This is a genomic window from Polaromonas eurypsychrophila (genome assembly GCF_014641715.1).
GTDB classification, from domain to species: Bacteria; Pseudomonadota; Gammaproteobacteria; order Burkholderiales; family Burkholderiaceae_C; genus Polaromonas; species Polaromonas eurypsychrophila.
On the sequence record NZ_BMIG01000001.1, the window covers coordinates 1 to 114381 of the forward strand.

Annotated in this window: 104 protein-coding genes, 2 tRNA genes and 1 riboswitch (1 of these 107 only partly in view); of the genes, 54 read left to right on the top strand and 52 right to left on the bottom strand. The window is 61.6% G+C overall.

The window, feature by feature from the left end; all coding sequences use genetic code 11:
* Together IEX16_RS00005 and IEX16_RS19830 are read right to left on the bottom strand one after the other, a co-directional pair.
* A partial coding sequence (locus IEX16_RS00005; protein WP_229676090.1) for an IS3 family transposase occupies positions 1-530 on the bottom strand: 530 nt, incomplete at its 3' end.
* The gene (locus IEX16_RS19830; RefSeq protein WP_229676091.1) at positions 527-826 is read right to left on the bottom strand and encodes a transposase; all 300 of its coding nucleotides are present in this window, start codon (positions 824-826) and stop codon (positions 527-529) included. The genes IEX16_RS19830 and IEX16_RS00005, both read right to left, overlap by 4 nt.
* A gap of 331 nt (positions 827-1157) precedes the next feature.
* On the opposite strand from IEX16_RS19830, the gene IEX16_RS00010 reads away from it, so the two are divergent.
* Together IEX16_RS00010 and IEX16_RS00015 are read left to right on the top strand one after the other, a co-directional pair.
* Complete coding sequence (locus IEX16_RS00010; RefSeq protein ID WP_188705322.1) at positions 1158-5087, top strand: PAS domain S-box protein; 3930 nt, start codon at positions 1158-1160, stop codon at positions 5085-5087.
* Between the two features lie 117 nt (positions 5088-5204).
* A complete protein-coding gene (locus IEX16_RS00015; RefSeq protein WP_188705325.1) occupies positions 5205-6620 on the top strand; it encodes a sensor histidine kinase in 1416 nt (471 codons plus the stop codon).
* A gap of 119 nt (positions 6621-6739) precedes the next feature.
* Here IEX16_RS00015 and IEX16_RS00020 read toward each other — a convergent pair whose 3' ends face one another.
* The 6 genes from IEX16_RS00020 to IEX16_RS00045 all read right to left on the bottom strand — a co-directional run bounded on the left by IEX16_RS00020 (position 6740) and on the right by IEX16_RS00045 (position 11998).
* Positions 6740-7324, bottom strand: coding sequence for a response regulator (locus tag IEX16_RS00020; RefSeq protein WP_188705327.1), 585 nt, complete (start codon positions 7322-7324; stop codon positions 6740-6742).
* 279 nt (positions 7325-7603) lie between these two features.
* Positions 7604-8926 (bottom strand): tryptophan--tRNA ligase, encoded by a 1323-nt coding sequence (locus IEX16_RS00025; protein ID WP_188705329.1) that lies wholly within the window; start codon positions 8924-8926, stop codon positions 7604-7606.
* 5 nt (positions 8927-8931) lie between these two features.
* Positions 8932-9600: a site-2 protease family protein gene (locus IEX16_RS00030; RefSeq protein WP_188705331.1), complete on the bottom strand. Its 669-nt coding sequence runs from the start codon at positions 9598-9600 to the stop codon at positions 8932-8934.
* A gap of 47 nt (positions 9601-9647) precedes the next feature.
* Positions 9648-10283, bottom strand: coding sequence for an L-threonylcarbamoyladenylate synthase (locus tag IEX16_RS00035; RefSeq protein ID WP_188705333.1), 636 nt, complete (start codon positions 10281-10283; stop codon positions 9648-9650).
* A 15-nt stretch (positions 10284-10298) separates the two neighbouring features.
* Positions 10299-11231, bottom strand: a complete 933-nt coding sequence (locus tag IEX16_RS00040; RefSeq protein WP_373288261.1) for a DMT family transporter — start codon at positions 11229-11231, stop codon at positions 10299-10301.
* On the bottom strand, positions 11201-11998 hold the full coding sequence (locus IEX16_RS00045) for a PHP domain-containing protein (RefSeq protein ID WP_229676123.1): 798 nt from the start codon (positions 11996-11998) through the stop codon (positions 11201-11203). Before IEX16_RS00045 ends, IEX16_RS00040 begins: the two co-directional genes overlap by 31 nt.
* Before the next feature lie 174 nt (positions 11999-12172).
* Here IEX16_RS00045 and IEX16_RS00050 point away from each other — a divergent pair, with 174 nt between their 5' ends.
* Complete coding sequence (locus tag IEX16_RS00050) at positions 12173-12844, top strand: glutathione S-transferase (protein WP_188705336.1); 672 nt, start codon at positions 12173-12175, stop codon at positions 12842-12844.
* Positions 12845-12936: 92 nt separating this feature from the next.
* Here the strand turns inward: IEX16_RS00050 and IEX16_RS20190 are convergent, their stop codons facing one another.
* From IEX16_RS20190 to IEX16_RS00060, 3 genes are all read right to left on the bottom strand, one after another.
* A complete protein-coding gene (locus IEX16_RS20190; RefSeq protein ID WP_268236570.1) occupies positions 12937-13071 on the bottom strand; it encodes a hypothetical protein in 135 nt (44 codons plus the stop codon).
* Between the two features lie 491 nt (positions 13072-13562).
* A complete protein-coding gene (recJ, locus tag IEX16_RS00055; RefSeq protein WP_188705338.1) occupies positions 13563-15371 on the bottom strand; it encodes a single-stranded-DNA-specific exonuclease RecJ in 1809 nt (602 codons plus the stop codon).
* Positions 15368-16315, bottom strand: coding sequence for a phosphoglycerate mutase (locus tag IEX16_RS00060; RefSeq protein ID WP_188705340.1), 948 nt, complete (start codon positions 16313-16315; stop codon positions 15368-15370). Before IEX16_RS00060 ends, recJ begins: the two co-directional genes overlap by 4 nt.
* A 67-nt stretch (positions 16316-16382) precedes the next feature.
* Here IEX16_RS00060 and IEX16_RS00065 point away from each other — a divergent pair, with 67 nt between their 5' ends.
* The 6 genes from IEX16_RS00065 to IEX16_RS00090 all read left to right on the top strand — a co-directional run bounded on the left by IEX16_RS00065 (position 16383) and on the right by IEX16_RS00090 (position 21424).
* Positions 16383-17639 (top strand): lipoprotein-releasing ABC transporter permease subunit, encoded by a 1257-nt coding sequence (locus IEX16_RS00065; protein WP_188705342.1) that lies wholly within the window; start codon positions 16383-16385, stop codon positions 17637-17639.
* Between the two features lie 20 nt (positions 17640-17659).
* Entirely contained in the window at positions 17660-18343 is a 684-nt protein-coding gene (gene lolD, locus IEX16_RS00070) for a lipoprotein-releasing ABC transporter ATP-binding protein LolD (protein WP_188705344.1), read from the top strand.
* Positions 18344-18508: 165 nt separating this feature from the next.
* Positions 18509-18784 (top strand): J domain-containing protein, encoded by a 276-nt coding sequence (locus tag IEX16_RS00075; protein ID WP_188705346.1) that lies wholly within the window; start codon positions 18509-18511, stop codon positions 18782-18784.
* Between the two features lie 40 nt (positions 18785-18824).
* The gene (locus IEX16_RS00080; protein ID WP_188705348.1) at positions 18825-19409 is read left to right on the top strand and encodes a hypothetical protein; all 585 of its coding nucleotides are present in this window, start codon (positions 18825-18827) and stop codon (positions 19407-19409) included.
* Positions 19410-19442: 33 nt separating this feature from the next.
* Positions 19443-20198 (top strand): hypothetical protein, encoded by a 756-nt coding sequence (locus IEX16_RS00085; RefSeq protein ID WP_188705351.1) that lies wholly within the window; start codon positions 19443-19445, stop codon positions 20196-20198.
* Between the two features lie 14 nt (positions 20199-20212).
* Positions 20213-21424, top strand: coding sequence for a hypothetical protein (locus IEX16_RS00090; RefSeq protein ID WP_188705353.1), 1212 nt, complete (start codon positions 20213-20215; stop codon positions 21422-21424).
* 649 nt (positions 21425-22073) lie between these two features.
* Here IEX16_RS00090 and IEX16_RS00095 read toward each other — a convergent pair.
* The 4 genes from IEX16_RS00095 to IEX16_RS00110 form a co-directional block, all read right to left on the bottom strand.
* Complete coding sequence (locus IEX16_RS00095) at positions 22074-23129, bottom strand: VWA domain-containing protein (protein ID WP_188705355.1); 1056 nt, start codon at positions 23127-23129, stop codon at positions 22074-22076.
* A gap of 24 nt (positions 23130-23153) precedes the next feature.
* Complete coding sequence (locus IEX16_RS00100; protein ID WP_188705357.1) at positions 23154-24167, bottom strand: DUF58 domain-containing protein; 1014 nt, start codon at positions 24165-24167, stop codon at positions 23154-23156.
* 185 nt (positions 24168-24352) lie between these two features.
* The gene (locus tag IEX16_RS00105; RefSeq protein WP_188705359.1) at positions 24353-25363 is read right to left on the bottom strand and encodes an AAA family ATPase; all 1011 of its coding nucleotides are present in this window, start codon (positions 25361-25363) and stop codon (positions 24353-24355) included.
* Positions 25364-25375: 12 nt separating this feature from the next.
* Positions 25376-26287 carry a S1C family serine protease gene (locus tag IEX16_RS00110; RefSeq protein WP_188705361.1) on the bottom strand — a complete coding sequence of 304 codons (912 nt, stop codon included), beginning with the start codon at positions 26285-26287 and terminating at the stop codon, positions 25376-25378.
* A gap of 136 nt (positions 26288-26423) precedes the next feature.
* Here IEX16_RS00110 and IEX16_RS00115 point away from each other — a divergent pair, with 136 nt between their 5' ends.
* From IEX16_RS00115 to IEX16_RS00155, 9 genes are all read left to right on the top strand, one after another.
* Positions 26424-27275: a TatD family hydrolase gene (locus IEX16_RS00115; RefSeq protein ID WP_188705362.1), complete on the top strand. Its 852-nt coding sequence runs from the start codon at positions 26424-26426 to the stop codon at positions 27273-27275.
* The gene (locus IEX16_RS00120; RefSeq protein ID WP_188705364.1) at positions 27269-27769 is read left to right on the top strand and encodes a DNA-deoxyinosine glycosylase; all 501 of its coding nucleotides are present in this window, start codon (positions 27269-27271) and stop codon (positions 27767-27769) included. Before IEX16_RS00115 ends, IEX16_RS00120 begins: the two co-directional genes overlap by 7 nt.
* Before the next feature lie 6 nt (positions 27770-27775).
* Positions 27776-28540, top strand: coding sequence for a spermine/spermidine synthase domain-containing protein (locus IEX16_RS00125; RefSeq protein ID WP_188705366.1), 765 nt, complete (start codon positions 27776-27778; stop codon positions 28538-28540).
* A gap of 14 nt (positions 28541-28554) precedes the next feature.
* Positions 28555-30375: a type IV pilus assembly ATPase TfpB gene (tfpB, locus tag IEX16_RS00130; protein ID WP_229676093.1), complete on the top strand. Its 1821-nt coding sequence runs from the start codon at positions 28555-28557 to the stop codon at positions 30373-30375.
* Positions 30376-30521: 146 nt separating this feature from the next.
* Positions 30522-31010, top strand: a complete 489-nt coding sequence (locus tag IEX16_RS00135) for a tripartite tricarboxylate transporter TctB family protein (protein ID WP_188705368.1) — start codon at positions 30522-30524, stop codon at positions 31008-31010.
* Positions 31011-31020: 10 nt separating this feature from the next.
* Positions 31021-32532 carry a tripartite tricarboxylate transporter permease gene (locus IEX16_RS00140; protein ID WP_188705371.1) on the top strand — a complete coding sequence of 504 codons (1512 nt, stop codon included), beginning with the start codon at positions 31021-31023 and terminating at the stop codon, positions 32530-32532.
* 115 nt (positions 32533-32647) lie between these two features.
* A complete protein-coding gene (locus IEX16_RS00145; RefSeq protein WP_188705373.1) occupies positions 32648-33628 on the top strand; it encodes a Bug family tripartite tricarboxylate transporter substrate binding protein in 981 nt (326 codons plus the stop codon).
* Between the two features lie 47 nt (positions 33629-33675).
* The gene (locus IEX16_RS00150) at positions 33676-35286 is read left to right on the top strand and encodes a gamma-glutamyltransferase family protein (RefSeq protein WP_188705375.1); all 1611 of its coding nucleotides are present in this window, start codon (positions 33676-33678) and stop codon (positions 35284-35286) included.
* A 78-nt stretch (positions 35287-35364) separates the two neighbouring features.
* Positions 35365-36237, top strand: coding sequence for a DMT family transporter (locus IEX16_RS00155; protein ID WP_229676124.1), 873 nt, complete (start codon positions 35365-35367; stop codon positions 36235-36237).
* A gap of 531 nt (positions 36238-36768) precedes the next feature.
* Here the strand turns inward: IEX16_RS00155 and IEX16_RS00160 are convergent.
* Both IEX16_RS00160 and IEX16_RS00165 read right to left on the bottom strand, forming a co-directional pair.
* Entirely contained in the window at positions 36769-37839 is a 1071-nt protein-coding gene (locus tag IEX16_RS00160; RefSeq protein WP_188705379.1) for a M48 family metalloprotease, read from the bottom strand.
* A 10-nt stretch (positions 37840-37849) separates the two neighbouring features.
* Entirely contained in the window at positions 37850-38440 is a 591-nt protein-coding gene (locus tag IEX16_RS00165) for an SH3 domain-containing protein (RefSeq protein WP_188705381.1), read from the bottom strand.
* A gap of 37 nt (positions 38441-38477) precedes the next feature.
* Here IEX16_RS00165 and IEX16_RS00170 point away from each other — a divergent pair, with 37 nt between their 5' ends.
* From IEX16_RS00170 to IEX16_RS00185, 4 genes are all read left to right on the top strand, one after another.
* Entirely contained in the window at positions 38478-39272 is a 795-nt protein-coding gene (locus IEX16_RS00170; protein ID WP_188705382.1) for an SDR family oxidoreductase, read from the top strand.
* A 178-nt stretch (positions 39273-39450) separates the two neighbouring features.
* Positions 39451-39822, top strand: coding sequence for a thioesterase family protein (locus IEX16_RS00175; RefSeq protein ID WP_268236582.1), 372 nt, complete (start codon positions 39451-39453; stop codon positions 39820-39822).
* Between the two features lie 3 nt (positions 39823-39825).
* On the top strand, positions 39826-40158 hold the full coding sequence (locus IEX16_RS00180) for a thioredoxin family protein (protein WP_188705386.1): 333 nt from the start codon (positions 39826-39828) through the stop codon (positions 40156-40158).
* A 32-nt stretch (positions 40159-40190) separates the two neighbouring features.
* Positions 40191-41048, top strand: coding sequence for a PA4780 family RIO1-like protein kinase (locus tag IEX16_RS00185; protein ID WP_188705388.1), 858 nt, complete (start codon positions 40191-40193; stop codon positions 41046-41048).
* A gap of 49 nt (positions 41049-41097) precedes the next feature.
* On the opposite strand, the gene IEX16_RS00190 is transcribed toward IEX16_RS00185, so the two are convergent.
* Together IEX16_RS00190 and IEX16_RS00195 are read right to left on the bottom strand one after the other, a co-directional pair.
* Positions 41098-42171: an alpha/beta fold hydrolase gene (locus tag IEX16_RS00190; protein WP_188705390.1), complete on the bottom strand. Its 1074-nt coding sequence runs from the start codon at positions 42169-42171 to the stop codon at positions 41098-41100.
* Between the two features lie 63 nt (positions 42172-42234).
* The gene (locus tag IEX16_RS00195) at positions 42235-43146 is read right to left on the bottom strand and encodes a DMT family transporter (RefSeq protein ID WP_188705392.1); all 912 of its coding nucleotides are present in this window, start codon (positions 43144-43146) and stop codon (positions 42235-42237) included.
* Positions 43147-43308: 162 nt separating this feature from the next.
* Between IEX16_RS00195 and IEX16_RS00200 the strand changes: the two genes are divergently transcribed.
* Together IEX16_RS00200 and IEX16_RS00205 are read left to right on the top strand one after the other, a co-directional pair.
* On the top strand, positions 43309-44304 hold the full coding sequence (locus IEX16_RS00200) for a quinone oxidoreductase family protein (protein WP_188705394.1): 996 nt from the start codon (positions 43309-43311) through the stop codon (positions 44302-44304).
* Between the two features lie 14 nt (positions 44305-44318).
* Positions 44319-45143 (top strand): NUDIX hydrolase, encoded by an 825-nt coding sequence (locus tag IEX16_RS00205; RefSeq protein WP_308421311.1) that lies wholly within the window; start codon positions 44319-44321, stop codon positions 45141-45143.
* Between the two features lie 82 nt (positions 45144-45225).
* Here the strand turns inward: IEX16_RS00205 and IEX16_RS00210 are convergent, their stop codons facing one another.
* From IEX16_RS00210 to IEX16_RS00230, 5 genes are all read right to left on the bottom strand, one after another.
* A complete protein-coding gene (locus IEX16_RS00210; protein WP_188705398.1) occupies positions 45226-46461 on the bottom strand; it encodes a multidrug effflux MFS transporter in 1236 nt (411 codons plus the stop codon).
* A 268-nt stretch (positions 46462-46729) separates the two neighbouring features.
* Positions 46730-48397: a Na/Pi cotransporter family protein gene (locus IEX16_RS00215; RefSeq protein WP_188705400.1), complete on the bottom strand. Its 1668-nt coding sequence runs from the start codon at positions 48395-48397 to the stop codon at positions 46730-46732.
* 180 nt (positions 48398-48577) lie between these two features.
* Complete coding sequence (lspA, locus tag IEX16_RS00220; RefSeq protein ID WP_188705402.1) at positions 48578-49075, bottom strand: signal peptidase II; 498 nt, start codon at positions 49073-49075, stop codon at positions 48578-48580.
* A complete protein-coding gene (ileS, locus tag IEX16_RS00225) occupies positions 49075-51894 on the bottom strand; it encodes an isoleucine--tRNA ligase (RefSeq protein WP_188705404.1) in 2820 nt (939 codons plus the stop codon). Before ileS ends, lspA begins: the two co-directional genes overlap by 1 nt.
* Positions 51895-52002: 108 nt before the next feature.
* Entirely contained in the window at positions 52003-53013 is a 1011-nt protein-coding gene (locus IEX16_RS00230; RefSeq protein WP_188705407.1) for a bifunctional riboflavin kinase/FAD synthetase, read from the bottom strand.
* A gap of 174 nt (positions 53014-53187) precedes the next feature.
* On the opposite strand from IEX16_RS00230, the gene IEX16_RS00235 reads away from it, so the two are divergent.
* The gene (locus IEX16_RS00235) at positions 53188-53745 is read left to right on the top strand and encodes an HNH endonuclease (RefSeq protein ID WP_188705409.1); all 558 of its coding nucleotides are present in this window, start codon (positions 53188-53190) and stop codon (positions 53743-53745) included.
* Positions 53746-54295: 550 nt separating this feature from the next.
* Here the strand turns inward: IEX16_RS00235 and IEX16_RS00240 are convergent.
* The 3 genes from IEX16_RS00240 to IEX16_RS00250 all read right to left on the bottom strand — a co-directional run bounded on the left by IEX16_RS00240 (position 54296) and on the right by IEX16_RS00250 (position 58133).
* Entirely contained in the window at positions 54296-55675 is a 1380-nt protein-coding gene (locus tag IEX16_RS00240; RefSeq protein ID WP_188705411.1) for an alpha/beta fold hydrolase, read from the bottom strand.
* 74 nt (positions 55676-55749) lie between these two features.
* Complete coding sequence (locus tag IEX16_RS00245) at positions 55750-56865, bottom strand: acyl-CoA dehydrogenase family protein (protein ID WP_188705413.1); 1116 nt, start codon at positions 56863-56865, stop codon at positions 55750-55752.
* Positions 56866-56951: 86 nt separating this feature from the next.
* Positions 56952-58133, bottom strand: coding sequence for an acyl-CoA dehydrogenase family protein (locus tag IEX16_RS00250; RefSeq protein ID WP_188705415.1), 1182 nt, complete (start codon positions 58131-58133; stop codon positions 56952-56954).
* Between the two features lie 154 nt (positions 58134-58287).
* Between IEX16_RS00250 and IEX16_RS00255 the strand changes: the two genes are divergently transcribed.
* The 3 genes from IEX16_RS00255 to IEX16_RS00265 all read left to right on the top strand — a co-directional run bounded on the left by IEX16_RS00255 (position 58288) and on the right by IEX16_RS00265 (position 60790).
* Entirely contained in the window at positions 58288-59475 is a 1188-nt protein-coding gene (locus IEX16_RS00255; RefSeq protein WP_188705417.1) for an MFS transporter, read from the top strand.
* A gap of 30 nt (positions 59476-59505) precedes the next feature.
* A complete protein-coding gene (gene purN / locus IEX16_RS00260; RefSeq protein WP_188705419.1) occupies positions 59506-60099 on the top strand; it encodes a phosphoribosylglycinamide formyltransferase in 594 nt (197 codons plus the stop codon).
* A 136-nt stretch (positions 60100-60235) separates the two neighbouring features.
* Complete coding sequence (locus IEX16_RS00265) at positions 60236-60790, top strand: fasciclin domain-containing protein (protein ID WP_188705421.1); 555 nt, start codon at positions 60236-60238, stop codon at positions 60788-60790.
* 161 nt (positions 60791-60951) lie between these two features.
* On the opposite strand, the gene mdeB is transcribed toward IEX16_RS00265, so the two are convergent.
* Entirely contained in the window at positions 60952-63642 is a 2691-nt protein-coding gene (gene mdeB, locus IEX16_RS00270) for an alpha-ketoglutarate dehydrogenase (protein WP_188705423.1), read from the bottom strand.
* A gap of 102 nt (positions 63643-63744) precedes the next feature.
* Here mdeB and IEX16_RS00275 point away from each other — a divergent pair, with 102 nt between their 5' ends.
* Complete coding sequence (locus IEX16_RS00275; protein WP_188705425.1) at positions 63745-64212, top strand: Lrp/AsnC family transcriptional regulator; 468 nt, start codon at positions 63745-63747, stop codon at positions 64210-64212.
* A 19-nt stretch (positions 64213-64231) separates the two neighbouring features.
* On the opposite strand, the gene IEX16_RS00280 is transcribed toward IEX16_RS00275, so the two are convergent.
* Entirely contained in the window at positions 64232-66070 is a 1839-nt protein-coding gene (locus IEX16_RS00280; RefSeq protein WP_188705431.1) for a 7TM diverse intracellular signaling domain-containing protein, read from the bottom strand.
* 108 nt (positions 66071-66178) lie between these two features.
* On the opposite strand from IEX16_RS00280, the gene IEX16_RS00285 reads away from it, so the two are divergent.
* Both IEX16_RS00285 and IEX16_RS00290 read left to right on the top strand, forming a co-directional pair.
* A complete protein-coding gene (locus tag IEX16_RS00285) occupies positions 66179-67558 on the top strand; it encodes an esterase-like activity of phytase family protein (RefSeq protein ID WP_188705433.1) in 1380 nt (459 codons plus the stop codon).
* Between the two features lie 131 nt (positions 67559-67689).
* On the top strand, positions 67690-68607 hold the full coding sequence (locus tag IEX16_RS00290; protein WP_188705436.1) for a DUF3616 domain-containing protein: 918 nt from the start codon (positions 67690-67692) through the stop codon (positions 68605-68607).
* A 102-nt stretch (positions 68608-68709) separates the two neighbouring features.
* On the opposite strand, the gene IEX16_RS00295 is transcribed toward IEX16_RS00290, so the two are convergent.
* Entirely contained in the window at positions 68710-70335 is a 1626-nt protein-coding gene (locus IEX16_RS00295) for a peptide chain release factor 3 (protein ID WP_188705437.1), read from the bottom strand.
* A 34-nt stretch (positions 70336-70369) separates the two neighbouring features.
* Positions 70370-70606 carry a DUF1653 domain-containing protein gene (locus IEX16_RS00300; RefSeq protein ID WP_188705439.1) on the bottom strand — a complete coding sequence of 79 codons (237 nt, stop codon included), beginning with the start codon at positions 70604-70606 and terminating at the stop codon, positions 70370-70372.
* A gap of 52 nt (positions 70607-70658) precedes the next feature.
* Here IEX16_RS00300 and IEX16_RS00305 point away from each other — a divergent pair, with 52 nt between their 5' ends.
* On the top strand, positions 70659-71912 hold the full coding sequence (locus IEX16_RS00305; protein ID WP_188705442.1) for an RsmB/NOP family class I SAM-dependent RNA methyltransferase: 1254 nt from the start codon (positions 70659-70661) through the stop codon (positions 71910-71912).
* Between the two features lie 198 nt (positions 71913-72110).
* Entirely contained in the window at positions 72111-73310 is a 1200-nt protein-coding gene (locus tag IEX16_RS00310) for a DesA family fatty acid desaturase (RefSeq protein WP_188705444.1), read from the top strand.
* A 273-nt stretch (positions 73311-73583) separates the two neighbouring features.
* Here the strand turns inward: IEX16_RS00310 and rpmG are convergent, their stop codons facing one another.
* The 3 genes from rpmG to trxB form a co-directional block, all read right to left on the bottom strand.
* Positions 73584-73751, bottom strand: coding sequence for a 50S ribosomal protein L33 (gene rpmG / locus IEX16_RS00315; RefSeq protein WP_007863188.1), 168 nt, complete (start codon positions 73749-73751; stop codon positions 73584-73586).
* An 11-nt stretch (positions 73752-73762) separates the two neighbouring features.
* Positions 73763-73996 carry a 50S ribosomal protein L28 gene (gene rpmB, locus IEX16_RS00320; protein WP_077593832.1) on the bottom strand — a complete coding sequence of 78 codons (234 nt, stop codon included), beginning with the start codon at positions 73994-73996 and terminating at the stop codon, positions 73763-73765.
* A 383-nt stretch (positions 73997-74379) separates the two neighbouring features.
* Positions 74380-75321, bottom strand: a complete 942-nt coding sequence (trxB, locus tag IEX16_RS00325) for a thioredoxin-disulfide reductase (RefSeq protein WP_188705446.1) — start codon at positions 75319-75321, stop codon at positions 74380-74382.
* 167 nt (positions 75322-75488) lie between these two features.
* Between trxB and IEX16_RS00330 the strand changes: the two genes are divergently transcribed.
* The 9 genes from IEX16_RS00330 (at position 75489) to IEX16_RS00370 (ending at position 85718) form a co-directional block, all read left to right on the top strand.
* Positions 75489-76166 (top strand): Crp/Fnr family transcriptional regulator, encoded by a 678-nt coding sequence (locus tag IEX16_RS00330; RefSeq protein ID WP_188705449.1) that lies wholly within the window; start codon positions 75489-75491, stop codon positions 76164-76166.
* 69 nt (positions 76167-76235) lie between these two features.
* Positions 76236-78569 (top strand): DNA translocase FtsK, encoded by a 2334-nt coding sequence (locus tag IEX16_RS00335; protein ID WP_188705451.1) that lies wholly within the window; start codon positions 76236-76238, stop codon positions 78567-78569.
* Positions 78570-78747: 178 nt separating this feature from the next.
* Complete coding sequence (lolA, locus tag IEX16_RS00340; protein ID WP_188706224.1) at positions 78748-79380, top strand: outer membrane lipoprotein periplasmic chaperone LolA; 633 nt, start codon at positions 78748-78750, stop codon at positions 79378-79380.
* Positions 79381-80718, top strand: a complete 1338-nt coding sequence (locus tag IEX16_RS00345) for a replication-associated recombination protein A (protein ID WP_188705453.1) — start codon at positions 79381-79383, stop codon at positions 80716-80718. It abuts the gene before it with no gap.
* 265 nt (positions 80719-80983) lie between these two features.
* On the top strand, positions 80984-81913 hold the full coding sequence (locus tag IEX16_RS00350) for a branched-chain amino acid ABC transporter permease (RefSeq protein ID WP_188705455.1): 930 nt from the start codon (positions 80984-80986) through the stop codon (positions 81911-81913).
* Positions 81914-81931: 18 nt separating this feature from the next.
* Positions 81932-83041: an ABC transporter permease subunit gene (locus IEX16_RS00355; RefSeq protein WP_373288262.1), complete on the top strand. Its 1110-nt coding sequence runs from the start codon at positions 81932-81934 to the stop codon at positions 83039-83041.
* Positions 83042-83050: 9 nt separating this feature from the next.
* A complete protein-coding gene (locus tag IEX16_RS00360) occupies positions 83051-83818 on the top strand; it encodes an ABC transporter ATP-binding protein (RefSeq protein ID WP_188705459.1) in 768 nt (255 codons plus the stop codon).
* 14 nt (positions 83819-83832) lie between these two features.
* A complete protein-coding gene (locus tag IEX16_RS00365; RefSeq protein ID WP_188705461.1) occupies positions 83833-84549 on the top strand; it encodes an ABC transporter ATP-binding protein in 717 nt (238 codons plus the stop codon).
* A gap of 161 nt (positions 84550-84710) precedes the next feature.
* The gene (locus tag IEX16_RS00370) at positions 84711-85718 is read left to right on the top strand and encodes a Bug family tripartite tricarboxylate transporter substrate binding protein (protein WP_188705463.1); all 1008 of its coding nucleotides are present in this window, start codon (positions 84711-84713) and stop codon (positions 85716-85718) included.
* Between the two features lie 665 nt (positions 85719-86383).
* On the opposite strand, the gene IEX16_RS00375 is transcribed toward IEX16_RS00370, so the two are convergent.
* Positions 86384-87427 carry a CDP-6-deoxy-delta-3,4-glucoseen reductase gene (locus tag IEX16_RS00375; RefSeq protein WP_188705465.1) on the bottom strand — a complete coding sequence of 348 codons (1044 nt, stop codon included), beginning with the start codon at positions 87425-87427 and terminating at the stop codon, positions 86384-86386.
* A gap of 66 nt (positions 87428-87493) precedes the next feature.
* Between IEX16_RS00375 and IEX16_RS00380 the strand changes: the two genes are divergently transcribed.
* Positions 87494-88426 carry an SDR family oxidoreductase gene (locus tag IEX16_RS00380; protein ID WP_188705467.1) on the top strand — a complete coding sequence of 311 codons (933 nt, stop codon included), beginning with the start codon at positions 87494-87496 and terminating at the stop codon, positions 88424-88426.
* A gap of 78 nt (positions 88427-88504) precedes the next feature.
* Here the strand turns inward: IEX16_RS00380 and IEX16_RS00385 are convergent, their stop codons facing one another.
* The 4 genes from IEX16_RS00385 to IEX16_RS00400 all read right to left on the bottom strand — a co-directional run bounded on the left by IEX16_RS00385 (position 88505) and on the right by IEX16_RS00400 (position 92292).
* The gene (locus IEX16_RS00385) at positions 88505-89548 is read right to left on the bottom strand and encodes a S1C family serine protease (protein ID WP_188705469.1); all 1044 of its coding nucleotides are present in this window, start codon (positions 89546-89548) and stop codon (positions 88505-88507) included.
* A gap of 92 nt (positions 89549-89640) precedes the next feature.
* Positions 89641-90936, bottom strand: coding sequence for an amidase (locus IEX16_RS00390; RefSeq protein ID WP_188705471.1), 1296 nt, complete (start codon positions 90934-90936; stop codon positions 89641-89643).
* A gap of 45 nt (positions 90937-90981) precedes the next feature.
* Positions 90982-92166 (bottom strand): multidrug effflux MFS transporter, encoded by a 1185-nt coding sequence (locus IEX16_RS00395; protein WP_188705473.1) that lies wholly within the window; start codon positions 92164-92166, stop codon positions 90982-90984.
* Positions 92167-92207: 41 nt separating this feature from the next.
* Positions 92208-92292: transfer RNA gene (locus tag IEX16_RS00400), tRNA-Leu, on the bottom strand.
* A gap of 40 nt (positions 92293-92332) precedes the next feature.
* Here IEX16_RS00400 and cysM point away from each other — a divergent pair.
* Positions 92333-93235 carry a cysteine synthase CysM gene (gene cysM / locus IEX16_RS00405; RefSeq protein WP_188705475.1) on the top strand — a complete coding sequence of 301 codons (903 nt, stop codon included), beginning with the start codon at positions 92333-92335 and terminating at the stop codon, positions 93233-93235.
* 136 nt (positions 93236-93371) lie between these two features.
* Entirely contained in the window at positions 93372-93902 is a 531-nt protein-coding gene (locus IEX16_RS00410) for an NUDIX hydrolase (protein ID WP_188705477.1), read from the top strand.
* A 56-nt stretch (positions 93903-93958) separates the two neighbouring features.
* On the opposite strand, the gene IEX16_RS00415 is transcribed toward IEX16_RS00410, so the two are convergent.
* The gene (locus IEX16_RS00415; RefSeq protein ID WP_188705480.1) at positions 93959-94792 is read right to left on the bottom strand and encodes a dienelactone hydrolase family protein; all 834 of its coding nucleotides are present in this window, start codon (positions 94790-94792) and stop codon (positions 93959-93961) included.
* A 198-nt stretch (positions 94793-94990) separates the two neighbouring features.
* Positions 94991-95107, top strand: a riboswitch (TPP riboswitch).
* A 59-nt stretch (positions 95108-95166) separates the two neighbouring features.
* Here IEX16_RS00415 and IEX16_RS00420 point away from each other — a divergent pair.
* The 7 genes from IEX16_RS00420 (at position 95167) to IEX16_RS00450 (ending at position 101864) form a co-directional block, all read left to right on the top strand.
* Positions 95167-96246, top strand: coding sequence for a LuxE/PaaK family acyltransferase (locus tag IEX16_RS00420; RefSeq protein WP_188705482.1), 1080 nt, complete (start codon positions 95167-95169; stop codon positions 96244-96246).
* Complete coding sequence (locus IEX16_RS00425; protein ID WP_188705484.1) at positions 96243-97697, top strand: acyl-CoA reductase; 1455 nt, start codon at positions 96243-96245, stop codon at positions 97695-97697. The genes IEX16_RS00420 and IEX16_RS00425 overlap by 4 nt, the downstream gene beginning before the upstream one ends.
* Positions 97687-98451: an ABC transporter ATP-binding protein gene (locus IEX16_RS00430; protein WP_188705486.1), complete on the top strand. Its 765-nt coding sequence runs from the start codon at positions 97687-97689 to the stop codon at positions 98449-98451. Before IEX16_RS00425 ends, IEX16_RS00430 begins: the two co-directional genes overlap by 11 nt.
* On the top strand, positions 98445-99221 hold the full coding sequence (locus IEX16_RS00435) for an ABC transporter permease (protein WP_188705487.1): 777 nt from the start codon (positions 98445-98447) through the stop codon (positions 99219-99221). Before IEX16_RS00430 ends, IEX16_RS00435 begins: the two co-directional genes overlap by 7 nt.
* A 2-nt stretch (positions 99222-99223) precedes the next feature.
* Entirely contained in the window at positions 99224-100207 is a 984-nt protein-coding gene (locus IEX16_RS00440; RefSeq protein WP_188705489.1) for an ABC transporter substrate-binding protein, read from the top strand.
* Positions 100208-100333: 126 nt separating this feature from the next.
* Entirely contained in the window at positions 100334-101101 is a 768-nt protein-coding gene (locus tag IEX16_RS00445; protein ID WP_188705491.1) for a 3-oxoacyl-ACP reductase, read from the top strand.
* Positions 101102-101276: 175 nt separating this feature from the next.
* On the top strand, positions 101277-101864 hold the full coding sequence (locus IEX16_RS00450) for a YidB family protein (protein ID WP_188705493.1): 588 nt from the start codon (positions 101277-101279) through the stop codon (positions 101862-101864).
* 191 nt (positions 101865-102055) lie between these two features.
* Here IEX16_RS00450 and IEX16_RS00455 read toward each other — a convergent pair whose 3' ends face one another.
* The 8 genes from IEX16_RS00455 to IEX16_RS00490 all read right to left on the bottom strand — a co-directional run bounded on the left by IEX16_RS00455 (position 102056) and on the right by IEX16_RS00490 (position 110745).
* Entirely contained in the window at positions 102056-105169 is a 3114-nt protein-coding gene (locus IEX16_RS00455) for a type I restriction endonuclease subunit R (protein ID WP_188705495.1), read from the bottom strand.
* 44 nt (positions 105170-105213) lie between these two features.
* The gene (locus tag IEX16_RS00460; protein ID WP_188705497.1) at positions 105214-105510 is read right to left on the bottom strand and encodes a type II toxin-antitoxin system RelE/ParE family toxin; all 297 of its coding nucleotides are present in this window, start codon (positions 105508-105510) and stop codon (positions 105214-105216) included.
* 9 nt (positions 105511-105519) lie between these two features.
* On the bottom strand, positions 105520-105828 hold the full coding sequence (locus IEX16_RS00465; RefSeq protein ID WP_188705499.1) for a hypothetical protein: 309 nt from the start codon (positions 105826-105828) through the stop codon (positions 105520-105522).
* Positions 105829-105947: 119 nt separating this feature from the next.
* Positions 105948-106232: a type II toxin-antitoxin system RelE/ParE family toxin gene (locus IEX16_RS00470; RefSeq protein WP_188705501.1), complete on the bottom strand. Its 285-nt coding sequence runs from the start codon at positions 106230-106232 to the stop codon at positions 105948-105950.
* 20 nt (positions 106233-106252) lie between these two features.
* On the bottom strand, positions 106253-106507 hold the full coding sequence (locus tag IEX16_RS00475; protein WP_188705503.1) for a type II toxin-antitoxin system Phd/YefM family antitoxin: 255 nt from the start codon (positions 106505-106507) through the stop codon (positions 106253-106255).
* A 130-nt stretch (positions 106508-106637) separates the two neighbouring features.
* Positions 106638-107981 (bottom strand): restriction endonuclease subunit S, encoded by a 1344-nt coding sequence (locus IEX16_RS00480; protein WP_188705505.1) that lies wholly within the window; start codon positions 107979-107981, stop codon positions 106638-106640.
* Positions 107978-109006: a PDDEXK nuclease domain-containing protein gene (locus IEX16_RS00485; RefSeq protein ID WP_188705508.1), complete on the bottom strand. Its 1029-nt coding sequence runs from the start codon at positions 109004-109006 to the stop codon at positions 107978-107980. Before IEX16_RS00485 ends, IEX16_RS00480 begins: the two co-directional genes overlap by 4 nt.
* Positions 109003-110745: a type I restriction-modification system subunit M gene (locus IEX16_RS00490; protein WP_188705509.1), complete on the bottom strand. Its 1743-nt coding sequence runs from the start codon at positions 110743-110745 to the stop codon at positions 109003-109005. The genes IEX16_RS00485 and IEX16_RS00490 overlap by 4 nt, the downstream gene beginning before the upstream one ends.
* Positions 110746-111037: 292 nt before the next feature.
* On the opposite strand from IEX16_RS00490, the gene IEX16_RS00495 reads away from it, so the two are divergent.
* Positions 111038-111113 (top strand) — tRNA-Arg (locus tag IEX16_RS00495).
* A gap of 56 nt (positions 111114-111169) precedes the next feature.
* Here the strand turns inward: IEX16_RS00495 and IEX16_RS00500 are convergent.
* The 4 genes from IEX16_RS00500 to IEX16_RS00515 are packed head-to-tail and all read right to left on the bottom strand — an operon-like array spanning position 111170 to position 114122.
* Complete coding sequence (locus IEX16_RS00500; protein WP_188705511.1) at positions 111170-112411, bottom strand: vWA domain-containing protein; 1242 nt, start codon at positions 112409-112411, stop codon at positions 111170-111172.
* Positions 112412-112421: 10 nt separating this feature from the next.
* Positions 112422-113027 carry a GNAT family N-acetyltransferase gene (locus tag IEX16_RS00505; protein WP_188705513.1) on the bottom strand — a complete coding sequence of 202 codons (606 nt, stop codon included), beginning with the start codon at positions 113025-113027 and terminating at the stop codon, positions 112422-112424.
* Entirely contained in the window at positions 113024-113263 is a 240-nt protein-coding gene (locus tag IEX16_RS00510; protein WP_188705515.1) for a hypothetical protein, read from the bottom strand. The genes IEX16_RS00505 and IEX16_RS00510 overlap by 4 nt, the downstream gene beginning before the upstream one ends.
* Positions 113264-113279: 16 nt before the next feature.
* The gene (locus tag IEX16_RS00515) at positions 113280-114122 is read right to left on the bottom strand and encodes an AAA family ATPase (RefSeq protein WP_188705517.1); all 843 of its coding nucleotides are present in this window, start codon (positions 114120-114122) and stop codon (positions 113280-113282) included.
* A 134-nt stretch (positions 114123-114256) separates the two neighbouring features.
* On the opposite strand from IEX16_RS00515, the gene IEX16_RS00520 reads away from it, so the two are divergent.
* A protein-coding gene (locus tag IEX16_RS00520) for a c-type cytochrome (protein WP_188705519.1) crosses the window boundary here: on the top strand, positions 114257-114381 show its 5' portion. The gene runs 541 nt beyond the window's last position; the window shows 125 of its 666 coding nt (coding positions 1-125); the start codon lies at positions 114257-114259; the stop codon falls past the right edge of the window.

The window sequence follows — 114381 nt, forward strand, 5'->3', positions numbered from 1 at the left end:
GCCTGTTGCAGTGCCCGGCACACCAGAGCCGCCTGCATGTCCGGGGCCATCGCCCAGCCCACCACCTTACGCGCAAACAAGTCCAGCACGACTGCCAGATACAGCCAGCCACTGCGCGTTCGGATGTAGGTGATGTCAGCTACCCACGCCTGGTTGGGCTGCGTCGGGTTGAACTGCCGGTTCAACACATTGGGTGATATCGGCAGCACGTGTTTGCTATCGGTCGTGTGCACAAATTTGCGCCTCCACGTCGAGCGTAGACCGTGCTGGCGCATCAAACGGCGCAAGCGGTAGATGCCCATCACAACGCCTCTGGACGCCACTGCCGTGCGCAAGCGCCGACTGCCGTAAGCGCCTTCACTGGCGGCAAACGCCGCCTTCAAATGAACGCTGGCTTTGCACACCGCAGCTTGAGATTGGCTGCGTTTGCGGGCCGCGTAATAGCCAGACCGGCTGACCTCCAGCACGCGACACATCTGCTCCACCGCCACGGCCCTCTGTTGCAACTGGCGCACAAGCTCAAAGCTCATCGCAGTTCCCGGGCAAAGAAGGCCGATGCTTTTTTTAGGATATCGACGTCGCCTCGCAGTTGCCGGTTCTCGGCTTCGAGCTGGCGTATACGCTGCTGCTCAGCGGTCAATGGTTTGCCGATACCAGGCTGCCCTAGCTGTTCAGCATCGACCTGTGCCAGCCAGCGTCTCACCGCCGTCTCGCCCAGCTTCATGTCCCCACAAACCTCGCCAATACTCAGTCCTTGGGCACGGATCATCTGCACCACTTGCAACTTGAAGCTCGCGTCAAATACTCTTCGTTTCGTTTTCGTCACTTTTATTATCCAGGTGATTTACACCTATCTATGTGTACGAATTCATTAGACCAGGACAACGCTAAGCACGCCACCTTCTTTCAATTGACCGCCGCCGGCAAGGCGACAATGGTGCGCATTTCCCCCACCTCTCCCTGAGGAGGAAAGAGCAACTGCTCCACAGGTTGAAAGCCAATCTCCTCATGGCTTTGTACGGCATATGTCCTGATACCCATCAGAAGGAATAGGTGGTAAACACGCTAGCTGCATCACCAGTGAAATTCAGTCAACAGGCTCAAAATATGGCGGCTACCGCTTCATTTGTACCAGACATAACCTGAGGAACGGGAGCATGACGAAGTTTAGCGGTCCTCAGCCGGAGAAAGCGAGCGCTTGCGAGTACGCAGGTAAAGCTGAGTTGGAGTCTCTTAAGCGGGAAGTCGAGGCCCAAAGAGAAGTGATACTTGCCTTGCAAGACAACCAGCAGCGGTTACGCAGCTTGGCGACTATTTCGGCCGATTGGTATTGGGAACAGGACAGTGAATATCGCTTCACCTGTTTTTTCACTGAGCAAAATTCCGGGATGATCCGTGCTGCACTGCTTGATGGTGCAGTCGGTGCGTGTCCCTGGGAGCTGACTGGAGTCATGCCAATGACATCGCCCTGGGACGCTCATCGTGAAACGCTCGATGCTCGTCAACCTTTTTGCGATTTTGAATACAAACATATGTCGGAAAACGAGCCGCCGCGTTACTTTTCGGTGAGTGGCGTTCCCTTGTTTGATGACAAAAAACAGTTCATTGGATACAGAGGAACCACTCGAAATATCACCAAGCGGATACGTTCCGAAGAAACACAGAGACAAGCTGTCCGGCTGCTTGACGACATAGTCGACAACATTCCCATCGCGTTTCACCTGACGTCTGTCCAGAACTACAAAATAGTTCTGTGGAACAAAGCGGCTGAAGCTTTGTACGGCGTGTCACGCGAGGAAGCGGTAGGGCATTCGGTTCACGATCTTTGGCCGAAGGAATATGCGGACCGGATGCACGAGGCCGATGAGGAATTGGTGAAGCAGGGCGTCATGCATGATTTTCCTGATCGAATCACCCACACCAGGCATCGCGGCAGTATTCACGTGCACATGCGGAAAGTCCTGATTCAGGATGCCGACGGGCGCCCCTCCCATATCCTGATTACGGCCGAAGATATTACGTTGCGCCTGGAAGCTGAAACCCGGTTGCGGCAGAGCGACGCAAAGTTCAGGAGTTTGACCGAGCTGTCATCCGACTGGTACTGGGAGATGGATCATCAACTTCGGTTCACCTTGTTGTCAGGTGACAAGCCTGAGAGAACCAAGGCCACTGCGGAAAAATTTTTGGGAAAAACCAGATGGGAAACCACTGGTGTGGATGGCAATCAAGCGTTTTGGATCGAACACCGAAAGCAACTGGAGCACCACGAGACTTTCCGGAACTTCGAATATGCACATCAGGACAGCGATGGTTTGAGGATCGTGTCCATCAGTGGTGAACCCATCCTCGATGCAGACGGGGGCTTCAAGGGATACCGCGGTGTGGGAAGCGATATTACTGAACGCAAACAGACCGAAATCGCTTTGCGAGCCAGTGAAGCCCGCTTTCGCACAGTCGTGGCCGCCATGGCCGAAGGGGTTCTGCTGCGTGATGGTCAGGGACGTGTGGTGGACGGGAATGCCAGCGCCGAACGCGTCCTTGGAAGATCATTGCAGCATATGAAGGGGGAAACCTTCATCGACTCGTCTTGGCAAATGTTGAGGGAAGACGGATCATATATGCCGGATGAAGAGCGACCCATCACCGTCTCCGTGCGCACAGGTTTGCCACAGTCCAACGTGGTTATTGGATACCGAAGACCTGATGACAGCGTGTTTTGGGCGCTGCTCAATGTGCAGCCTTTGTATGACGAAAGCTCCAAACCACCTTCAGGTTACGTCACCACCATCACTGATATCACTCAGAGAAAACGGGCAGAAACCGAGATTGTCAGACTTAATGTAGAGCTCGAAAACAGGGTGCTCCGCAGAACCGCCCAGCTCGAAGCCGCCAATAAGGAGTTGGAGGCGTTTTCCTACTCTGTGGCCCACGATCTGCGTTCCCCATTGAGCAGCATCGATGGCTATAGTGCCTTGCTGCAGAAAGCTTTGTCGGGTACGTTGGACTCCCGATCCAGCCATTACTTGGTCCGCATACGTGAGGGTGTGCGACGGATGGGGGACCTTACCGACGGATTGCTCTCCCTGGCCAAGCTGTCACGCACCGGCCTCAACTGGGAAACAGTGGACCTGAGCGCTGAAGCCGGCAAAATTGTTGCTCAGCTCAGGGAAAATGAACCGACACGCAATATTCAAATTTCCGTTGAACCTGCAATCTTGGTGAGAGCTGACAAGTTGCTGCTGCGTCAGGTCCTGGAAAACCTGATTGCCAACGGCTGGAAGTTCAGTTCCAAGAAATCTTCAACAGAGATTTCCGTTGGCAGACTTCTCGCTGATGGCGATGAACCTTCATATTTCGTGCGGGACAACGGCGCGGGGTTTGACATGGCCTACATTGACAAGCTCTTTGGCACCTTTCAACGGCTTCATTCCCCTGGAGAATTTGCTGGTACAGGCATTGGTCTGGCAACTGTCAAACGCATTGTGATGCGCCACGGAGGAAGAATTTGGGCCAAGTCAGTCGTTGGTGAAGGAAGCACTTTTTACTTCACCCTTGGAAGCGACCTGACCAATGTGCTGCTCAAGCAAAGCAGCAAATCAGACGAAATTACTGGAAGAATTACCCTGGCACAAGCCCCGCGTGCCTTGCCGCAGTTCAACAATCAGGCAACCCCAGTGAGGAATGATGCAGCCGTGCCAAATGACGTCGACGACATTTCTTTGGACAACGACAAGCAATTCAGCAATGCTTTCGAACATGCTGCCATCGGGATGGCTTTGATTGCAACTGATTCGAAGCGACTGCGGGTGAACAGTGCCTTTTGCAAGATGTTGGGGTACTCGGAAGCTGAGATGTTGTCGCGCACCATTTATGAAATCACTCACCCTGAGGATATTGAATGGGATTTGGTACAAAGAGGCAGAGCGCTGTCCGGGGAAATTGAAACCTATCAGTGGGAAAAACGATATATCCATCGCTCAGGCGCAGTCGTGTGGGGCCATCTGACTTGCTCACTGGTTCGAGATGCAGACCGCAAGCCGCTGCATTTCATTATGCAGGTCCAGGACGTCACAGAGAGGAAGTTGACTGAATCTGTATTGCGTGAAAGTGAGGAGCGGTTTCGCACACTCACAGCTCTGGCGTCCGACTGGTTTTGGGAACAAGATCAAAACTTCCGATTTATTCAAGTCTCTGGCAACGCAGGGGATGAATCAATGTCTGGGGATGCCAGAGGACAGGCAATGGGCAAGACACCTTGGGAGCTTGATCATGTACTTATGCCCGAAAGCGTATGGGATCGGCATAAATCGCAGCTCATGCGGCATGAGGTTTTTCGTGATTTCGAGGTGACGCGGCTGGACCGGGACGGACAAATGCGCTACGTGTCGATCAGCGGCGTGCCAATTTTTGACGCCGCAGGTCTCTTCAAGGGCTATCGGGGAACTGGCCGTGACACCACGGAGATGCGCCGTGTCAATGAGGCACTGCGACTCAGCGAAGCTCAGCTAAGAGACATCACAGATACCCTGCCTGCAATTATTTCCTACGTCGATGCTGAGCAGCGCTTCCGCTTCCACAATCGTTCCTATGCGGAGGGTTTGGGTCTCTCCCGCGATCAAATCAACGGCAGGAAAATGGTGGAGGTGCTGGGCCAGGAGGGTTATGAGCTTGCGCTCCCCTGGATAAAAGAAGTGCTTTCTGGTTATCCAGTGAGTTTCGAACGCCATCGCAAAACGCCGCAAGGTGACTTCCGTGATTTCATCGTTAATTACTTTCCTTGCTACGGGGAAGGTAAGGACGAAGGTAAAGTTATAGGGTTTTACTCCTTGGGTACCGACGTCACAGAGTTAAAGCGCATTGACCGCATGAAAACCGAATTTTTAACGACGGTGAGTCACGAGTTACGCTTGCCACTCATGTCGATTCTCGGATCCTTGAACTCAATTTCCGGCGGGATCGTCGGGCGACGTCCCGAAGACGTTAGCGCCGCGGTTGAATTCGCAAGGAAAAACTGTGAGCGCCTGCTTCAACTGATCAAGGACATTGTTGATCTTAAAAAGGTCGAAGCTACTAACAGCCCGCGCTGAGGGTTTGTAAAGCCTGGTTTTGTTTTTCCGGTCTTTGAATACCCTGTCTCTGCTGGCGCCATCTGCGCCTTTCCCTGCGCGCGTTGTTTTTGCCGAGGTGGACGCTAAACTCCAGCCATGAGTTTTGCGGTTCATTCCCCTCCCGGCGACAGCTCGCATGCCGAGCCCGACATGGATGCGCGGGACGACTGGGTGGAAGTCAGACTGACACGCAGTTTCATGCGCAATGGCCGGCCGGCCCTGCATTCGGCCTCGATGGTTATTCCGGTCTTCCTCGCGATTCTCTACAACGATGTCAACAACACAGCCTTGCTTTGCTGGGGGCTGGCCGCGGTGGTGATGACGCTGGTGCGTTACCGGGTGATCGCTATCTATCACCGCGACTTCGCCAGTGAAGACGCCGCGCGGCTGGGTGAATTCATGTCGCGTTATAGCTGGACCTGGACCATGAGCGCCGCGATATGGGGTGCTTCGATGCTTCTTCATTTTCGCAAGGCACCGGTGTACGACCAGTTCATCTGCCTGCTGGTGCTGGCCGGGATGGCGGGTTTTGCAGTGGGCGCCTTCTCCGCGTCCTGGCGCTGCTTTGTGGGCTACATCAACGGTTTGGCCTACAGCACGCTGGCCGCCGTGGTCTATAGCGTGGGGCTGGAGCGCCCGTTCATGGGCACGGTACAAACCTATAGCCTGGTTGTGCTGGTGTTGATTTATTGGGCCGCCATACGCATGGCGGGCAGGCGGTTTCACCAAGGCCAGCGCAAAACGCTGGAACTCCAGTTCGCCAATACGATGCTGATTGCTTCGCTGACCGAAAAAACCCGCACCGCGCTGGAGGCGGTGCAAACCAAAAACCGCTTCATGGCCAGTGCCGCGCACGATTTGCGCCAGCCGGTGCATGCGCTGAGCCTGTACGCCGACTGGTTGCGGGCCGAGCCTGAACTGGTGGCGCAGATCACACCGAAAATTGTCCAGTCCACGCAGGCGGTCAATGAGTTGTTCAATTCCCTGTTTGATCTGGCCAAACTGGATTCGGGTGCCGTCGAGGTGGCTTGGCAGGCGGTCGAGCTGTCGGAGGTGCTTGCCGAACTGGAGTTGCAGTACGCCCCAGTGGCCCTCGAAAAAGGTCTGCAACTGCGTACCCGTGTAGTGCAGTGCAGGGCGTTGTCCGACAGGGTGTTGCTCAAGCGTTTGCTGGGCAACCTGCTTTCCAATGCCGTTCGGCATACGGTCGGGGGCGGCGTGTTGATTGCCGTGCGCCGCAGACCCAGCGGTCTGTGTATCGAAATTTGGGACACCGGCGTCGGGGTGGCGCCTGAGGACCAGCAGGCGATTTTTCAGGAGTTTTACCGGGTGGCCGCGCACAACGGCACGGAACAGGGGTTCGGTCTGGGCCTGTCGATTGTCTCGCGGCTTTGCGAAACCTTGAAACACCCGCTGACCATGCATTCCCGTCCCGGCAAGGGCACGGTGTTCAGGCTGATGCTGGAACCGTTTGATGACGCGGCCGGCGCTCCGGGATCATCTGCGTGTTGATTTTTCCAACGACACGACGGTCCATGGGGCCGCTCTCAGTCTCGCCCTTTTGGGAGAGGGTGGGGGTGAGGGATTGAGCGTTCCAGCGGGCAGGAACTTTAAAACGCTCAATCGTCGAATCAGAGCAAGCCTTGTGTTCGGGCCAGGTGGCTGGCTTGCGAGCGGCTTTTGACATTGAGTCTGCGAAACAAACGCCACAAATGGACTTTGACCGTGTGTTCGCTGATTTGCAGTTCGGCGGCAATATCGCGGTTGCTCATGCCCTTGTCCAGCATCACCAGCAACTGCTTCTGGCGCTTGGACAGTTTTTCCGGCTCGATGCCGCTTTCGGAATCGGGGCCGTCGTCCAGAAAGGTTTTCAGTACCCTGGAGATTTCGGTGGCACCGGCCGATTTTTCAATGTAGTTGTCTGCGCCGGCTTCCAGCGACAGTTCCTGGTAGTCCTGCGCCGGGGCTGCAGACAGCACCACGATGGGAACTTCGGGAAACTGTTGGCGCAGTTCGCGCACCCCTGACACGCCGTGGGTATCGGGCAACTTGAGGTCCAGGCAGACAAAGTCCGGAATGCCGTGTTGCTCAGTCGCCGCGCCGATCGCGGCCAGCCGGTCCAGCTCAATGACGCTGGCCTTGCTGTGCAGTCGGCGGATCAGCATGACCACGGCTTCCCGCATGAGGGGGTGGTCGTCAATGACAAAAATGCGCATGGGAGCCGTTGTGAGGTGGGAACTGGTGTGAGTTTTGACTTCAAAAGGAAGCATACCCGGTGTGTGACAGGTTGGTGCGCCAACTATAAACATTAAGTTGGGCATTGATTCACATCCCTGCTATGTCAAAAAATGTCGTAGTACTTACTGCCTCTTATGCGCTTAAAAAGTCATGACAGCACGAACGCTCAAACGCTGACCCCGGCCCTGTCTCACAAGACAAGGGTGAAAGCGGTCCAATTCACGCGTCGTGTATTTGGAAAGCCCAGTACAGCCGTGTTACGGCGCGGCTGAGCTCCATAGCTGCAGAGCGGCCGCGATGGCGTCGGCTGTGACACCGGGCACAGCTTGCAGGCTTTGCCGCAGCATGGGCAGTGCGGCTTCGCCTTGAGTCTGCAGCAGGGCAATCGCTTTGGCGGCCTCTTTGGGCGACTCGAAGCCGAGGCTGTGCAGCAACAACTGACCTTGACCATCCAGCAGCTTGAAGTGAAATTTGCCATCTGCTTCACGGTATTGTTTGAAGACGGGCTCGCTGGTCTTGGCGGTTTTTAATTTGGCGGCTGCCACTGCGGGCGCGGCAACCAGTTTGCGCAGGCCCACGGCCTGGCGCAGTTCGCCCATGAAGGGTGTCGACAGCCGCCGCGCCTTGTCGGCGCCGGCCAGCAAGGTGGCCTCGATTTTTGCGGGGTCCTGCATCAGCGCCTGATAGCGCGCGCGCATGGGCGCGACCTCCTGGTCAATGCGTTCGAACAACAGCTGTTTGGCATCGCCCCAGGCGATGCCTTCGGCAAAGGCATTGCGCAGCGCGGCCGTTTCCGGTGCGCTGGCAAACGCCTGGTAGATCTGGAACAGCGCCGAGTCTTCGGTCTGCTTGGGCTCGCCCGGTGCGCGTGAGTCAGTGAGGATGCTGGCAATGAGTTTTTTGAGCTGATCGCGCGGCGTGAACAGCGGGATGGTGTTGTCGTAACTCTTGCTCATCTTGCGGCCGTCCAAACCGGGCAGCAACGCTACCGATTCCTCGATCAGCGCCTGCGGCAGCACAAAGTGTTCTCCGTACAGGTGGTTGAAACGCTGCGCCATGTCGCGCGCCATCTCGATGTGCTGGATCTGGTCGCGACCGACCGGTACCTGGTGCGCCTTGAACATCAGGATATCCGCGCCCATCAGCACGGGGTACATGAACAGGCCGGCGCTGACATCGGCATCGGGGTCGTTGCCGGCTGTGGTATTTTTATCCACCGAGGCCTTGTAGGCATGGGCGCGATTGAGCACTCCCTTGGCCGTCACGCAGGTCAGCAGCCAGGTCAGCTCAGGAATTTCAGGAATGTCTGACTGCCGGTAAAAGGTAACGCGCTCGGGGTCCAGCCCGGCGGCCAGCCAGCTTGCCGCAATTTCGAGTGTGGACTGCTGGATGCGGGCCGGTTCATCGCATTTGATCAGCGCGTGGTAGTCCGCCAGAAAGTAAAAACTTTCCGCGCTGTCTCCTTTGCTTGCCGCGACAGAGGGCCGGATGGAGCCAACATAGTTGCCCAGGTGCGGCGTGCCGGTGGTGGTGATTCCGGTCAGAAAGCGATGCGGCGTGGAAGTCTGTTTGTTTGTCATGATCATCATCGAACCAGCATCGCCAGTGGCGTCAATACAATTTCAAGAAGGGCGTAAGACAAGGTCATCAGGGGACGCATCCACCAGTCGGTCAGTACGCCGGCAATCACCAGGGCCATCACCACAAAAAAGCCCCAGGGCTCGATGCGTGACACCAGCTCGGCCTGGCGCCAGGGCAACAGGCCCACCAGCACGCGCCCGCCATCCAGTGGCGGTAAGGGAAACAGGTTGAAGACCATCATCACGATATTGACCAGGATGCCGGCCTGGCACATCTTGATGAAAAACGGCTCCGTCACGCCAGCGCCCTGCAGCAGGTAAAAAGCGATGCCCCAGAATACGGCCTGGATCAGATTGGCACCTGGCCCGGCCAGGGCCACCCAGATCATGTCGCGTTTGGGGTTGCGCAAGTTACCAAACTGCACCGGCACCGGTTTGGCATAACCGAACAGAAACGCGCCCGAGGTCGCGATGTACAGCAGCAGCGGCATCGCAATGGTGCCCAGCGGGTCGATGTGTTTGACCGGGTTGAGCGTGACGCGGCCCAGCGCCCAGGCCGTGTTGTCACCAAAATGGCGGGCCACGTAGCCGTGCGCCGCTTCATGCACGGTGATGGCAAACAGCACGGGCAGCGCGTAGATGGCGACGGTTTGAATCAGATTGGCAAAGTCCATCCGTTGATTGTCTCAGACCGGTCAAAGGCGCGGCCGGGACCGGACAGCTACAGGCCGAGTGCGGCCAGGTCACCGCGCCCCTGCCGCACCACCACCGGCTCGCCGCCCTGGCCCATCGCCGTCAGGTCAATCACTGTGGTCGGCTCCTGTGGACAAGCGCCGGCGTCGATCACGGCGGCCAGTTCGTGCTCGAGCTGGTCGCGGATGTCCTGCGCGTCATTCAGTGGTTCGGTTTGTCCACGCGGGATCAAGGTCGTTGCCAGCAGAGGTGCGCCATGGATCTCCAGCAGGCACTGCAGGGTCTTGTGGTCGGGCACGCGCAGACCGATGGTCTTGCGCGAGGGGTGGCTCAGGCGCCGCGGCACTTCCTTGCTGGCTTCGAGGATGAAGGTGTAGGGCCCGGGCGTGGCGGCCTTGATCAGGCGGAACTGTTTGTTGTCGACGCGCGCGTAGTTGGCGAGTTCGCTGAGGTCGCGGCACAGCAGGGTCAGGTGGTGTTTGTCGTCCACCCCGCGGATGCTGCGCAGTTTGTCGGCAGCGGTCTTGTCGTCGAGGTGGCAGACCAGGGCGTAGCTGGAGTCGGTGGGCACGGCCACAATCGCGCCTCGGGCCAGCAGCGCTGCGGCCTGCCTGAGCAGTCGCACTTGCGGATTTTCGGGGTGGATGTCGAAGAACTGGGCCATGGCGGTGTGGCTGGTTCAGGACTCGGCGGGCAGAATGCGGAATTCTTTGAGCGCACGGCTCTCACGCGCCGTCAGCCAGGCCCCCAGCGCGCCGCAGATGGCAATCATCAGCATCCCAAGCAGGGACCAGCCGTCCGGCACATGGGAGAAGGCAATCCAGCCACCGACCATCGCAAAGGCGATCTGGGCATACAGGTAAGGCGTCAGGGTGGCAGCCGGCGCACGCATATAGCCCAGGATCAGCATGAAATGCCCGACCGTGGCAGCCACGCCCATCAGCAGCAACCAGCCCCACAGCGACCAGGCGGGCAGCGAAACCCAGGCAAAGGGCAGAGCAAGCGCGGCCAGCAGCGTACCCACCCAGCCGGTGTACAGGTGCATGGTGATCGGGTCTTCCGTTTTGGCCAGCTTGCTGGTGAGCACCTGGAAACCGGTGTTGGTGGCCACCATGGCTAGCGGCAGCAGCAATGTCCAGTTAAAGTCTTCACCACCGGGACGGATGATGATCAGCGTGCCGACAAAACCGCCTATCACCAGCGACCAGCGCAGCGCAGAGACTTTTTCGCCCAGTGCAGTGGCGGCCAGCAGCGTGATCAGCAGAGGCACGATGGCGCCGATGGCGGTGAACTCGGCCACCGGCATGTATTTGAGGCTCAGGAAGGCAAACAGGCTGCTCAGCAGCAGCAGCAGGCCGCGCAGGCACTGGAACTTCGGGTGAGCCGTGCGAAGCACGCTCAGGCCGCGCAGCGGCAACACCACGGCCGTGGTGGCCACCGCCTGGAAGAAGTAGCGAAACCACAGCGCCATCAGAAGCGGCACGCTGGCGCTGACAAATTTGGTGGTGGTGTCCAGCGTCGCAAAACAGGCGACCGCCGCGATGACCAAGGCGATGCCCGCCAGCGCAGACGGCGTGCGGCTCACTGGATGCGATCTTCCAGCAGCGCCCAGACGGGTGTCAGGTCACCCGGCAGAAAGGGCAGGGTGCCCAGATCGGTGTGGCTTTCATCGGGGCTGTGGAAGTCGCTGCCGCGCGAAGCGGCCAGGCCGAACTCTTTCGCGGTTTCGGCGTATTTCACATACTCCTGCGTCGTGTGGCTGCCGGTCACCACCTCAACGCCTTGGCCGCCGTGGGCCTTGAACTCGGTGAACAGCGCGTATTCTTCATTTGGGGTGAACTTGTAGCGGCCCGGGTGGGCAATCACGGCCACGCCTTTGGCGCTGGTGATCCACTGGACGGCATCACGCAGATTGGCCCAGCGGTGCGGCACATAACCGGGCTTGCCCTCGGTCAGGTACTTGCGAAACACCTCCGACGTTTCCCGGCAGACGCCAGACTCCACGAGGAAGCGGGCAAAGTGGGTGCGCGAGATCAGCTCCGGGTTGCCGACAAACTTCAGCGCGCCTTCATACGCGCCCTTGATGCCGACTTTGGCCAGGCCGTCCGACATTTCCATGGCCCGCTGCCCGCGACCACCGCGCGTGTCGTACAGGCCCCGCTTCATGGCCGCGTCATCCGGGTCAAACCCGAGGCCGACGATGTGCACGGTTTCGTTGGCAAAGGTAACAGAGATTTCGGTGCCGGTCAGGTAGTTCAGGCCCTGGGCTTTGGCGGCGGCAGCCGCGCGGTGCTGGCCGCCGGTCTCGTCGTGGTCGGTCAACGCCCAGAGTTCGACACCGTTGGTTTTGGCGCGTTCAGCCAGCGCCTCCGGTGTCATGGTGCCGTCAGACACCACGGAGTGGCAATGCAGGTCGGCGTTCAGGATGTTTTTGGAGATCACCAATACATTTTAGGCGCTCTGCCCTTTTGTTGCCGAGGCTGGCCTGGACCGACCGCCGCGCCATGGCCTACCATGGCAACTTGCTTTGACATCACTTGACCGGGGCCTTTCATGATTACCGTGCACCACCTCAACCATTCCCGCTCGCAACGCATCCTCTGGCTGCTGGAAGAGCTGGGGCTGGACTACGACATCAAGCGTTACGAGCGCAACCCCAAAACCATGCTGGCGCCGACCTCCCTGCGTGCTGTGCATCCCCTGGGCAAGTCGCCGGTGATCACCGACGGCGAGCTGACGATTGCCGAGTCCGGCGCGATTGTGGACTACCTGATCAACCGTTATGGCGCGGGGCGGCTGGCACCGTCGGCGGGGTCGCCGGATCGCCTGCGCTACACCTACTGGCTGCACTATGCCGAGGGCTCGGCGATGTCGCCGCTGTTGCTCAAACTGGTGTTCGACAAGATTGAAAAAGCGCCGATGCCGTTTTTTATCAAACCGATTGCCAAAGCCATCAGCGGCAAGGTCAAAAGCAGTTTCGTAGAGCCGCAGATCATGCAGCACCTCGACTACCTTGAAGGCGAGCTTGGGAAAAGTGCGTGGTTTGCCGGTGATGAATTCACGGGTGCCGATATTCAGCTGAGCTTTCCGCTGGAGGCCGCAGCAGCGCGCGGTGGACTGGATGCGAGTCGGCCGCAGCTGATGCATTTTCTGCAGCGTATTCATGCGCGCCCGGCCTACCAGCGCGCCATCGAGCGCGGCGGCGAGTATTCAATCCTTACCTGAGGCTGGAGTTGGGCGATTTCGCTATTAAATAAATAGCTTTCTACGCCCGTTCTATATGGGCTGTAGGCCTGAAACGCTTGAAGGCTTGAATTTCAGCGGAAGCCGAAGTAAGACAGGATGAAGCCGATGATGACGATAAGGCCGACGATGTAAATGATGGTGTTCATGGTGTCCTCTGGATTTTTTGTTGGCGTGCCGGACTGGCTTGCCTTCTGACACCAGATCATGGCGGGAAGCCTGGTCCACAGCTGTAGGCCCTGCCTGCCAGGCGCCGTCGGACAAAAGCGCTTGAGGAAGCGCTGAATAAGCCCATTGCGGCGCGCCATCAGCCGGGCTAGGGCGGGCTGCTGCGTTGAATTTCTTGCCTAGGGCCTGTTAACGCCGTTTTTGCAAATGCGAAAGGAGTGAAAGCAGTGCCAATCAAGGCGCGCGACAACGCCCAGACTGGGCGTCTGGGCTAGGAGTGCAACGCAGAGTGGCGCTGGTTTCACCCCGTTCCCTTCGGGTTGCGATCAAAAAGGCCCTGCGCGGCGTTGCAAAGCCTTGTCGGGGCTGACCCCGACTGCGTTTTGCGCCTTGCTCAGCGCCTTTTTGACTCGCAACGCATCTTGCAAAAACAGCGTTAACAGGCCCTAGCCAGCTATTGACTGCGAAATCCGCCTTGCATCCCATCCCCATCCGGCTGCCGCGCATCCGCAAGGACTTAGTCAGCGCTTCCCTAAAGCTCCGCAGCCTCGACCAGAAAACGCACCCGCTTGATGCCCTGCCACTCGTCGGCATCGAGCCTGAACGCCAGCTTGACGCGCGCTGGCAGTGACTCGGTGTGACCGAACCAGATGCCGTCCACCGGCTGGCCCTGATGCTTGAGCTTGAGTGCCAGGTGTTTTTCACCGACCAGGCGTTGCGACACGACTTCAACTTCCTCGCTGAAAGTCGGCGCCGCAAAACCCTGGCCCCAGACCTCCTTGTGCAGCATGTCCACCAGGTCGGCGCGGCGGTACTGCGGCGCCAGCGGGCCATCGGTGTCGAGCCGGCGTGTCAGCGTCGCGGCATCCAGCCACTCGTGTGCCACCTGCTGCAGTGCCTGCTCGAAGACTTCGAACTGTTCCTCATGGATGGTGCAGCCGGCCGCCATGGCGTGGCCGCCGAAACGCAGCAACACGCTGGGGTGGCGTTTGGCCACCAGGTCCAGCGCGTCGCGCAGGTGAAAGCCGGGGATCGAACGGCCCGAGCCCTTGAGCTCGTGTTCCTTGCCGGGCGCCTGGCTGGCGGCAAACACAAAGGTCGGACGGTGCAGCTTGTCCTTGATGCGCGAGGCCACTATGCCGACCACGCCCTCGTGAAAGTCGGGGTCGAAGATGGCTATCGCCGGTGGTGGCACCTCGTCTTCATCGATCATTGCGTCGGCCGCGAACTGCGCCTGCTCTCGCATGCCGGCCTCAATGTCCCGCCGCTCGCGGTTGATGCCGTCTAGCGTCTTCGCCAACTCGTCGGCGCGGCCCGCGTCGTCGGTCAGCAGGCATTCAATGCCCAGCGTCATGTCGCTGAGCCGGCCGGCGGCGTTGATGCGCGGACCGACAGCAAAGCCGAAGTCGAAACTGGTGGCCACAGCAGCGACACGTCCTGCCGCAGTGAACAGCGCCGCCAGGCCGGCCGGCACGGCGCCGCTGCGTATGCGTTTGAGGCCTTGCGCCACCAGGCGGCGGTTGTTGGCGTCGAGCTTGACCACGTCGGCGACAGTGCCGAGGGCAACGAGGGGCAGCAACACGTCCAGACGCGGCTCAACGGTCGCGAGCGGCCGCGGCGAAGGGCCGCCCCGAGCAAGGCCAGCCCCCTCGGGGGGCAGCGAAGCACACGAAGTGGCGAGCGTGGGGGCCACAAACACGCCACGCTGTCGCAACTCGGCACGCAGGGCCAGCAGCACATAAAACATCACACCGACCCCGGCCATCGATTTGCTCTCAAAAGCGCAGCCGGGCTGGTTCGGGTTCACGATCACATCGGCGTTGGGCAGCACGATGGCACCGTCCTTCAATGCCGGCAGGTGATGGTCGGTGACGAGGACCTGCATGCCCAGTTCACGCGCGCGCGCCACGCCGTCCATGCTGGCAATGCCGTTGTCCACCGTCACCAGCAGGTCGGCGCCCGTGGCCTTGACACGCTCCGCAATCGGTGCGGTCAGCCCGTAGCCGTCCACCACACGGTCCGGCACGATGTAGCTGACCTGCTTTGCGCCCAGCAGGCGCAGGCCGCGCAGCGCGACGGCGCAGGCGGTGGCGCCATCGCAGTCGTAGTCGGCCACCACGCAGATTTTTTTGTTCGCGGCGATAACATCGGCCAGCAGCAGCGCCGCCTCCTGCGTGCCCTTCATCGATGCCGGCGGCAGCAGCCGGGCCAGGCCGTCGTCCAGTTCGTCGGCGGTCAACACGCCGCGCGCGGCGTAAAGCTGTGCCAGCAAGGGGTGCACGCCGGTCTGCTCCAGCGCCCAGACGCTGCGGGGCGGGGCTTCACGTACTATTATTTTCATAGCTGCTCCCGCCCGTCCCATAAGGGCTGAAGGCCTAAAACACGCTTGAACCGGGACCAGGGACCGGCTCTAGTGGGAACAAAACTTTGCGCCGCGTGTTCGCCGCACAGCGTCAGTCGTGCGCTCCCACCGGCCCGCAGAACGGCCAGCAACGCGGCGCAGGTATCGGCGTCCACGACCTGCCAGGCCTGCGCATGGGCGGCCGCGTCGCGGCGCAAGGCGGGCGCCTGCAGGCGCGATTCCACCTGCACTTCGCCGACGAGGGCCATGGCATGGTCCAGCACCCCGGCGCCAGTGACCCAGAAGGAGTTGACCGGCGCCAGGCCCCGCTGCTGCCGCACCTCGTTGACGGGGTGGGTGTAGAGCAGCATCTGCATCTCGTTTTGCAGGCGGCGCAGGGTGGCGGCCGGCGTGCCGGCGCCGTCCAGCAGCGAACGTGTCAGGTGCCGGCCCATCAGGGTGTCCATGGAGACGCTGCGCAGGCCGCGAAACACCTCGCCGGTGGCCAGCCAGGTACCGGGCAAGGAGCCATAGGGTGCCAGCGTGATGCCGTCTTCGAGAAAGTAGGGCGCCATCGCCGCCAGCAGCGTGCCGGAGCTTTCTTCGTCCAGGGCCAGATCTTCGGGCGGCGACAGCCGCACATGGTCGGCGCCGACCTGCCAGTGGCACAGCTTGATGAAGGCGCAGGGCAGGCCGATGCTGCCGGTCTCGAAGGCTGCCCAGGGAATCTCACCGGGGCCGCCCGGCAGGCTGTTGGCCTGCGCCAGTGCCAGTTCAAAAGGCGTGGACGGGTCGTCCTCGCCGCATTCGATGCGGCCGTCCGGCGCCATCGCCGCCAGCAGCGCGCGCAAGTTGGTCGTCAGCGGCGGCAAGGGCGGCGCAGCTTCGCCGGCGTCCTGGGGCAGCACAGCCCCGGCAATGATCAGATGAAGTTTGTCCGGCATGGGCCTATTGTCCGGGATTGCACGGGCGGTCGAGAGGGCTTGCGGGCCTGATGCCACAATTGGCACCATGCAAATCCCCTACGAACTGATTCTGGGCTGGCGCTACACCCGCGCAGGCCGTGCGACGCGGCGCAACGGTTTTATCTCCTTCATCTCTGGCGTCTCTATGCTCGGTATTGCGCTCGGTGTGGCGGCGCTGATCATTGTGCTCAGCGTGATGAACGGGTTCCAGAAGGAAGTGCGCGACCGCATGCTGGGCGTGATTTCGCACATCGAGGTGTTTGCGCCCAACGGTGCGGCGCTGCCCAATGTGGCGCAAACGCTGGCGGAGATCAAACAGAACCCGAACGTGGTGGGCGCCGCCAGCTTCATCGCCGCGCAGGCCCTGCTGGCGCGCGGCGAAGACATGAAAGGCGCCATCGTGCGCGGTATTGACCCGGCGCTGGAGGGTCAGGTCACGGACCTCGCGGTGGACCTCAAGGACACCGCCTTGCCCAAGCTGGTGTCCGGCAGCTTTGGGGTGGTGCTGGGCGGCGAGCTGGCACGTGCGCTGGGTGTGCGCGAGGGTGACCTGGTGACCCTGATTGCCCCCAGCGGCCAGGTGACACCGGCCGGTGTCGTGCCGCGCCTCAAACAGATGACTGTCGTCGGCACCTTCGACTCCGGCCACTTCGAGTACGACTCGGCGCTGGTCATGCTGCACCAGGACGATGCCGCAAAAATTTTCCGCCTCGAAGGCCCGACCGGCATACGCATCAAGCTCAAGGACCTGCATCAGGCGCGCGAAGTCGCGGCCGAGCTGTCGCGCAGCCTCAGCGGTGATTTGCTGATCCGCGACTGGACGCGCCAGAACCGCACTTGGTTTGCCGCGGTGCAGCTTGAAAAACGCATGATGTTCATCATCCTGACCCTGATTGTCGCGGTCGCGGCCTTCAACCTGGTCAGCACACTGGTGATGACCGTCACCGACAAACGCGCCGACATCGCCATCCTGCGCACCCTGGGCGCCAGCCCGAAAAGCATCATGGGCGTGTTCATGGTGCAGGGCGCCATGGTCGGTGTCATCGGTACCTTGTCGGGGCTGCTGCTGGGCCTGGGCATTGCGCTCAACATTGATGTGATCGTGCCGGCGCTGGAGCGTGCGCTCAACGCCAGCTTCCTGCCCAAGGACATCTATTTGATCAGCCGCATGCCCAGCGACCCGCAATACGCCGACATCATGCCGATTGCCGTGATTGCGCTGGTGCTGGCTTTCCTGGCGACCATTTATCCGAGCTGGCGCGCTAGCCGCGTTAACCCCGCAGAGGCTTTGAGATATGAATAAAAGAATTTTTGGGTGCGCGTATGAGTGATGCAGTTTTGAAGGCGCAAGGTCTGACCAAACGTTTCCACGAGGGCCCGATCGACCTGACCGTGCTGCACGGTGTGGACCTGCAGGTGATGGCCGGCGAGACCCTGGCCATCGTTGGCGCTTCCGGCTCCGGCAAAAGCACCTTGCTGCACTTGATGGGTGGGCTGGATGCGCCGACCAGTGGGCAGGTCGAGCTCAAGGGGCAGTTGATGTCTTCGCTCTCGCCCACCGAACAGGGCGAGCTGCGCAACCAGCACCTGGGTTTTGTCTACCAGTTCCATCACCTGCTGCCGGAGTTCAGCGCGCTCGACAACGTCGCCATGCCGCTGTGGATACGGCGCCAGGATCGCGAGAAGGCGGCGCAAACCGCTACGGCCATGCTCGCCAGCGTGGGCCTGAAAGACCGCATTCACCACCGCCCCGCAGAACTGTCGGGCGGCGAGCGCCAGCGGGTGGCCATTGCGCGCGCACTGGTCACGCGGCCGGCTTGCGTGCTGGCCGACGAGCCGACCGGTAACCTGGATCGTTCTACCGCCGACGGTGTGTTCGAGCTGATGCTGCAACTGGCGCGTGAACACGGCACGGCCTTTGTGATGGTGACGCATGATGAAACGCTGGCGGCGCGCTGTGGACGGCGTTTCCGCCTGGTGTCCGGGCGCCTGTCGGCCTGGGAATAAGGCGGGACGGCCTGCGGCAGGGTCAATTTGCGGCTGCTGATCGCCAAAACGACCGGAAGTGCATAATCCGACAGTCTCCCGGTACGCCCTCGCGTCCCCGGGAGCACCAGTTTTTCAACATGCCGTGCAGCTTCCTGCCTGCGGTCCAGGACAAGCCACCCTCGCATGACCGACCATTACACCGCCCTCGGCCTGAACAGTGCAGCAACGCTGGCCGACGTCAAAAAAGCCTTTCGCCAGCAAGCCTCTTTCTGGCACCCGGACAAAAACTCCCATCCCCAGGCGGCTGATCGTTTTCGGGCGGTGCAGCAGGCCTATGAAGTGTTGGCTGACGCGGACAAGCGCGAGGCTTATGACGACAACCGCCGTCGCAACCTGCTCGACAGCCCGATAGACACGGCGCGTGTCATCTGGGCCGATTATTTGAACCCGCTCGTGTGAGCCGCCCTGGCAAGGAAAAATTGATGAAACACTCGGCTGCATGAGCATCTCTCCCTATTTTCTCGACCTGCGCTCGGCCTACCAGTCCGAAATTGATGACCTGCGTTTCGACTCCGAAGGGCGCGACGTGTTGCAGCAGCGACTGGCTGGTAAACGCCAGCAGATCGCCTTTCTCGTCCAGATGATGGACATCAGTCCGGAGATGGTCGCTGTCGTGTTTCACCGGGGTTTCGACTTCACAAACAAGTCCGTGATGGAGCACTTGCTCACGCATGACGAGGCCAGCTTTCCGTCGTTGAACAGTTTGGCCGGCGATTTTGCCCTCCTGCCCTGGGCCCAGGACCTGGCCGATATCGTTTTGCAGGCGCCCGGTGGTGACAAATTCCTGACGCTGGCTGCCGGTCTGGAATACATGGCCGGCCTGCCGGTCGCTGCCGGCATCATCGTCAGCGACCAAGACGGCGATGAGGATGAGGATGAGGACGACAACAGCGACCAGGATGGCGACGATGAACTGGTGATTTTTGAGGACGATGGCGAGGGCGGCCAGGGCAGCGATGCCCGCGCACGCCAGGAAGCCGGTGCCGACTGGCTGGTCCAGCAGGGCTTCGACCAGAAAGACTGAAGCAAGCGCCATGAGCCAGAAAGTGAAACCCTGATGAGCAAACATCTCGCCCTGATCGAAAAAACCCAAAGCCTGATTGCGGCCGGCGATATCGTGGGTGCCGAGTCGGCCCTGGTGGAACTGGCCGATGCCGAAGGGGATGGCGCGCTGATGGTGGTGCTGGAGCAGTTGCCGCCCAAGGACGTGCTGGCGGTGATCCGTGAGTACGACAACTCCCGCGAGTCTGTGGTCGGCCTGCTGGTGTCGCCCGCCCAGTTCGCCCGCGCCGTGGTGATCGAAAAACTCTACAAGGACCTGACCCGCACCCATCTGCGCGGCATGGTCAATGCGGTGATCTTTCGGGAGGATGCGGAGCCGGTGGAATTCCTTACGGCCATTGGTGACCTCGATGGTGGCGCTGAAGCCCTGGCCGACTACTTCTCCGACCAGTGGAGCCGGGTCGAGGGTTTTGCGCGCAGCGGCAGTTTTGATCCGGCCGACGAGTACGGCAAGATGTTGTCGCAGTCTGCGCTGCTGGCCTCTGCCTACGAGCGGCCGCGTATTCAGCAGGATGAAATCGCCGACCGCGACTGGATGCAGCTCGCGTGGATACTGCGTTACGAATTGCCGGACCTGTTCATTGAAATGCTGATGGTGCTGCGGGCCAAGGTCAGTGCGCACCAGGCAGCCGCTTCCGACGAGGAAGATGAAGAAGATAGCGAGGACGACGGCAAGGTCGAGACCGGCGACACCGATCGGGGCAAGGCCACACCGACGGCGCGTGAGTCCGACGAGGAATCGGCGATCTGAACTTGCACCCTCCCATGTCTTCGCCTTCTGCCGTTTCGCTTTACGACGCCCGACCTTTTTTCGAAAAGGCGTTGCAGCATGGCGTGGTACACGGCATCATCGGCCCCGAAAAAATCGAGGCCATGCGGGTCGAGGGCCCCAAGGGTTTGGTGCAGATTGCGCGTTATTTCGGCAACGAGTTCCTGCGCCCTGAGCTTGAAAAAGCCCGCGACCGCATGGTCAACCTGATCAGCCTGTACCTGGAAAGCAGTTGCGACGGCGACGTCCAGCAGGGGGCCGAGTCGCTGCGCGATTTTTCGCTGTTGTCGCGCTCCAAGGGCGGTTCGGACATGCTCAAGGCCCTGATTGCCATGCCGCAGAACAGCCACTTCGGCATGAATGAGCGCGGCGGCTTCAGCGACGAACACATTCCGCTGCTGGCCAAATGGTCGCTGCGCAGCCTGACCGATTACCAGGCCGAACTCGCCCGGCGCAGCCAGGTAGCGCAGGTGGTGGATGCGGCCCTGTGGCTGGCCGGCGAGCTCGGCATGGATGCGGCCGACCTCGAAGAGGCGGGCAAGGATGCCGAGGCCGTCATTCGCAGCGCCTTGCTGGTTTTGGCTTCTGGCCGCACCGAGATGCCCGACTGGCCCGCGTTTGAAAAAATGATCGTCGCCCTGCGCAAAAAACACGCGGCGGAGCCGGCTGCGCTACCGCTTGCCGTTCCTAAAAAACTGCCAGCCCACCTGCGGGCGGTGGTGGAGGCGGCGCGCCAGTCGGTGATGGCCGACGCGCCCAAAATCCTCGATGCCGCCTTGCCGGTGCGCATTTTGTTCGACCGCAGCCCGGCTTTCATGGGGCGTTACTTCTGGATCGAAGATGCTCTGGCCGAGGTCGATCACCATGACCGCGCGGCATCCACGGCCTGGAACAAGGTCACCGGCGGCAATGCCGACGACGGTTCGCTGCTGACCCTGTTCCTTTGCGTGGCGGCCGGTTCCACGCCCAAAACCATGCTGGCCGAAAAAAGTGCCACGGCGCTGCTGCGCAAAATCCGCAAGTCCGGCTTCCACCCGGCGCTGGCGCACCAGTACATCGCGGACCATGCGCCGGTGCAGCACCAGGACGCGTATGCCAGCTTGTGGGAGGCTTTTGTGGACGAAGCGCAGGCCACGCTGGAAAGCGATGCGGTACACGCGCTGAACGACGCGCTGGCGCTGCTGCGGCGGGAATGTCATGTGACATAGACGATTTGCGGCTGGGGTGGCGAAACACGTTTTTTCATTAGGTATTTCGCGCTCCAGCCCTTGTCCCGTATGTGTGAGAAGCTATTGAATTTATAGCGAATTCATTGCGCTGACTGTCATCCCGGACTTGATCCGGGATCCATATGGGCGAACTACTTATCTACTTCGTAGCATGCGAGTTTGCGAACAAGCCGGGTCTCGCCCCGGCGGGCGACTCACTTTCTCTTGCTTCGCCAAGAGAAAGTAAGCAAAGAGAAGGCGACCCGATGGTCTGGGTCCCTCCGTTTCGCTGCGGGCAACCTACGGTGCTCGCCGAAAATGGGGTCGAGCTCGAACTCGCCTTTGGCTCAAACAATCGCTCGTCCTGATCCGTTTTCGACTGTGCTCCTCGGCCCAACCCGACGGGTGGCAGAGAAAACCAAATACCAGAGACAGAATCCGGAGCAGAAGAAGCGCGCAGCGCTTCTTCTGCAGGAATCCCAACAGACAGCCATGTTTGCACGCGAGCGCAGCACACGTAGCCAAATGAAGTCCCCCTCCATCGCCCAGCGGGGCGAGGGAGGGGTTAGGGGTGGAAGTGGGGAGTCAGACCTACTGTCCAGAACGGACCGCAGGCGCAGCGTGATGCCGGAGCAGGCAGGAAGCGGATTCAAAGAACCCGGTTAAACCACAGCATCGACAGCGAGGCCGACAGCAAAGCCAGCACCGCCGCAGCGAGGGCCAGCAGGCCGGATATTTCGGTCTCTTTCTTCTCGACGGTGAGCCGCGAGCTCAGAGTTTCATAAACCTTTTTCAAGTCAGCCGCAGTACCGGCGTAGAAGTACTGGCCCTGGGTTTTGGTGGCGATGGCCTTGAGGGTTTCCTCGTCGAGCTTGACGCGCATGGACCAGCCTTCAAAACCGATGGTTTCGCCGTCAACCGTCCCCACCCCCACGGTGTAGACACGCACGCCGTGGTCAGCGGCAATCTTCGCCGCCTCCAGCGGGTCCACGCCGGTGGTTCGCTGGCCGTCCGTCAGCAGGATGATGGCGCCGGAACCGTAGGAGCCGGGTGCGACCGGGGTGAAGTCCTTTTTGGGCTCCTTGGGCACCTGATCGATGGCGACGCCGCTGCTGCGGTTGCGCCCGTAGGTCAGCGACGCCAGATCAATACCGGCGTTGGGAAGCAACTCACCCAGTGACACCACGATGGCATTGCCGATGGCGGTGGCGCGTTGCATCTGGAACTTGTCAATCGCCGTCACCAGGTCTTCCCGGCTCAGGGTGGCCGGCTGCACCACTGACGCGGTGCCGGCAAAAGCCACGATCCCGACACGCACGCTGCGCGGCAGCTCGACCAGAAAGGCCTTGGCTGCGTTTTGCGAAGCAACCAGCCGGTTCGGCAGAACATCGGTAGCACGCATGCTGCCGGACACGTCCATCGCGAGGATGATGGTTTCCTGCTGAGATGGCAGGGTAATCACCGCAAACGGCCGTGCCGCGGCCAGCAGCATCGCCGCCATGGCCAGCAAAAAAAGCAGCGGCGGGATGTGGCGCCGGAAGGTCTGCCCGGCGCCCATGGCTTCGCGCACGATGGACAGGCTGGCATAACGCAGCGCCATCTTTTTCTTGCGCCGCAGCAGCCAGACATACAGCAGGATCAGCAGCGGTAGCGCCAGCATCAACCAGAGAAACTGGGGCCAGAGAAAGTTGACGGGTGAGTTCATGGAAGGGACTTCTGCGGGCCGCGCTCAGGCGGCCGCCTTGAGATGGTCGGGCAGCTTGCGCTGGCCTTTGCCGGCGGCGCCGGACGACTGGCCGCGGCGCTTGCGAAGTTCGGTAAAACGCATGATGGCGTCCACCAGGTCGCCGTCGGTGGACAACTCCAGCGCATCGACACCGGCACGCATCAGCGCCTGTCGCAGATCGGCTTCACGCTGCGCGGCGATACGCGTGAAGCGTTTGCGAAAGCCCGCATCGTGGGTGTCCACCAGCAACTGCTCGCCGGTTTCGGCATCGCGGATCGGGATCAGGCCGAGGTCGGGCAGTTCCAGCTCCAGTGGGTCGAGCAGGCGCACGGCGACCACCTCGTGACGCTGGGCCAGTTGGCCCAGGGTTTTTTCCCAGCCCGGCTCGCTGATGAAATCCGACACCACAAACACCGTCGAGCGCCGGCGCAGCAGTCTGGCAGCCGAGCGCAGCAGGTCGTCCAGCCGCGTCGTGGTGCTGCCGGTGGGCTCGGGGCGTGTCTGCATCGCATGCAACATGTGCAGCACATGTGGCCGGCCGCCACGCGCGGGCAGCACGGTGTCCACGCCGCTGCCGTAAAGCATGGCGCCGACGCGGTTGCCGTGACGCGTGAGCATGCGCGCCAGCACGGTGACGAATTCAGCCGAGACCTGGCTTTTTCGCTGGTTGCCGGACCCGAAATCAACCGAAGGACTCAGGTCCAGCAAAAACCAACTGGCCATCTCGCGGTCTTCGGTGAACACGCGCACATGCGGCAGCTGCAAACGCGCAGTGACGTTCCAGTCGATGTGGCGCACGTCGTCGTGATGCTGGTACTCGCGCAGGTCGGCCAGGTCCATGCCGGTGCCACGCATCAGCGTGCGGTAGTCGCCCTGCAGCAGGCCGTCTAGCCGGCGCAGCACGGTCCACTCCAGGCGGCGCAAAACATGTTCGGCGCCCACAAGTGGCTGCGCCGATGCCCGGACGGAGGCCTCGGCCGCTTCGGGTTGTTCAGATTTGCGAAACCAATTTTTCATGATCAATGGAAGTCACGCCCTTCAGGGCCATCCTTCGACAGTCTCAGGACGAACGGAGTTGCGCGAATGTGGGCTTCGATCCAGACCAGCCAGGGCCGCAGAACCGGCTTTGCCGGGCTGCAGGCGCAGCGCCCCCTCGGGGGGCAGAGAGCTACGCGCAGCGAGCGATCGTGGGGGCCGCATATCTACGCCACCAGTTTTTCATGTTCAAGCGGTCTTGCTGGCGCCGGCACCTTGGCCATGATTTTGGCGACCACGGTGTCGGCGTCCAGTCCTTCGGACAGCGCTTCGTAAGACAGCACCAGCCGGTGTCGCAGCACATCGGGAACCAGGTCGGTCATGTCTTCAGGCAGCGCATAGGTGCGGCCGCGCAACATGGCCAGCGCGCGTGCGCCTTCGGTCAGGTTGATGGTGGCGCGCGGGCTGGCGCCGAAGGTGATGAAGCGCTCCAGCTCCTTAAGACCGTGTTTTTCAGGCGTGCGGGTGGCCGACACCAGGCGCACCGCATATTGAATGAGCGAAGGGTCCACATAAACACGGCGACACTCGCGCTGCAACTCGGCGAGTTGCTCGGTGGTCGCTACGCTGCTGACCGCGACAGCCGGGCCGATCACGCGCTGGACAATCACGAACTCTTCCTCGTCGCTCGGGTAGTCCACCAGCACCTTCATCATGAAGCGGTCCACCTGCGCCTCGGGCAGCGGGTAGGTCCCTTCGGTCTCGATCGGGTTCTGCGTCGCCATGACGAGGAAGGGCTCGGGCACCTTGTGCGTTTCACCAGCAATCGTGACCTGGCGCTCCTGCATCACTTCCAGTAGTGCGCTTTGCACCTTGGCGGGCGCGCGGTTGATCTCGTCGGCCAGCAGCAGGTTGGTGAAGACCGGGCCCAGCGAGGTGCTGAAGTCACCGGTCTTCTGGTTGTAGATGCGTGTGCCCACCAGGTCGGCCGGCACCAGATCGGGCGTGAACTGGATGCGCTTGAAATTGCCCTGGATAGTGTTGGCCAGCGTCTTGACGGTCAGGGTCTTGGCCAGGCCGGGTACCCCTTCAACCAGCAGGTGGCCCTGGGCCAGGATGGCGACCATTACTCGTTCCAGGAAACGGTCCTGACCGACCACCACGCGTTTGACTTCGTAGAGGATTTGCTCCATCAGTTGCGCGGTGTGGGCGTCCTGCGAGGGTGACTGTGCTTGCATGGGTGCGGGTCCTTAGAAAGGGGTCAGGCCGACGGCCGCAGCGGCGTTTTCAATTGGTACCGCAAACGCAATGCCGACAAAACTGCGCTGCTGGTTGGGGTTCAGGATGGCGGTGACGATGCCGACCACCTCACCGTCCATGGTGACCAGCGGTCCGCCCGAGTTGCCGGGGTTGGCGGCCGCGTCGAACTGGATCAGGTTGCGGATGTCCTGCTTGCCTTCGGGCGAGCGGAAGGTGCGTTTGAGGCCGGAGATCACGCCGGACGAGGCCGAAGGCCCGATGCCAAAGGGGTAGCCGACAGCCAGCACATGGTCTCCGGGCGCGAGGTCGCCGGTCGAGCGCATTGTCGCCGCAATCATGTCGTCGGGGATGGTGTGCGCCTGCAGCACCGCCAGGTCGTTTTCCGGCTGCAGGCCGGTGATGTGCGCCGTGGACTCCAGCCCGTCGGCAAACACCACCTTGATGGTATGCGCGCCCTGCACCACGTGCAGGTTGGTCAGGATGATGCCCTTGTCAACGATCACCACGCCAGTGCCGACGCCGAATTCCACGTCTTCCTTGCCGTCCTTGCTTTTGCCGTAAGACATCACGCGCACCACCGAGGGACGGATCGCGTCATAGGCCCTGGCCACCGCCGACGGCAGCTGTGTGGTTTCCAGGGTCTTGAGTACGGCGGCGTTGATGTCGTCCTGGGTCAGCTTGCGCGGCATGGTCCGCAGCGACAGCGACAGGCTCAGACACAGCAGGGCGGTCATCATCAACAGTGCCGACCAGAGCAGGCGCGGATTGGAGAGCGAGAAGAAGCGGGAGGCGGGCGACAGGGCCGGCGGGGGCGTGGCCGGCGCGGCCACAGCGGCGGGCGGTTCGCGCGCCGTGTCCGTGGAGGGTCTGCTGGAGCTGCTGTAGCGGACTGGCCTGCGCATCCTTGTCACCTGTAAATATTATTTTCTGGACTGACGATGCACGGTATCACGTCTTGTGCATCTCTGCATATTGTTCGGTCATGCGCGGGGGCATTTTCCCGGAAGATGCCCCTGACGATTGAGGCATCATTGGTTCATGTCTGTCTGGATAGATACCCATTGCCACCTCGATGCTGCAGAGTTTGCCGGCGACCGCGCCGCCATGCGCGCACGGGCTGCCGCTGCGGGGGTGGCACTTTGCGTGCTGCCAGCGGTCGGGGTGTTCAACTTTGCGGCGGTGCGGGAACTGGCGCACCAGTTTGGCGACAGTTATGCCCTGGGGATTCACCCGCTTTATGTCAAGCAGGCGGAGGACGGTGACCTGGCCCTGCTGGACGCTGAATTGGCGCTGCGGCGCTCAGACCCGCGGCTGGTGGCGGTGGGCGAAATCGGGCTCGACTATTTTGTGCCCGAGCTCAGTGAAAGCCCGTTGCGCGAGCGCCAGGAGCATTTTTACCGTGAGCAGCTTTTGCTGGCGCGCAAACATGGCCTGCCGGTGATCCTTCATGTGCGGCGTTCGGCCGACCGGCTGCTCAAACATCTGCGTGAACTGGCTCCGCCAGGCCTGGGCTGGCATGGCATAGGCCACGCCTTCAATGGCAGCGCGCAGCAGGCCGGCGAATTCATCAAGCTGGGCCTCAAGCTCGGTTTCGGCGGTGCGGTGACTTTCGAGCGCGCGCTGCAGTTGCGACGCCTGGCGGCTGAACTGCCGTTGTCCGCACTGGTGCTTGAAACGGACGCGCCCGATATTCCTCCGCACTGGCTGTACACCACCGCTGAACAGCGCGCGCAAGGTCAGGCCCAGGGCCGCAACGAGCCGGCCGAGTTGCCGCGGATTGCTGCTGTGTTGGCGCAACTGCGCGGCCTGACTGTCGATGAACTGGCCGCAGCCAGCACCGCCAATGCCCTGTCGGCACTGCCCCGGTTGAAGCAGTTGCTGGCATGCTGACCGGCCTGCCACCGCTGGTGTCCGACCAGACCCGGCTGCTGATTCTGGGCAGTTTTCCGGGCGTGGCTTCGCTGGCGGCGCAGCAATACTACGGCCACCCACAAAACCAGTTCTGGCGGATTTTGCAAGCCATTTGGCCCTCCGGCCCATGTCCGGCGGGCGTGGATAGCTATCAAATTCGTAGCGAATGGCTGTTGGACAGAAAGCTCGGCGTCTGGGACGTGTACGCGGCCTGCGAGCGTGAGGGCAGCCTGGACAGTCGCATCCGCAAGCCGGTGGTCAATGATTTTGCGGCGCTGCAGCAGCTGTGCCCGCAGCTTGAAGCGATCGCCCACAATGGTGGAGAAAGCTTCAAACATTCCCGCCACACTTCGCTGCTGGGTGTGCCGGTCTACAGGCTGCCATCCACCAGCCCGGCCAACGCTTCCTGGTCCTTCGCGCGCAAACTCGCGGCCTGGCGTGAGATTTTTGAAAAACACCAACTGACCGACTGACTGACGATGGCCCGCAAAGACACCGACCCCCCGCTTGACCTGCCTGAGGTCAACTTTTCCGACTTCGGCGACGTCCGTTACCTGCATCTGGGCACCGAGTGGGTCCAGGGTTCGATGTTGCTGGACAAACCTTTTGACATCGAACTTGAGTACGTCCAGCGCATGATGGCTTGGCTGCTGTTTGTCGAGCCGACGGCGGTGGCCGCGCGGCACGCGATGCAATTGGGCCTGGGCTCAGCGGCACTGACCAAGTTCTGCTACAAAAAGTTGAAGATGAAAACCACCGCCGTGGAGCTCAATCCGCAGGTCATTGCCGCGTGCCGGCTTTGGTTCAAGCTGCCGAAGGACGATGCGCGCCTGAAGGTCATCCTGGCCGATGCGGCGCAGGAAATTCGCCACCCCCTGCACCAGGGCCGGGTTGATGTGCTGCAGGTAGACCTGTACGACCATGAGGCTGCGGCGCCGGTGCTCGACAGCGAGGCCTTCTATGCCGATTGCCGCGAGGCGCTCAGCGAGGACGGCGTGATGACGGTCAACCTGTTTGGCCGCGATTCCAGCTACTTGCGCTCTCTTGAAAAAATTGCCGAAGTTTTCGGCCCGGAGTCGGTCTGGGCCTTCAAGCCAACGCGTGAAGGCAACACGGTTGTTGCGGCGCAGCGCGAGCCGAGTCGGCCTGATCGCCCCGAATTGGTGCAGAGAGCTGACGAAATTGAATCGCGCTTTTGCCTGCCCGCCAAAAAATGGCTACGGCTGTTCAAGCCCGTGTGCTGAGTTAAAGTGCCCCCATGCGCCCCGCCACGCCCGCCACGCCCGCCACGCCCGCCAAACCCCGCCCTGAAACGACTGGCAAACCCGTCCCGGTGGGACCGCTGGATTGGCGCCGCCTGGTCGAATGGCTGAGTGAAGACGGGGTGATCTCGGCCGCCGAGGCGCAGCGCACCATCGCTCGTTGCGCGCAGGTGCAAAGCGCCCAGCATCCGCTGATCCGGCTGGCCAGTGTCAGCATGACCCGGGTGGCTGACGGCAAACCGCTGGACATCGAGACCATTGCTCAATGGCTGGCTGGCCGCGCCGGGCTAAGCTATTTGCGGATTGATCCGCTCAAGGTCGACGTGGGTAAGGTGGCCGACACCATGTCGGCCGTGTATGCCGAGCGCCACAAGGTGCTGCCGGTGCAGGTAACCACGTCCGAAGTGGTGATTGCGACCTCCGAGCCCTTCATCACCGACTGGGTGTCCGAGGTTGAGCGCCAGGCCAAACGCAGCGTGCGGCTGGTGGTGGCCAACCCGACGGAGATTGCGCGCTACACGGCAGAATTTTTTGCGCTGGCCAAGTCGGTCAAGGCGGCCATGAAGGCCGGCGGCAGCAGCGGTGCCGCGAGTTTTGAACAGCTGGTGGAGCTCAACAAGAGCAACAAGCAGCTAGACGCCAACGACCAGGGCGTGGTGCAGGTGGTGGACTGGCTCTGGCAATACGCCTTTGACCAGCGCGCCAGCGACATCCATCTGGAGCCGCGGCGCGACCAGGGCGTGATCCGCTTCCGCATTGACGGCGTGTTGCACCCGGTTTACCAGATGCCCATGGGTGTGCACAACGCCATGACCGCGCGCATCAAGCTGCTGGGCCGCATGGACGTGGTCGAAAAGCGCCGCCCACAGGACGGCCGTATCAAGACCCGCAACCCGCGCGGCGACGAGGTCGAGATGCGTTTGTCGACCCTGCCGACGGCCTTTGGCGAAAAAATGGTGATGCGGATTTTTGACCCCGACACCACGGTCAAGGACCTCGATGCGCTGGGTTTTTCGCAGCACGATGCGACCCGCTGGGAGCAACTCGTCAAACGGCCTTACGGCATCGTGCTGGTTACCGGGCCCACGGGGTCCGGCAAAACGACCACGCTGTATTCGACCCTTAAGCGCATCGCTACGGAAGAAGTCAACGTCAGCACCATTGAAGATCCGATCGAGATGATCGAGCCGGCCTTCAACCAGACGCAGGTGCAGGCGCACCTGGATTTTGATTTCCCTGAAGGGCTGCGGGCCTTGATGCGGCAGGACCCGGACATCATCATGGTCGGCGAGATCCGCGACCTGCAGACTGCAGAGATGGCGGTGCAGGCCGCACTGACCGGGCACCTGGTGTTCAGCACGCTGCATACCAACGACGCGCCCTCGGCGGTGTCGCGCCTGATGGAGCTCGGTGTGCCGTCATACCTGATCAATGCCACCTTGCTGGGTGTGCTGGCCCAGCGCCTGGTGCGCACCCTGTGCGCCCAATGCCGCGAAAAAGACGAAGGCAGTTCGCGCGAAGCGCTGGCGGAAATCGTCAAACCCTGGCAGATCAACGGTGGCTACCAGCCTTACAAGCCCGTGGGCTGCGTCGATTGCCGCATGACCGGTTTCATGGGCCGGATGGGGCTGTACGAGCTGCTGACGGTGACCGAAGCTTTCAAAGACAAGGTCACCAAAGAACCCAACATTGACGCGCTGCGGCGTCAGGCGGTGACGGACGGCATGCGACCACTGCGGCTGGCCGGTGCGCTCAAGGTGGCCGGGGGCGTGACCACGATCGAGGAGATCCTTTCCACCACACCGCCGATGTCCTGAAGAAGAACAATGACAGGTTTTGCCTGTCCCGGCCGCGACTCGTACAGATTTTTCCACTTTTTTGCGTAAGTGAAAGCCACATGCCGCGCAGGGTCGATCCCATGCACAATCCATCGATCCATTATTTCTATTACAGGAGACAAACCGTGCATATCAAGAGTCAAAAAGACTTCTTTTGCGGGCTGATGTTCATGGGCTTGGGCCTGGCGTTTGCCTGGGGTGCCAGCACCTACAACGTCGGCACCGGCGCCCGCATGGGGCCAGGCTACTTTCCGCTGATGCTGGGCATTCTGATGGCCGTGATCGGCGCCATCGTCACCTTCACCTCGCTGGTGGTGGAGACTGAAGGCGGCGGCAAGATCGGCAAAATCGCCTGGAAACCGCTGGTCTACGTGATCGGTGCCAACGTGATTTTCGGCATTTTGCTGGCCGGTGTTCCCGCGCTCGGCATCCCGGCGTTTGGCATGGTGATTGCCATCTACGCCCTGGTGTTTGTCGCCAGCATGGCCGAGGCCGGCTGGAAATTCAGGACCACCCTGATTCTTGCCACAGTCCTGGCCGTCGGCAGTTACGCGGCTTTTGTCATGGCGCTCAAGCTGCAGTTCCCGGTGTGGCCTGCTTTCATCACCGGCTAAGGAAAAGAAAATGGATCTGATTGCAAATTTGTCCCTGGGTTTTGGCGTTGCTTTCACGCCAATCAACCTGATGTACGCCTTTTTCGGTGTCGTGCTGGGCACGCTGATTGGGGTATTGCCCGGCATCGGCCCAGTGGCGACCATCGCCATGCTGCTGCCCGCCACCTATGCCTTGCCGCCGGTGTCTGCGCTTATCATGTTGGCCGGTATTTATTACGGCTCGCAGTATGGTGGGTCTACCACTGCCATTTTGGTCAACCTGCCGGGCGAATCGTCGTCGGTGGTGACCTGTATCGACGGCTACCAGATGGCCCGAAAAGGGCGAGCGGGGCCAGCGCTGGCTGCGGCAGGTCTGGGGTCGTTTTTTGCAGGTAGCGTCGGTACGCTGATCATTGCGGCGTTCGCCCCGCCGCTGACCGAACTGGCCTTCAAATTCGGCCCTGCCGAGTACTTCTCGTTGATGGTGCTGGGCCTGATCGGCGCCGTGGTGCTGGCTTCTGGCTCGCTGCTCAAGGCGGTGGGCATGATTGTTCTGGGCTTGCTGCTGGGCCTGATCGGCACCGATGTGAACTCCGGCGTGGCGCGTTTCAGCTTCGACGTTCCTGAATTGACTGATGGCATCGGCTTTGTCGTAATTGCCATGGGTGTGTTCGGCTACGGTGAGATCATCAGCAACCTGGCCCAACCCGAGCATGAACGCGAAGTGTTCACCGCCAAGGTGTCAGGCCTGATGCCCACCAAGCAGGACTTCAAGGACATGGCGCCTGCTGTGCTGCGCGGTACGGCGCTGGGTTCGGCCCTCGGTATTCTTCCTGGCGGAGGTGCCTTGCTGTCGGCCTTTGCGGCCTACACCCTGGAAAAGAAAATCAAGGGCAGGCCGGGCGAAGTACCTTTCGGTCAGGGCAATATTCGCGGCGTCGCGGCGCCTGAATCGGCCAACAATGCCGGCTCGCAAACCTCTTTTATTCCGCTGCTGACACTGGGCATTCCCCCCAACGCCGTCATGGCGCTGATGGTCGGTGCCATGACCATCCACAACATCCAGCCGGGCCCGCAGGTGATGACCAGCAACCCTGAGCTGTTCTGGGGCCTGATCGCCTCGATGTGGATCGGTAACGCCATGCTGGTGATTCTGAATCTGCCGCTGATCGGCATCTGGATCAAGTTGCTGACCATCCCCTACCGCTTGTTGTTTCCTGCGATTGTGCTGTTCTGCGCGATTGGTGTTTATTCGACCAACAACAACACCTGGGACATCTGGATGGTCGCGATTTTTGGTGTCATCGGCTACATCTTCATCAAGCTGGGTGCGGAACCAGCACCCTTGCTGCTAGGCTTCATCCTGGGCCCGATGATGGAAGAAAACCTGCGCCGTGCGCTGCTGCTCTCGCGGGGTGACTGGAGTGTGTTTGTGACACGTCCGATTTCCGCGGGTTTGCTTGCGGTCGGGGCGCTGCTTCTGGTGATCGTGCTGCTGCCGGCCGTGAAGAACAAGCGGCAAGAGGCCTTCGTCGAGGAATGATGTTCTCTCTCGCCTAAAAAGGCGCCTTCGGGCGCCTTTTTTCATGACCCAAGGGCCGGCTGTTGCGATGCACCCGTGTCTCCTTCAAATCTCGAAATGGTTCACAATCTCACGGATGAAACGTATACATATTATTCTTGCGGTCCTGGTTGTTGCCACGGCTTCTTCAGTGTCCGCGCAGACGGCGTTGGGCGGTGGGGCTTATCCCAACAAGCCCATTCGCATGATTGTTCCGTTTCCAGCCGGTGGCGCGACCGATATCCTGGCGCGCGCGCTGTCGCAAAAGCTCGGAGAAAAAATCGGTCAGACTGTGGTGGTGGATAACCGGCCCGGCGCTGGCGGCACGATAGGCGCCGACGCTGCGTCCAAAGCGGCGCCCGATGGTTATACGCTGCTGCTGGCGACTTCCAGCACACACAGCATAGGCCCGGCCATCAACCCGAAGATTCCTTACAACGCCGAAACGGATTTCACCCCGATCGCCTATGTGGCTAGTTCGCCCAACATCGTGTTGGTACCCAACGCTTCGCCGGCCAGAGACATGAGGGAGTTCATGGCCCATGCGCGTAAAAATCCGGGGCAACTGAATTACGCATCCAGCGGCAATGGCACCATCGTGCACCTGACCACCGAGTACTTCAAGGCACAGTCCAACACCTTCATTCTTCACATTCCCTACCGCGGCACGGCCCTGGCGATGCCGGACCTGATCAGCGGAAAGCTCGATGTGCTGTTTGACTCTTTTGTCACCGGTATGCCGCACGTCAAGGATGGCAAGCTGCGTGCCCTGGGGGTGACCAGCCTCAAACGTACGGCGCTGGCGCCCGATCTGCCGACGGTGTCCGAGAGCCTTCCGGGCTTCGAGTCGGTAACCTGGTTTGGCGTCTACGGCCCCAAGGGCCTCAACGCCGAGCTGACTGCCCGGGTGAACCAGGCGATGAATGCGGCGCTGTCCGATGCTGACGTGAAAGAGCGTTTTGCCCGGCTGGGCGCCGAGCCCACCGGCGGCACGCCTGCGGCCTTTGCCGCGATGGTCAAGGCCGACAACGCGAAGTGGAAAAAAATCATTTCAGAACGCAAGATCAGCACCGAGTGACCGTGCACACGGTGTCTGACCAGGCACCGCTTACTTTTCAAGCAACCATGAACTTCAATTACACCAACCCCTACACCTCAACCCGGCTTCCGCTTTTCGCACGCAATGTGGTGTCCACTTCCCATCCGCTGGGCGCGCAGGCCGGTCTGCGCATGCTGCTCAAGGGTGGCAATGCGGTGGACGCAGCGATAGCCGCCGCGGCGGCGATGACGATGGTCGAGCCGGTCAGCAACGGTCTGGGCAGCGATGCCTTTGCGCTGATCTGGGACGGCAAGGAGCTGCACGGACTCAATGCTTCCGGTCGCGCGCCCCAGAGCTGGACCCCGGACTATTTCAGCAAGAAATACGGCGCCGACGCGCAAACTCCGCCCAAGCGCGGCATGGATTCGGTCAGCGTCCCCGGCGCGGTGGCGAGCTGGGTAGCGATGAGCGAGCGTTTCGGCAAGCTGCCTTTTGCCGACCTGGTGGAGCCGGCCATCGAGATCGCCGAGCGCGGCTACCTGCTGCCGCCGGTGGTGCAGCAAAAATGGGCGGCGGCGACCGACGAGTTGAAAGGCCAACCGGGGTTCGCGCAGTCCTTTCTGCCCTGGGGCCGCGCGCCGAATGTCGGCGAGCTGTTTCAGTTCAAGGCGGCCGGCAAGGCCTTGCGCGCCATCGCGCAGAGCAAGGGCTCGGCCTATTACGGCGGCGAGATCGCTCATGCCATCGAAAAATTTTCTGCGCAAAATGGCGGCAGCATCACGGCCAAAGATTTTGAGAATTACAAGCCGGAGTGGGTCAAACCCATCGCCAAGGACTACCGCGGCTACACCCTGCACGAGATCCCGCCCAACAGCCAGGGCATCGCTGCCTTGATCGCGCTGGGCATTCTGGAAAAATTTGACGTCGCCGGCTTGCCGATCGATGGTGTTGATTCACAGCACCTGCAGATCGAGGCCATGAAGCTGGCTTTTGCCGATGTCTACAAATACGTGGCCGAGCCATCGGCCATGGCGGTGAGTGTCGATCAGATGCTCGATGACGCCTACCTCGCCTCGCGTGCCAAACTCATCGACATGAAAAAAGCCCAGGACTTCGGCGCCGGCAACCCGGTCAAGGGCGGCACGATTTACCTGACCGCTGCCGATGAAAACGGCATGATGGTCAGTTTCATCCAGAGCAACTACATGGGTTTCGGCTCAGGCTGCGTCGAACCGGAGTTCGGCATCAGCCTGCAAAACCGCGGCCACGCTTTCAGCCTGCAGCAAGGTGCCAACCAGGTCGCGCCGGGCAAGCGGCCTTTCCACACCATCATTCCGGCTTTCCTCACCAAAGACGGCCAGGCGGTCATGTCTTATGGCGTGATGGGCGGCAACATGCAACCGCAGGGCCACATGCAAACGCTGGTGCGCATGCTCGACTACCAACAAAGCCCGCAGGTGGCCTGTGATGCACCGCGCTGGCGCTACAACGCCGGTTATGAAATCAATGTCGAGGCGGCGATGGACCCGCGGACCGTGCAGGGCCTGGCCGATCGCGGCCACCGCATGGAAGTCATCAACGACTCCTACCAGGACTTCGGCGCCGGCCAGTTTATCTGGCGCGCCGGAGACCCCAGCGTTGAAGGTTACATCGCGGCCAGCGACGCCCGGCGCGACGGCCAGGCCGTCGGTTTCTAAACCATCGCCTTGCCCGACAATCAAGAGAAAAAACCGCCTCCAGCCCATGCCCAACGGTCGCCAGTAGCTACCAAAAGCATAGCGACCGGGCTGCTGCTGGCGACCTTGGGCGCGATCTTTTTCAGCGGCAAGGCGATCATCGTCAAGCTCGCCTACCGCTATGGCGTCGATGCCGTCACGCTGATCATGTACCGCATGCTGTTTGCGCTGCCGATCTTCGCGCTGATGGCCTGGTGGGCCAGCCGGGGCAAGGCGGCGTTGACGCGGAAAGACTGGCTGGGCGTGCTGTGGCTGGGTTTCACCGGGTATTACCTGGCGAGTTTTCTCGACTTCGCCGGCCTGGCCTACATCACCGCCTCGCTGGAGCGGCTCATCCTCTATCTCAACCCGACCCTGGTGCTGTTGCTCGGGCTGGTGCTTTACCGCAGGCCGGTCACCCGCGCGCAAATCATCGGCATGGCCATCAGTTACGGCGGCGTGGTGCTGGTGTTCGGCCAGGAAGTCACGCTGAGCGGGCCGGACACCGCCTGGGGCGCCTTGCTGGTGATCCTGAGTGCCGTCAGTTATGCGCTTTACCTGGTTTACAGCGGTGAGATGGTCAAACGCCTGGGCGCCCTGCGGCTGGTCGGCCTGGCCAGCACGGTGGCCTGTCTATTCTGCCTGCTGCAGTTTGTACTGCTCAGGCCGCTCAGTGCCGCAGCGGTGGCGCCCGAGGTGATCTGGCTGTCGCTGCTCAATGCCACCTTGTGTACGGTGGCGCCGGTGCTGATGGTGATGATGGCGATCGAACGCATAGGCGCCAGCATGGCTTCGCAGGCCGGCATGGTCGGCCCGATGTCCACCATCCTGATGGGCGTGCTGATTCTCGGTGAGCCGTTCACCGCTTGGGTGGCGGCGGGGACGGTTCTGGTCATTGCGGGGATTTTTGTGTTCAGCCGATCGGGCAAATAATTTACGATCGATTTTTGCATCACGCTGCGTTCCCGGTTCGTCTTCGACAGTAGGCGTAACTCCCCACTCCCACCCCTAGCCCCTCCCTCGCCCCGCTGGGCGATGGAGGGGGACTTCATTAGGCCGCGTGTGCTGCGCTTGCGTGCAAACATGACAGCCGCTTGGGATTCCCGCGCATGAAGCGCTTCGCGCTTCATGCACTCCGGATTTGAGTTCGGTATGCGGAGTTCGCGTTTGTTTTCCCCCTCGCCACCCGTCGGGCTGGGCCGAGGAGCGCAGCCGAAAATGGACCAGGGCGAGCGATTGTCTGAGCCGAAGGCGAGTTCGAGCTCGACCCCATTTTCGGCGAGCACCGCAGGTTGCCCGCAGCGAAACGGAGGGACCCAGACCATCGGGTCGCCTTCTCTTTGCTTACTTTCTCTTGGCGAAGCAAGAGAAAGTGAGTCGCCCGCCGGGGCGAGACCCGGCTTGCCTGAAGACCCACAGTCGTGCAAGCTTGCACAGGCTCATCCGAACGCGGAAAAGAGGGCCTTACTTTTTCACCGGCACCCGCCGCCCGGCCGGCGCAGCAGCAGCGGGCGCATCGGTACGGCTGGCCGTGCGTGTAGCCGCCAGCCGCTCCATGCGCTGGGCCACGGTGATGGCACTTTGCCCGCTGAGGCCGTCCATGCGTTTGCCCATGGCTTGCTCCAGCAGGTCCAGCCGTTGTTGAGCGGGGGGATGCGTGGCCAGCGACAGCGCAAACAGCGGGTTGTCGGGCGTGGCGGTGCGCAACTGATGCAGCACCGCCAGCAAGCCGTAGGGGTCGAAACCGGCGCGCGCTGCCAGTGCCACACCGTTGCGGTCGGCCTCGAACTCGTCGCCCTGGTCCAGCCCGCGCGAGTAAAGGTCCCGCCCCAGGCTCAGAAACTGGGCCGAGACCGCGCCAGCCAACTCGCCCCTGACCTGTGAGCCGATGGCCAGGGTCAGCAGGCCCGAACGCGCCGATTTGGCCATGGCCTGCAAATGGTGCTTGCCGGTGACATGGGTGATTTCATGGGCCAGGATGCCGGCCAGCTCGGCCTCGTCGGCCACCCGGTCCACCAGGCCTTTGGTCACAAACACATAGCCACCCGGTGCGGCAAAAGCGTTGAAGCCGGGGTCGTCGAGCACACCAAAAGTCCAGGGCAATTGCGGCCGTGCAGACTGCAGGCTGATCCAGCGGCCGAGCTGGTTCACATATCGCTGCAATGCCAGGTCCGGGTGCAGCGGTTTGCTTCCCAGCAGCACGGCTGCGAGGTGGCGGCCGATCTCGATTTCCTTGGGCTCGTCGATTTGTTCCAGCGACTGCGACAGCAGGCCGATCAGGTTGCCAGCGTTGGACGCCTGGCCGCCACTGGAGGGGATTCCGGCGCCCAGCAGATTGCCGAGCACACCCGCCGGCGAAGCTGGTTGGGGCTGAGTCGTCGCCTCGGCCGGTGCCGCCTGACGCAGGAAGGAGCCCAGCAGGTTCAGCGCTTTGGCGCCGTCCTGGCTGGAAGCGGGTGCGCAGGCCAGGCCTGCAGCCAGCGCCAGTCCGGAGAAGGCTGCGAGCCGGCGCATGCGGGGGTGTGGTTTGTTCATGCGCCGCTCCTCAGTTGTTGTTGACGAAGCCGCCGGAGTTCACCGTTTGCGGCTGGGTCTGCGCCGGGACCGGTAGCGGCTCCACCGCGCGGCTGGTGAGGGCCGCGCTGACCGCAAACTGGCGTGCCTCATCGGCATCCTGCCGCAGGGCCTCGGCTTGCACCACTGCGGCCGGGTTGGGCTGGGCCCGCGCCAGGTCTTCAGCACCCAGCCCGCGTATGCCCACGGTGGAGGTGGCCGTGACGGTTGCGCCCCCGGCGCTTCCTTTGTTGAAAAAACTGGTCAGGCCGCGCAATGCATTGGCGCCCACGCCGGCAGGTGCGGCGCTGGCGGCGGAGCCGATGTCAAACATATGGACCCAGCCGGATGCACCCTCGGCGGTCCGCACCTGAATCCAGGCGCCTTGCCGCCCGCCGGAGCGGGTGACCGGTGTGAGTACTGCCAGTGCCGCCTGACTACGCGCGCTCTCGCCAGGCGCTTCGCGCAATTCGGACGCGCGTTTGACCAGCAGCGATTCGGTTTGTGCCTGGACCAAACCGCCGGCCAGCAGCAGCGCACAAGAGACCAGCCCATGCAGGCGGTTGAATTTACTCAGTATCATGGCCGGTCTCTTTCACGGATATGAAGCGGGAATTATTATGGATTTGGGTATCGCAGGCAAATGGGCGCTGGTATGCGGCGCCAGCAAAGGGCTGGGTCTGGGCTGCGCCCAGGCGCTGGTGCGCGAAGGCGTGAATGTGCTGATCGTCGCACGGGGCGTGGACGTGTTGGAGGCCACCGCTGCAAAATTAATAGCTGATAAGGATCGGCCGGCCGGGGCTGCGGTGCAGTTTGTGGCTGCAGATATCACCACAGCCGACGGCCGTGCCGCAGTGTTCGCGCAGCGCAAGGACTTCGACATTGTGGTCACCAACGCCGGTGGTCCGCCGCCGGGTGACTTTCGCAATTGGGACCGGGAGGCCTGGATCAAGGCTGTCGATGCCAACATGCTGACACCGATTGAATTGATCAAGGCCACGGTGGACGGCATGGCCGCGCGCGGCTTTGGCCGCATCGTGAACATCACCTCGAGCTCGGTCAGGGCGCCCATCGACATCCTGGGTCTGTCCAACGGCGCGCGCAGCGGTCTGACCGGTTTTGTGGCTGGCGTGGCGCGCACCAAACTCGCGGCCCAGGGCGTGACCATCAACAACCTGTTGCCCGGCGCCTTCGACACCGACCGCCTGCGCGGCACCATGCAGGGCGCGGCCACCAAGACCGGCCAGCCCATCGATGCCGTGATGGATGCGCGTCGTAACACTATTCCAGCCAAGCGTTTTGGAACGCCGGAAGAGTTCGGTGCGATGTGCGCATTTTTATGCAGCATGCAGGCCGCTTACCTGACCGGCCAGAATGTGTTGCTCGACGGCGGGGCTTATCCCGGCACCTACTGAGGGTGGTCAGCCCGGATTTTCCTGAGAGCACCTGATGTCCGGCCTGCTGCGAAACCTGCTGACGATCATCAGAGCGTTGTGGCATTACCGCAGCGCCAGCCTGCAGTCCCGCTTGTAGGTAATTTTTCTGGTTACACCGTTCGATACCGGTATCGCCACACTCAAAAGCGACCGTTACCTGCAGATGGCCGAGTCCGCCCAGCTGGATTACGTGATCAGGACCGGGCTGATGCGGGACATGTTGAGCCGGGGCTACAGCTTTGTGAATACCTCTCAACTGGTGCGCTTCGCCCGGCCCGTCCGTCTTTTCAGCCGCGTGGCGGTGGCGTCGCAGGTGATTTATGCCGATGACAAGTGCGCTTACTTCCACCATGTGTTCACGGTGGGCACCTTGCTGCACGCCGAGGTGTTCGTGAAGATGAAATTCAAGAAGGGTCGACTCACCATCGCCCCCAGCCAATTGCTGGGCAGCTTCGCCGGGCCCAAACCGGCTTTGCTGCAACATTGGGACGACACGCTGGCCGCCGCGCCGCAGGACCTGCACGCCTGAACCATGGGTTTTTCAGACAGCTTCACTGATCCCGAGCCGCAGCGTACTCAGATCGATGCGCTGCCCGGTCCCATCGTGCTGGAATTCGGCACCGGCTGGTGCGCCTTTTGCCGCGCCGCCCAGCCGCTGGTCCTGGCGGCCTTTGCCCGCCACCCCGGCGTGCGCCACATCAAGGTCGAGGACGGCAGCGGGCGGCGTCTGGGCCGCTCCTTTGGCGTGAAGCTGTGGCCGACCCTGGTGTTTCTGCGCGATGGCCGTGAACTGGCGCGGCTGGTGCGCCCGTCCGGAGAGGCGGTCATTGTTCAGGCGCTGGCCAGCATCGACCCGCCCGTCTGACGCCGCCGCTGCGGCGGGGCACAATGAGAGCTATGAAAGCACCTCCCAGACTGCAGTCCCTGATCGAAGAAGGCCTGATCGATACCGTTGTGCGCCAGCTCATGAGTGGCAAGGAAGCCATGGTTTACGTGGTGCGCTGCGGCGACGAAACACGCTGCGCCAAGATCTACAAGGAAGCCACACAGCGCAGCTTCCGCCAGGCGGTGGATTACACCGAAAACCGGAAGGTCAAGAACAGCCGCCAGGCCCGCGCTATGGCCAAGGGCACCAAGTTTGGCCGGCAGGCCCAGGAGGCTGCGTGGCAAAGCGCCGAGGTTGATGCGCTGTACCGCCTGGCCGCCGCCGGCGTGCGGGTTCCCACGCCCTACAACTTTCACGACGGTGTGTTGCTGATGGAGCTGGTGACCGACGAACACGGCGATGCCGCGCCGCGCCTCAACGATGTGCTGCTGACCCGCGAACAGGCACTGGCCCACCATGCGATGTTGATCCGGCAGGTGGTGCGCATGCTCTGTGCCGGTGTGGTGCACGGCGACTTGTCCGAGTTCAACATCCTGCTGGGCCACCAGGACGGCGTGGACGGACCGGTGATCATCGACCTGCCGCAGGCCATTGATGCGGCCGGCAACAACCACGCCGCCCGCATGTTGCTGCGCGACGTGGACAACCTGCGCCATTTTTTCGGCCGGGTTGCGCCCGAACTGCTGGCGTCCGATTACGGCCTGGAAATCTGGGACCTTTACCAGCGCGGCGCGCTGCATGTTGACACGCCGCTGACCGGCCGCTTCGAGCGCCGGACTGCACCGGTGGACATGGGCAGCGTGTTGCGCGAGATCGACGACGCGCGCGCTGAAGACGCAGCGCGGCGGGTGCGCATGGCTGCGGGCTGACGCGCCGCGCTCTGCGCGTGAGGCCTGCCTGGTCGCGTCTGCGCTTTGCTTACTTGCCGGTTCGGGGTGTGCTCTGCAGCAGTTCGGCCAGCGCGTGTTTCCAGAACTTCGCCTGGCCGGTGGTCCCATGCCCGGCGGTCTGCTCACTGGCAGGGATCAAAACATAGCGGCCGTTTTTGATACGTTTCATCTCGCGCTCCATGATGCCGGTCTCTGGCGGGTTGCGTTCGTCATCGGCGGCGTTGACGGCCAGCACGGCGGCCTGGATGCGCTCCAGGCCCGGCGAGGGGTTGTAGTCGCGTGAGGAGTCCCACTGCAGCAGCACGTCGTTGGTATCTGCGGTGAAGGGCGCTTTCAGGCGCTGGTCGAGCAACTGGTCGGCCTTTTCGCGCGTCGGCGCAGCCTTGTACAGGGCCTGGTTGCCGCCATTGGTGCCAATGGCAAAAAAGACCGATGCGAACTGCGCGCTGCGCGGCTGCTTGCTGTAGTTCCCATTGGCCCATTCGGGGTCATTGCGAATAGCGTCGGTGATCAGCCGGCGCATCATCCAGTTGCGGCTGGACATCTCGCTGGGCTGCGAGGCCATAGGCACCAGCGCATCCATGAAGTCCGGGTACTTCACGCCCCAGATCCAGGTCTGCATGCCGCCCATGGAGTTGCCGATGATCACGCGCAGGTGTTTGACGCCCAGATGCTCCTTCACCAGCCGGTACTGCGCATCCACCATGTCGTCGTAGTTGTACTTCGGAAAGGCGCCGCGCAGTCCGTCCGAGGGCTTGGTGGATTTTCCGGTGCCGATGGCGTCCGGCAGGATGATGTAGTAGCGGCTGGCGTCCAGCGGCTGCCCCGCGCCGAACAGTTCACCGGCAAAGGCCGGTGTCAGCATGCTGGCGCCTGAGCCAGCGGTGCCGTGCAGCACCAGCACCGGCTCGCCCGTCGGTGCGCCTACCGTGCTGTAGTTCAGCCGCAATTCGGGCAGGACTTCACCGGTGTGAAAACGGAAGTTCTTGACGACCCAGCTACCTTGTTGGGGCGCCGGGTAGTCGGCGGCAACAGCCGAAAAAGCGGCCAGTGTCAGGCCGGCGCAGCAGATGGCGCGGGCCATCAGTTTCAGAAAGTTCATTGTTTGTCTCCTTGTTTATCCGCAGAATCTACCCGATTGCGCGTGCGCTGTCGCGCAAGCCGTTCACCGCCCTGGCGGGCGGCGCGACGACACCACAATCCCGCCGACGATCAGCACAAAGGCGATGCCGTGATACGGCTGCGGCAGCTCACCGAGGAAGGCCGCTGACATCAGCGCCGCAAACAGCGGGGTGAGGTTGGAGAAAAAACCGGCGATGTTGGGCCCCACGCGCTGCACGCCCACGCCCCAGCAGCGATAAGCCAGGATGGCCGGGCCAATGGCCACGTAGAACAGGGCAGCGGCCAGCGGCCAGCCCCAGACGATGCGGGCGTCGGTCAGCGCCCACTCACCGGCCGCGAACAGCCCGGACCAGCCCAGGCCGAACACCATCTGCGCCGTCAGGAAGGCGGCCCAATCATTGCGAATGTCGGGCGGGTCTTTCGGCTGCGACAACATCCAGCTGTAAAAGGCCCAGGCCAGCGTGGCCAGCAGCACATAAACATCACCCGGCACCAGCCGGATCTGTACCAGCAGCGACCACTGGCCGCGCGACAGCACCACCAGCACGCCGGTGATCGACAGCAGCGCGCCGAGCACCTGCCGCCGCGAGATGCGCTGGCCGAAACACAGCGCGCCTATCGCCAGCATCCAGACCGGCACGCTGGAGGCGACCAGGGTGACGTTCAGCGGCGTCGAGGTCTGCAGCGCCAGATACTGCAACGCGTTGTAGCAACCGACACCCAGCAAGCCCAGCACCGCGAAGCGCTTCCAATGCGGCCACAGGCTGCTGTGGGGCCTGAGCAGCCAGCCGGCCAGCGGCAGCATGAACACAAAGGCCAGGGCCCAGCGCAGGAAGTTCAGAGTGATCGGAGGCACCAGATCATGAACCAAACGCCCAACCACTGCATTGCCGGCCCACAGCAGTGGCGGCACCAGCAGCAGCAGCGCGGTGCGAAAATTCAGTCCGGCAGTCATGCGGGGACTTTACCCCCGTGCCTGCCGCCTTGCCCATCCATGCCCATCCATGCCTGAACGTCCCGCGCCATGTCGGTCGGTGCCGCGCGGCCTGCAAGACCGGCGGTTTCGTGGCAGGATGCAGGCCGCACATCTCTTCAACCGCATTTCAAGGAATTCGCCATGGCCATGACCCGCTCCAAAGCCGTCCGTATCGACCAGCACGGGGGGCTCGAAGAGCTCAAGCTGGTGGACGTGGAGGTCGGTGAACCCGGTCCCGGCGAAATTCGCATCCGCCACAAGGCGGTCGGCCTGAACTTCATCGATATTTACCAGCGTGCCGGCGTGTACAAGCTGCCGATGCCCCTGCAGCTCGGCATGGAAGCGTCCGGCGTGATCGAGGCCGTCGGTGAGGGCGTCACGCATCTCAAGGCCGGCGACCGCGCCGCCTACGCCAGCCAGCCGCCCGGCAGCTACTGCGAAGTGCGCGTGATGCCGGCCAAGTGTGTCTGCAAGCTGCCCGACGACATCTCCTTCGACACCGGCGCGGCCATGATGCTCAAGGGGTTGACGGTGCAGTACCTGTTGCGCCGCACCCAGCCCCAGGGCGGACTCCAGGCTGGCGACCATGTGTTGTTCCATGCCGCCGCCGGCGGCGTCGGCCTGATCGCCTGCCAGTGGGCCAAAGCCTTGGGCCTGCAACTGATAGGTACGGCTGGTTCGGACGAAAAATGTGCGTTGGCCAGAGAACATGGCGCGGCCTTCACCATCAATTACTCGAAGGAAGACTTTGTCGCGCGCGTCAAGGAGATCACCGGGGGCCGGGGCGTGAAGGTGGTTTACGACTCGGTTGGCAGGGACACCTTTCTGAAGTCACTCGACTGCCTGCGCCCCTTCGGTTTGCTGGCCAACTTCGGCAACGCCTCCGGCAAGGTCGAACCGCTGGACATTGGCCTGCTCGCGGCCAAGGGTTCGCTCTACGTGTCGCGCCCCACGTTGTTCACCCACCTGGCCACCCGCGAAAGCACGCAGGCCATGGCCGACGATCTGTTTGCCATGGTCAGCAGCGGCAAGATCGACATCCGCATCGACCAGCGTTTTGCGCTGGCGGATGTGGCCGAAGCGCACCGCTCGCTGGAAGCGCGCAAGACCACTGGCTGCACCATCCTGACGCTGTAGGTCTGATGAACGGGATGGACCCGCCATGGCTTGACGCCCTGCGCGCCAGCGGCCAACTCGCGCCAGCGCGGCCGCGCATGCCGCTGCTGGTGGCGGATGCGGTGGTTGGCTCGGTGGAACCCGACTTTCTAAGCAAAATCAGGCTTCGGCCCCTGTCAGACGGGCGGGAACAGCTATCAAAAACAGAGCATTTTGACATCCCGGTGTGGCGCCTGCTGGGTGAGCCGACGGCCGCACTGGGCGCCCTGGCGCTGGCCCTGCACGACGCTGGCCTGGCCCACGCCTGGCGCGACGAGCAGCTTGCGGTGACGGATGCGCAGGGTCGGCGTATCGGCACCGTGGAACGGGCCGTGGTCCGTGTGCTGGGCATCACCACCGCGGCGGTACACCTGATCGGGCAGGCCGAAGACGGCCGTTTCTGGGTGCAGCAACGCGCCTGGAGCAAGACCAACGATCCCGGCATGTGGGACACGCTGATGGGCGGCATGATCAGCGACGCCGACACCCTGGCCGGCGCACTTGAGCGCGAAACCTGGGAAGAAGCCGGCTTGCGTCTTGAAGCGCTGCAGCGCATCGTTCGCGGCGGCCACGTCGACATTCGCCGCCCCTGCGACGACGGCCACGGCGCCGGCTACGTGGTCGAGCGCATCGACTGGTACCACTGCACTGTGCCGGACGGGCAGGTGCCAGTGAATCAGGACGGCGAGGTCGAACAGTTTGTGCTGATGGATGCCAGCGAAATGCTGCAGAAGATGTACGCCGGCGAATTCACCAGCGAGGCGGCGCTGATCCAGGCGGCACTGCTGGACGTCGGTCCTGGTATGTCTTCCCGGACTTGATCCGGGATCCATGTGGCACTGACCACCGACCGTTGTTTGCATGTATGGATTGCGGGTCAGGCCCGCAATGACAGGCCAGGGTTCATTCCAGCTCAGAAACCGCGCGGCCAATTTCGGGCCAGCGGTGGTGCAAATACAGCCAGGCCAGCAGGCCGATGCCCATCATCAGCAGCGAGACGGCGGCCAGCGCCACCGTGGAGTGCATGATCAGCGGCGCAATCACCCCGGCCACGATGCCGTTGGCGGTCGAGCCGATGAAGGCCTGCAGCGACGAGGCCATGCCGCGCCGCTCGGGGTAAAGGTCCAGCACCAGCAGCGTCACCACCGGCACCATCAGGGCCCAGCCGAAGGCGAAAATCGCAATCGGAAACAGCGCCCAGGACACATGCGCCTTGAACAGCAGGTTGGCGAGCAGGTTCAGCACCGCGACCACCAGCATGATCACAAAGCCGTGGCGGATTTGCTGCTTGGGCGCAATTTTGCCGGCCATGCGCCCGCTGACCCAGGCGCCGGCCATGATGCCGGCAATCGTCAGCACAAAAAACCAGAAGAACTCGGTGGGCGCGAGCCCTAGGTGCAACTCCAGAAACTCCGGCGCCGACAGCACATACAAAAACATGCCATTGAAGGGGATGCCGCTGGCCAGCGCCAGCAGCAGAAAACGCGGGCTGGAGCCGAGTTGCCAGTAGCCGCGCATCAGGTGTTTCACGTTGAACGGCTGGCGCTGCGTGATATGCAGGGTTTCCGGCAACAGCCGGTAATTGGCGGTCCACAGCAACACGCCGACGCCGGTCAGGAACCAGAAGATCGCGTGCCAGTTCAGGTGCACAAACAGCCAGCCACCGATGATGGGCGCAATGGCCGGCGCCACACCGAAATAAATCGTCACCTGGCTCATCACCTTTTGCGCCTGCGCGGGCGGAAACATGTCGCGGATCACCGCGCGCGAAACCACAATGCCGGCGCCGGTGGACAGGCCTTGCAGCGCCCGGAAAAACACCAGCTGCTCAATGCTTTGCGACAGCGCACAGCCGGCCGAGGCGATGGTGAACATCGCGATCCCCCACAGCACCACGGGTCGGCGGCCAAAGCTGTCGGCCAGCGCCCCGTGAAACAAATTCATGAAAGCAAAGCCGAACAGATAGGCCGACAGCGTCTGCTGCATCTCAACCGGTGTGGCGCCCAGCGAACGCGCGATGCCCGAAAACGCCGGGATGTAGGTGTCGATGGAAAACGGCCCCAGCATGCCCAGCAGGGCCAGTAGCACGGCCAGGGCCCAGCGCGGCGCCTTCCAGAGCTGGTCAGCGTTGGGGTTCATGCTCGGGGCCTGTTCACACTATTTATGCAAGATGCGTTGCGAGTCAAAAAGGTCATGCGCGGGGCGCAAAATGCAGCCGGGCTGGCGCCCGGCAAGGCTTTGCAACGCTGCGCATGGCCTTTTTGGCCGCAACCCGAAGGGAATATGGTTAAAACAACGCCACTCGTTGTTGCACTCCTAACCCAGCCGCCCAGGCTGAGCGTCGTCGCGCGCCTAGATTGGCGCTGTTTTAACCATATTCGCACTTGCATCAATAGTGTGACAGGCCCTAGCGGGAGACGTCGTCCAGCAGCACACTCTGGCGCAGCCGGTTCGGTGCCAGCGCGCCGGCCGAGTCGAGAATTGGGTAGGCAATCGAGCAGATGTGCGAATTGATGCGTTTGAGGTCGCTGATCAGGTCGATGTGCAGCGAGCTGGTTTCCATGCTCTGCATGGTACGGTCCGACAGCCGGCCCAGGTGGGTGGTTGCGTAGGCACGTTCGAGGTCGCGAAAACGCGCTTTTTCTTCCAGCAGCTTTTGCGCGTCACGCACGCTGCCGTTGAGAAACACACTCATGCTCAGGCGCAGGTTGTCGATCAGGCGCTGATGCAGTTCGCAGATTTCGGCCATGCCGGCTTCCGAGAAACTGCGGCCCGGCTTGATCTTCTTGTCCTCGATGTCGATCAGTACACGCTCAACGATGTCGCCAATCTGCTCCATGTTGATGGTGAAGCTGATGATGTCGGTCCAGCGCCGGCTTTCTTCCTCGCCCAGCGCCTCGCGCGAGATTTTGGTCAGGTAATACTTGATCGCCGAGTACAGCTCGTCGACCGTGTCGTCCATCTTGCGCAGGTCTTCAGCGAGCTTGAGGTCATTTTTACGAATGACTTCCAGCATGCCGAGCAGCATGCTTTCGACCACATCGGCCTGGTGCAGGGCTTCGCGCGCCGCGCACGAGATTGCCAGCGAGGGCGTCGCCAGCGCCGAAGAGTCCAGGTGGTGCGGCCGGCCACCGGCCTTGGCGCCCTTGACCGGGCGCGGCAGGAGTTTTTCGACCCAGCGTGCCACCACCTGGGTCCAGCCGATGAAGACCAGGCCCACCAGCAGATTGAATATCAGGTGAAACAGCACCACGGTGGTGGCGATGTCGCCGAGGTAGGGTCGGACATGGCGCAGCCACAGGCCGACAAGAGGCGCGGCCATGGCCACGCCGAGCAGCTTGAATACCAGGTTGCCCAGCGGGACCTGCCGCACCTCGACGGCGGACTTGGCCGTGGTCAACACCGCCAGCAGGCCGCTGCCGAGGTTGGCGCCCAGCACCAGACCGAGCGCGACATCCAGCGGGATCACATTGGACGCCGCCAGTGTGGCGGTCAGTAGCACGATCGCCAGGCTCGAGTAGGACACCACGGCGAGCACGGCGCCGACAGTAATCTCCAGCAGCAGATCGCTGCTGAGCGTGCCCAGCAAGGCCTTGACGGCCGGGTGCGAGGTCAACACGCCTGTCGAGTCCGTCACCAGGCGCAGGGCCAGCAGCATCAAACCCAGGCCGATCAGAATGCGACCGATACGCCCGACGTTGGTCGATTGCCGCGAGATGAACAGCACCACGCCGGCGAAGATGAACAGCGGCGACAGCCAGGACAAATCGAATGAGAACACCACCGCCATCAGGCTGGTGCCGATGTCGGCGCCCAGCATCACGGCCAGCGCCAACGGCAGCGTGATCAGCCCCTGGCCGACGAAAGAAGAAACGATGAGCGCCGTGGCGGTGCTCGATTGCACCAGCGCCGTCACGCCCACGCCCGAGAGGGTTGCGTTGAAGCGGTTGCTGATGCTGCGCGACAGCACATGGCGCAAGCTGGCCCCGAACACGCGCAGGATGCCGGTTCTGACCAGATGGGTGCCCCAGACCAGCAACGCTATGGCCGCCAGCAGATTCAACAGATGCTTCATAAACTAACAATCACTATAACGCCGCGTCCTGCCTGAGAGGCAATCTTCGAAACGCCAAGTGGCGGTTCGGGGAACAACGATGGTAGTCCCCAGCAAGCAGGCGCCGCAAAACCGGCTCACCAAACGGCAGGCGCTGCGCCTCCTCAGGGGGGGCATGACACGCGGTGAAAAGCGTGGGGGCTAACTTCTTTTAACGCGCAGCAACTCGTCCAGGATCAGGCAGACCGCGCCCACGCTGATCGCGGCGTCGGCGATGTTGAAGGCCGGGAAGTGCCAGCTCGCGTAGTGAAAATCGAGAAAGTCCACCACATAACCATGCAGCATGCGGTCGATCACATTGCCGACTGCGCCGCCCAGAATGCAGGCCAGCGCAAACGAAAACAGCTTTTGCCCGGAATGCGACTTGAGCATCCACAGAATGAAGATCGTGGCCGCAATCCCGATGGCAGTGAAAAACCAGCGCTGCCAGCCGCCCGCATTGGCCAGAAACGAAAACGCTGCGCCGCTGTTATGTACCCGCACGATGTTGAAGAAGCTGGTCACGTAGGTGGCGTCACCGAGCTGGTAGTAACCCAGGATCAACACCTTGGTGAACTGGTCGGCAATAAAAAGAATCAGCGCCAGGCCCAGCCAGGGGAGCAGGTTTGCCGAGGTGGTTCCGAAGGTGGTTTTGGCCATTATGCGAATTTCCTGGTTTCACCGGCGCCGAACAGGTTGCTGGTGCAGCGTCCACAAATGCTTGGGTGCGCCGGGTCTTGTCCGACATCGGCCCGATAGTGCCAGCAGCGCTCACATTTGATATCTAAACTGGCTTTGACCCTTATGGATTGTCCGTCAGCAGCTACTAATTCAATAGCGGATGTGATGAAAACAAACTTCAGGTCATCGCCCAGGCTGGCCAGCAGTACATGGTCCGCCTGCGCGACTTGCAGCGCCACATTGGCCTGCAGGGACGAGCCGACCTGGCCGTCAGCACGCAGGGTCTCGATGTCCTTGTTCACCGCATCGCGAATATCTCGGATGCGAGACCATTTGGCCAACAAAATGTCGTCCTGTGCTGGAAGCGCAGCATAGGTTTCCATGAAGATGGACTCCGACGCGCCGCAGACCTTCCAGGCCTCTTCGGCAGTGAAGCTCAGGAAAGGCGCCATCCAGCGCAGCATGGCCTGCGTGATCTGGTGCAGCGCGGTCTGCGCGCTGCGCCGGGCCAGTGATTTCGGCGCCGTGGTGTAGAGGCGGTCCTTCAGGATGTCAAGGTAGAAGGAGCCCAAGTCTTCGCTGCAGTAGATCTGCAGCTTGGAGACCACCGGGTGGAATTCGTAGACCTCGTAATGCGCCAGGATGTCGGCCTGCAACTGCGCCGCGCGGCTCAGCGCGTAGCGGTCGATCTCCAGCATCTGCGCCAAAGGCACGGCGTCCTGGGTCAGGTCAAAGTCGCTGACATTGGCCAGCAGAAAACGCAGGGTGTTGCGAATGCGGCGGTAAGCGTCCACCACCCGCGCCAGGATTTTGTCGTCGATGGCCAGATCGCCTGAGTAATCGGTCGAGGCGCACCAAAGGCGGATGATCTCTGCGCCCAGCTTGCCAGAGACCTCTTGCGGTGCCACCACATTGCCTTCGCTCTTGCTCATCTTGCGGCCCTTGCCGTCCACCGTGAAGCCGTGTGTCAGCAGACCTTTGTAGGGCGCATGGTCGTACATCGCGCAGGCGGTGAGCAGCGAGGAATGGAACCAGCCACGGTGCTGGTCATGGCCTTCCAGGTACAGGTCAGCAGGCCAAGTGGATTGGGCCGCATGGCTGTGCTTGAGCACATGGTCATGCGTGGTGCCCGAGTCAAACCAGACGTCGAGAATGTCGGTGCTCTTGATGTAGTCCGGCGCATCATTGCCGATGATGGACTCGGCCGTGGCCTTGCTCCAGGCTTCAACGCCGCCGGCCTCCACCATGGCGGCGGCCTGGTCCATGATTTCCATGGTGCGCGGGTGCAACTCGCCGGTGGCGGTGTGGATGAAAAACGGCAGGGGCACGCCCCAGTTGCGCTGGCGGCTGATACACCAGTCGGGCCTGCCGGCGATCATGCCCTGCAAACGGGTTTTGCCGTTTTCCGGGTAGAAGCTGGTTTCCTCGATGGCGTTCAGCGCCAGCTGGCGCAGGGTCTGCGGCGCCTTATCCTTTGTGAAGACGCCTTCGCCTTCATCCATGCGCACAAACCATTGGGCCGCGGCGCGGTAGATCACCGGCGTCTTGTGGCGCCAGCAATGCGGGTAGCTGTGGGTGATGGTTTCGGTGGCAAACAGGCGCCCGGCGTCACGCAGGGCGTCAATCACCAGCGGCGCGGCTTTCCAGATGTTCAGGCCGCCGAACAGCGGCAGTTCATCGACATAGCGGCCGTTGCCCTGCACCGGGTTCAGGATGTCGTCGTAGGCGATGCCGTTGGCCACGCAGGAGTTGAAGTCTTCCACGCCGTAGGCTGGCGAAGAGTGCACGATACCGGTGCCGTCGTCGGCAGTGGCGTAGTCGGCCAGAAACACCGGGCTCAAACGCGCGTAGCCAGGGTCCACGTCAGACAGCGGGTGTTTGAAGTTGAGCAGCGCCAGGTTTTTGCCGGCCGTGGTGGCCAGCACCGTGCCGGTGAGCTGGTAACGCGCCATGCATTTTTCTACCAGCACAGCGGCCAGCAGCAAAATGCCGCGTTCGGTATCGACCAGCGCGTATTCGAGTTCGGGATTCAGATTCAGCGCCTGGTTGGCGGGAATGGTCCAGGCGGTGGTGGTCCAGATCACCGCGAATGCCTCTTTGTCCAGGGTTTTCAGGCCAAAGGCTGCGGCCAATTTTTCTGGCTCGGCGCTTTTGAAACCAACGTCCAGCGTCTGCGACTTCTTGTCGGCGTATTCGATCTCGAACTCGGCCAGTGAAGAGCCGCAGTCGAAACACCAGTAGACGGGTTTCAGGCCTCGATACACAAAACCGCGTTCCATGATGCGTTTGAGCGCGCGGATCTCGTTGGCCTCGTTGCCGGGGTTCATGGTCAGGTAGGGGTTGGCCCACTCACCTAACACGCCCAGGCGTTTGAAGTCCTCTTTCTGCGCCGCGATCTGCTCGGTGGCAAAAGCGCGGCTTTTGGCCTGCACGTCGTCTCTCGAAAGATTGCGGCCGTGCAGTTTTTCGATGGCGTTTTCGATCGGCAGGCCGTGGCAGTCCCAGCCTGGTACATACACCGCGTCCAGCCCCTTGAGCTGGCGCGCCTTGACGATCATGTCCTTGAGGATCTTGTTGGCGGCGTGGCCGATGTGGATCTGGCCATTGGCGTAAGGCGGGCCGTCGTGCAGCACAAACTTCGGCTTGCCTGCACGCACGTCGCGCAGCTTTTTGTAGATGCCTTTGTCGTCCCATTCCTTGACCCAGCCCGCTTCGCGTTTGGGCAGATCGCCGCGCATGGGGAACGGGGTGTCGGGCAGGTTCAGGGTGCTGCGGTAATCGGGTTTTGTGTCGGACATGGAAAAACTTCTGTTGAGGCAGACTGCTGGGGCAGGGCCGCCGGAATGCTGTTCGGGGTGACAAGCCTTGCGCCGGATGGGGGGCGGGGCCAGAGGCGACGAGATCGTCTAAATTCGGTCGCGCGTCGTCTGGCGGCTGGTTTCCGTGTGCATGGAGGCAAAAAACGCCCGCGCGTCCTCGCAGTCCCTGGTGATGCCCGCCTTGAGGCTGTCCAGACCGTCGTATTTCAGTTCGTCGTGCAGTTTGCGCTCCAGTTCCACACGAATGATTTTACCGTATGCCTCCTCGGGGCCCAGGCTGTCGGGCCAGTCCAGGCAATGGGTCTCCAGCAGCACCCGCCCGCCGTTGACATCGTCGGGGTCCAGCGAGGGCCGGATGCCCAGGTTGGCCACGCCGGGCAGGGGGGCTGGCCCCAAGCCAAACACCTGCACCGCGAAAATCCCGCTGGCCGCCGGTTTCCAGTGCGAAAAGCGCAGATTCAGGGTGCGAAAGCCGAGTTCGCGCCCGAGCTTGCGGCCATGCACCACATGACCTGAGATGCTGTAGGGCCGGCCCAGCAGGCCGGCCACGCGGCTCATCTGGCCCTGGGCCAGCGCTTCGCGCACCGCCGAACTGGAAACGCGGGTATTGCTCACCTCATAACTGTTCATGCGGGCAACGTCAAACCCGAGGCGCTCGCCGGCCGCATCCAGCATGGCGTAGTCGCCGGTTCGTTTGGCTCCAAAGCGGAAATCGTCGCCGACCAGCACATAACGCACGCCCAAGCCCCTGACCAGCACATCCTCGATGAAGGCTTCGGCAGGTTGCGTTGCCAGCCGGGCATTAAAGGGCAACACCACACACTGGTCGATGCCGCAGCGCGCGAGTTCAGTGAGTTTGTCGCGCAGGGTGGCGATACGCGCCGGCGCCAGTTCCGGCTTGCGTGCCACCGCAGCAAAGTAGTCGCGCGGATGCGGCTCGAAGCTCATCACGCAACTCGGCACCCCCCGGTGCTGGGCCTCGTTTTTTAGCAGCGCCAGCATGGCCTGGTGGCCGCGGTGCACGCCATCGAAGTTGCCGATGGTCAGCGCGCACTGCGCCGCAAGCCGGGCATCGTGGTAGCCGCGAAAAATTTTCATTGCGAAACCTTCATGCCGCCAATTATCGTTTTAATAGCGTCACAGGCCGGCCGGATGCGGGCTGAAGCGGTCAAAGGCCCTGCAGGGTGAGCTTTGTCATGAATTGGCTGTATATTGAGGCGTCAGGCATTTTTGAGTCCGGTTCCATGCGTTTTTAAACCATTGGAGGTTCGTTTGAAGGTCTTGAAGCTCTCAGCCCAGGGGTTACCACAGTCGTGGATCAGCCTCGAACAAGCCGTGTTGCACTATGCATCGGATGAAGTGCGCTGGGAGATGGGTGCGCGGGTGGCGACTTTTCATGGCGGCCACAATGCCGTCACCGGCAATCAGTCCATCATCAATATCAACAGCATCATCGGCACCAAGGGCGTGCCCAACATCAACCCCTTTAACCTCAAGCCGGGGTTGACCAACGGCAAGTTGTTCTCGCGCGACCGCAACATTTGCGCCTACTGCGGCGACCATTTTCACGAGGAAGTGCTGACGCGTGAACACATCATCCCGTTCGCGCAAAACGGTATCGACACCTGGATGAACGTGGTCACGGCCTGCCGGGCCTGCAACCACCGCAAGAGCAGCCGCACGCCCGAGCAGGCCAACATGCCGCTGTTGTACACGCCCTATGTGCCCAGCCTGTGGGAAGACTTCATCCTGCGCAACCGCCGCATCCTGGCGGACCAGATGGAGTTCTTGATGGCGCATGTGCCTAGGACTTCGCGGCTGCTGGTTTGAGCTTGCGCGGCTGGCTATCTCTGTGCATCAGATGCGGCGAGGATATGTCCGCATTTACACAGGCGTATCAAATTTTGTTCTTCAATACGAAATTCCAAACGCAGGGCTGACGTGAATCGCTGGAACATTCCTGCTTGGCTGGAGCAAGAAGTCCTGGCGCGAGACGCATCATGCGTTTACTGCCGAATCGATTTCTCGATCCCAACGCAGACGCGTGGGGCCAAGGCTTCGTGGGAGCATATCGTCAATGACGAGAAAATCGTTACTCTCCAAAATATCACTAGGTGCTGTATGTCCTGCAATTCAAGCAAGGGAACAAAAGAATTGCGGGTTTGGCTTGCGTCAAACTATTGCAGACAAAAAGGCATAACCGAATTTACTGTGGCCCAAGTCGTACAAGACGCGTTATCTCTATCCGAAGTCCAGTAGGCGATTAGTAATCCGGATTGAGCATTTTGCTGGCCCTCGCAAGTTGTCATAACCGTGGCGGCGAGTTGCGACCTCAATGAGGACTCGTCTTACCGACAGAATCTTGCAATTACTTGATCCCTCAGTAAGTCAGCTCCAGCACCACCAGCCGGTTCTCAGCCACAGGCCACGTCCGCCCGGTGATTTTTTCGCCATTGAATTCCGCTGAAATCGGACGCACACCGTCCACCGCCAAGTTGATCTTGGCGCTGGACACGCCCGCGCCCGCCGGCGGAACCCCCGGCAGCGCCTTGCCGTCAAACAGCATCTTGTCGCGCTCGGCGTCGAAGTAGCCGCGTGGCCGCGTGAGGGTGACGCTGGACCTGGCGGTTTTGTCGGCCTCGGCCAGACGGTCTGCACGCATGTGGATCAGGTTGCTGGAGCGTGCAAACGGGCTGCGGTAAATGTGTGTGGTTGCATATCCCGGGGCGGTGATCACAAACTCGTAGGGAGTGCCGGCTTGTGCGCTGAAGGGCCCCCAGATGCCGTCGGCGCCCACGGTTTTGGTGTGCACCGCATTGCCGATGCGTGCGCCAGTTGCGGCATCGGTGGCGTACACCGCCAGTTGCGCGCCGGGCAGTGCCAGGTTGTTGGCGTAGTTGCCCGAAGCTGCGTCCGCCGGGCTCAGGCCCAGGCCGGTGATCTTGCCGTTCAGTACCACCGGGCTGGCGGGCTGCACTGCCGTGGTCTGCGGGGCTTTACCGGTGATGAAGCGGTAAGTCGCGTCAAACGCAGCGGGCGAAAAAGAAGTTTCGCGGTGATCGACGCGCGGCAGCACGACATTGGTCGCGCCCTTGAGCGCAGGGCCTTCAAAGGTCACGTTGGTGGCGGTGCCTTTGGCGCCTACCCAGACACCATCCGGCTGGGCAAACTTGTCGTTGTTGTCCGAGCGCAGTGTCAACCATTTGACCGGGCCGATGACTTCGTCGCCAGCGGCGTTTTTGGGGGCATTCAGCCCAGTCAGGAAAGGGCCGGTGCCCGAGAACTCATTGGCCTCGCGAAAGCCTTTGATGGCCGTGACACCGTGGTTCGGCGTGCCACCCAAAATGGCGTGGCTGACGCGGCTGCTGCCGCCGCCGTTCTGGATGTAGTTGCGAATCGCATTGCCGCCGCGCGAGTTGCCAATCAGCACGACCTGGCGTGCGCCAGTGGCCTGCAGCAGCTTGTCGACTTCGGATTTCAGGTAGGCCATGTGTTCTGCGGTTGAAGTGCGGCCCGGTTGCGCCTTGCCGTCTTCGTCGCGCGCGATCGGGTAGGGCAGGTCGATGGCGTGCAAGCGCTCGCGCGGCCAGCCGTTCGACTCAAAGCGCCATATGCTGGTCTGCCACAGCCCGGCGGTGTCGCCGTTGCCGTGCACAAAAACGATGGGCGGGTGTTGTTCAGGCGCGGGTGAGGTGGCGCAACCGGCGAGCGTCAGGCCGGCGGCAGCAATCACGAGAAGAAGGCGGCGTTGCATCAACATGGTTTGTCTCCTGGAATTAAAAGTGCCCGTGATTCATGCCACGGAGCATCGTTTCTCAATATGTCGAGGGCAAGTCAGGCAAAGACGCCGGCGGTGTCCTGCATGCGGGCCGATACCTCACCGAGGTGATGCAGCGTGTCGCCGAAACTCATCTCCATCTGCGTCAATTTCTTGAAGTAATGGCTGACGATGTATTCGTCGGTCACGCCGATGCCGCCATGCAACTGCACCGCCTGCTGGCCGACAAAACGCATGGAGTTGCCGAGCTGGTACTTGGCCCTGGCCATGGCGGCGCGGCGTTCCGGGGCCGGCGCATTAAGCTTGAGCGAAGCGTAATAACTCATGGAACGGGCCAGCTCAAGCTGCATCTTCATGTCGGCCACGCGGTGCCGCAGCGCCTGGAAGCTGCTGATGACCACGCCGAACTGTTTGCGGGTATTCATGTACTCGACCGTGATGGCCAAGGTCTTGTCCATCACGCCGACGGCTTCGGCGCAGGTGGCGGCGATGCCGATGTCCACCGCATGTTCGAGCGCGGCCAGGCCGTCCAGCGTGATCAGCGTGGCGGGTGCGTCCTTCAGCACCACGTCGGCCGCACGGCCGCCGTCCTGCGTGCCGTAGCCGCGGGTGGTGACACCGGCGGCCGAACGCTCCACCAGGAACAGCGCAATTTTGCCGCCGGCCAGCGCCGGCACGATGAACGCATCGGCCTGGTCACCGGCAGGGACTACGGTTTTAGTAGCAGACAATGTCCAGCCGGCGAGGGCCGAAGAAGCTTTTGCCTCACAAACATCGAGCTGGTAGCGGGCGGCGCGCTCCTGCGAGGCCAGCACCACGAGCGCTTCGCCACTGGCGATTTTTGGCAGCCAGGCGGTTTTGACGGCTTCTGGTGCATAGCCGGACAACACAGCTCCGGCGACCAGCGTCTGGACAAAAGGCTCGGCCACGATGCCGCGGCCCAGCTCTTCCATCACCACCATGCCTTCAACCGGGCCCATGCCCAGGCCCTCGTTGGCTTCAGGAATGTAGAGGCCGCACAAGCCGAGTTCGGCAAGCTGGCCATAAGCTTCGCGCGAGAAACCCCCGGCTTTGGCGATGCCGCGGCGGCGCTCGAAGTCGTAAGCCTTGTCCACCCATTTACGGACTGCGTCGCGCAACTGTTCCTGGTCGTCAGTGAAATCAAAATCCATTGTGATGCTCCTGTTGGGGGTCATCCCGGGCCTGACCCGGGATCCATGGATTGCGGGTCAGGCCCGCAATGACAAAGGCTGTGGGCTTAGCCCAAGACAAACTGCGAAACGATATTGCGCTGCACTTCGTTGGAGCCGCCGTAAATCGTGGTTTTGCGCAGATTGAAATAAGTCGAGGCCAGAGGCGCATTGGCGGCCACGCCGCCCGGGAAGTCGCCCTGCCAGCCGGCTTCCATGGCTTCTTCGATGAAGGGCAGGCTGAAGGGGCCGGCAGCCAGCATCATCAGTTCGCTGTAGCGCTGCTGGATCTCGCTGCCGCGGATTTTCAGCAGGCCGGCGATGTCCAGCGAGTTCTTGCCGGATTTCTCGGCTGACAGCACCCGCAGCACCAGCATCTCCAGCGCCACCACATCGACCTCGAGTTTGGCAATTTCGTCGCGGAAGCGCGTGTCGTCATAGACGCCTTCGGCCTTGGCGATACGCTTGAGTCGCTCCAGCTCGCGTTTGGCGCGGTTGACGTCGGCAATGTTGGTGCGTTCGTGGCTGAGCAGGTGTTTGGCATAGGTCCAGCCCTTGTTTTCCTCACCGACCAGGTTGTTGACCGGAACTTCGACGTTGTCGAACCAGACCTCGTTGACCTCGGCCTCGCCGTCGAGCAAGACAATGGGTCGCACGGTGACGCCGGGCGACTTCATGTCGATCAGCAAAAAGGAAATGCCGGTTTGCGGTTTGCCTTCTGTGCTCGTGCGCACCAGACAGAAAATCCACTCGCCGTACTGGCCCAGTGTGGTCCACGTCTTCTGGCCGTTGACGATGTACTTGTCACCCTGGCGTTCTGCCTTGCACTTCACCGACGCCAGGTCGGAGCCGGAGCCCGGCTCGCTGTAACCCTGGCTCCACCAGACCTCGCCGCTGCCAATGCCCGGCAGGAAGCGCTGTTGCTGCTCGGGGCTGCCGAAGGCCATGATCACGGGCGCCACCATCACCGGGCCGAAGGGCACAACGCGCGGCGCGCCAGCGAGTGCGCATTCTTCTTCAAACAGATGCTTTTGCACCGCGTTCCAGCCGGGGCCGCCGAACTCCTTGGGCCAGGCGTGGCCCAGCCAGCCTTTTTTGCCGAGGATTTTGGCCCAGCGCTGCATGTCCTCACGGCTCAGGCGCAAGGCATTGTGGACCTTGTGCGAGATGTCGGCCGGGAGGTTGGAACCGACCCAGGCGCGAATGTCCTCGCGGAATTTCTGTTCTTCAGGGGTGAAAGCTAAGTCCATAAACGGCATGTCTCCAATCGGTTCCGGTAACCCCGCATTTTTAGCACGGTCGTTCGGAATTTTATGTCCCAGTTGGGACAAATAGCGAGCGATTCCACCTTGCAGAATCAAGACGTGAATCGATAGCAGGCCAGGCCAGGATAATCAGAACATCTTGCCTTCGTACCGCACCTTCATCAGCGCCCTCAGTGTCGGCCAGATTCTTGTCTGGGCGGTTTTGTATTACGGTTTCTCCTCGTTTGTGCTGCCGATGCAGCGTGACATGGGCTGGAGCCAGCCCGACATCATGGGCGCCTTCACGCTGGGCCTGATGGTCTGGGGCCTGGCCACCTATGCAGTCGGCGCTGCAATTGACCGCGGGCGGGGGCGCGCGGTGCTGACCGGCGGCGCGTTGCTGGGCGCGGCCGGCTGCGCGCTCTGGTCGCAGGCCTACAGTCTGCCGGTCCTGTACGCGGCCTGGGCCCTGCTGGGGCTGGCCATGGCCATGACGCTGTACGAACCGGCCTTCATGGAGATTACCAAACGGTTTCCCGAGCGTTACCGTCAGGGCATCACCACCATCACGCTGGTCGGTGGTTTTGCCAGCACGCTGTCGTTTCCGGTGGTGGCCTGGTTGCAGGCGCGCCTCGGCTGGCGGCCCGCGCTGCTGGTGATGGCGCTGGCCCTGCTGCTGGTGGCGCCGCTCCATGCCTGGGTGCTGCGCGGCGCCTGGAAGCGACCGCTGGTGGCCGATGCCTTGCCGTTGCAGGCCAAGCACGACCAGGCGACCTTGCGCGAAGCCATGCAGGGCAGCACCTTCTGGCTGCTGACCGCTGCCTTCACTTTTTATATTTTTGCGATCTCGACCATTTGGGCGCATCTGATGCCGGCGTTTGAGTCGCGCGGGATGACCCAGGCCGAGGCGGTGGCCGTGATGGTCTGGTTCGGCCCGGCGCAGGTGGCGGGGCGATTTGCCTTTTTGTGGCTGGGCCGCTCGCTGAACCAGCGCGCACTCGGGCTCATGGTGCTGGCGCTGTTTCCGGTGTCGCTGGTGCTGTTTGCCCTGGGCCGCGAGCCCATGGTGCTGGTCGCTTTTGCGGTGCTGTTCGGTGTGGCCAACGGACTGATCACCATTGTGCGCAGCAACATCGTGCCGGACTTTTACGGCCGCGAACATGTGGGCCGCATCACCGGTGCCATGTCGGGCATTGCGCTGTGCACACGCGCGGCCGCCCCCTTCTTGACCGCCTGGGCCCTGCTCGCGATAGGCGGCTACACCGGCCTGTTGTGGGGGCTGGTCGGCATGGGCCTGGCTTCGCTGGGGCTGTTTGCACTGGCGCGGCGGCCCAAGCCCCGTTCGTGATTGAGATAATCAGCGCACTCTTTAAGCCTTATGCCCAGCACCAAAAACATCGTTATCCTGATTTCGGGCAGCGGCTCCAACATGGCCGCCATCGTCCAGGCCGCGCAGCAGCAGGACTGGCACCAGGCGTTCGGCGCCAGCATCAGTGCGGTAATCAGCAACCGGCCCGGCGCTGCCGGCCTGGAAGTCGCACAGTCGCTCGGTGTGGCGACGCAGGTGCTGGACCACCGCGTTTTTGAGACGCGCGTAGCCTTCGACGCCGCATTGATGCAAGGGATAGACCGTTACCAGCCCGCGCTGGTGGTGCTGGCCGGCTTCATGCGCATCCTCACGCCCGGCTTTGTCAGCCACTATGCCGGTCGCCTGATCAACATTCACCCGTCGCTGCTGCCGGCTTTCACGGGCCTGAACACCCACCAGCGCGCCATCGATGCCGGATGTGCTGAAGCCGGTTGCACCGTGCACCAGGTGACGGCCGAACTCGATCATGGTCCCATCCTCGCGCAGGCGGCGGTGCCGGTGCTGCCGGATGACACAGCCGACACGCTGGCCGCGCGGGTGCTGGCACAAGAACACCGGCTTTATCCGCAGGCGGTGCGCGGCTGGCTGCAGGACCAGCCTTGAACTGCTGAAGATACAAAGAGATACCCGTGTCGCGAACGCGGTTGAATCCAGCCGCGCGTCCGACCCGTATTGAAGACAGCCGTTGATGTCCCATCCTGGATGTCGGCTGATTGTTCAACTCATCAAAGGTATTCACATGCAAACGAAACACAAACTGGCTTCCATCGGTCTCGCGGTCATGCTGTCCATGTCAGCGGCTTCTTCCTTCGCTCAGGTAATGGTTGGTGGCGCACCCATGCTGGCTTCCAAAGACATCATCGACAACGCCGTCAACTCCAAGGACCACACCACGCTGGTTGCAGCCGTCAAGGCCGCTGGCCTGGTTGATACCCTGAAAAGCGCCGGTCCTTTCACCGTGTTCGCACCGACCAACGCCGCTTTTGCAGCGCTGCCTGCCGGCACCGTGGACACCCTGCTCAAGCCAGAGAACAAGGGCATGCTGACCGGCATCCTGACCTACCACGTGGTGGCCGGCAAGATGGACGCCGCCGCACTGACCAAGGCAATTGCCGATGGCAAGGGTTCCGCATCCCTGAAAACCGTGGCCGGCGGAACGCTGACGGCCAAGGCCATGGGCGGCAAAGTCATGGTGACGGATGAAAAAGGCGGCTCGTCGACCGTGACGATTGCTGATGTATACCAGTCCAACGGCGTGATCCACGTGGTTGACAAGGTGCTGTTGCCAAAATAATTTCTGGTGGCCTCATGGGAGGCCTGCTTGGAATGAAAAGCCTCCGCACGGTTTACTCCGCGCGGGGGCTTTTGTTTTTGTCATACCGGGCTTGACCCGGTATCCATGACTTCTGATTTCTGCGCACTCCTTTGGATGACACCGGGGCCATGAATTGCGGGTCAAGCCCGCAATGACAGGCTCAGCTGGTGCAGTGCTGCACTGACGATGCTGGCCGCGTCCACGCCAAAAAAGCCGCGCAGCGCGGCGCGTGTATCGCTGCGGCCAAAGCCATCGGTGCCCAACGTCAGGTAGCTGCGTCCCGGCGGGAGAAAGGCGCGAATGCTCTCCGGCACGGCGCGTACGTAGTCGGTGGCGGCGATGATTGGCCCTTCGCTGGCCGTGAGTTGTTGCGCGATGAAGGCCTCGGGCGCAGTTTCACCGGCGAGCGCGCGCTGCTGGCAGGCGGCGCCGTCACGCGCGAGTTCGCTCCAGCTCGTCACGCTGTACACCGTCGCTTCAATCCCTTGTGCGGCCAGTTGCTGCGCCGCCTTGATGACCTCGGTCAAAATGGCGCCTGAACCCAATAGTGTGATTTTTTCAAGCTTTTCAGAGCGTGGGCTCATGGCCAGTGGGCGTACATAGCTATTAAATTGATAGCATCCACGGGTAATGCCGAGCTCCGATCCGGGCCGCAAATCCGGCTGGGCGTAGTTCTCGTTCATCAACGTGACGTAATAAAACACGTCCTGCTGCTCCACCATCATCTCGCGCATGCCCTGGGCCATGATGACCGCGAGTTCGCAGGCAAACGCAGGGTCGTAAGCCTTGCAATTCGGAATGGTTGCGGCTACTAGGTGACTGGAGCCGTCCTGGTGCTGCAGACCTTCGCCGCCCAGCGTGGTGCGGCCCGAGGTGGCGCCCAGCAAAAAGCCGCGCGCGCGCTGGTCGGCGGCGGCCCAGATCTGGTCGCCGACGCGCTGGAAACCAAACATCGAGTAATAGATATAAAACGGCAGCATGGCCAGCCCGTGCACGCTGTAGCTGGTGGCGGCCGCCGTCCAGCTCGCCAGCGCGCCGGCTTCGCTGATGCCTTCTTCGAGGATCTGCCCGTCGAGCGCCTCGCGGTAGCTGAGCACCGAGCCGATGTCTTCGGGCGCGTATTTCTGCCCGACGCTGGAATAAATGCCCACCTGCTTGAACAGATTTGCCATGCCGAAGGTGCGCGCTTCGTCAGCAACGATGGGCACAATTTTTGGCCCCAGCGATGCGTCCTTGAGCAGGCCACCCAGCATGCGCACGAAGGCCATGGTGGTGCTCATCTCCTTGCCGCTGGCGGTCAGCGCGAACTGCGCGTAGGTCGCCAGGGCGGGCACAGCCACCGTGTCGGCGACGGATGCACGTTTCGGCAGGTAGCCGCCGAGGGCCTGGCGCCTGGCGTGCAGATACTGCATCTCCGCGCTGTTGGCGGCGGGTTTGTAGAAGCTGAGGTTTTTCGCCTGCTCGTCACTAAGAGGCAGGTTGAAGCGGTTGCGGAATTCGATCAACTCTTCGCCATCGAACTTCTTCTGCGAATGCGTGGTCATCTTGCCCTGGCCGGCGCTGCCCATGCCATAACCTTTTTTGGTGTGCGCCAGGATCACCGTCGGCTGGCCGGCATGGTTGGCCGCTGCTGCATACGCGGCGTGAATTTTCACCAGGTCATGCCCGCCGCGTTTGAGCCGGTCGATCTGCTCGTCGCTCATACCCTGGGCCAGCCGCGCGAGTTCGGCGTTCTGACCGAAGAAGTTGTCGCGGTTGAAGCGGCCGTCCTTGGCAGCAAAAGTCTGCATCTGGCCGTCAACCGTGTGCGCAAAGGCCTGTGTCAATGCGCCGGTCAGGTCGCGCGCGAACAGGCCGTCCCAGTCGCTGCCCCAGACCAGCTTGATGACCTTCCAGCCGGCGCCAGAGAACAGTTTTTCGAGCTCGTCGATGATGCGGCCATTGCCGCGCACCGGCCCGTCCAGCCGCTGCAGGTTGCAGTTGACGACCCAGACCAGGTTGTCCAGGCCTTCGCGCGCGGCCAGCGTCAGCGCGCTCATGGATTCGGGCTCGTCCATCTCGCCGTCGCCGAACACGCCCCACACCTTGCGGCCGGTGCAGTCGAGCAGGCGCCGGTGCGTCAGGTAGTGCATGAAACGCGCGTGGTAAATCGAGCTGATCGGACCGATCCCCATGGAGCCGGTGGGGAACTGCCAGAAGTCAGGCATCAGGTAAGGGTGCGGGTAGCTGGACAAGCCTTGCGCGCCATGACTGGGCGCTGACAGTTCCTGCCTGTAAAAACTCAAGTCTTTTTCTTCAAGCCGGCCTTCGAGGAATGCGCGGGCATACACGCCAGGCGCACTGTGCGGCTGGAAAAAAACCAGGTCACCGCGGTGTTGTCCCTCGCCCAGGCCCTCACGCGCATGGAAAAAATGGTTGAAGCCGGTTTCAAACAAATCCGCCGCGCTGGCATAACTGGCGATGTGGCCGCCGAGCTCGGCGGAACCGCCGGATTCCGCCTGGTTGGCGCGCACCACCATCGCCAGCGCGTTCCAGCGCATCAGCGAGGCCAGGCGTTCCTCAATGGCCAGGTCGCCTGGAAATACCGGCTGCTCGTCGACGCCTATGCTGTTGACGTAGGGCGTGGACAGCTCGGGCGTCCAGCCGACGCGTTGCTCACGCGCCAGCCGCGCCAGTTCATCGAGTACAAAACGCGCGCGCGCCGGCCCCTGTGCCGCGGCCAGCGCGGTGAAAGCCTCGCGCCATTCGGCGGTTTCCTGGGGATCGTTGTCGGGCCGTGTGGGGGTGGGCATGTCGTGCAACGGGGTGTGCAGGGGCAAGGGTGCATTCATGGTTTCAATATACGGAATGATTCCCGACATAAGTAGCCAATATGAGCTGCTAATTGAGATAAAGACGGCATAAAATTCTGCAAATAGAGGATTTTTCTGACCATGAAACTAGATGTTATCGATTTACGCATACTTGATGAACTGCAGCGTGACGGCGCGCTGTCCAACGTGGAGTTGGCCCGGCGCGTCCATCTGAGCCCCTCGCCCTGCCTGGCGCGTGTCAAGGCACTTGAAGCTGCGCGGGTGATCGACCGTTATGTCGCCATCACCAATGCGGCCGCGTTGGGGTTGGGCCTGACGGTCTTCATTTCGATCAGCCTGCGTTCGCAAAGCAAGGAGTCGCTGGCCGAGTTCGAGAGGCGCATTGCCGAGCACGATGAGGTGATGGAGTGCTATTTGATGACGGGCGACAGCGATTACCTGATTCGCGTGGCGGTGGCCGACATGGGTGCGCTGGAAAAATTCATCCTGGAGCAGCTCACCCCGATTCCCGGTATCGACAAGATACGCTCCAGTTTTGCGCTCAAGCAGGTCCGGTACAAGACGGCTTTGCCGCTGCCCGCACTGTGAAAAGCGTGGGTGAGGCAGCTCAACGGACCGGCGTGTCCAGCGTTGGAGGCTGTTCGTCGTGTAATGCCGGGTGCGAGATTTCAATCGCATTGATTTTGGCCACCAAGCCTTCCCGCCGGGAGCTTTCTTCGGCTGGAAGGCTCGCAGGCTCGCCAGCCGCATCGATGAACTGGACGTAACGCCGGGGACCTGAGCTCATGCGCCGCAGCCGGGTCTTGAGACTGTCGATCACCTGCTGGCAGGTCTGCTCGCCCGGCGTGCCATGCCAGATGGCGATGTGCAGATTAAATGCGTCGGGCTCGTCCAGCTTGTCGGACAGGCGGATGCAGTCAGCCAGAATTTTGGTGGAGACCTCGGAGACGGCTTCGCGGTTGACCGGCCCTTCGACGAGCATCAGGAACAGGTTCTCCTCGTAACGAATCACCGTGTCCATATCGCGCGCCGCGCGGCGCATGATTTCGCCGATGCGCGACAGGGCGATGCTGCGCTTTTGGTCGCTCAGCTCGTCAGGGCTGGGCGCCTGGTTCAACCAGCGCAGCAACACAACGCCGCACTCCGAACGCCTGCGACGTGCGCGCAGCAGCATTTGCGATAGCCTGCCCTCCATCACGCGGGGCAGCATCAAGCCGCTGGCCGGGTCATAGGTCGCCAGCGCGGCGATGCGATGGTTGGAAAACAGCGCCGCCCGGCTGCGCCATGCCAGCGCAAAAAAGATCCACAGCAAGCCGACCATGGCCGACAGCACGCCGGCCGCCTGGGCCGATTCGAGGTTCATGACCCAGCCCGCGTTGTAGAAAATCCGCGCCAGTGCCGCCAGGGCTATGGGCGCCGTGCCCAGCAGCAGCAGCCGGTTCCAGGCCTGCCCGCGTACAGACATCCATACCAGGCTGCTGAGAATCGTCAGTGTGGCCAGCGCCAGCCAAAGGTTGCGCAGGTCGCGCGGAATGAGGCCGGGGATAGCCATCAGGCCGGCCATTAGCAGGCTGCCTGCAGTGATGGCGGCCAGCAACCTGTAGATGTACGGGTGCCCGCTGCGCGCGTAGCTGGCGTGGGCGCAAAACCAGGCGCCTGCAGCCATGCTCAGTGCGGACGAGACCCAGCCCATGACCTGGTTGAGGTAGGCGCTCTGCGGCCACATGCGCCAGCCTCCGTAACCGATCAGCACCAGCTGCGTGAACATCAGCGTTATTACCACGGCGAAAAACCACAGGAAGACGCGGTTGCGCGCCATCGCGAAAGCGGCCAGGCTGAGCGCGGCCAGCACGCTGAACATGCCCCACATCAGCCCGATCACCACGCCCACGCGGGATGCACCATCCACGTATTCAACCGGAGACAGCAGCATCGGTGGCCCCGTGAGTGCCCGGTTGTTTTCGAAGCGAAGGTAGTAGGTCTGCATGCGATCGGTGCGGGTTTGCAGTTCAAAGCTGGGCACCCGCGTACGCAAGGACCAGTCGACTGGCGCCAGCGCGAGACCGGCCGACTGGATCAGCCATTCGCCCTGGGGACCGCGCGAAAACAGGCTGGCCTTGACCAGCGCCTGGCCCGGCAGCCGGATGAACCAGGTTTGCAGCGACTCGGTAGGCGGCAGCGCAAAGGTAGCCCAGACGTCCTGGCTGGCGGAGGTGGGAAGCGCCGTGGTACCGGTGTAAGGCTGCAGGCGCCAGGGGCCGGCGGCGGTGAACGCATCCGGCGACGCGATGCTGCCTTTGGGCACCGCCACCCACTGCAGTGGCTCGGCCAGCGTGATGGTGACGCTGTCGCCATAGAGGCGGCCAAAGTCCTGCGCCTGGCCTGGGGGCAGCGCCAGGCAAAGCAGCACCCCCAAAAAACCGCGCCAGCTTGTCTTTCTGTCCATCCGCATAGCTTATTGCAGAAGTGTGTGTTGTCCGGCCGCCAGCCGTCCGGTCATCACGATGTCACAACAATTGACAACCATGCGTCTTCCAACAACAACGGATGCCCCATGTCTTATTCCCGCCTAATCGCCACCCGCCGCCTTGTTATCGCCACGGTTTTTCCTGCGCTGGCCACTGTGCTGCTTGCCGCGCCGATACACGCGCAGACCGCCTTCCCGGCCACGCTGGCCGGCCACGCGCTGCTGCCGGCGCAATCTTTCATCGCCGCGCCCAAGGACGCGCCGCAGGACCTCAAGAACGCCGGAAAATTCACCACCGGCAAACGTGTCGAAGCGCTGGGCACAGTCGAAGGCCTGTCGGCCGGCCGCCCCACCGGTGTCTCGCTGCCGTTCAGGGGCCAGCCGGTTCAGGGCCACTCCGGCATCAAGAAAATGCCCGACGGCAGCTTCTGGATATTGACCGACAACGGCTCCGGCGCCAAAGCCAATTCGCCTGACTCCATGCTGTACCTGAACCGTTATGCCGTGGACTTCAAAGGCGGCGGCATGAAGCGGCTGGAGACAATTTTTCTGAGCGACCCGAACAAAAAAGTGCCGTTTCGCATCGTTCATGAAAGCACGAAACAGCGCTACCTGACCGGCAGCGATTTCGACACCGAAAGCTTCCAGATCGCCGGCGGCGCGCTGTGGATTGGTGACGAGTTCGGTCCCTTCCTGATCAAGGCCGACATGAAGGGCCGGGTGCTGGCCGTGTTTGAAACGCAGGTGGACGGCAAGCTGGTGCGCTCGCCCGACCACCCGGCCGTAACCACACCGGGCGTGCCCGGCGGCGCGGTGGATTTTCAGGTGCGCCGCTCCAAGGGTTATGAGGGCATGGCCGCATCAAAAGACGGCAGCAAGCTGTACGCGCTGCTCGAAGGTGCCTTGTGGGACGCGTCCACCAAGGGCAATGAAAAACTCGACGGCAAGGACTACCTGCGCGTGCTTGAGTTCGACGTCAAGAGCGAGAGCTGGACCGGCCGCCACTGGAAATACGTGCTCGAAGGCGCCAGCCATGCGATTGGCGACTTCAACATGATCGACGGCACGACAGGGCTCATCATCGAACGTGACAACGGCGAAGGCACGGCGGACAAAGCCTGCCCGGAAGGCCAGAAGCGAAGCGACTGCTTTCATGACCTGGCCAAATTCAAGCGTATCTACAAGATTGAACTCAGCGAGGCCAATGTCGGCGCGGCCGTGCGTAAGATTGGCTACATCGACCTGATGGCGATTGCCGACCCCAACAAGCTGGCGCGCAAGCCGCTGAACAATGGCGTGCTGACCTTTCCTTTCTTCACCATCGAAAACGTGGACGTGGTGGACGCGACGCACATCGTTGTGGGCAACGACAACAACCTGCCGTTTTCCAGCAGCCGGGAGCCGAACAAGGCGGACGACAACGAGTTGGTCCTGCTGGAAGTCGCGGACTTTCTGAGGGCCAATTGAGGTGGAGCGCCGCCAGCCGTGTTTGGCGAGCTGGCGGCTACGGGTGGGTCGCTGACCCACCCGCGCCTGTCACCTCCACCCCCGTCCGTTTGTCGATACAGTGAAGGCTTCACACTTTTTGGAGAACGGCCATGCCTGTCCCGCCTGAGTTCCTGCCGTTGACAGGTCTCTACGAGCCTTCGGCGATCCAGCAGCTCGCCGACGGACGTTTCCTGGTGGTGGAGGACGAACAGGAGCACCCCTTCAGTCTGGTCACTCTGAGCGCCGACGGCACGGTCAAAAGCCAGGCCATGGGCCCCGGCTGGTTCGAGGGTAATAGCGCATTCTGGAAGCTCGATGACCTGGAGGGTTTGACGGCCGACACCCAGGGTTACCTCTACGCGCTCACCTCGCATTCGCGCAACGACGATGGGGACCAGAAGAAATCGCGCGATAAGCTGGTGCGTTTCCGGATCGAGGGCGACCGCGTTCGTGAGCCGGTTGTGGTCAGCGGGCTCAAGCCAGCCCTGATCGCAGCGCACCCGGTGCTGGCAGCCGCAGCCGGGATTGAGGACGTCAAGTCGGATGGCGGTCTCAATATCGAGGCGCTGGAGATCACGCCGGACCGACAGCAACTGCTGGTCGGGTTTCGCACCCCCCTGCTGGGCGGCGCAGCCATCATTGCCAGCATAGCCAACCCGTCGGCCATGTTTGAAGCCGGCGAGGCGCCGCGCTTGTCCAGCGGCTTGCTGACGCTGGATCTCGGCGGACAGGGCATTCGCGGCATGGCCTGGATCGCGGCGCTCGACGGCTACCTCATCATCAGCGGACCTGCGTCGCTGGCGGCCCAGGTATTCGGGCTCTGGTTCTGGAGCGGCCAGCCACAGTCTGCTGCGCGCCGCGTCGGAGTGCCCGGCTTGCAGCACTTCGATCGGGCCGAAGGGGTGAGTACCGCCTTGATCGACGGTGTGGCGCACATCGTTCTCGTCAGCGATGACGGCAAGCGCGAGAAAGGGCGCTTAGCCCATTTCGTGCTGCTGGAGCCCGGACAACTGCAGATTTCCTCCTGAGGCGGGAAAGCCGGGCGTCGGCCGGCTGCCGCAATGCTACTGAATTGATAGCTTCTTGCCCTTGTCAGATATGGGCTGGAGGCCAAAAAAGCCTTAAAAAATCTAGATCTTGGACTGGAACACTAGTCCGGCGTGCTCGCGCAGCGCGTGGAACTTGATCTTGGGCCACTGCTGTTCCACCGCGCGCAGGGTGGCGCTGTGGTCCACCAGCAGCGTGGGCGCATCGACGGCGTCGAGCGCGACGCGGTGCGAGTTGGCGTCCATGAATTTCTTCAGTTCGTTCGGGTCCTCGCAGGTGACCCAGCGCGCCAAGTTGAACTGGCTGCCCATGATACGGGCCTTCACGCCGTATTCATGCTCCAGCCGGTGCGCCACGACTTCAAACTGCAACTGCCCGACGGCGCCCAGCAGCAGCAGCGAGCCGGCAATCGGTCGGAACACCTGGATCGCGCCTTCTTCGCCCAGCTGCGTCAGCCCGGCGCGCAACTGCTTGCTGCGTAGCGGATCGGCGACTTCGACTGCGCGGAACATTTCCGGCGCAAAAAAGGGCAGGCCGGTGAACTGGAGCGCTTCGCCCTCGGTCAGCGTATCGCCAAGCTGCAGCACGCCGTGGTTCGGGATGCCGATGATGTCGCCGGCAAAAGCGGTGTCGAGTAGTTCCCTGCGCTGGCTCATGAAGCTCACCACCGTATTCGGCCGCAGCTCCTTGCCGCTGCGCACGACTTTCAGCCGCATGCCGCGTGTGAACTCGCCGCTGGCAACGCGCAAAAAGGCGATGCGGTCGCGGTGCGCCGGGTCCATGTTGGCCTGGATCTTGAAAACCACGCCAGAGAATTTCTTTTCTTCAGGCTGCACCACCCGTTGCAAGGCCGCGCGCTCGGCCGGCGCCGGCGCCAGGTCGACCAGCGCGTCCAGCACTTCCTGCACGCCGAAGTTGTTGATGGCCGAGCCGAAAAACATCGGCGTCTGCTTGCCGGCCAGAAAGGCGGCACGGTCAAATTCCGGCGAGGCGCCTTCCAGCAGTTCCAGCTCGCCCTGCGCCTGCGTGAACTCGGCGCCAAAGCGTTTGGCCGCTTCTGCGTTGTCCAGGCCGGACAAAATTTCATCGTCGCCGCCGGCCTTGTCTTCGCCGGGGCTGAACACACGCATGCGTTTTTCGCGCCGGTCGTAGACACCGTGGAACAGCTTGCCCATGCCGACCGGCCAGGTAAAAGGCACGACCGTCATGCCGAGCTCGCGCTCGATCTCGTCCATCACGCTCATCGGGTCCTGCACTTCGCGGTCCATCTTGTTGACGAAGGTCAGGATGGGCGTGTTGCGGGCGCGGCAGACCTGCAGCAGGCGCCGGGTTTGCGGCTCGACGCCGTTGGCCGCGTCGATCACCATCAGCGCGGCGTCCACGGCGGTCAGCACGCGGTAGGTGTCTTCCGAGAAATCCTGGTGGCCGGGCGTGTCGAGCAGGTTGATCACGCAGTCGCGATATTCCATTTGCATGACCGAGCTGGCCACCGAGATGCCGCGCTGCTTTTCTATCTCCATCCAGTCGGAGGTGGCGTGGCGCGCGGCCTTGCGGGCCTTGACGCTACCGGCAATCTGGATCGCCCCCGAGAACAGCAGCAGCTTTTCGGTCAGCGTGGTCTTGCCGGCGTCAGGGTGGGAAATGATGGCAAACGTGCGGCGGCGCTTGACCTGTTTTTCGATTTCTGAAAATTCGTGGGGTGAGGACATAACCCACGATTATCGGCGACGGGGCCGACCCTGGCTATTGCGGCTGTTTGGCGAAGCGTGGCTGGCGGATGCCGTTTATAACGACCTCTTCATTGAACATGGCTGCCGGGCGCACCCACAGGCCCTGTTCGCCATACAGCGCGCGGTACAGCGTCATGGGCGCCAGGCTTTCGCTGTGCCGCACTGTGCCGACCACTTCATACATCAAGCCCTTGTAGTGACGGTACAGGCCGGGGGGCGTTGTTATCAGCGTCGGGAGTTCGTCGGACATGGTCTTCCTGGTTGCCGGGTCGGCCTGGGGGCCTGCGGTGGGACAATGGGGCATGCATCCTAACGCCTTACTCGACAGCTGTACCGTTCTCCTCAAGCAGGTTCTCCGTTTCGACCACCCCGCTGACATGGTGGTGTCGCGCCATTTTCGTGAGCAACGCCTGGGGCCGCGCGAGCGCGCCACCGTGGCCGAGACGATTTACACCGTGCTGCGCAAGAAAAACCTCTTCACCTACCTGGCCCAGCACGGCAGCGGACCAACCGAGCGGCGACTGTCCATCTTGGGGTTTGCTGCAGAGCGCGATTTCCTGCTGGGCGCCCTCACCGATCAGGAGAAGGACTGGCTGGCCCGCTGCGACCAGGTCAAGCCTGAGGACCTGATGGAGCTGCACCGGCACAACCTTCCGGCCTGGCTGGTTGAGCCGTTGAAAGCGCAGCTCGGCGACGACTTCTGGCCGCTGGTTGAAAGCCTGAATGCGCCCGCCGGCCTCGATCTGCGTGTTAACACACTCAAGGACAAGCGGGCCGAGGTCCAGAAAGAGCTTGCGAAAGCGGCGATTAAAACAGTCGCCACCCCGTATTCCCCGTGGGGCCTGCGCATGACCACCAAACCGGCCCTGAACAAGCTGGACGCCTTCACGCGCGGCGCCATTGAGGTGCAGGACGAAGGCTCGCAACTGCTGGCCCTGCTGGTGGATGCCAAACGCGGCGAAATGGTGGTGGACTTCTGCGCCGGTGCCGGCGGTAAGACCCTGGCCCTTGGCGCCAGTATGCGCAACACCGGGCGCTTGTATGCCTTTGACACCTCGGGCCACCGGCTCGATGCCCTGAAACCTCGGCTGGCGCGCAGTGGCCTGTCCAACGTCCATCCTGTGGCAATTGCCCATGAGCGCGACGACCGCATCAAGCGCCTCGCAGGCAAGATCGACCGCGTGCTGATTGATGCCCCCTGTTCCGGACTGGGCACCTTGCGGCGTAATCCGGACCTGAAGTGGCGACAAAGCCCAAAGGCGATTGAAGAACTGACGGCCAAGCAGGCCGCCATCCTGCAAAGCGCGGCGCGACTGCTCAAGCCCGGCGGGCGATTGGTTTATGCGACTTGCAGTGTGTTGCGTGATGAAAATGAAGCCATTGCCCAGGCCTTCGGTGACGCGAATAAAGATTTCACACCCCTTGAAGCCAGTGACGTTTTAACGCATCTTGGGGTTGAGGGTGCTGCAAAGTTATGCAGCGGGCCTTATTTGCGTCTGTGGCCATATCTGCATCAAACTGACGGTTTTTTCGCCGCCGTTTGGCAAAAGATTTGAAACAATTAGCAGCGCGAAGCCGTTAAATGTCACATTTTTAGAGGTTTTTTCGGGATTTACCGCAGTTTTACCGGAAATGCATGTTTCTTCACCGCTGCAGTTTGTGATTCGGTCAGCCCCCGTCTACAATAGTTGGTTGTCCAGCACGGTTTCAGCATGGTATGCAGGGCAATGTTACAGATTGTTTAAAGGACCTTCATGATTTTGTTTGACGCCGCCCTTGACTGGCTGGCCCATGGCCTGATTGCTGCCAGCTGGTGGCAAATTGTGCTGTACACGCTGGTGACGACTCACATCACGATTGCAAGCGTGACGATTTACCTGCACCGCCATCAGGCGCATCGCGCCATGGATCTGCACGCCATCCCTTCACACTTTTTCCGTTTCTGGCTGTGGCTGGGCACCGGCCAGGTGACCAAGGAGTGGGTGTCGATTCACCGCAAGCATCACGCCAAATGCGAAACCATTGACGACCCGCACAGCCCGCAAGCCCTCGGCATCAAGAAAGTGTTCTGGCAAGGCGCCGAGTTGTACCGTGCGGAAAGCAAAAACAAAGAGACCATGGTCAAGTTCGGCCATGGCACGCCGAGCGACTGGATTGAGCGCAATCTGTATACGCGTTACAGCTGGCAGGGTGTGGGCCTGATGATGATCATCAACCTGGCGTTGTTCGGCGCGGCCGGTCTGGCCGTGTGGGCGGTGCAAATGATCTGGATCCCCGTGACGGCGGCCGGCATCATCAATGGTATTGGTCACTACTGGGGTTACCGCAACTTTGAGGCACCTGATGCCAGCACCAACATTTCGCCTTGGGGCATCATGATCGGCGGCGAAGAGTTGCACAACAACCACCACACCTATCCAACCTCGGCCAAATTTTCGGTCAAGCCTTACGAATTTGATATTGGCTGGATTTATATCCGCGCGATGGAGAAAGTTGGATTGGCTACTGTCAAAAAGGTGCCGCCCAAGCTGACGCTCGGTTCCATCCAGCCGGTGGCTGACGAGAAAACGCTGGAAGCCCTGATCGCCCATCGTTACGAGGTGATGGCCGGGTTCGCACGTGAATTGCGCCGCGCCGGCAAGATCGAGATTGAGACGCTTAAAGCCCGCAAGGCCGACATCTCGGTGCTCAAGGCTGCCAACCGTTGGTTGCACCGCGACGATGACAAGGTTCCTGCGGCGGTCAAGCCGCACATTGCCCAGGCACGTGCCGAGCATCCGGTGCTCGACAAGATGGTCACCATGCGCGAAGAGCTGCGCCAGATGTGGTTGTCAACCTCAGCCTCGCGCGAGCAACTCGCCGGTGACCTGCAGGCGTGGTGCCGCCGTGCTGAAGAAAGCGGTATCACGGCGCTGCGTGACTTTTCGATGAATCTGCGCGCCGCACGCGCTTAAGCTTAGAATTTTGGGTCTGCTCCCGCGGGCCTCCATCCGGCTGCACCAGCTTCATCGCTGCTGCAGCCTTTCTTTCGCCTGTTGCTGGGAGGGGGGGTAGTGGCGCCTTGCGCGTGTCGCTGGCGATCCCGTCATCCTGATATTTGCAAAGGGTGGGGGAGGCTTGCCGTCAGAGCGCGTATTTGGGAAGCGGATGACGTGGACATAAAAAAACCCGCTGGATAGCAGCGGGTTTTTCAAAAAGCGCTGCGGACAGCGCCTGACCAATCTGAATTACTTCAGCTTGATTTCCTTGTATTCCACATGCTTGCGTGCCTTGGGATCAAACTTCATGATCAGCATCTTGTCAGGAGTGGTCTTCTTGTTTTTGGTGGTCGTGTAGAAGTGACCGGTGCCGGCGGTTGATTCCAGCTTGATTTTTTCGCGTGCGCCTTTAGCCATGATGATGCTCCTTAGATTTCACCGCGGGCACGAAGGTCCACCAGGACCGCGTCGATACCGAGCTTGTCAACAAGGCGCAAACCGGCGCTGGTGACGCGCAGGCGCACCCAGCGGTTTTCAGTTTCAACCCAAAAACGGCGGTATTGCAGATTAGGCAAAAACCGGCGCTTGGTTTTGTTGTTGGCGTGAGAAACATTGTTTCCCACCATCGGGCCTTTGCCCGTTACCTGACAGACGCGTGCCATGAGCACTCTCCGTAAAAAATAGAAATCGGAATGCTGAGACCCATGAGGATTCCCAGCTAAGCCATAGATTATAGCCTGAAAACCAACCGCCCTCAAGCCTCAGGTTCGGATGCTCACTTGAGAGGGCACGCCTCGACATGTAAAGGACGACGGTTTAACAAACGAGCGGCTGTGAGGGCTCTCCCACCCAGCAGGGGCCGCGGGTCTGGCTTTGCCAGCCCGAAGGCGCAGCGGCCCCCTCGGGGCGCAGGGAGCTACACGAAGTGAGCGACCGTGGGGGCTCTCAAGTTCAAGCAGGGGGCCGCGGGTCCTGCTTTGCCGGCCCGCAGGCGCAGTGGGCCCCTTGGGGGCAGCGCATTACACGAAGTGAAAAGCGTAGGGGCTCAACTCTGTTCGAGAAAGCGCTGGGCGTCCAGAGCCGCCATGCAACCGGTTCCCGCGCTTGTAATGGCCTGGCGGTAGACATGGTCCTGCACGTCACCAGCAGCAAACACACCGGGCACGCTGGTCATCGTGGCAAAACCCTGGAGCCCGGTTTTGGTGATGATGTAGCCGTCTTTCATCTCCAGTTGCCCGGCAAAAATGTCGGTGTTGGGCTGGTGGCCGATAGCGATGAAACATCCTTGCAAGGCGATGTCTTCAGTCGTGCCTGATTGGGTGCTTTTGAGCCGCACACCGTTGACGCCGGCGCCGTCCCCCAGAACCTCGTCCAGGATCTGATGCAGTTTCAGTTCGATCTTGCCGGCGGCGACTTTTTCATGGAGCTTGTCAATCAGGATGGCCTCGGCCTTGAATTTGTCGCGCCGGTGCACCAGCACAACCTTGCTGGCAATGTTCGACAGGTACAGCGCTTCTTCCACGGCCGTGTTGCCGCCGCCGACCACGCAGACTTTCTGGTCGCGGTAGAAAAAACCATCGCAAGTGGCGCAGCCCGATACACCCCGGCCCATGAAAGCGGTCTCCGAAGGCAAGCCCAGGTACTTCGCCGAGGCCCCGGTGGCGATGATCAGTGTGTCGCAGGTATAGGTGCCGCTGTCACCCGTCAGCGTGAAGGGGCGCTGACTGAAGTCGACCTTGTTAATGTGGTCAAAAATGATTTGCGTCTTGAAGCGCTCCGCGTGCTCAAGGAAACGCTGCATCAAATCAGGTCCCTGGACGCCCATGGCGTCCGCGGGCCAGTTGTCCACGTCGGTGGTTGTCATGAGCTGACCGCCCTGTGCAATGCCGGTGATCAGCACCGGGTTGAGGTTGGCGCGGGCTGCATAAACTGCGGCGGTATAACCGGCGGGGCCTGAACCCAAAATGAGTACTTTAGAGTGGTTCATAAGTGAAAATCTGATTCGGAAAGTATTAGAACTCAGTTAGAGTCGTAAATAGTTGGGGCTGGCTTGGGGGTTTAAAACCCTGCGGCCGGAAAATTTGCCGGGCACAACGCAAGTATTGTAAGAACTCGAGCGAAGCCCCGTTGGCGGCGCAATCAGGAGAAGTTGATATGTCCACCATGGTGTCCAACCTGGAGCTGATTCGCCGGGTGCCCCTGTTTTCGATGTTGACTGCTCCGCAGGCTGAGGCGATTGCTGCGGCCGTGATCAAGCGACGCTACAAGCGCGGCGAAGCCATTGTCGAGCAGGGAAAACAGTCCAATGCCCTGGCTATTTTGCTGACGGGGCGCGCGCGCGTCGTGACCACCGATGCCCGCGGACGGGAAGTCATTCTGGCGACCTTGCACCCCGGTGACTATGTCGGTGAAATGAGCCTGATCGACAGTGAACCGCACTCGGCCACGGTCCGGACCGAAGTTCAAACCGATGTGTTGGTGGTTGGCCGGCCGGAGTTTGCCCGTTGCCTGCCCGAAAACAGCTCCATGGCGTATGCGGTCATGAAAGGCCTGGTGCAGCGTCTGCGCCATGCCGACCGCAAGATCGAATCACTGGCCTTGATGGATGTGTATGGCCGGGTTGCCAGAACCTTGCTGGAGTCTGCCGTTCCTGATCGGGAGGGCAACACCGTCATTCGAGACAAGGTGTCGCGCCAGGATCTGGCCAAGATGGTCGGCGCCTCGCGCGAGATGGTCAGCCGCGTGATGAAAGACCTGGAGGAACGCGGCTACATCGAGACACGCGCTGATGGGTCGATGTGGGTCAAGGACCGGCTCAATACGCTGGGTTGAGCCGCCAATTTTCGCCGCCTTTCGGGGCATGGGTGCGTGTTCAACTGAGGTAAGCTCAGCCCTGGTTTTATGACTTACTCCCTCGACACCTTGAACACCCGAACCTCTGCCACTGCGCCTGCTGCGGGCGGCGTGAAACGCTTTGCCCATGAAGTCAGCCTGATTCTCGGCCTGCTGGCACTGGCCTTCTGGCTGGGTGCGCTGATCAGCTACTCGCCCCATGACGCGGCCTGGTCCACCACCGGCAGCCGGGAAGTGGTTGACGCTGCTGCCCGCAACTGGGGCGGTCGTTTGGGCGCCCATCTGGCTGACGCCAGTTACTTCTTGTGCGGATTTTCGGTGTGGTGGGCATTCGCTGCAGGGGTACGTGCCTGGCTGGGCTCGCTTGCGCGGGGTCTGCGGAGCCAACCCGCGTCCGCTTCGGCCATCGGACGCTTCAGGTTTTGGTCCAGCCTCGTGGTGCTGTTGTTGGCCAGTTCGGGGCTTGAATGGTCGCGTCTTTATCGCTTTGAATCCATGTTGCCCAGCGGTCAGGCGGGTGGCGTGCTGGGCTACCTGGTTGGTCCAACCAGCGTGAAGTGGCTGGGTTTTACCGGCTCGGGTCTGGTCTGGATTGCCATCGGCGTGATCGCGGTTTCGGTGGTGTTTTCTTTTTCATGGGCTCATACCGCCCAGCGCATCGGCGCCTGGATCGACGAATTGATCGAGTCGCGCCGGGAAAAACGCGAGATTGCCGAAGACCTCGCAGTCGGCCGCGTGGCGGCGCGCGAGCGTGAGGAAATCCTGCATGATGAACGTATCGAGATCAAAGAGCATCATCCAGTGCCGGTGCTGATCGAGCCGACGCTGGCCGACATCCCCAAGAGTGAACGTGTGGCCAAGGAGAGGCAAAAACCGTTGTTCAGTGAGATGCCGGACTCGAAGCTGCCACAGGTCGACCTGCTCGACGGCGCTTTGACGCGGCAGGAGACCGTGGCGCCCGAGACGCTGGAGATGACCTCGCGCCTGATCGAGAAAAAACTCAGGGACTTCGGCGTCGAAGTGCGCGTGGTGGCCGCAGCGCCGGGCCCGGTGATCACGCGTTACGAGATCGAACCGGCCACCGGCGTCAAGGGTGCCCAGATCGTGAATCTTGCGAAGGACCTGGCACGCGCGCTGAGCCTGGTGTCCATCCGCGTGATTGAGACCATCCCCGGCAAGAACTTCATGGCGCTGGAGCTGCCCAACGCCAAACGCCAGTCCATCAAGCTCAGTGAGATCCTCGGCTCGCAGGTTTACAACGAAGCAAAGTCCATGCTGACCATCGGCTTAGGCAAGGACATCAGTGGCGCGCCGGTGGTGGCCGACTTGGCCAAGATGCCGCACTGCCTGGTGGCAGGCACCACCGGCTCCGGCAAGTCGGTCGGTATCAATGCCATGATTTTGAGCCTGCTATACAAGGCCGACGCGCGCGATGTGCGCCTGCTGTTGATCGATCCGAAGATGCTGGAGATGAGTGTTTACGAAGGCATCCCGCATCTGCTCGCGCCTGTGGTCACCGACATGCGCCAGGCTGCACACGGCCTGAACTGGTGTGTGGCTGAAATGGAAAAACGCTACAAGCTGATGAGCAAGATGGGTGTGCGCAACCTGGCCGGCTACAACGTCAAGATCGATGAAGCCAAGGCGCGCGGCGAGTTCATCTACAACCCCTTCAGCCTGACGCCCGAGCAGCCCGAACCGCTGGAACGCCTGCCTTACATTGTGGTGGTCATCGACGAACTGGCCGACCTGATGATGGTGGTTGGCAAGAAGATCGAGGAACTGATTGCGCGGCTGGCGCAAAAGGCGCGCGCCGCCGGCATCCATCTGGTGCTGGCCACGCAACGCCCCAGCGTGGATGTGATCACCGGCCTGATCAAGGCCAACATCCCGACGCGCCTGTCCTTCCAGGTCAGCAGCAAGATCGACAGCCGCACCATCCTCGACCAGATGGGCGCGGAGGCTTTGCTGGGCATGGGCGACATGCTCTACATGCCCAGCGGTACGGGCTTTCCAATCCGGGTGCATGGCGCCTTTGTCAGCGACGACGAGGTGCATCGCGTGGTGGCTTATCTCAAGCAACAGGGCCAACCCAACTACATTGACGGCGTGCTTGAAGGCGGCACCGTTGACGGCGAGGGCGATCTGCTTGGTGATGGCAACGGCGGCAGCGATGGCGACAAGGACCCGATGTACGACCAGGCGGTCGAGATCGTGCTGAAAAACCGCAAGGCCTCGATTTCACTGGTACAGCGGCACCTGAAGATAGGCTACAACCGGGCCGCCCGCATGCTGGAGGAGATGGAAAAATCGGGAATGATCAGCGCCATGTCGGGCAGCGGCCAGCGAGAAATTCTGGTGCCCGCACGCGCCGAAGGATGACAGGCTGGCCTTTACGGGCGAGATACATTGTTCTGGCAACCATTTCGGCGCAGCGGTGTCTCAAAGACATGTGTATCGCCTGCAGCCTGCCATCACCTGGAACACCATGAAGCATATTTTTTCAGCGCCCGTCGCTCCCCTTGTCTACCGCGCAGTACGCGTGACGCTGGCTGGCCTGATGACCTTCGTCGTTCTAGCCGCCAGCGCCCAGGTTTCCACGGTCAGCGGTCTGGAAAGCCTTGAAGCTTTTGTCAAGAACACCAAAAGCGGCCGCGCCGCCTTCACCCAGGTGGTTACCAGCCCGGCGCGTGATGGGCAGGCTGCAAAAACCAAATCTTCCAGTGGCAGTTTCGAGTTCCTTAGGCCCAACCGCTTCAAGTTTGTCTACACCAAGCCGTTTGAACAAAGCATCGTCTCCGATGGCCAGACCCTGTGGCTGCACGACGTGGACCTGAACCAGGTCACCGCGCGCAAGCTCAGCCAGATGCTGGGCGGAACGCCCGCCGCCGTGATTGCTGCGGCCGCTGATATCAAGGCGCTGCAGAACGATTTCACGCTGGTGCCGCAGCCCGACAAGGACGGCCTCGAATGGATACAGGCCATGCCGAAAACCAAAGATGGTCAGGTGCAAAGCATTACCGTGGGTTTTAAGGAAAGCGCCAAAGGCAGCGAGTTGGCCCGGCTGGAAATCCTTGACAGCTTTGGTCAGCGTTCAGTCATGACTTTCAGCAATTTCGAGGTCAACCCGTCGCTGAATACCGCCGGCTTCCAGTTCAAACCACCAGCCGGTGCGGACGTGATTCGCCAGTAAATGGCCACACGCGCTGAGACCTCGTTCGGCACCGGCGCGGACGCCAAAGTTGCGGCTCCGCTGGCCGAACGTTTCCGGCCTCAGTCGCTGGGCGAGGTAATTGGCCAGCAACACCTGCTGGGTGAAGACATGCCGCTGCGCATTGCCTTCGAGTCGGGCCAGCCGCACAGCTGCATCCTCTGGGGACCGCCGGGTGTCGGCAAGACCACCATTGCCCGGCTGATGGCCAGCAGCTTTGATGCCCATTTCATCACCATCTCGGCGGTGCTGGGTGGCGTCAAGGACATTCGCGAAGCGGTCGAGCAGGCCAGCATCTGGCAGGGCCAGGGCCGGCGCACCATCATGTTTGTCGATGAGGTGCACCGCTTCAACAAGTCGCAGCAGGACGCGTTTTTACCGCATGTCGAAAGCGGGCTGTTCACCTTTATAGGCGCTACCACTGAAAACCCGTCGTTCGAGGTCAACTCTGCCTTGCTGTCGCGCGCCGTGGTGTATGTGCTGCAACCGCTGGGCGACCACGATCTCAAGAAAATCATCGCCAAGGTCCTTGCGGAACGGGCATTACCAGCTATAGAAACGATAGCGCCGGAAGCCGTGGACAAGCTGGTGGCTTATGCCGACGGGGATGCCCGGCGCCTGCTCAACACGCTGGAGTCGCTCGATGTCGCCGCAAGGCGCGAGAAAAAAGGCGGCAGTGTTGACGTGACCGAAGCCTGGCTGATCAAGGTGCTGGGCCAGCAGATGCGCCGCTACGACAAGGGCGGCGAGCAGTTTTACGACACGATCTCGGCGCTGCACAAATCGGTGCGTGGCTCCGACCCTGATGCGGCGCTCTACTGGCTGGTGCGCATGCTCGACGGCGGGGCCGAACCCAAATACATGGCGCGGCGCCTGATTCGCATGGCCAGCGAAGATATTGGCCTGGCCGACCCGCGCGCCTTGCGGCTGGCACTCGACGCCGCCGAAGTCTACGAGCGCTTGGGCTCCCCCGAGGGCGAGTTGGCGCTGGCCGAGTGTGTGGTGTATCTGGCGGTGGCACCCAAGTCCAATGCCGTCTACAAGGCTTTTAATGAAGCCAAGGCTTTTGTGAAGAAAGACGGCACCCGGCCAGTGCCGCTGCACCTGCGCAACGCACCCACCAAGCTCATGAAAGAGCTGGACTACGGCAAAAATTACCGGTACGCCCATGATGAAGAGGACGGGTTTGCCGCCGGTGTTTCCTACTTGCCGGAGGGCATGGCGGCGCCGGGTTTCTACCGCCCGGTGAACCGCGGCCTTGAAATCCGAATTGCCGACAAGCTCAACGAGCTGAAGTTAAAAAACGACAAAAAGACCTGACCAGAACGAATAGGTACCGATCAGTTCGTCCACCCGGGAAATAAAATTCCTCAAGGGTAAACCCCGCAAAAACGGCTGCGTTGGCCCGATTCTCGCTAGAGGGCCATGGCTACAATTTGCGCATTAGCTCGCCACCCAATCCAGTCCGCTGGTTTTGATGGGCGGGCTTTTTGTTAACTCATGCGATTTCATGGTGATCCCATGTAACGCGGCCTTGCATGGTGCGGGGCGGAGCTGGCAACTGAACTAAAACGGGAGAGCGAATATGGAAGTTTTGCTTCAGCAAATCATCAACGGGCTGGTGCTGGGCAGCATGTATGCGCTGGTGGCCCTGGGCTACACCATGGTCTACGGCATCATCAACCTGATCAATTTTGCGCACGGCGAGGTGCTGATGGTGGGGGCCCTGACGAGCTGGACCATCATTATCTGGATGCAGGAGGCCATGCCGGGCACACCGGGCTGGGTGATTCTGGTCGTTTCGCTGCTGATTTCTTTTGTGGTGTGCGGTGCGCTCAACTTTGCGATTGAAAAGATCGCCTACCGGCCACTGCGCAACTCGCCCAAACTGGCGCCTCTGATCACCGCCATCGGCATGTCCATCTTGCTGCAGACCCTGGCCATGATCATCTGGAAACCCAACTACAAACCTTATCCGACCTTGCTGCCTTCCGAGCCGCTGCAGTTCGGCGGAGCCGTGATCACCGTCACGCAAATCTTCATCCTGGGCGCCACCGCTGTGTCGCTGGCGATCCTGATGTACCTGGTCAATTACACCAAGCTGGGCCGTGCGATGCGCGCCACGGCCGAAAACCCGCGCGTGGCGGCGTTGATGGGCGTCAAGCCCGATACCGTGATCTCGGCGACTTTCATCATCGGTGCGGTGCTGGCTGCGCTGGCCGGCGTGATGTACGCCTCCAACTACGGTACGGTGCAGCACACCATGGGCTTTCTGCCCGGCCTCAAGGCTTTTACTGCAGCGGTGTTTGGCGGCATCGGCAACCTCGGCGGTGCGGTGCTGGGCGGCATTTTGCTGGGACTGATCGAAGCCATAGGCGGTGGCTACCTCGGCACCTGGACCGGCGGCGTGCTGGGCAGCCAGTATTCCGATATCTTTGCCTTTGTCGTGCTGATTTTTGTGCTCACCTTGCGGCCCTCGGGACTGCTCGGTGAACGTGTGGCGGACCGGGCCTAGAAGAGGGAGAGCACCATGATGAAAAAACACAGACTCCTTTCGTTTCTGGTTGTTGCGGTCGCCATGCTGATCCTGCCCCTGCTGCTGCAGCAGGGCGGCAATGCCTGGGTCCGCATTGTCGACATGGCATTGCTGTATGTGCTGCTGGCACTCGGCCTGAACATCGTTGTTGGTTACGCCGGCCTGTTGGACCTGGGCTACGTCGCCTTTTTTGCGGTCGGCGCCTACCTGTTTGCCCTGCTGGGTTCGCCGCATCTGGCTGACGCCTTCCCGGCAGTGAAGGCTGCATTTCCGAACGGTCTGCACCTGCCGATCTGGGCCGTGATTCCGCTGGCGGCGGCGCTAGCCGGGCTGTTCGGCGTCCTTCTGGGCGCACCCACGCTCAAGCTGCGCGGTGACTATCTGGCGATAGTGACACTGGGTTTTGGCGAAATCATCCGTGTCTTCCTGAACAACCTGGACCGCCCGATCAACCTGACCAACGGGCCAAAAGGCATCAGTCAGATCGACTCGATCAAGGTTTTTGGCTTCGACCTTGGCAAGACACACAACTTCTTTGGCATCGAGGTGGCCTCGGTGTCCATGTATTACTACCTGTTCCTGGCGCTGGTGATCGTGTCGGTGGTGATCTGCCACCGGCTTGAAAACTCGCGCATAGGCCGTGCCTGGATGGCCATCCGCGAGGACGAGATCGCCGCCAAGGCCATGGGCATCAACACCCGCAACCTCAAGCTACTGGCGTTCGGCATGGGCGCGACTTTCGGCGGCGTGTCGGGTTCGATGTTTGCCGCGTTTCAGGGTTTTGTCTCTCCCGAGTCCTTCAGCCTGATGGAGTCGGTGATGATTGTGGCCATGGTGGTGCTGGGCGGCATCGGCCATTTGCCGGGCGTGATTCTCGGCGCGCTGCTGCTGGCCGCGCTGCCCGAGGTGCTGCGCCATGTGGCCGGACCGCTGCAGGCCATGACCGGCGGGCGCCTTGACGCTGCCATCCTGCGCCAGTTGCTGATCGCGCTGGCCATGATTGTGATCATGCTGTCGCGTCCGCGCGGTCTGTGGCCTGCCCCCGAGCACGGCAAATCCCTGAACAAGGTCGCCGGCAAAGACCCCATCCAGTCCATCAACCCTTAAGGAATGGCCATGAGCGACACCATTCTCAAAGTCTCCGGCGTTTCCAAACGCTTTGGCGGCCTGCAAGCCCTCAGCGATGTTGGCATCCACATCGAACGCGGCCAGGTCTACGGCCTGATCGGCCCCAACGGCGCCGGCAAGACCACCTTCTTTAACGTGCTGACCGGGCTGTACACGCCCGACAGCGGCAGCTTCGAACTGGCCGGCAAACCCTACAAGCCGTCGGCGGTGCATGAAGTGGCCAAGGCCGGTATTGCGCGCACCTTTCAGAACATCCGTCTGTTCGCCGACATGACGGCGCTCGAAAACGTCATGGTTGGGCGCCACATCCGCACCAAGTCCGGGTTGATCGGCGCGGTGCTGCGCACGCCAGGCTTCAAGGCCGAAGAGGCAGCGATTGCCAAACGCTCGCAGGAGTTGCTCGACTATGTGGGCATCGGCAAATACGCCGACTTCAAGGCGCGCACGCTGAGTTATGGTGACCAGCGTCGCCTGGAAATCGCCCGCGCGCTGGCAACCGATCCGCAACTGATTGCGCTCGACGAGCCGGCCGCCGGCATGAACGCGACCGAGAAGGTGCAGTTGCGCGAACTGATCGACCAGATCCGCAAGGACAACCGCACGATTTTGCTGATTGAGCACGACGTCAAGTTGGTCATGGGCCTGTGTGACCGCGTCACGGTGCTCGACTACGGCAAGCAGATTGCCGAGGGCCTGCCTTCCGAGGTGCAGAAAAACGAAAAAGTGATCACCGCCTATCTGGGCACAGGTCATTGAAGGGAAACAGCAGCATGGCAAACACACTTCTTAAAGTGACTGGGCTCAAGGTCGCTTACGGCGGCATCAAGGCCGTCAAGGGGGTTGACTTTGAAGTCAACGAGGGCGAACTCGTCACCCTGATCGGGTCCAACGGCGCGGGCAAGACCACCACCATGAAAGCCATCACCGGCACCTTGCCGATGGCCGACGGCGACATCGAGTACCTGGGCAAAAGCATCAAGGGCAAGGGCGCCTGGGACCTGGTCAAGGACGGCCTGGCCATGGTGCCCGAAGGCCGCGGCGTGTTCACTCGCATGACCATCACCGAGAACCTGCAGATGGGCGCCTACATCCGCGACGACAAGGCCGGCATTGCCGAAGACATCGAGAAGATGTTCACGATTTTTCCGCGCCTGCGCGAGCGCAAGGACCAGTTGGCCGGCACCATGAGCGGCGGTGAGCAGCAGATGCTGGCCATGGCCCGTGCGCTGATGAGCCGCCCGCGCGTGCTGCTGCTCGACGAGCCGTCGATGGGCCTGTCGCCCATCATGGTCGACAAGATCTTCGAGGTGGTGAAAGACGTGTCGGCACGCGGTGTCACGGTGCTGCTGGTCGAGCAGAACGCCAGCCGGGCGCTGGGCATTGCCGACCGCGGTTATGTGATGGAATCAGGCGTGGTCACGATGAACGGCGCGGCCAAAGAGCTGCTGAACGACCCGCGAGTGCGGGCTGCCTACCTCGGCGAATAATTTAAGCTTTTTGGGCTTCCAACCCATAAATGGCGAGCGTCAGCAGCTATTTAATTCATAGCAGATTGCGCTACCTTCGCCGCCACGCGGGTGAGCCGGCGTCCAGTCTCCTAGGGAATGCCACGGTGACGCCGCCGCCGGTTGTTTGCACAATCGGTGCCATGAAAACAAACTCTTTTTCCTTCTTTCCTTTGCGGACAGCCCGCCAGCTGACCGTCTCGTCGGTTGCGGTGCTGGCCCTTTGTTTCAGCGCATCAGCCGTGCACGCCCAGCCCAAAGTCATGCGCATCGTCGTGCCTTATGCGCCCGGCGGCCCGATCGACGTGACGGCACGCCTGATGGCCGAACGCGTCAAGGACACGCTGGGTACCGTGATCATTGAAAACCGCCCCGGTGGCGGTGGCAACATCGGTGCTGACGTGGTGGCCAAGGCTGCCCCTGACGGCCTGACCATCGGCATCGCCGCCGTGGCCACCCACGCCATCAACCCCTGGCTGTACAGCAAGATGCCCTACAACGCCGCCACCGACTTTGCACCGATCACGCAGATGCTGCGCGTGCCCAATGTGCTGGTCATGAACGCTGACACCGCGGCGCGGCTGAACATCAACAACCTGGCCGACCTGGTCCGCTACGCCAAAGCCAACCCTGCCAAGCTCAACTACGGCAGCGGCGGCAACGGCAGCGCCGGGCACCTGGCCGGTGAAATGTTCAAGGCGCAGGCCGGCATCTTCGCGCTGCACATTCCCTACAACGGCGGCAACCCGGCGCAACTGGCCCTGCTGAGCGGGCAGGTCGATTTCAACTTTGACAACCTGGCGACGGCGGCCGCCAACATCAAGGCCGGCAAGCTCAAGGCTCTGGCCGTCACCACGGCCGAGCGCAGCAGCGTGCTGCCCGAGGTGCCCGCTGTGGCCGAGATGCTCAAGGGTTTTGCCATCGACACCTGGTGGGGCTTGGTGGCACCTGCTGCAACCCCCAGGGAGGTGGTCGCCAAACTGAACCAGGCCTTTGTGGCCGCGCTCAATTCGCCAGAGGCCAAAGCCCGTTTTGCCACCTTGCTGGCCGAGCCGGTGGCGAGTTCGCCCGAGCAGTTTGGCGCTTTCATGAAAGCCGAGCTCGCCAAGTATGAGAAGGTGGTGAAGGCTTCCGGGGCACGGGTAGATTGATTTCTATGAGCCTTTTCGGGCTATGGCCCCTATCAAGTATGCGTGGACAGCTATTGAAATCATAGCAAATGAGTGTGTGCAAGGGTGAGGAAATGGGGTGCCAAGCTCTCCGCTTGTCATCCCGGACTTGATCCGGGATCCATGTGCGCCAACTACTTCAGCTCCTCGCCTGTTTGTAGTTCGCCAGCTAGCCGGGGGTTGCCCGGCGGCAAGTAACTTTCTTTTGCTTCGCCAAAAGAAAGTCACCAAAGAAAAGGCGACCCGATGGTCTGGGTCCCTGCGCTTCGCTGCGGGCAACCTGCGGTGCTCGGTAAAAGCGGGGTCTCACTCGAACTCGCCTTCGGCTCAGACAATCGCGAGCCCTGATCCGCTTTTGCCTGCGCTCCTCGGCCCAGCCCGACGGGTGGGGGAAGAAAACCAGTTCCCAATACAAATACCGAACCCCTCCGGAGTGCAGGAAGCGCGAAGCGCTTCCTGCACGGGAATCCCAACGAACGGTGATGTGTGCACGCGAGCGCAGCGCACGCGGCCAGATGAGGCTCCCTTCTCTCGCCCAGCGGGGCGAGGGAAGGGTGGGGGGTTGGGAGTGGGGAGTTGAAACTGCTGTCAACAACGAACCCGAGGCGCAGCGTGATGCCTCGAATCCCGGACTTCAGCAGGAGCTCTTAGGCCAGCGCCTTCGCCTTGTCCGCTTCCGTCGTGAACGAGTCCGCAAAAAACTCTTCTTCCGGCAGGCCGCCGGTCGCTGTGTAATCAGCGCGGGCTGAATCGACCACGATGGGCGCGCCGCAGGCATACACCTGGTGGCCGGACAGGTCGGGGAAGTCTTCCAATACCGACTTGTGCACGAAGCCGGTTCGCCCTAGCCAGTTGTCCTCGAGCAGCGCGTTGGAGATCACCGGCACGTAAGTGAGGTTGGGCATCTCTGCAACCTTGGCTATGACCCAGTCGTTCATGTACAGGTCGGCCGGCCGGCGGCCGCCCCAGTACAGCACGGCGGGGCGTGTGCTGCCCTTGAACTGCAGGTGTTCGATCAGTGCCTTGATCGGCGCAAAGCCTGTGCCGGATGCCAGCAGCACCATCGGTTTGTCGCTGTCTTCGCGCAGGAAGAAGCTGCCGTACGGACCTTCGACGCGCAGGATTTCCTTTTCCTTCATGGTGGTGAAGACATGGTCGGTGAATTTGCCGCCGGGCATGTGTCGGATGTGCAGTTCGACGCCGGGGTTGTCGAGCTGCGTGTGCGGCGCGTTGCCCATGGAGTAGCTGCGGCGGTCGCCGTCGCGCAGCAAAAACTCCACATACTGACCGGCATGGTACTTGAAGACGTCGCTGGCCGGCAGTTGCAGGCGGATGATCATCACGTCGTGCGAGGCGCGCACCATGGTGTTCACGCGGGTCGGCATTTTCTTGATCGGGAAGGCGCTTTCGTCGGTGACCTGGCGCGACTCCAGCACGATGTCGGTCTGCGGCACGCCACAGCAGGTCAGGATGAAACCGGCGGCTTCTTCTTCATGGCTCAGTGCCTTGAGCTGGTGCGGGCCGTGTACCACCGTGCCTTCGAGCTTTTTGCACTTGCAGGAACCGCAGGCGCCGTCCTTGCAGCCGTAGGGCATGCCGACACCCTGGCGGATGGCGGCGGCGAGCAGGGCTTCGTCGGGGTTGGCTGTGAAGGCGCGGCCGCTGGGCAGCACGGTGACGGTAAAAGTCATACTGGTTATCCTCTGACGTAATCCTGTTTTTTTATAACTCGTGCTGTTTTCAGCAGATCCCCAATTTTGCCCTCAAACCAAAGTCCCCTAGGCGCCCTGCCTTCGCGTTTCCGCCGCCAGCGTGTACTCATCATCGGCTGCGGCGATGTTGGGCTGCGTGTGGCGCGCCAGTTGCCGCCGCGTGTGCGTGTGCTGGCGTTGACCTCGTCCGACGAAAAACGGCCGGCCTTCCGCACGCGTGGCATCACGCCGCTGGCCGGCAACCTGGACCAACCCGCCACCCTGCGCCGCCTGGCCGGACTGGCCACGCGGGTGATCCACCTGGCGCCGCCTCCGGGCGACCTGCCCGATTGGCGGCGCGATCCGCGCACGCTGGCGTTGCTGCGCGCCTTGCGCCTGCGTGGCTTGCCGCAGTCCATGGTCTACGGCTCGACCAGCGGCGTCTATGGCAACTGCGACGGCGACTGGGCCAGCGAAGTGCGGGCCGTGAACCCGCACACGCCGCGCGCGCAGCGCCGCGTCGATGCCGAGCAGCAACTGCGTTTTTTTGGCCGCTCCAGCGGCGTGTCGGTACACACCTTACGCATTCCGGGTATTTACGCGCCAGACCGCGAGGGCGGCACGCCGCGCGCGCGCCTGCTCAAGGGCACGCCGGTGCTGCAGCAGGCCGACGACGTGTACACCAACCACATCCACGCTAACGATCTGGCGCGCGCCTGCCTGGCGGCGCTGTGGCGTGGCAAGCCGCAGCGCGTCACCAATGCCAGCGACGACACTTACCTAAAGATGGGCGACTACTTTGACCTGGCGGCGGGCCTCTACGGCTTGCCGCGCCCGCCGCGTGTGGCGCGCAGCAGCGCGCAGGCCGATCTGCCGCTGATGCTGCTGAGTTTCATGAGCGAATCACGCCGGCTGGCCAACACGCGTCTCAAGCAGGAACTGCGTATCACACTGCGGTACCCGACAGTGGCGCAAGGGCTGGTGGTGCTGGCGCCGTGAGTTGCTATTAAATCAGGAGCTGTTTGCCCTTGTCAGCCGTGGGCTGAAGTCTGATTTGGCTTGAAGTTTAGGGCTTCCCTAGATGCCCGAGGGCTTTTTGAGCGTGAGCAGCCGGTCCTGCGCCTTGAGTACAACCGTCTTGACCTCGGCACCCTGCAGCACGGTCAAGCTGATCTCGGTGTCGGGCGTGGCGCGGTCCCAGAGCTTCTTGTAGAAGGCCTCCAGTGTTGCCACTGATGCGCCGTCCACCGCCAGCACCACGTCACCGGCCTCCAGCCCCGCCAGTTGCGCCGGACTGTCCTTGCTGACACGCATGATCTGCACGCGCCCGCTCTGGTCGTTGGAAGTCAGGCCCAGCCAGGGGCGGCGGCTTTTGACGCTGGTGCCCGATTGCTGCAACTCGGCCAGGATGGGACGCAGCAGATCGACCGGCACAAACATGTTGCCCGGCAGCCGCACATTTTCGGCAGCCGCATTCGAGACCAGCAGTGAGCCTATGCCCAGCAGTTCACCGCGGCTGTTGAACAGCGGCGCGCCGCTGTGGTTGCCGCCGCTGGCCAACACCGGAGGGCTGGTGAACAGCGCGGACTCGATGTGGTATTCCCAGTTGCCGGAAAAGGCGCGTTTGCTGACCAGCCGCGTCATGCTGACCTCGCCATCCTCATTGCCCTGCGGACCGGTCATCGCCATCAAGGGTTCACCGGGCTTGAGCTCCTGGCTGCTGCCCAGCGCGGCGGCGCTGATACCACGCAGCGGCAACAGCGGCCGCAGCAGCCCGAAGCCGGTTGCCAGGTCGTAAGCCACGGCGCGCGCCGGCAGGGTTTTGTTGTCCTGGGTGACGATCTCGATCTGCTCAGCTTCGAGCAGCAGGTAACCGATGGTCAGGATCAGACCATCCTGACCGATGACCACGCCGGAGCCGCTGCGGCGCTTACCCAGGGTTTCGGCAGAACGCGCGCCGTCTGCGGCCGTGACCTTGACACCAACGACGGCAGCATTGGCCCGCGCCAGTGCGTCCATCATGACCTGCGCCGCTGGAGGCTGTACGGTGGCCGCGTGGACCCCGGTCAGCATCAGGCAAGCGCCCAGCAGGGGGGGGAACCAGCGATAAAGTGAGCGCATGACGGACTCCTGATGCAGCAGATGGCTGCGATCATAGAATGCGCCTAATTCAAAGCCCTTGCAAGCACCGGGATCAAAAGAGCTTGCCCGGTTCAGCCCGTCAGGCGCTGGTGCACCCAATGCGCGGCGGCCAGCAGCCGGTGGTCTTCGCCGTAAGCGCCCACCAGTTGCAGGCCCACCGGCAGGCCGTTCTGCCCGCGCGCAAACGGCAGGTGCACGCAGGGCAGGCCCAGCAATGTCCAGCTGCGGCAGAACAGCGGGTCGCCAGTGCCGTCCAGCCCGGCCGGGGCCTCGCCGATGCTGCTGGGTGCGATGATCACGTCGCAACCGTCGAACAGCGCCTGGGCCCGTTGCCGTGCGCTGGCCGTGACTTGCAGGTTCAGCGCGTGGGTCTCGCCGCTGATGGCCATGCCGTCGGCGATCAGCGCCTGCAGCGGTGTGCTGAGCTGATGGCGGTGGTGCAGGCGTTCGTGGCTGAGCGAGCGAGCGGTCTCAAAGGCCTGCACCGCTTTCTGCACGGCGATCAGGCCTGTCAAGCTGTCCGGCAGTACCAAGGGCGTGCCGTGCCCGGCCAGAAGCTTCTCGGCCTGTGCCCAGGCCTGCTGAGTGTCGGCGTCGGCCTGTGCCCATTCCGGGGTCTGGCACCAGCCGATGCGCGGTGCAGCCTTCTGCTCGAACGCCGTCGGGTCAGCCAGCCGGGCATCACCGGTCAGCACCGCGCCCAGCAGCGCCACGTCGCGCACGCTGCGCCCAAAACCGCCGACCGTGTCCAGTGTTTCCGACAGGCTTTTGACACCGGCTTTGGGCACACGGTTGTGGCTGGGCTTGTAGCCGACCACGCCGCAAAAGGCCGCCGGCCGGATCAGTGAGCCGGCCGTCTGCGTGCCCAGCGCAAGCGGCAGCATGCCGTCGGCCACCGCAGCGGCCGAGCCGCTGGACGAGCCGCCCGGCGTGTGTTGCGGGTTGTGCGGGTTGCGCGTCTCGCCGGGGTACATATTGGCCAGCTCGGTGGTCACGGTTTTACCCAGCAGCACCGCGCCGGCTTCGCGGCACAAGGCCACAGCCGCTGCATCAACTGTGGGCTGCTGCTCGGCATAAATCGACGAGCCATAAGCGGTCGGCAGGTCAAAAGTGTCGAACAAATCCTTGACGCCAAGCGGCAGGCCGTGCAACAGGCCGTGAACGGCGCCGGCATCGAGTTCACGCGCGCGGGCCAGCGCGGCGTCGGCACCCAGTTGCACAAAAGCGTGGACTTGCGGCTCGCGTTCGCTGATGCGCTTCAGGCAAGCACGCACCAGGTCCACGGCGCTGAGTTCGCGGCGGGCCAGCAGCGTGGCGGCTTGCCAGGCGTGGAGTTGATGCAGGGGAGGGGTGGAGGAAACAGGCATGCGGCGAGTATCCATTTTTTCCGCAGGTCCTGCGCCGCTGCGCTGTCAGCTCTTGCGCGTACTCAGTGTGACGCGCGCAATCACAAAAGTCACCACCGCGCAACCGGCGATGCCCGCGACCATGGGCCGCGCCGTGCCGTCGGTGAAAGGACCGACCAGCGCCATCATCGCTGCGCCGGTCACGAACTGCAGCGTGCCCATCAGCGCCGACGCCGTGCCGGCGATGTCGCCGTGGTCGTCGAGCGCCAGCACCGCGGTGGTGGGAATCACCAGGCCGAGAAAGCCGTTACCGACCAGCAGCAGGGCGATCATCAACCACAGCTGATCCAGCCCCAGCAGGTTGCAGGCGAGCAACAGCACCATCATGGCCACATAACCGGTCACCGCCACCTTGACCACCGGCACCATGCCGAAGCGACCGGCCAGTCTGGCGGTGAACTGCGAGACACCGATGAAGGAGGCGGCGTTCACGGCGAAGGCAATGCTGTACTGCCGCGAGCTCAGGCCGTAGTGGTCGATCAGCACGAAGGACGAGTTGGCCAGGTAGACAAAAAAGCCGGAGATGCCGAAGGCGCCCGTGGCCACCAGTCCCATGAAGCGGCGGTCACGCAGCAGCAGTCCGTAGGCGGTGAGGGCGCTTCCGACGCTGCTGTCCACCCGTTGTTCAAGCGGGCGGGTTTCGGGAAGGCTGGTCGCCAGCAGCACCAGCCCGAGCGTGCCTGCCACCGTGACGGCCCAGAACACGCTGCGCCAGCCCAGCGACTCGATCAGCAGGCTGCCGGCCAGCGGCGCGAGGATGGGCGACACGCTGAACACCAGCATCAGCAACGACATCAACCGCGCAGCGTCGGTGCCGGTGTGCAGGTCGCGCACCACGGCGCGCGGGATCACCATGCCAGCACAAGCGCCCAGGCCCTGGATGAACCGCAGCACCACCAGCGTCTCGACATCCGGTGCGAGTGCGCAGCCGACACTGGCCACCGCAAACAGCAGCAGGCCGAAGTACAGGGGCGGCTTGCGGCCCACCATGTCGGAGACCGGGCCGTAGATGATCTGGCCGATGCCCAGTGAAATGAAAAAGGCCATCAGGCTGGCCTGCACCGCACCGACGGATGCGCCCAGGCTCTGACCGATGGACGGCAGAGCCGGCAAATACATGTCAATGGCGAAGGGGCCGATGGCCGACAGCAGGCCCAGAACCAGCGCGGTGCGCAGAAAGTGTGTGTTCATGGAGCAAAAAAGGCCCTTCCGTTGAAGGAAGGGCCTGTATCTGGTGCCCGGGGCCGGAATCGAACCGGCACGCCTTTCGGCGGGGGATTTTGAGTCCCCTGCGTCTACCAATTTCACCACCCGGGCTGCAAGAAGCGAAGAGGCAAATTATGGCACAGTGCAGGGTATGAACTACCCGACTCTCGAAGACGCGATTGGCAAAACGCCGCTGGTTGCGCTGCAGCGTATCCAGGCTGAAAGCAACACCCAACGCAACAACGTGGTCCTCGGCAAGCTCGAAGGCAACAACCCGGCCGGCTCGGTGAAAGACCGGCCCGCGCTGGCCATGATCAAACGCGCCGAGGAGCGCGGCGACATCAAGCCCGGCGACACGCTGATCGAGGCGACCTCGGGCAACACTGGCATTGCACTGGCCATGGCTGCTGCCATCAAGGGTTACCGCATGGTGCTGATCATGCCGGAGGACCTGTCGATCGAACGTGCCCAGACCATGAAGGCTTTCGGCGCCGAGCTGATCCTGACGCCGAAAAGCGGCGGCATGGAGCATTCGCGCGACCTGGCCGACCAGATGCAGCGGGACGGCAAGGGCCGGGTGCTGGACCAGTTCGCCAACCAGGACAACCCGCGCGTCCATTACGAAACCACCGGCCCCGAAATCTGGGCCGACACGCACGGCAAGATCACGCACTTCGTCAGTGCCATGGGCACTACCGGTACCATTACCGGTGTCTCGCGTTTCCTGAAAGAAAAGAACCCGGCGATCCGCATCATCGGCGCGCAACCGAGCGAAGGTTCGCGCATTCCCGGCATCCGCAAATGGCCGGAGGCGTACCTGCCGAAAATTTATGACGCTAGCACCGTCGATGAGACCGTGCTGGTCAGTCAGCAGGACGCCGAAGAGATGTGCCGCCGCCTGGCGCGCGAGGAAGGCATTTTTGCCGGCATCTCAGCCGCTGGCGCCTGCTGGGTGGCGCAGGAGATCGCCAATACCGTGAGGGATGCGGTAATTGTCTTCATCGTCTGCGACCGCGGCGACCGTTACCTGTCCACCGGCGTTTTTCCGGCCTGATTCTTTTCCCTTGTCATTGCGGGCTCGACCCGCAATCCATGCGGTTTTGACCAGACAGTGGGGTCACATGGGTATGGATCCCGGATCAAGTCCGGGATGACAGATTTGAAATTTGATGAGATGAGGATGCCATTCCATGAGCCATGAATTCAAGTTTTGCCCCAACTGCGCGACACCGCTGGCGATGGTCAGCCAGATGGAAGACGGCGGCGAGAAGGCGCGCCTGCGTTGCCCGGCCTGCGACTACACGCACTGGAACAACCCGGTGCCGGTGCTGGCTGCGGTGATCGAGCACCAGGGCAAGATCCTGCTGGCGCGCAACGCCGCCTGGACCGCCAAGATGTACGCGCTGATTACCGGCTTCATGGAGGCCGGAGAAACGCCCGAAGGCGGCATCACGCGCGAGATCAAGGAAGAAACCAGCCTCGACGTCACCGACCTCCAATTGATCGGTGTCTACGACTTCCAGCGCATGAACCAGATCATCATTGCCTACAGTGCGGTCGGCCACGGCGAGGTCCGGCTGTCGCCCGAACTGGTCGACTACAAACTCTACGCCCACGAAGACGTCAAATGCTGGCCGGCCGGCACCGGTTATGCCATGGCCGACTTTCTGAAATCCAGAGGCTACTCGCCGCAGTTTGTCGAGTGGTCCAAACGCGATTAAAGCTGCTTGTTTGTTATGGGCTTCAGAACTGCGGCCTCCGGTTCCCGCCGTGGGGATCAGTTCTTTTCGACAACGTCGGTTGCCAGGGCCTTGTCGATAAATTCTCTTGAGCGCATGAATGCATCTGCGCGCGCTGCAGGATCGCTGCCCACCGTGAAATTGGTGCCCGGCCAGTTTCCGGTCGGCGTATTGAGGACGGTGAATGCGTGATGGGCGCCCGGATAGCCCACCAGTTCCACCTTGCCAGTTTGTGGTGCTGCAGATTGTTGCTCCGCCAGGTTGCGGCAGGTCCGGATCGGGTTCCAGTTGTCGGCCTCGCCATGAAGGATGAGTAGAGGGGCGTAGGCATCGTAAAGGCGATGCGGCAATTCATTGCAGATTGGATAAAACGCAACCGCGGCCGCAAAGCCCGGCTGGCCGTTCAATTTTTTCAGGGTGCTTTTTTGCAAGGCGAGGATGGGCGAGGCGCCGCCAAACCCCGTATAGGCGATACGCGACGGGTCAATGTCGTTCCGTTTGGCGAGCATTTCGTAGGCACCCAGCACGTCGTTGAGCCGGTCGTTTTCGGAAACCTTCACGCCGGCCCCGGCTCCGCAGTCCTGATGCCGCCCGCGGCTTGAAAAGTGATCGATGACAAGCACGTTCAGTCGCTGGCTGCCGTTGATCCCCATGGCCTGGTAGCCGGGATTGAGCACTCCGCTGGCGTTGACTGTCCCCGCACAAGTGGGCGTCATGACAAGTGCAGACTTGCAGTTTTCAACAGCGCATTTGAAAAAATAGCCGTCTACGGCTTGTCGGGTGCGATGGGATTCAAAAACTACTTTTTCTTGCGCTATCGCCGCGTTAGCGGCAGTCAGAACAAGCAGGAGCATCATGCGCATCGAGGTCATTGTTGTTCCCTTGTGGATTGAGAGTCATGGAGTCTGGCGCTACGCGTGACAAATTTTGCGTGCATCCCGGTCCCCATGAGCTTACAACTGTGGGCGGGTTTTCCGTGAGGTTCCGGTGAGCCGTCCAAAAATGTCCGTTGGCGAAAAACAGACCTGGATGTTGCATGTGGACGGGGCCCAGGCTGTTCCGCTAGAATTTGCCTTGCTCCGGGGTGCAGCCTTGCTGGTAACAGCAAGGGTGGCTGAGATGGTCAGAACCAAACCCGCGAACTTGAATCGGTTCATACCGACGTAAGGAGAGCTGTCAGCAACCCGGTGCGGGGCTGTCACATCTTTCGGAGCACTTGTTCAACAGGCAACCGAAAGCGTGACGAATGGCCCCCCCTGCGTTGATTGCTGATTTGCTGGCCTTCCTGGCCGACAACAACCCGTCCGGCGAGGCCTTCGACCGGCAGGCGCTTGCGCTGTTTGCGCACCAGTTCCAGCACAACCTGCCGTTTCAGCGTTTTTGCCAGCAGCGCGGTAAAACCCTGCGCACCGTCAGAAGCTGGCGTGACATTCCCGCCGTGCCGATCAGCGCCTTCAAGGCCCTCACCCTGAGCTGCATTCCGCCCGATCAGGCGGAACGAGTCTTCATGACCAGCGGCACCACGCAGGCCGAGGTCAAAGGCAAACACCACCACCCGTCGTTGGCTGTGTACGACGCGTCCATGATCTGCAATTTTGGCCAGCGCTTCATGGCCGGTGGCGGCCGTATCCGCATGGGCATTCTTTTTCCTGACGAAATACTGCTGCCAAACTCCTCACTGGCGCATTACCTCGCGCTGGCGGTGCGCGAGTTCGGCACCGACGCCAGCCACTGTCTGCTGACGCAGCAGGGGCTGGACACGGCGCGTGTGATCGTTGAGCTGGAGCGTGCGCAGCAGACCGGCGAGCCTTATGCGCTGCTCGGTGCCAGCTACAGCTTTGTGCATCTGCTCGACGAGTTGCAGCGTCTGGGAAAAACATTTCACTTGCCTCCCGGTAGCCGCGTGCTCGACACCGGCGGCTTCAAGGGCCAGTCGCGCGAGTTGTCCATGACAGAGTTTTATGCGCAGCTCTCAGGCACGCTGGGCATCAGTACCGACCAGTGCATCAACATGTACGGTATGACCGAACTGAGCACGCAGTTTTATGACGACGGCAATTCGACCCCGCCTTCGGTCAAGTCCGGCCCACATTGGATACGAACCCGCGTGGTCGAACCCTTGAGCGGTGAAGAGTTGCCGCGCGGCCAGCAGGGCATCCTCGCGCATTGCGATCTCGCGAACTTCAACTCGGTCACCACCATCCTCACGGAAGACGTGGGTATCGCGGTGGACGGCGGCTTTTTGCTGCTGGGCCGCGCCCAGGGCAGTGCGGCCAAGGGCTGCTCGCTGGCGGTCGAGGAATTTTTGCAGGCGGCCGCGGCATGACACTGCAGCGCGAAACCGCCGGCTATTTGCCGGGCCTGCGGGCCAATGAAGTCGCGTGGCAGACGCTGACCTTCAAGGGCCAGGCGGGCAGCGTCGAGGTGGCCGTGCCGGTGCTGACCGAAGCGCAGATCGTCGCGCTTTCGTTGCGTGTGCGCCGCGCCAGCCGCGGCTATTTGAAATCGCTGACGGTGGCGCAGATCGTGGACACCATCGACCAAGCCATTCACCGTCTGCTGGACCCGCAGGACCCGTGGCGGCGCAAGGCGGACGCGCTGTTGCCGCTCGTGACCGGTTACGACGCCGAGATGGTGCGCCTGGGCCTGAGCGGCTACCTCAAGACTTTCCGCAAGCCGCAGTTGCAACGTTTCCTTGCCGAAGATTTCGGCAACCCGCAACTGCTTGATGATTTTGTGCCGCGTATCAAGGGCGGTTTCTCCAAGGCCTTCGGCCCGGATGTTGCGGTGCATGTCTGGGCCGGCAACGTGCCCGGCCTGTGCCTGTGGAGTTTGATCTCGGGCCTGCTGGTCAAGTCCGGCACCATCGGCAAGGTGGCGAGCGCCGAGCCGTTGCTGGCCGGTTGGTTCGCACAATTGCTGGTCGAGATCGATCCGGGTCTCGCCGACTGTCTGGCGGTGGTCTGGTGGAAGGGCGGCGACGCGGCGCAGGAGACAGCGTTCTTCAGCAACGCCGATCTGGTGCTGGCTTATGGCGGGAATGCCGCGTTGGCCGATGTGCGGCGTCAGGTGCCAGTGACCACACGTTTTCTGCCTTTCAGCCACAAGCTCAGTTTCGGCCTGGTTTCAAAAACTGCACTCGATGCGCGCAAGGCCTTGAAGACGGCTCAACAGGCGGCCTACGATGTGGTGCGTTACGACCAGCAGGGCTGTTATTCGCCGCATGTGTTTTACGTGGCGCGCGGCGGAAAAATCAGTCCCGATGAATTCTCGCGTTACCTCGCGCATGAGCTGTCGGCGCTTGAGAAGAAATACCCGCGGCGCGTATTGAGCCTGGGTGAAGCGGCCGATCTGGCGTCATGGCGCGGCGCCGAAGAAATCCGCAGCTTGGCACCGGGTGGCCCGCAGGTGGCGGGCGAGGGCGACTGGACCGTGGTCTATAACGCCAGCCTGCAGGCACTGGCCCCCGGCGCGCTGAACCGCAGCGTGCGTGTGGTCGCGGTTGATCAGCTCGCTGACGTGATACCGCTGCTCGCGCCGCACCGCGCTTTTTTGCAGACCGTCGGCGTCGCTGCAGCACCGCGCGAACTGTTTGAAATTGCAGAGCAACTCGGCCGCGCCGGCGTCACACGCATCTGTGCGCTGGGTCAAATGACGTCGCCCGAGGCCGGCTGGCACCACGACGGACGCTTCAGCCTGCTTGACATGGTTCAGATGGTGGACATCGACAGCTCGGCCGAAGCCGCGGCTGAAACCCTGGCACCTTATGTTGATTGAAGCACAGGCCTTTCTCGACATGCGCGGGGTCAGCTACAGCTTCCCGGCCTACCCCCGGGTGGTAAACCAGGTGGACTGGCAGATAAGGCGCGGCGAGGTGCACAGCCTGGTTGGCCGCAGCGGTTGCGGCAAGACCACCCTGCTCAAACTCGCGGCCGGCTTGTTGCTGCCCGACAGCGGCACGATCACAGTGGATGGCCAGGCCCTGCGTGAGCCGGGCAGCCAGCTCGGCTTCGTATTTCAGGCGCCGACCCTGCTCGAATGGAAAACCGTGCTAGACAACGTGCTGTTGCCGGTCGCGCTGCAGCGCACGCCGCTGCCAGCCGACCGTGCGCGTGCCGACGAACTGCTGGCGCTGATGGGCCTGTCCGGCCTGGGTCGGCGTTTCCCGACCGAGCTGTCGGGCGGGCAACAGAGCCGCGTCGCGATTGCGCGTGCCCTGCTGCTGGCGCCCACACTGCTGCTGCTCGACGAGCCCTTTGCTGCACTGGACGCGATCACGCGCGAAGAACTGCAGGACGACTTTCTGCGCATTTGCCGCCTGGCACAAACCACGGTGTTTTTTGTCACACACGACATTAGCGAAGCTGTTTACCTGGCCGACCGCGTGGCCGTGATGGCCGAAGGAAAAATCACCGACGACCTCGTGGTGGATCTGTCCTGGCCGCGCCGGCGCGCGCTGCGTTATGGCGCGCCTTTCAACGCGGTGTGCGCGCAAGTGCGTCATGCCATGGACAAGGTGGCAACATGCTGAGCCGGGCGGCATGGGGCCGGCTGGCCAGCCTGGGCCTGTTGGTGCTGATCGTGCTGGGCTGGGAAGCCATGGCTCGCGGCTCGCGGGTATCGGCACTGGTGCTACCTGCGCCTTCGGTGATCTGGGAGGCGCTTTGGAGCGGGCTGCGCAGCGGCTACTTCTGGCCACATCTGATACACACGGCTTCCGAGCTGGTGCTGGGCTTGGCGCTTGGTAGCGCCGCCGGTTTTCTGGGCGGCATCTTGCTGGGCGAATCGGCCTTTTTGCGCCGCCTGCTGTTTCCCTATGTGCTGGTCAGCCAGGTCGTGCCCAAACTCGCGCTGGCCCCGCTGTTCATTGTCTGGTTCGGCTTTGGCATGACATCGGCCGTGGTAATCACTGCGCTGATCTGCTTTTTCCCGCTGATGGAAAACACGCTGACCGGGCTGCAACAGGTCGAGCCGCGCAAGCTGGAGCTGTTTCGCATGTTGGGCGCGACACCGGTGCAGACCCTGCTGCGCCTGAAAATTCCCTCGGGCCTGCCGGTCATCATGGCCGGCTTTCGCGTGGCCGTGGTGCTGGCGCTGGTGGGGGCCGTGGTCGGCGAGTTCATAGGTGGCAGCAAGGGGCTGGGCGCGCTGATCATTGCCTCGCAGGGAATGATGGACACGCCACTGATGTTCGCCGTGCTGCTGCTCATCACTGTGCTGGGACTGGTGATGTATCAGTTGGCCATAGGCCTGGAGCGTCTGCTGCTCTGGCCGCATTTAAAAGAAACGACAAAGGACTAAGCATGCAAAACTTCACTTCCCTTCTTCGCGGTCTGGCCGCTGCGGCCCTGCTTGCGGGCAGCCTGGCACATGCCGCCGACAAGGTGGTGGTGGCCGGCTGGAGCCAGCCGATCACCGAGATCACCAACCTGCTGGTCGAGGAAGACAAGGGCTTCTTCAAGGCGCGTGGTATCGATCTCGGCTACGTTCCGGGCGCTGGCGGAGGCGATGCCATCCGCAACATGCTGACCGGTCAGGCCACGGTGGCCTTCACCGACCCGGGCTCCTTCTTCGCGGCGCTCGACAAGGGCGAAAAGCTGCGCGCCATTTACGACATCTATCCGCAAAATGTATTCAATGTGGTTGCGCTCAAATCCAGTGGCATCACCCGACCTTCTGACCTCAAGGGCAAGAAGATAGGCGTCTACAGCCTGTCCAGCGGCACCCGGCAAAACCTGCTGGTGCTGCTGCAGCAGGCCGGCCTCACCGAAGCCGATGTCACCATTGTGGTCACCGGACTGCTGAACTTCGCGCCGCTGATGCAGGGCCAGGTCGATGCAACTGCCGCGACTGACACCGGCCTGCTGGTCGGCCGCTCAAGGGGACTGGCCGATGTCAACGTGATGGCCGTGCGTGAGTACCTGAATATTTCGAGCGACATGTTTGTCGTCACCGAAGCCACCTACCAGACCAAGAAGGACGTGCTCAAACGCTTTCTCGCCGCTTACCGCGACAGCATGGCCTGGATGATTGCCAACCCCGATGAGGCCGCCGCGCTGGCGGTCAAACGCGCGATCGACGGCAAGAACCCGGCCGTCAACCGCGAGATCATTAATCTGCGCAATGCCTCCAGCGTGTCGGCCGTCACGCAGGCACGCGGCCTGGGCGCCCTCGACATGGCCATGTTCCAGAAAGCCGCAGACAGCTACAAAAAACTCGGCATGATCCAGCGCGAGATCAAGGCCTCGGATGTGGTCATGCAGGACCTGCTGCCACCGAAACAATAGACTTCCATAACCCATGACGGTCAACTCACTGCCGTTCGCCCTGAGCTTGTCGAAGGGCTTCGACAGGCTCAGCCCGAACGGTGGGGGCGTCATGAATTGTGAAACCATTCATAAGGAAGACCCATCATGAAGTTCAAGGGAAAGGTGGTGCTGGTCACCGGCGCCGGGCGCGGAATCGGTGCGGCGATCGCGCGCGGCTTCGCGCGTGAGGGCGCGTCGGTGGTCATCAACTACCTGCAGGACGTCGCCTCGGCGGAAGCTGTAGCCGCTGAATGCAAGTCGCTGGGCGGTGACGGCTGGGCATTGCAGGCCGATGTCAGCTCGCAGCCGGCCGTCACGGCCATGGTTGCGCAGGTGCTGGCCGAGATGGGGCGCATCGATGTGCTGGTCAACAACGCCTTTGCGTCCTACAGTTTTGATCCGGAGCAGCGCAAGATGTTCTGGGAGCTGGACTGGGCCGACTACCAGCGCCAGATCGACGGCGCGGTGCGCGCTACCTTCAACGTCTGCCAGGCGGTGCTGCCGCATTTCAAGCAGCGCAGCCAGGGCGCCATCGTCAACCTCGCCAGTGATCTGGTCGATCGTCCGAGCGTGCCCTACCACGACTACAGCACCGCCAAGTCGGCCCTCGTCGGCTTCAGCCGCAACCTCGCGGCCGAACTGGGCCCGCTGGGCATACGCGTCAACTGCGTGGCGCCGGGACTGGTCTACCCGACGGCTGCGAGCCGCCAGACGAAAGAAGAAGTCAGGGACATGCTGACCGCCCAGACCCCGCTGCGCCGCATCGCCACACCCGACGACGTCGCCGGGCCGGTGCTGTTCCTCGCCTCCGACTGGAGCGGCTTCATGACCGGGCAGACGCTGTTTGTCGATGGCGGTCTGGTGATGCGGTGAGTTGCCGATAGTTGTAAGACTTTTTGGCCTCTAGCCCCTAGCTGACGAGCGCGAGCAGCTATAAAAAAGATAGCATTTTGGATGGGCGGCAATTGCGCCGGGTTGGCATTCCGGCCTACACAGTGCAGGCGCTGCAGGGCCTAAACTGGGCTTCCATTCGTCGAGAGGATTTCACATGGCAAACAATTTGATTGAACAAATCCTGGCAGGCGTGTTGTCCAGCACCATGGGCGGGCGCGGCCAGTCCGGCGCGCAGGGCCCGTCGCTGGACGGGGGCGCCGGTGGCGGTCTCGGGGATTTGCTGGGCGGGATACTCGGTGGTGGTGGCGCATCGGCGGGCTCCACACCGGAACGCAGATCCCCCTTCGGCGGTGGTGGTGGTGGTGGCGGCGGCGCGCTGCTGGCCGTGCTGCTGCCCCTGGCGATGCAGTGGGTGCAGCGCAATGGCGGCCTGGGCGCGGTGCTGGGCAAGTTTCAGCAAAAAGGTTACAGCCAGCAGGCGGCGTCTTGGGTCTCGACCGGTGAAAACGAGGCCATGCCGCCACATGCCATCGACGAGGTGGTCGGGCTGGACGAACTGACACGCATGTCGCAGCAACTGGGCGTGCCCGAGCAGCAAGTGGCCGACGGTTTTGCGCAGCTTCTGCCCGAGGTGGTGAACCAGCTGACCCCCCAGGGCGATGTGACCGGCGACGCCGACGATGTGCTTAATCAGGGCATGTCCGACATGCAGGCCCTGCTGGCCCGGTTGAACCCGCGCTGAGCATGTCTGGGAGCTGCGCCTGACATCGCAAGTACTTTAGGCCTCCAGCCCCCGGACAGAATGGATAGTCTGCTATTAAAACAGGAGCAATGATATCCTTTAACAAGAAATTTCTTGTAAAAGGAAAGGGGGTCTTGCTTTAATAACAAGACCCATCAACCGCTTGTTGTTGCGCCTGAAAGCAGCTTTGCCTATGCCCCGGCTCTTGCCCTTAAGGTTTCGTAAAGCTGCGAGTGGTTCAGCAGGATATTCAGGATGCCGCGCAGCACTACCGGCGAGTTCAGCGCCTGGGTGCTCATGGACGTGTGCGCGTCGTAAGACTCCATGATCGCGTTCTGCAGCTCGGTTTTCAGGTCCGGTGAGTTGGCAAACTGCTCCTTGGTGTTGCTGGCCGCCTGCTGCCGGAGCGTGCCGGACTCCACCACCTTGCCGAAGATGGTGCCGTTGACGTAGCTCAGCTGGTCGTTGTCGGTGGTTTCGTTGCCGAACAGTTCGTTGAGCTTTTCGATCAGCTCGGCCATGTAGACCTTCGGCTGCTCTTGCACCATGCCACTGCCGGCCTCGGTGATGGGCGCCAGCGTTATCGCCTCGCCATCGTTCAGGTGCAGCGTTCGTTTTCCCTTGTCTTTCAGGTGGTGGTGCGTCAGCACCACCTTGGAAAGGTCGATGCCTTCGCGCTCCCGGCCGAACTCCAGCAGCGGCAGCAGGCGCTTGAAAAAGATTGCGCGCTTTTCGACGGCGGTGTTGCCGTAGTCGAAGATCTGCGACAGAAAGGTGTAGAGCCGGATGTAAGCGCCCATGTCGCCCTTGAACAGCACCAGCGCGTCCAGCTCGTCCTGCGCGGTCTTGGTGGCCTTGGTGTCTTCCTTGTCCTTCGCCAGCTTCAGGGCTTCCTGCGCGGCCTTGTAGCGTTTCATGAGGCGGTCCAGCACCGGCTCCAGCGCGTAGATCAGCTCGCTCTGCTTCGCGTTGGGATTCAGCTCCACCGCAACGACACGTTCCACCTCAAAGTCGTCGTAGTGCCCGGCACCGTCCAGCTTGGCGCGCAGGTTGAAGACCAGGTGGGGGTCGGTGGTGGCCGACAGTTCTGCTGTGGTGTGGTAGGTCTTGAAGGCGGCCAGCACTTCTGCCGGGTCGTTGACAAAGTCCAGCACATAGGTGGTGTTTTTGCCGGGGTGGGCGCGGTTCAGGCGGCTCAGGGTCTGCACCGCCTGAATGCCGGCCAGGCGTTTGTCCACGTACATGCCGCACAGCAACGGCTGGTCAAACCCGGTCTGGAACTTGTTGGCCACCAACAGCAGTTGATATTCCAGACCCTTGAAAGTTTCGCGGATGTCGCGACCCTTGAGCCCGGGGTTCAGCGCCGCGCTGTTTTCGGTGAAGCTGTCCCGCCCGGAGGTCTTGTCGTTCACCTCGCCAGAAAACGCCACCAGCGTGCCGATGGCGTAACCGTGCTCCTTGATATAACGCTCCACCGCCAGTTGCCAACGCACCGCTTCCAGCCGGCTGCCGACCACCACCATGGCCTTGGCCTTGCCCTGCAGCAGCGGCGAGACAAATTCGCGGAAGTGCTCCACCACGATCTCGACCTTTTGCGCGATGTTGTACGGGTGCAGCCGCACCCAGCCCATGATGCCCTTCATGGCGGCGCTGCGTTCCACCGCCTTGTCGTCCATCTCCTTGCCGTCGTGGGCCAGCTTGAAGGCCAGGCTGTAAGGCGTGTAGTTCTGCAGCACGTCGAGGATGAACTTTTCCTCAATCGCCTGCCGCATCGAATACACATGAAAGGGCGCGGGCACGTTGTCTGGCGCCGGCTTGCGCGCCGGGTCGGGTCGGGTGCCAAACAGCTCCAGCGTTTTGTTCTTGGGGGTGGCGGTGAAGGCCACAAAGGTAATGCCGCCTTCTTCGGCGCGGGTTGCCATCTGCGCCGCCAGGATGTCTTCGGTGCTGAACTCGCCACCGTCGTTCAGCTCCTGCAGCTCTTCCGGACTCAGCACGGCTTTGAGTTTGGACGCCGCCTCGCCGGTCTGCGAGCTGTGCGCCTCATCGGCAATCACCGCAAAACGTTTGCCCTGAGTGGCGGCCAGCTGCCGCACGGCTTCCAGTGCAAACGGAAAGGTCTGAATGGTGCAAACCACAATTTTCTTGTCGCCCGACAAGGCCTCGGCGAGCTTGCTGCTTTTGCTGCCCTCGGAGTTGTTGATGGTGGCCACCACACCGCTGGTGCGCTGAAAGTCAAACAGCGCCTCCTGCAACTGCGCGTCGATCACGTTGCGGTCCGACACCACCAGCACCGTGTCAAACACCTTGTGGTGCTGCGTATCATGCAGCTCCGCCAGAAAGTGCGCGGTCCAGGCAATCGAGTTGGTCTTGCCCGATCCTGCCGAGTGCTGGATCAAATACTTGCCGCCGGGTCCTTCCTTGGCCACCGCCGCCTGCAGCTTGCGTGTCACGTCGAGCTGGTGGTAGCGGGGAAAGATGATCTGCTCGATCTGCTTTTTGCTGTCGCGGCGGGCAATCAGGTAGCGCCCCAGAATCTCCAGCCAGCTTTCGCGCGCCCACACCTGCTCCCACAGGTAGGCGGTGCGGTGGCCGCCTGCCGGGTTGACCGGGTTGCCGGCAGCGCCCTCGTTGCCCTGGTTGAAGGGCAAAAACTGCGTGGCCGGCCCGTTGAGCTGGGTCACCATCGCCACCTCGCTGTTGCTCACCGCAAAGTGCACCAGCGCGCCGTTGGGGAAAGACAGCAGCGGCTCGGCCGCCTGGCCCTTGGGGCGTGGCAGCCGGTCTGTCTTGTACTGCCAGATCGCGTCGCTGATGTTCTGGGTGAAGTTGGTTTTCAGCTCGGCCGTGGCCACCGGCAGGCCATTGAGAAACAACACCAGGTCAATGTTGTTCTCGTTGTGCAGCGAATAACGCAGCTGCCGCACCACGCGCAGGCGGTTCGCCGCGTGGCGCGCCAGAATGTCGGGGTTGATCGCCAGCGCCGGTTTGAACTGCGCCAGGCTCAAGGGCGTTTTCAATCCCAGCAGTTCCACGCCGTGGCGCAGCACGTCCAGCGTGCCGCGCTGGTCAAGCTGGTCGCGCAAGCGGCCCAGCAGGGTTTCCTCGGCCTTGCTGCCATGGTTCTTGACCAGCGTTTCCCAAGCGGCGGGCTGCGTGGCCTGCACCCAGGCCAGCACGTCGGCAGGGAACAGGGCGCGGGCCCGGTCGTAGCCGGCCGCATCGCCTTCCGCATACAGCCAGCCGTGGGCGGCCAGGTGGTCGCAGATCTCGGTCTCGAAGCTGATTTCCTTGTGCAGGCTCATGGCGCTCCCCGTCTATTGTTGTTGCAGGCTGGTGCAGTGACCGCTTACAAGCCCTTGTAGCCCGACTCGCGCTGATGGCGCAGTGCCAGCACCAGTATGCGGTCGATATGCGGCAAAAACCGGTAGAGCGCCAGGTAGCCGGTTCGCCCCCTGGAGATCACCAGCTCGCGCTGGCCGAAGTGGACTTTGCGGCCGATCTCAGGGTGTATCGCCAGAATCTCCAGGGCTTCAAAAATCAGAACCGCCGTGTCCTGTGCCGCTTGCGGGTCGATTTCTACCAGGAAATCGCTCAGCCTTTCCAGGTCAACAAGCGCATGTTCTGTATAGACCAGCTCAACCATGCGCCGGGGCTATTTGGCGGTTATCGGCTTGGCCGCGTCCAGTGGAAGGGCCTTGGGCCTGCCCGGCTTGCCACCCTTGACGCGGGCCATGACATAGGCTTTGACATCCGCACCGCCAAAGACGGCGTTGCTGCGCAGGGTGTCCTGGTAAGACGCCTCACCCTCGGTATAAAACTGCTGGCGTACCAGTGCGTCTTCCATGGCGTCTTGCAGGGTGTCCACCATCAGCGCATGGGCGGTTTTGCCCTCGAATGCAGCCACTTGGGCAATGGTGGTCTTCAAGGCGTCGGGAATTTTGAGAGAAGTGGTTGCGGACATCATGGCCTCCAAAAGGTGACACGATGGTAACACCTATGGCAATCAGGATCAATCCACGCAAGAAATTGGCATCCAGCCCCCGTGGAATATGCGCAGACAGCTACGAAAAGCATAGCAAATCAATACACCGCATCATGATCGCCCACATTCACCGGAATGATCTGCCGGTCCTGGATCAGCAGCTCCAGCTTTATGCGGTAAGACAAGTTGATGGACACCGAATGCAGGCCCTTGAGCTTGCCACGCAGGGGGTGCAGGCGCAGCGACGGGTGGGCCGGGTTGGCTTGCAGCAACTGCAGGGTTTTGAGGTAATGCTGGCGTAGCTCGGGGTGGCGTTTCAGAAAGCGTGCCGCCCGGCGGTTGTATTGCTCGGTGAAGACCAGTGCGAAAGGCGCAAGAGGCATGGGCGGCGCGCCGGCCTGGCTCACATCGCGTCCAGCCGCGCCAGGTGGGCCTCGGGCGACTCCTGCACCGCACGGCCGGCGGCCAGGTCGGCGCGGGTCTGGGCCAGTGCGGCGTCAAGCTCGCATTCGCGCAGGTAGTGGTAATGCGCCATGTCCATCACTACAAACTTGTCCTTGCCGCGTACTGACACAATCGCCTCGGGCGAGTTGCTGAGGGCCAGCTCAATGGCAGAAATGCCTTTGGTTTTCAGGTCGTTGGCGCTGATGTGGGACATGGGAAGACTCCAGAAAAATGGCCAGTCGTGCGCTAAATCATACGGTGAATCGTACTGTCGATCAAGCGATCAGGACTTTTTTCATCGAAGTAAAACATCAAATTGACCTTTGGCCCTTATTCGACGGGCGTTAGCAGCTATTGAAATCATAGCTATTAGATACCCGCACGTCGATCTGGCCGGTGACGGCGGCGGAAATCAGGGCGGTGCGGCGTTCCTGCAGCAGGTTTATGGCGTGTTGGGCTTCGGTGGTAAGGGTGTCGAATTTTCCAACTTCACCCTCTAAAAAGGTCGCTATTTCCACCTGCTCAGAGGGCGGCGGACAGGGCGTCACAAAGGACCGGATTTCTTCAACGTTAATTCGTTTGAAGGTAGAACCGATCATCATGTTGGCAAGTTGAAGAATGATGATTGGCGAGCGAATGACATGCTGAAGATAGTCGGAAGAGTAGTCTTGTGACTGTTTCCGGAGCAGAACCACGTCTTGCCCCATGGCAAATGGAGGATGCTCGACATTGACTTGAGCAACTTCCCCCACAGTGGCATTCCTGGAAAAAATCAGATCGCCTGGCTGTGGTTGACGACCGCCTTCAATGAGTAGTTCATAAAAATACTCAGTTGTACATTTGGCATTTTCAAGTGAGATCCAACGGCTTTGAACTTCACGGATGCTGGCTAAAGGAATGCCTTCGTCCACGAACTCAGCCGTGATGTGCTTGCAATCCGTCACGCTCCAATAGCGTTTCAGCGGACCAACATCCCAATGCGCCGGCACATCCCCCAGCCATTCGATGCCGGACGGCTTCATGGGGGCGTCAGGGTTCAGGCCCTGGGTGACGGCGTGGGAGATGACGGCCTGGCGCTTTTCTCTCAAGAGGTCCATCAGCCGCCGCTGCTCGGCCACCAGCCCATCAATCTTCGCGGTTTCGCGGTCCAGGAAGGCGGCGATCTGGGTTTGTTCCTGAGGCGGGGGTACTGGTATCTTGAAGGCTCCGAGTTCGTCGCCCGATAGCTCAAGAAATGTCGTTCCCTTTCCACGAATGTTCAGCTCGGTCGAGCTGATGCTGAGCAAATGCGCGAAATACTCTGTGCTGGCACCCTTTGACGGTATGAGTGATTTGCAGCCTTGATTCGTACACATTTCCACTTCGGCAATGGCCAATGAGCCGATTGGGGCACGCGTAGACAGGATGATTGAAGCCGCTGGAACCAATGTGGTTCCGCAAGAAGCAAGACCTGCTGCGCTGATTTTGCGCTGGGTATCCTTCATGTAGACAGACTCGCGCTTGCTCAAGTCGCTCGGCGTTGCCCAAAGAATATCGCCATCCCAGAATGACTCGGTGTCAGATTTTGGCGTTGATCCACCGACGATTTGGAAGCTCTTCTTGAGAGCCAGTACCTCCCAATGCCCCGGCACCTCCCCCAACCACTCCACGCCACTGTCCTTGTAGCTCGGGTAACGCGGAAAACTCACGGGGCTTCCCCGGCACTGGCCGCATCACCGGCATCCTGCAGATAAAACTCGTGCAGCTTGCTCAGCAACAAAGCCTTGTCTGGCAATTGGGTTTCATACGCAGCAATCAGCGCAGGCGAGGCGGTACGGCTCAGGGCGTACTCGACCACTTCGTCGTCCTTGCTGGCGCACAGCAACACGCCGATGGCGGGGTTTTCGTGCGGCTTCTTCGCGTCACGGTCCAGCGCCTCCAGGTAAAACGACAGCTTGCCCAGGTATTCGGGCTCGAAACGGCCCACCTTGAGTTCGATGGCAACCAGGCAGTTCAGGCCTCGGTGAAAAAAGAGCAGGTCCAGTGCAAAGTCGCGCCCGCCCACCTGCAGGGGAAACTCGGAGCCGACAAAGCAGAAGTCGCGGCCCAGTTCGATCAGAAAAGCCTTGAGCTTGTCGAGCAGGCCGCGGTGCAGGTCCAGTTCGCTGTGGCCGTCGGGCAGGCCGAGAAACTCGACCATGTAGGCGTCTTTGAAGACGTTTTGGGCCTGCGGCTGTATTTGTGTCAGCGCTGCTGACACTTTTGCAGGCTGCAGCACCACCCGCTCGAACAAGGCGGCTTGGAATTGACGCTCCAAGTCGCGGCTGGCCCATTTTTCCTGCACCGCCATGCGCAGGTAGAACTCGCGCTCTTCGGGGCGTTTGCTCTGGCTGAGGATGATGAGGTTGTGCGTCCAGGGCAAGAGTCTCACCAGTGGTGCGACTTTTGCCTCGCCCTGGTAGGTATCGTAAAACTGCCGCATGCGAAACAGGTTGCGTCGGGTAAAGCCGCGCAGCCCCGGCTGGGTTTGGGCAATGTGGGCGGCCAGTCGCTCGACCACGCCATCGCCCCATTCGGCGGCGGCAATCTTGTGGCTGATGTGCTCGCCGATCTGCCAGTACAAGTCAATCAGCACTGTGTTGACAGCCTGGTAGGCGCGCCCGCGCGCGGCCTGAATCAGTTCAGTGATGTGCACAAAGCCATCGGTCGGGACGGGATGTTGAGGTTTGTTCACGCGCTCAGCCCTCCAATCATGGTCAAAATGCGGTCGGTCACGCCCTTGAGTTCGGCGTCAATCTCGGCCAGCGGGCGCGGTGGCTTGAAAACGTAGAAGTGGCGGTTGAAGGGAATTTCGTAACCGGTTTTGGTTTTCTCGTCGTCGATCCACGCATCTGGCGCATGCGGCAGCACCTCTCTCTTGAAGTAGGTTCTGATGTCTTCACCGAGCGGCACGTTTTCGGTGTCGCGCAGGCTGGTGTCGGCCAGGGGCTTGCCCTTGGCCTTGCCTTTGCTACCGAGCACGACTTTGCCCGCCGCGTCGCGCTCGGGGCGCTCGACGGTGATGGTGCGGTAGCCGAAGGCCTCGTTGCTGAAGATGCGGCTGATCGGCACGCCGTCACGTATCAACTCCTCGAAGTTGCCGAACAGGCGGGTGATCTCTTCAATATGCGCGGGGCTGAGCTCCTTGCGTTTGCTGCCCAGGGTTTTGCGCATCTTCTGCCAGAAGCCGCTGGCGTCTATCAGTTGCAGCTTGCCCTTGCGCGCGGTCGGCTTGCGGTTGCTGACAATCCACACATAGGTGCTGATGCCAGTGTTGTAGAACATGTCGGTGGGCAGGGCGATGATGGCCTCGACCAAATCGTTTTCGAGCACGTAGCGGCGAATCTCGCTTTCGCCGCTGCCGGCGCCGCCGGTGAACAGCGGTGAGCCGTTGAGCACAATGCCGAAGCGGCTGCCGCCATCGACCGCCGGACGCATCTTGGCGATCAGGTGCAGCAGAAACAGCAGCGAACCGTCACTGACGCGCGGCAGGCCGGGGCCGAAGCGGCCGTTGTAGCCTTGTTGCTCGGCCTCCTTGCGGATGTCTTTTTCGATCTTCTTCCACTCCACACCAAAAGGTGGGTTTGAGAGCGCGTAGTCGAAATGTTTGCCCGGCAGGCCGTCGTTGGACAGGGTGTTGCCAAAAATGATGTTGGCAATGTCCTGGCCCTTGATCAGCATGTCGGCCTTGCAGATGGCGTAAGACTCGGGGTTCAGCTCCTGCCCGTACATGACCAGCCTGGCTTGGGGGTTCAGGCTGCTGAGCTGCTCGTCTGCCACGCTGAGCATGCCACCCGTCCCCGCTGTCGGGTCGTACAGCGAGCGCACTACCCCGGGTTTTGTCAGCGCTTCGTCGTCTTCAATGAAGAGCAGGTTGACCATCAGGCGAATCACCTCGCGCGGCGTGAAGTGTTCACCAGCGGTTTCATTGGACAGCTCGGCAAACTTGCGGATCAGCTCCTCGAACACGGCGCCCATTTCGGCGTTGCTGACGACGTCGGGGTGCAGGTCGATGGTGCAGAACTTCTCCGTCACCATGTAAAGCAGGCCAGACTTGGCGAGCTTGTCGATCTGGGTGTGAAACTCGAAGCTCTCGAAAATGTCGCGCACGGCGGGCGAGAAGCCCTGCAGGTAGACACCCAGGTTTTCACCGATGTGGTCCTGGTCGCCCATCAACTTTTTCAGGTCGAGCGGTGAGGTGTTGTAGAAAAACTGACCTGACTTCTTGAGCAGAAAAGATTCGGGGTTCAGGTTGGCTTTCTCGCGCTTGGCTTTCTCAAGCAGCACCGTTTCTTTGGTGGACTCCAGCACGCAGTCCAGACGGCGCAGCACCGTGAAAGGGAGAATGACCTTGCCGTATTCAGACTGCTTATAGTCGCCACGCAGCAGGTCGGCGACGGACCAGATGAAGGAAGAAAGAGAGGGATTTGCCATGCTGCGAGTGTAGGGTGACCAGTGACCTGGCCGCAGCCTGGGCCGGGCGGTATGTATGTCCGCCGGATCGACACATCAGCGGGATGTGTCGATTTTTTCGGGTTTTATCGACATGAGGCGCCAGGGATGGCCGCATGCATTGGCCTGTGAAGTGCCGGAAGGGGCAGGTCATAGGCATTTTCTACCCTCAGCCCCTATTCAGCGTACGTAAGCAGCTATCAAAAAAGTAGCAAACTCAGGTGCTGAACCAGTTGCCGGGCTTGCCGGACCCGCCTTGGTAAACTACAGGCCTGCCTTTGTAGCTCAGTGGATAGAGCGATCCCCTCCTAAGGGATAGGTCGCAGGTCCGATTCCTGCCAAGGGCACCATTTTTTTCGCTGCAGCGGCGATCAGGCGCTGAATGGCGATGCCGCTTCAGGCCGCGTCACTTCGACAGCAGCCGCATCGCCTCTTCCAGCCCCTTGATGGTCAGCGGGTACATGCGCTGGCTCACCAGTTGCTGGATGACGCTGATGCTTTGGCGGTACTGCCACACGCCTTGCGGCTCCGGGTTGATCCAGACAAATTTGGGGAAGGCGTTGGTCAGACGCTGCATCCACTCGGCGCCGGCTTCTTCGTTGTTGTATTCCACGCTGCCGCCCGGCTGCAGAATTTCGTACGGGCTCATGGTGGCGTCGCCGACAAAGATCAATTTGTAGTCTTTGTTGTACTTGCGGATGATGTCCCAGGTCGCAAACTTTTCACTGAAGCGCCTGCGGTTGTTCTTCCACATGAAGTCATAGACGCAGTTGTGAAAGTAATAAAACTCGATGTGTTTGAACTCGGTCTTGGTGGCTGAAAAAAGCTCTTCCACCCGCGCGATGTGCTCGTCCATGGTGCCGCCTACATCCATCAGCAGCAGCACTTTCACATTGTTGTGGCGCTCGGGCACCATTTTGATGTCCAGCCAGCCGGCATTGGCTGCTGTGGACTTGATGGTGTCGTCCAGGTCGAGCTCTTCAACGTTACCTTGGCGTGCAAACTTGCGCAGGCGGCGCAGTGCCACCTTGATGTTGCGTGTGCCAAGTTCCTGGGTGTCGTCGTAGTCTTTGTAGGCGCGCTGGTCCCAGACCTTGACCGCGCTTTTGTTGCGGCTTTTCTCCTGGCCTATGCGTATGCCCTGCGGGTTGAAGCCGTTCGCGCCAAACGGCGAGGTGCCGCCGGTGCCAATCATCTTGCTACCGCCTTCGTGCCGTTCTTTCTGCTCTTCAAAACGCTTTTTCAGCGTTTCCATCAGCTCGTCCCAACCCATCTTCTCGATCTTGGCCTTTTCTTCGGGGCTGAGTTCGAGTTCCAGGTTTTTGCGTAGCCACTCCAGTGGAATATCTTTGGTGAAGTCGGCGATCATCTCGACGCCTTTGAAGTAGGCCGCAAACGCGCGGTCAAACTTGTCGTAGTGCTTTTCGTCCTTCACCAGCACGGTGCGGCTTAGGTAATAGAAGTCGTCGATCTTCCAGGCGCCTTCGCCGGTGCGGCTTTCCTCGCCCTCGCCGATCTCGCCATCGTCGAGCTTGCCGCTGTTGGGCCCGACCACGCCAGCCTGCAGCGCTTCGAGCAGCATCAAATACTCTTTGACCGAAACCGGCAGCTTGGCCGAACGCAGGGTGTAGAAGAAGTCAATCAGCATGCGTGGCCCCTTATTCCTTCGCGGACCGGGATTTGTCGAGCATGTACAGCAACTGGGCCTTCACTTCCGGCCACTCGCCCGAGCGCAGGCTGTACATCACGGTGTCGCGAATCGTGCCGTCGCGGCGCAGTGCGTGGCCGCGGATCACGCCATCTTTTTTGGCGCCCAGGCGCTCGATGGCGCGCTGCGAGGCATGGTTGAAGTTGTCGGTGCGCCAGCCGACGACATTGCAGCCCAGGGTGTCGAAGGCATGGCTCAGCAGCAGCAGCTTGCAGGTGGTGTTGATGTGGGTGCGCTGGCAGCGTGCGGCGTACCAGGTGTAGCCAATCTCTACACGTTTCACGGCCGGCAGGATGTCGTGGTAGCTGCTGCTGCCCAGCACCATGCCGGTCGCGGCGTCGCGCACGGCAAACGCAAACCGGTGACCGGCTTCGCGGGCTTTCAATGCGTCTTCTATGTAGGCTTGGGTCTGGTCAGGCTCAGGCACCGAGGTGATGCGCAGTTTCCACAACTCGCCGTCGGCGGCGGCGGCACGCAGGCCGGCTTCATGTTCAAGCGCAAGCGGCACCAATTCCACACCGCGACCTGAAAGAGTGGCTGCCTGAACAAAACTCATGGCTCCTCGCTCTGGACTTTTTCCCGCACGCGGCGCCAGCGCCGCGCCAACTGAAGACCGAGACCGCCACCTATGCCCACCATCACAATGCCGGCGATGGCGCTGTTGCCATAACCTTCGGCAAAGATGTCAAAGCCGAAGAAACGGCCTAACCAGAAAGCAATCAGCGCACCGCCGATAAAACCGACGGCGTCGGACACGCCTTCGAGCAGGAGTTTGCGGATTTCTTGGGTCATGGTACGGCAGCCTCGGTTAACGGTTGTGGCGTTGCATGAACACCAGTTTTTCAAACAAGGTCACATCCTGCTCGTTCTTGAGCAGCGCGCCTACCAGAGGCGGCACTGCCACCTTGTCATCCTTGCTTTGCAGTGCCTCGAGCGGAATGTCTTCGGCCACCAGCAGCTTGAGCCAGTCCAGCAACTCTGAGGTGGACGGCTTCTTCTTCAGACCGGGCAGGTTGCGCACGTCATAAAAAGTCTTCATGGCCGCAGCCAGCAACTCTTTCTTGAGGCCGGGAAAGTGCACGTCGACGATGAGTTTCATCGTATCGGCATCGGGGAATTTGATGTAGTGGAAGAAGCAGCGGCGCAAAAAGGCGTCGGGCAGCTCTTTTTCGTTGTTCGAAGTGATGAACACCAGCGGCCGGTGCTTGGCCTTGATCAGCTCGCGCGTTTCGTAGCAGTAGAACTCCATGCGGTCGATCTCCCGAAGCAGGTCATTCGGAAACTCGATGTCGGCCTTGTCGATCTCGTCGATCAGCAGGGCAACCGGCTCGTCGGCCGTGAACGCTTCCCAGAGCACGCCCTTGATGATGTAGTTGTGGATGTCCTTGACCTTCTCGTCACCGAGCTGCGAGTCGCGCAGGCGGGATACCGCGTCATATTCATACAGCCCCTGCTGCGCCTTGGTGGTGGACTTGATGTGCCATTGCAACAGGGGGAGCTTCAAGGCTTCGGCCACTTCTTCGGCCAGCATGGTCTTGCCGGTGCCGGGCTCGCCCTTGACCAGCAGCGGCTTTTTCAGAGTGGCGGAGGCATTGACGGCAAGCATCAGGTCCTGGGTCGCAACGTAGTTTTTGGAGCCTTGGAATTTCATGGTGGGCAGCAGCGGTGAAGGGGAAGACGGGTGAATGGGTATGGATTCGGCCGGTCCGGGCGCCAGACCGGCAGGCCCAGATATAATCGTTGGCTGTTGATATAACGAATCCTCACCTGAATTGTGCGCGAAAAATGAATAAGCTGTTCACCACGATATTCGCTCTGGCTGTCTCTCTTGCGACCGCTGCAGCCCATTCCCAGGACATCAAGGGTGATGTCAAAGCCGGCGAAGCAAAAAACGCCATGTGTATCGGTTG

Coding starts and splice junctions, on each gene's coding strand:
- IEX16_RS00010 (WP_188705322.1), top strand. CDS start 1,158: ATGACGAAGTTTAGCGGTCCTCAGCCGGAGAAAGCGAGCGCTTGCGAG.
- IEX16_RS00015 (WP_188705325.1), top strand. CDS start 5,205: ATGAGTTTTGCGGTTCATTCCCCTCCCGGCGACAGCTCGCATGCCGAG.
- IEX16_RS00020 (WP_188705327.1), bottom strand. CDS start 7,324: ATGCGCATTTTTGTCATTGACGACCACCCCCTCATGCGGGAAGCCGTG.
- IEX16_RS00025 (WP_188705329.1), bottom strand. CDS start 8,926: ATGACAAACAAACAGACTTCCACGCCGCATCGCTTTCTGACCGGAATC.
- IEX16_RS00030 (WP_188705331.1), bottom strand. CDS start 9,600: ATGGACTTTGCCAATCTGATTCAAACCGTCGCCATCTACGCGCTGCCC.
- IEX16_RS00035 (WP_188705333.1), bottom strand. CDS start 10,283: ATGGCCCAGTTCTTCGACATCCACCCCGAAAATCCGCAAGTGCGACTG.
- IEX16_RS00045 (WP_229676123.1), bottom strand. CDS start 11,998: ATGACACCGGAGGCGCTGGCTGAACGCGCCAAAACCAACGGTGTCGAA.
- IEX16_RS00050 (WP_188705336.1), top strand. CDS start 12,173: ATGATTACCGTGCACCACCTCAACCATTCCCGCTCGCAACGCATCCTC.
- IEX16_RS20190 (WP_268236570.1), bottom strand. CDS start 13,071: ATGATCTGGTGTCAGAAGGCAAGCCAGTCCGGCACGCCAACAAAAAAT.
- recJ (WP_188705338.1), bottom strand. CDS start 15,371: ATGAAAATAATAGTACGTGAAGCCCCGCCCCGCAGCGTCTGGGCGCTG.
- IEX16_RS00060 (WP_188705340.1), bottom strand. CDS start 16,315: ATGCCGGACAAACTTCATCTGATCATTGCCGGGGCTGTGCTGCCCCAG.
- IEX16_RS00065 (WP_188705342.1), top strand. CDS start 16,383: ATGCAAATCCCCTACGAACTGATTCTGGGCTGGCGCTACACCCGCGCA.
- lolD (WP_188705344.1), top strand. CDS start 17,660: ATGAGTGATGCAGTTTTGAAGGCGCAAGGTCTGACCAAACGTTTCCAC.
- IEX16_RS00075 (WP_188705346.1), top strand. CDS start 18,509: ATGACCGACCATTACACCGCCCTCGGCCTGAACAGTGCAGCAACGCTG.
- IEX16_RS00080 (WP_188705348.1), top strand. CDS start 18,825: ATGAGCATCTCTCCCTATTTTCTCGACCTGCGCTCGGCCTACCAGTCC.
- IEX16_RS00085 (WP_188705351.1), top strand. CDS start 19,443: ATGAGCAAACATCTCGCCCTGATCGAAAAAACCCAAAGCCTGATTGCG.
- IEX16_RS00090 (WP_188705353.1), top strand. CDS start 20,213: ATGTCTTCGCCTTCTGCCGTTTCGCTTTACGACGCCCGACCTTTTTTC.
- IEX16_RS00095 (WP_188705355.1), bottom strand. CDS start 23,129: ATGAACTCACCCGTCAACTTTCTCTGGCCCCAGTTTCTCTGGTTGATG.
- IEX16_RS00100 (WP_188705357.1), bottom strand. CDS start 24,167: ATGAAAAATTGGTTTCGCAAATCTGAACAACCCGAAGCGGCCGAGGCC.
- IEX16_RS00105 (WP_188705359.1), bottom strand. CDS start 25,363: ATGCAAGCACAGTCACCCTCGCAGGACGCCCACACCGCGCAACTGATG.
- IEX16_RS00110 (WP_188705361.1), bottom strand. CDS start 26,287: ATGCGCAGGCCAGTCCGCTACAGCAGCTCCAGCAGACCCTCCACGGAC.
- IEX16_RS00115 (WP_188705362.1), top strand. CDS start 26,424: ATGTCTGTCTGGATAGATACCCATTGCCACCTCGATGCTGCAGAGTTT.
- IEX16_RS00120 (WP_188705364.1), top strand. CDS start 27,269: ATGCTGACCGGCCTGCCACCGCTGGTGTCCGACCAGACCCGGCTGCTG.
- IEX16_RS00125 (WP_188705366.1), top strand. CDS start 27,776: ATGGCCCGCAAAGACACCGACCCCCCGCTTGACCTGCCTGAGGTCAAC.
- tfpB (WP_229676093.1), top strand. CDS start 28,555: ATGCGCCCCGCCACGCCCGCCACGCCCGCCACGCCCGCCAAACCCCGC.
- IEX16_RS00140 (WP_188705371.1), top strand. CDS start 31,021: ATGGATCTGATTGCAAATTTGTCCCTGGGTTTTGGCGTTGCTTTCACG.
- IEX16_RS00145 (WP_188705373.1), top strand. CDS start 32,648: ATGAAACGTATACATATTATTCTTGCGGTCCTGGTTGTTGCCACGGCT.
- IEX16_RS00150 (WP_188705375.1), top strand. CDS start 33,676: ATGAACTTCAATTACACCAACCCCTACACCTCAACCCGGCTTCCGCTT.
- IEX16_RS00160 (WP_188705379.1), bottom strand. CDS start 37,839: ATGAACAAACCACACCCCCGCATGCGCCGGCTCGCAGCCTTCTCCGGA.
- IEX16_RS00165 (WP_188705381.1), bottom strand. CDS start 38,440: ATGATACTGAGTAAATTCAACCGCCTGCATGGGCTGGTCTCTTGTGCG.
- IEX16_RS00170 (WP_188705382.1), top strand. CDS start 38,478: ATGGATTTGGGTATCGCAGGCAAATGGGCGCTGGTATGCGGCGCCAGC.
- IEX16_RS00180 (WP_188705386.1), top strand. CDS start 39,826: ATGGGTTTTTCAGACAGCTTCACTGATCCCGAGCCGCAGCGTACTCAG.
- IEX16_RS00185 (WP_188705388.1), top strand. CDS start 40,191: ATGAAAGCACCTCCCAGACTGCAGTCCCTGATCGAAGAAGGCCTGATC.
- IEX16_RS00190 (WP_188705390.1), bottom strand. CDS start 42,171: ATGAACTTTCTGAAACTGATGGCCCGCGCCATCTGCTGCGCCGGCCTG.
- IEX16_RS00195 (WP_188705392.1), bottom strand. CDS start 43,146: ATGACTGCCGGACTGAATTTTCGCACCGCGCTGCTGCTGCTGGTGCCG.
- IEX16_RS00200 (WP_188705394.1), top strand. CDS start 43,309: ATGGCCATGACCCGCTCCAAAGCCGTCCGTATCGACCAGCACGGGGGG.
- IEX16_RS00205 (WP_308421311.1), top strand. CDS start 44,319: ATGGACCCGCCATGGCTTGACGCCCTGCGCGCCAGCGGCCAACTCGCG.
- IEX16_RS00210 (WP_188705398.1), bottom strand. CDS start 46,461: ATGAACCCCAACGCTGACCAGCTCTGGAAGGCGCCGCGCTGGGCCCTG.
- IEX16_RS00215 (WP_188705400.1), bottom strand. CDS start 48,397: ATGAAGCATCTGTTGAATCTGCTGGCGGCCATAGCGTTGCTGGTCTGG.
- lspA (WP_188705402.1), bottom strand. CDS start 49,075: ATGGCCAAAACCACCTTCGGAACCACCTCGGCAAACCTGCTCCCCTGG.
- ileS (WP_188705404.1), bottom strand. CDS start 51,894: ATGTCCGACACAAAACCCGATTACCGCAGCACCCTGAACCTGCCCGAC.
- IEX16_RS00230 (WP_188705407.1), bottom strand. CDS start 53,013: ATGAAAATTTTTCGCGGCTACCACGATGCCCGGCTTGCGGCGCAGTGC.
- IEX16_RS00240 (WP_188705411.1), bottom strand. CDS start 55,675: ATGTTGATGCAACGCCGCCTTCTTCTCGTGATTGCTGCCGCCGGCCTG.
- IEX16_RS00245 (WP_188705413.1), bottom strand. CDS start 56,865: ATGGATTTTGATTTCACTGACGACCAGGAACAGTTGCGCGACGCAGTC.
- IEX16_RS00250 (WP_188705415.1), bottom strand. CDS start 58,133: ATGGACTTAGCTTTCACCCCTGAAGAACAGAAATTCCGCGAGGACATT.
- purN (WP_188705419.1), top strand. CDS start 59,506: ATGCCCAGCACCAAAAACATCGTTATCCTGATTTCGGGCAGCGGCTCC.
- IEX16_RS00265 (WP_188705421.1), top strand. CDS start 60,236: ATGCAAACGAAACACAAACTGGCTTCCATCGGTCTCGCGGTCATGCTG.
- mdeB (WP_188705423.1), bottom strand. CDS start 63,642: ATGAATGCACCCTTGCCCCTGCACACCCCGTTGCACGACATGCCCACC.
- IEX16_RS00275 (WP_188705425.1), top strand. CDS start 63,745: ATGAAACTAGATGTTATCGATTTACGCATACTTGATGAACTGCAGCGT.
- IEX16_RS00280 (WP_188705431.1), bottom strand. CDS start 66,070: ATGGACAGAAAGACAAGCTGGCGCGGTTTTTTGGGGGTGCTGCTTTGC.
- IEX16_RS00285 (WP_188705433.1), top strand. CDS start 66,179: ATGTCTTATTCCCGCCTAATCGCCACCCGCCGCCTTGTTATCGCCACG.
- IEX16_RS00290 (WP_188705436.1), top strand. CDS start 67,690: ATGCCTGTCCCGCCTGAGTTCCTGCCGTTGACAGGTCTCTACGAGCCT.
- IEX16_RS00295 (WP_188705437.1), bottom strand. CDS start 70,335: ATGTCCTCACCCCACGAATTTTCAGAAATCGAAAAACAGGTCAAGCGC.
- IEX16_RS00300 (WP_188705439.1), bottom strand. CDS start 70,606: ATGTCCGACGAACTCCCGACGCTGATAACAACGCCCCCCGGCCTGTAC.
- IEX16_RS00305 (WP_188705442.1), top strand. CDS start 70,659: ATGCATCCTAACGCCTTACTCGACAGCTGTACCGTTCTCCTCAAGCAG.
- IEX16_RS00310 (WP_188705444.1), top strand. CDS start 72,111: ATGATTTTGTTTGACGCCGCCCTTGACTGGCTGGCCCATGGCCTGATT.
- rpmG (WP_007863188.1), bottom strand. CDS start 73,751: ATGGCTAAAGGCGCACGCGAAAAAATCAAGCTGGAATCAACCGCCGGC.
- rpmB (WP_077593832.1), bottom strand. CDS start 73,996: ATGGCACGCGTCTGTCAGGTAACGGGCAAAGGCCCGATGGTGGGAAAC.
- trxB (WP_188705446.1), bottom strand. CDS start 75,321: ATGAACCACTCTAAAGTACTCATTTTGGGTTCAGGCCCCGCCGGTTAT.
- IEX16_RS00330 (WP_188705449.1), top strand. CDS start 75,489: ATGTCCACCATGGTGTCCAACCTGGAGCTGATTCGCCGGGTGCCCCTG.
- IEX16_RS00335 (WP_188705451.1), top strand. CDS start 76,236: ATGACTTACTCCCTCGACACCTTGAACACCCGAACCTCTGCCACTGCG.
- lolA (WP_188706224.1), top strand. CDS start 78,748: ATGACCTTCGTCGTTCTAGCCGCCAGCGCCCAGGTTTCCACGGTCAGC.
- IEX16_RS00345 (WP_188705453.1), top strand. CDS start 79,381: ATGGCCACACGCGCTGAGACCTCGTTCGGCACCGGCGCGGACGCCAAA.
- IEX16_RS00350 (WP_188705455.1), top strand. CDS start 80,984: ATGGAAGTTTTGCTTCAGCAAATCATCAACGGGCTGGTGCTGGGCAGC.
- IEX16_RS00355 (WP_373288262.1), top strand. CDS start 81,932: ATGAAAAAACACAGACTCCTTTCGTTTCTGGTTGTTGCGGTCGCCATG.
- IEX16_RS00360 (WP_188705459.1), top strand. CDS start 83,051: ATGAGCGACACCATTCTCAAAGTCTCCGGCGTTTCCAAACGCTTTGGC.
- IEX16_RS00365 (WP_188705461.1), top strand. CDS start 83,833: ATGGCAAACACACTTCTTAAAGTGACTGGGCTCAAGGTCGCTTACGGC.
- IEX16_RS00370 (WP_188705463.1), top strand. CDS start 84,711: ATGAAAACAAACTCTTTTTCCTTCTTTCCTTTGCGGACAGCCCGCCAG.
- IEX16_RS00375 (WP_188705465.1), bottom strand. CDS start 87,427: ATGACTTTTACCGTCACCGTGCTGCCCAGCGGCCGCGCCTTCACAGCC.
- IEX16_RS00385 (WP_188705469.1), bottom strand. CDS start 89,548: ATGCGCTCACTTTATCGCTGGTTCCCCCCCCTGCTGGGCGCTTGCCTG.
- IEX16_RS00390 (WP_188705471.1), bottom strand. CDS start 90,936: ATGCCTGTTTCCTCCACCCCTCCCCTGCATCAACTCCACGCCTGGCAA.
- IEX16_RS00395 (WP_188705473.1), bottom strand. CDS start 92,166: ATGAACACACACTTTCTGCGCACCGCGCTGGTTCTGGGCCTGCTGTCG.
- cysM (WP_188705475.1), top strand. CDS start 92,333: ATGAACTACCCGACTCTCGAAGACGCGATTGGCAAAACGCCGCTGGTT.
- IEX16_RS00410 (WP_188705477.1), top strand. CDS start 93,372: ATGAGCCATGAATTCAAGTTTTGCCCCAACTGCGCGACACCGCTGGCG.
- IEX16_RS00415 (WP_188705480.1), bottom strand. CDS start 94,792: ATGACCTCGATGCGCATGATGCTCCTGCTTGTTCTGACTGCCGCTAAC.
- IEX16_RS00420 (WP_188705482.1), top strand. CDS start 95,167: ATGGCCCCCCCTGCGTTGATTGCTGATTTGCTGGCCTTCCTGGCCGAC.
- IEX16_RS00425 (WP_188705484.1), top strand. CDS start 96,243: ATGACACTGCAGCGCGAAACCGCCGGCTATTTGCCGGGCCTGCGGGCC.
- IEX16_RS00430 (WP_188705486.1), top strand. CDS start 97,687: ATGTTGATTGAAGCACAGGCCTTTCTCGACATGCGCGGGGTCAGCTAC.
- IEX16_RS00435 (WP_188705487.1), top strand. CDS start 98,445: ATGCTGAGCCGGGCGGCATGGGGCCGGCTGGCCAGCCTGGGCCTGTTG.
- IEX16_RS00440 (WP_188705489.1), top strand. CDS start 99,224: ATGCAAAACTTCACTTCCCTTCTTCGCGGTCTGGCCGCTGCGGCCCTG.
- IEX16_RS00445 (WP_188705491.1), top strand. CDS start 100,334: ATGAAGTTCAAGGGAAAGGTGGTGCTGGTCACCGGCGCCGGGCGCGGA.
- IEX16_RS00450 (WP_188705493.1), top strand. CDS start 101,277: ATGGCAAACAATTTGATTGAACAAATCCTGGCAGGCGTGTTGTCCAGC.
- IEX16_RS00455 (WP_188705495.1), bottom strand. CDS start 105,169: ATGAGCCTGCACAAGGAAATCAGCTTCGAGACCGAGATCTGCGACCAC.
- IEX16_RS00460 (WP_188705497.1), bottom strand. CDS start 105,510: ATGGTTGAGCTGGTCTATACAGAACATGCGCTTGTTGACCTGGAAAGG.
- IEX16_RS00465 (WP_188705499.1), bottom strand. CDS start 105,828: ATGTCCGCAACCACTTCTCTCAAAATTCCCGACGCCTTGAAGACCACC.
- IEX16_RS00470 (WP_188705501.1), bottom strand. CDS start 106,232: ATGCCTCTTGCGCCTTTCGCACTGGTCTTCACCGAGCAATACAACCGC.
- IEX16_RS00475 (WP_188705503.1), bottom strand. CDS start 106,507: ATGTCCCACATCAGCGCCAACGACCTGAAAACCAAAGGCATTTCTGCC.
- IEX16_RS00490 (WP_188705509.1), bottom strand. CDS start 110,745: ATGGCAAATCCCTCTCTTTCTTCCTTCATCTGGTCCGTCGCCGACCTG.
- IEX16_RS00500 (WP_188705511.1), bottom strand. CDS start 112,411: ATGCTGATTGACTTCTTCTACACCCTGCGTTCGGCCAAGCTGCCGGTT.
- IEX16_RS00505 (WP_188705513.1), bottom strand. CDS start 113,027: ATGAGTTTTGTTCAGGCAGCCACTCTTTCAGGTCGCGGTGTGGAATTG.
- IEX16_RS00510 (WP_188705515.1), bottom strand. CDS start 113,263: ATGACCCAAGAAATCCGCAAACTCCTGCTCGAAGGCGTGTCCGACGCC.
- IEX16_RS00515 (WP_188705517.1), bottom strand. CDS start 114,122: ATGAAATTCCAAGGCTCCAAAAACTACGTTGCGACCCAGGACCTGATG.